This is a genomic window from Deltaproteobacteria bacterium, assembly GCA_016235345.1.
In the GTDB taxonomy this organism is placed as follows: Bacteria; Desulfobacterota; Desulfobacteria; order Desulfobacterales; family Desulfatibacillaceae; genus JACRLG01.
Map to the genome: position 1 here is coordinate 1 of JACRLG010000024.1, position 115343 is coordinate 115343.

General features: G+C 57.4%; 89 protein-coding genes, 1 tRNA gene and 2 pseudogenes (1 of these 92 running past the window's edge). 41 read left to right on the forward strand and 51 right to left on the reverse strand.

Features of this window, described 5'->3' with window-relative positions; translation table 11 throughout:
* The first annotated feature begins 279 nt into the window (after window positions 1–279).
* Both HZB23_12045 and HZB23_12050 read left to right on the forward strand, forming a co-directional pair.
* Window positions 280–1320, forward strand: coding sequence for a Fic family protein (locus HZB23_12045; protein MBI5845387.1), 1041 nt, complete (start codon window positions 280–282; stop codon window positions 1318–1320).
* Window positions 1321–1527: 207 nt separating this feature from the next.
* Window positions 1528–2278 (forward strand): annotated as a pseudogene (locus HZB23_12050) (IS5 family transposase).
* 144 nt (window positions 2279–2422) lie between these two features.
* Here HZB23_12050 and HZB23_12055 read toward each other — a convergent pair.
* From HZB23_12055 to phnD, 15 genes are all read right to left on the reverse strand, one after another.
* Window positions 2423–2911: a hypothetical protein gene (locus tag HZB23_12055; protein ID MBI5845388.1), complete on the reverse strand. Its 489-nt coding sequence runs from the start codon at window positions 2909–2911 to the stop codon at window positions 2423–2425.
* A 76-nt stretch (window positions 2912–2987) separates the two neighbouring features.
* On the reverse strand, window positions 2988–3596 hold the full coding sequence (metW, locus tag HZB23_12060) for a methionine biosynthesis protein MetW (GenBank protein MBI5845389.1): 609 nt from the start codon (window positions 3594–3596) through the stop codon (window positions 2988–2990).
* Complete coding sequence (locus tag HZB23_12065; protein MBI5845390.1) at window positions 3586–4773, reverse strand: homoserine O-acetyltransferase; 1188 nt, start codon at window positions 4771–4773, stop codon at window positions 3586–3588. Before HZB23_12065 ends, metW begins: the two co-directional genes overlap by 11 nt.
* Window positions 4774–4782: 9 nt before the next feature.
* Window positions 4783–6039, reverse strand: a complete 1257-nt coding sequence (locus tag HZB23_12070) for an O-acetylhomoserine aminocarboxypropyltransferase/cysteine synthase (protein MBI5845391.1) — start codon at window positions 6037–6039, stop codon at window positions 4783–4785.
* 17 nt (window positions 6040–6056) lie between these two features.
* Window positions 6057–6989 carry a cysteine synthase A gene (gene cysK / locus HZB23_12075; GenBank protein ID MBI5845392.1) on the reverse strand — a complete coding sequence of 311 codons (933 nt, stop codon included), beginning with the start codon at window positions 6987–6989 and terminating at the stop codon, window positions 6057–6059.
* A complete protein-coding gene (locus HZB23_12080) occupies window positions 6976–7974 on the reverse strand; it encodes a serine acetyltransferase (protein ID MBI5845393.1) in 999 nt (332 codons plus the stop codon). Before HZB23_12080 ends, cysK begins: the two co-directional genes overlap by 14 nt.
* A 109-nt stretch (window positions 7975–8083) precedes the next feature.
* A complete protein-coding gene (gene mobB, locus HZB23_12085) occupies window positions 8084–8692 on the reverse strand; it encodes a molybdopterin-guanine dinucleotide biosynthesis protein B (protein ID MBI5845394.1) in 609 nt (202 codons plus the stop codon).
* A gap of 21 nt (window positions 8693–8713) precedes the next feature.
* The gene (locus tag HZB23_12090) at window positions 8714–9745 is read right to left on the reverse strand and encodes a molybdopterin-binding protein (GenBank protein ID MBI5845395.1); all 1032 of its coding nucleotides are present in this window, start codon (window positions 9743–9745) and stop codon (window positions 8714–8716) included.
* Window positions 9739–10395 (reverse strand): formylmethanofuran dehydrogenase subunit E family protein, encoded by a 657-nt coding sequence (locus HZB23_12095; protein ID MBI5845396.1) that lies wholly within the window; start codon window positions 10393–10395, stop codon window positions 9739–9741. Before HZB23_12095 ends, HZB23_12090 begins: the two co-directional genes overlap by 7 nt.
* Before the next feature lie 15 nt (window positions 10396–10410).
* On the reverse strand, window positions 10411–13608 hold the full coding sequence (locus tag HZB23_12100; GenBank protein MBI5845397.1) for a molybdopterin-dependent oxidoreductase: 3198 nt from the start codon (window positions 13606–13608) through the stop codon (window positions 10411–10413).
* Between the two features lie 83 nt (window positions 13609–13691).
* Entirely contained in the window at window positions 13692–14780 is a 1089-nt protein-coding gene (gene nrfD / locus HZB23_12105; GenBank protein ID MBI5845398.1) for a polysulfide reductase NrfD, read from the reverse strand.
* Window positions 14781–14871: 91 nt separating this feature from the next.
* Window positions 14872–15624 carry a 4Fe-4S dicluster domain-containing protein gene (locus HZB23_12110; GenBank protein MBI5845399.1) on the reverse strand — a complete coding sequence of 251 codons (753 nt, stop codon included), beginning with the start codon at window positions 15622–15624 and terminating at the stop codon, window positions 14872–14874.
* Entirely contained in the window at window positions 15621–15998 is a 378-nt protein-coding gene (locus HZB23_12115; GenBank protein ID MBI5845400.1) for a hypothetical protein, read from the reverse strand. Before HZB23_12115 ends, HZB23_12110 begins: the two co-directional genes overlap by 4 nt.
* 246 nt (window positions 15999–16244) lie before the next feature.
* The gene (locus tag HZB23_12120; protein ID MBI5845401.1) at window positions 16245–18476 is read right to left on the reverse strand and encodes a sigma-54-dependent Fis family transcriptional regulator; all 2232 of its coding nucleotides are present in this window, start codon (window positions 18474–18476) and stop codon (window positions 16245–16247) included.
* Window positions 18457–19428, reverse strand: a complete 972-nt coding sequence (gene phnD / locus HZB23_12125) for a phosphate/phosphite/phosphonate ABC transporter substrate-binding protein (GenBank protein ID MBI5845402.1) — start codon at window positions 19426–19428, stop codon at window positions 18457–18459. The genes HZB23_12120 and phnD overlap by 20 nt, the downstream gene beginning before the upstream one ends.
* A 136-nt stretch (window positions 19429–19564) precedes the next feature.
* Between phnD and HZB23_12130 the strand changes: the two genes are divergently transcribed.
* Window positions 19565–20305 (forward strand): peptidase C39 family protein, encoded by a 741-nt coding sequence (locus tag HZB23_12130; protein MBI5845403.1) that lies wholly within the window; start codon window positions 19565–19567, stop codon window positions 20303–20305.
* A gap of 1816 nt (window positions 20306–22121) precedes the next feature.
* Here the strand turns inward: HZB23_12130 and HZB23_12135 are convergent.
* The 6 genes from HZB23_12135 to HZB23_12160 form a co-directional block, all read right to left on the reverse strand.
* A tRNA-Leu gene (locus HZB23_12135) sits at window positions 22122–22209 on the reverse strand.
* 299 nt (window positions 22210–22508) lie between these two features.
* Window positions 22509–23405 carry a site-specific tyrosine recombinase XerD gene (gene xerD, locus HZB23_12140; GenBank protein MBI5845404.1) on the reverse strand — a complete coding sequence of 299 codons (897 nt, stop codon included), beginning with the start codon at window positions 23403–23405 and terminating at the stop codon, window positions 22509–22511.
* Between the two features lie 222 nt (window positions 23406–23627).
* Window positions 23628–24731 (reverse strand): aminopeptidase P family protein, encoded by a 1104-nt coding sequence (locus tag HZB23_12145; protein ID MBI5845405.1) that lies wholly within the window; start codon window positions 24729–24731, stop codon window positions 23628–23630.
* The gene (locus HZB23_12150) at window positions 24728–25525 is read right to left on the reverse strand and encodes a ParA family protein (GenBank protein ID MBI5845406.1); all 798 of its coding nucleotides are present in this window, start codon (window positions 25523–25525) and stop codon (window positions 24728–24730) included. The genes HZB23_12145 and HZB23_12150 overlap by 4 nt, the downstream gene beginning before the upstream one ends.
* A gap of 286 nt (window positions 25526–25811) precedes the next feature.
* Window positions 25812–28061 carry a dynamin family protein gene (locus HZB23_12155; protein ID MBI5845407.1) on the reverse strand — a complete coding sequence of 750 codons (2250 nt, stop codon included), beginning with the start codon at window positions 28059–28061 and terminating at the stop codon, window positions 25812–25814.
* A gap of 126 nt (window positions 28062–28187) precedes the next feature.
* Window positions 28188–30287 carry an ABC transporter ATP-binding protein gene (locus tag HZB23_12160; GenBank protein MBI5845408.1) on the reverse strand — a complete coding sequence of 700 codons (2100 nt, stop codon included), beginning with the start codon at window positions 30285–30287 and terminating at the stop codon, window positions 28188–28190.
* A gap of 101 nt (window positions 30288–30388) precedes the next feature.
* On the opposite strand from HZB23_12160, the gene moaA reads away from it, so the two are divergent.
* Both moaA and HZB23_12170 read left to right on the forward strand, forming a co-directional pair.
* Window positions 30389–31384: a GTP 3',8-cyclase MoaA gene (moaA, locus tag HZB23_12165; GenBank protein MBI5845409.1), complete on the forward strand. Its 996-nt coding sequence runs from the start codon at window positions 30389–30391 to the stop codon at window positions 31382–31384.
* A 125-nt stretch (window positions 31385–31509) separates the two neighbouring features.
* A complete protein-coding gene (locus HZB23_12170) occupies window positions 31510–32628 on the forward strand; it encodes a hypothetical protein (GenBank protein ID MBI5845410.1) in 1119 nt (372 codons plus the stop codon).
* A gap of 112 nt (window positions 32629–32740) precedes the next feature.
* Here HZB23_12170 and HZB23_12175 read toward each other — a convergent pair whose 3' ends face one another.
* Together HZB23_12175 and HZB23_12180 are read right to left on the reverse strand one after the other, a co-directional pair.
* A complete protein-coding gene (locus tag HZB23_12175) occupies window positions 32741–34354 on the reverse strand; it encodes a DUF3369 domain-containing protein (GenBank protein MBI5845411.1) in 1614 nt (537 codons plus the stop codon).
* The gene (locus HZB23_12180; GenBank protein MBI5845412.1) at window positions 34351–36357 is read right to left on the reverse strand and encodes a PAS domain S-box protein; all 2007 of its coding nucleotides are present in this window, start codon (window positions 36355–36357) and stop codon (window positions 34351–34353) included. The genes HZB23_12175 and HZB23_12180 overlap by 4 nt, the downstream gene beginning before the upstream one ends.
* A 565-nt stretch (window positions 36358–36922) precedes the next feature.
* On the opposite strand from HZB23_12180, the gene HZB23_12185 reads away from it, so the two are divergent.
* Complete coding sequence (locus HZB23_12185) at window positions 36923–37720, forward strand: transporter substrate-binding domain-containing protein (GenBank protein MBI5845413.1); 798 nt, start codon at window positions 36923–36925, stop codon at window positions 37718–37720.
* A 559-nt stretch (window positions 37721–38279) separates the two neighbouring features.
* Here the strand turns inward: HZB23_12185 and HZB23_12190 are convergent.
* Window positions 38280–39173: an alpha/beta hydrolase gene (locus tag HZB23_12190; protein ID MBI5845414.1), complete on the reverse strand. Its 894-nt coding sequence runs from the start codon at window positions 39171–39173 to the stop codon at window positions 38280–38282.
* Window positions 39174–39714: 541 nt separating this feature from the next.
* Between HZB23_12190 and HZB23_12195 the strand changes: the two genes are divergently transcribed.
* The 4 genes from HZB23_12195 to HZB23_12210 are packed head-to-tail and all read left to right on the forward strand — an operon-like array spanning window position 39715 to window position 43171.
* Window positions 39715–40182, forward strand: coding sequence for a YfcE family phosphodiesterase (locus HZB23_12195; protein ID MBI5845415.1), 468 nt, complete (start codon window positions 39715–39717; stop codon window positions 40180–40182).
* A gap of 32 nt (window positions 40183–40214) precedes the next feature.
* On the forward strand, window positions 40215–41114 hold the full coding sequence (locus HZB23_12200; protein ID MBI5845416.1) for a phosphoribosylaminoimidazolesuccinocarboxamide synthase: 900 nt from the start codon (window positions 40215–40217) through the stop codon (window positions 41112–41114).
* Window positions 41111–42067 (forward strand): ParB N-terminal domain-containing protein, encoded by a 957-nt coding sequence (locus HZB23_12205; protein MBI5845417.1) that lies wholly within the window; start codon window positions 41111–41113, stop codon window positions 42065–42067. The genes HZB23_12200 and HZB23_12205 overlap by 4 nt, the downstream gene beginning before the upstream one ends.
* Entirely contained in the window at window positions 42068–43171 is a 1104-nt protein-coding gene (locus HZB23_12210) for a DNA photolyase (protein ID MBI5845418.1), read from the forward strand.
* 122 nt (window positions 43172–43293) lie between these two features.
* On the opposite strand, the gene HZB23_12215 is transcribed toward HZB23_12210, so the two are convergent.
* Both HZB23_12215 and HZB23_12220 read right to left on the reverse strand, forming a co-directional pair.
* On the reverse strand, window positions 43294–45849 hold the full coding sequence (locus tag HZB23_12215; GenBank protein ID MBI5845419.1) for a penicillin acylase family protein: 2556 nt from the start codon (window positions 45847–45849) through the stop codon (window positions 43294–43296).
* Between the two features lie 147 nt (window positions 45850–45996).
* Window positions 45997–47400 carry a TetR/AcrR family transcriptional regulator gene (locus HZB23_12220; protein ID MBI5845420.1) on the reverse strand — a complete coding sequence of 468 codons (1404 nt, stop codon included), beginning with the start codon at window positions 47398–47400 and terminating at the stop codon, window positions 45997–45999.
* A 204-nt stretch (window positions 47401–47604) separates the two neighbouring features.
* Between HZB23_12220 and HZB23_12225 the strand changes: the two genes are divergently transcribed.
* From HZB23_12225 to HZB23_12235, 3 genes are read left to right on the forward strand one after another with little or no spacing between them, the layout of a single operon-like run.
* A complete protein-coding gene (locus HZB23_12225; GenBank protein MBI5845421.1) occupies window positions 47605–49200 on the forward strand; it encodes an acyl-CoA dehydrogenase family protein in 1596 nt (531 codons plus the stop codon).
* A 36-nt stretch (window positions 49201–49236) separates the two neighbouring features.
* Window positions 49237–50385: a 2-hydroxyacyl-CoA dehydratase gene (locus HZB23_12230; protein ID MBI5845422.1), complete on the forward strand. Its 1149-nt coding sequence runs from the start codon at window positions 49237–49239 to the stop codon at window positions 50383–50385.
* A complete protein-coding gene (locus HZB23_12235; GenBank protein MBI5845423.1) occupies window positions 50382–51632 on the forward strand; it encodes a 2-hydroxyacyl-CoA dehydratase in 1251 nt (416 codons plus the stop codon). The genes HZB23_12230 and HZB23_12235 overlap by 4 nt, the downstream gene beginning before the upstream one ends.
* A 192-nt stretch (window positions 51633–51824) precedes the next feature.
* Here HZB23_12235 and HZB23_12240 read toward each other — a convergent pair whose 3' ends face one another.
* From HZB23_12240 to HZB23_12250, 3 genes are all read right to left on the reverse strand, one after another.
* Window positions 51825–53252 (reverse strand): NCS2 family permease, encoded by a 1428-nt coding sequence (locus tag HZB23_12240; GenBank protein ID MBI5845424.1) that lies wholly within the window; start codon window positions 53250–53252, stop codon window positions 51825–51827.
* Between the two features lie 245 nt (window positions 53253–53497).
* Window positions 53498–53911, reverse strand: coding sequence for a hypothetical protein (locus HZB23_12245; GenBank protein ID MBI5845425.1), 414 nt, complete (start codon window positions 53909–53911; stop codon window positions 53498–53500).
* Complete coding sequence (locus tag HZB23_12250) at window positions 53908–55452, reverse strand: glycosyltransferase family 39 protein (protein ID MBI5845426.1); 1545 nt, start codon at window positions 55450–55452, stop codon at window positions 53908–53910. Before HZB23_12250 ends, HZB23_12245 begins: the two co-directional genes overlap by 4 nt.
* A gap of 383 nt (window positions 55453–55835) precedes the next feature.
* On the opposite strand from HZB23_12250, the gene HZB23_12255 reads away from it, so the two are divergent.
* The 4 genes from HZB23_12255 to HZB23_12270 all read left to right on the forward strand — a co-directional run bounded on the left by HZB23_12255 (window position 55836) and on the right by HZB23_12270 (window position 62261).
* Window positions 55836–58541 carry a pyruvate, phosphate dikinase gene (locus tag HZB23_12255; GenBank protein MBI5845427.1) on the forward strand — a complete coding sequence of 902 codons (2706 nt, stop codon included), beginning with the start codon at window positions 55836–55838 and terminating at the stop codon, window positions 58539–58541.
* A 104-nt stretch (window positions 58542–58645) separates the two neighbouring features.
* Entirely contained in the window at window positions 58646–58993 is a 348-nt protein-coding gene (locus HZB23_12260; GenBank protein MBI5845428.1) for a hypothetical protein, read from the forward strand.
* 95 nt (window positions 58994–59088) lie between these two features.
* A complete protein-coding gene (locus HZB23_12265; GenBank protein ID MBI5845429.1) occupies window positions 59089–60324 on the forward strand; it encodes a molybdopterin molybdotransferase MoeA in 1236 nt (411 codons plus the stop codon).
* A 5-nt stretch (window positions 60325–60329) separates the two neighbouring features.
* The gene (locus tag HZB23_12270) at window positions 60330–62261 is read left to right on the forward strand and encodes a molybdopterin biosynthesis protein (protein ID MBI5845430.1); all 1932 of its coding nucleotides are present in this window, start codon (window positions 60330–60332) and stop codon (window positions 62259–62261) included.
* 49 nt (window positions 62262–62310) lie between these two features.
* Here the strand turns inward: HZB23_12270 and HZB23_12275 are convergent, their stop codons facing one another.
* Window positions 62311–63972 (reverse strand): hypothetical protein, encoded by a 1662-nt coding sequence (locus HZB23_12275; GenBank protein ID MBI5845431.1) that lies wholly within the window; start codon window positions 63970–63972, stop codon window positions 62311–62313.
* A 324-nt stretch (window positions 63973–64296) separates the two neighbouring features.
* On the opposite strand from HZB23_12275, the gene HZB23_12280 reads away from it, so the two are divergent.
* Complete coding sequence (locus HZB23_12280) at window positions 64297–65235, forward strand: universal stress protein (GenBank protein MBI5845432.1); 939 nt, start codon at window positions 64297–64299, stop codon at window positions 65233–65235.
* Window positions 65236–65612: 377 nt separating this feature from the next.
* Here the strand turns inward: HZB23_12280 and HZB23_12285 are convergent, their stop codons facing one another.
* Both HZB23_12285 and guaA read right to left on the reverse strand, forming a co-directional pair.
* On the reverse strand, window positions 65613–66659 hold the full coding sequence (locus HZB23_12285) for a DUF3187 family protein (protein MBI5845433.1): 1047 nt from the start codon (window positions 66657–66659) through the stop codon (window positions 65613–65615).
* Window positions 66650–68178 (reverse strand): annotated as a pseudogene (guaA, locus tag HZB23_12290) (glutamine-hydrolyzing GMP synthase). The gene HZB23_12285 and the pseudogene guaA overlap by 10 nt, the downstream one beginning before the upstream one ends.
* Window positions 68179–68279: 101 nt before the next feature.
* Here guaA and HZB23_12295 point away from each other — a divergent pair.
* The gene (locus tag HZB23_12295; protein ID MBI5845434.1) at window positions 68280–69029 is read left to right on the forward strand and encodes a hypothetical protein; all 750 of its coding nucleotides are present in this window, start codon (window positions 68280–68282) and stop codon (window positions 69027–69029) included.
* A gap of 219 nt (window positions 69030–69248) precedes the next feature.
* Here HZB23_12295 and HZB23_12300 read toward each other — a convergent pair whose 3' ends face one another.
* From HZB23_12300 to HZB23_12310, 3 genes are all read right to left on the reverse strand, one after another.
* A complete protein-coding gene (locus tag HZB23_12300) occupies window positions 69249–69710 on the reverse strand; it encodes a hypothetical protein (protein ID MBI5845435.1) in 462 nt (153 codons plus the stop codon).
* A 194-nt stretch (window positions 69711–69904) separates the two neighbouring features.
* Window positions 69905–70363, reverse strand: a complete 459-nt coding sequence (locus HZB23_12305) for a hypothetical protein (GenBank protein ID MBI5845436.1) — start codon at window positions 70361–70363, stop codon at window positions 69905–69907.
* 26 nt (window positions 70364–70389) lie between these two features.
* Window positions 70390–70719 carry a sel1 repeat family protein gene (locus HZB23_12310; protein ID MBI5845437.1) on the reverse strand — a complete coding sequence of 110 codons (330 nt, stop codon included), beginning with the start codon at window positions 70717–70719 and terminating at the stop codon, window positions 70390–70392.
* Between the two features lie 249 nt (window positions 70720–70968).
* Between HZB23_12310 and HZB23_12315 the strand changes: the two genes are divergently transcribed.
* The 5 genes from HZB23_12315 (at window position 70969) to HZB23_12335 (ending at window position 76822) form a co-directional block, all read left to right on the forward strand.
* Window positions 70969–71622, forward strand: a complete 654-nt coding sequence (locus HZB23_12315) for a TetR/AcrR family transcriptional regulator (protein ID MBI5845438.1) — start codon at window positions 70969–70971, stop codon at window positions 71620–71622.
* 64 nt (window positions 71623–71686) lie between these two features.
* Window positions 71687–74788 (forward strand): formate acetyltransferase, encoded by a 3102-nt coding sequence (locus HZB23_12320; protein MBI5845439.1) that lies wholly within the window; start codon window positions 71687–71689, stop codon window positions 74786–74788.
* A gap of 209 nt (window positions 74789–74997) precedes the next feature.
* The gene (locus HZB23_12325; protein MBI5845440.1) at window positions 74998–75918 is read left to right on the forward strand and encodes a glycyl-radical enzyme activating protein; all 921 of its coding nucleotides are present in this window, start codon (window positions 74998–75000) and stop codon (window positions 75916–75918) included.
* 308 nt (window positions 75919–76226) lie between these two features.
* The gene (locus HZB23_12330) at window positions 76227–76343 is read left to right on the forward strand and encodes a penicillin acylase family protein (GenBank protein MBI5845441.1); all 117 of its coding nucleotides are present in this window, start codon (window positions 76227–76229) and stop codon (window positions 76341–76343) included.
* A 17-nt stretch (window positions 76344–76360) separates the two neighbouring features.
* A complete protein-coding gene (locus HZB23_12335; GenBank protein ID MBI5845442.1) occupies window positions 76361–76822 on the forward strand; it encodes a C_GCAxxG_C_C family protein in 462 nt (153 codons plus the stop codon).
* A gap of 94 nt (window positions 76823–76916) precedes the next feature.
* Here HZB23_12335 and HZB23_12340 read toward each other — a convergent pair whose 3' ends face one another.
* From HZB23_12340 to HZB23_12355, 4 genes are all read right to left on the reverse strand, one after another.
* A complete protein-coding gene (locus HZB23_12340; GenBank protein ID MBI5845443.1) occupies window positions 76917–77654 on the reverse strand; it encodes an SEL1-like repeat protein in 738 nt (245 codons plus the stop codon).
* Window positions 77655–77811: 157 nt separating this feature from the next.
* Entirely contained in the window at window positions 77812–78603 is a 792-nt protein-coding gene (locus tag HZB23_12345) for a thymidylate synthase (protein ID MBI5845444.1), read from the reverse strand.
* 90 nt (window positions 78604–78693) lie between these two features.
* Window positions 78694–79629, reverse strand: coding sequence for a carbon-nitrogen hydrolase family protein (locus tag HZB23_12350; GenBank protein ID MBI5845445.1), 936 nt, complete (start codon window positions 79627–79629; stop codon window positions 78694–78696).
* 46 nt (window positions 79630–79675) lie between these two features.
* Window positions 79676–80335 carry a FecR domain-containing protein gene (locus HZB23_12355; protein MBI5845446.1) on the reverse strand — a complete coding sequence of 220 codons (660 nt, stop codon included), beginning with the start codon at window positions 80333–80335 and terminating at the stop codon, window positions 79676–79678.
* A 392-nt stretch (window positions 80336–80727) separates the two neighbouring features.
* Here HZB23_12355 and HZB23_12360 point away from each other — a divergent pair, with 392 nt between their 5' ends.
* The 3 genes from HZB23_12360 (at window position 80728) to HZB23_12370 (ending at window position 84735) form a co-directional block, all read left to right on the forward strand.
* Complete coding sequence (locus tag HZB23_12360; protein ID MBI5845447.1) at window positions 80728–81852, forward strand: hypothetical protein; 1125 nt, start codon at window positions 80728–80730, stop codon at window positions 81850–81852.
* A gap of 201 nt (window positions 81853–82053) precedes the next feature.
* On the forward strand, window positions 82054–84471 hold the full coding sequence (locus HZB23_12365) for a formate acetyltransferase (GenBank protein ID MBI5845448.1): 2418 nt from the start codon (window positions 82054–82056) through the stop codon (window positions 84469–84471).
* 24 nt (window positions 84472–84495) lie between these two features.
* Complete coding sequence (locus HZB23_12370; GenBank protein MBI5845449.1) at window positions 84496–84735, forward strand: hypothetical protein; 240 nt, start codon at window positions 84496–84498, stop codon at window positions 84733–84735.
* A 24-nt stretch (window positions 84736–84759) separates the two neighbouring features.
* Here HZB23_12370 and HZB23_12375 read toward each other — a convergent pair whose 3' ends face one another.
* From HZB23_12375 to HZB23_12405, 7 genes are all read right to left on the reverse strand, one after another.
* Window positions 84760–86115 carry a deoxyribodipyrimidine photo-lyase gene (locus HZB23_12375; GenBank protein ID MBI5845450.1) on the reverse strand — a complete coding sequence of 452 codons (1356 nt, stop codon included), beginning with the start codon at window positions 86113–86115 and terminating at the stop codon, window positions 84760–84762.
* A 44-nt stretch (window positions 86116–86159) separates the two neighbouring features.
* Window positions 86160–87107: a DUF1722 domain-containing protein gene (locus HZB23_12380; protein ID MBI5845451.1), complete on the reverse strand. Its 948-nt coding sequence runs from the start codon at window positions 87105–87107 to the stop codon at window positions 86160–86162.
* 45 nt (window positions 87108–87152) lie between these two features.
* Window positions 87153–88346: a response regulator gene (locus tag HZB23_12385; GenBank protein ID MBI5845452.1), complete on the reverse strand. Its 1194-nt coding sequence runs from the start codon at window positions 88344–88346 to the stop codon at window positions 87153–87155.
* Between the two features lie 706 nt (window positions 88347–89052).
* Window positions 89053–89859, reverse strand: coding sequence for a DUF3786 domain-containing protein (locus HZB23_12390; protein MBI5845453.1), 807 nt, complete (start codon window positions 89857–89859; stop codon window positions 89053–89055).
* 55 nt (window positions 89860–89914) lie between these two features.
* Window positions 89915–90691, reverse strand: coding sequence for a hypothetical protein (locus HZB23_12395; protein ID MBI5845454.1), 777 nt, complete (start codon window positions 90689–90691; stop codon window positions 89915–89917).
* A 249-nt stretch (window positions 90692–90940) separates the two neighbouring features.
* Window positions 90941–91717: a hypothetical protein gene (locus HZB23_12400; GenBank protein ID MBI5845455.1), complete on the reverse strand. Its 777-nt coding sequence runs from the start codon at window positions 91715–91717 to the stop codon at window positions 90941–90943.
* A gap of 86 nt (window positions 91718–91803) precedes the next feature.
* Entirely contained in the window at window positions 91804–93582 is a 1779-nt protein-coding gene (locus HZB23_12405; GenBank protein MBI5845456.1) for an ABC transporter ATP-binding protein, read from the reverse strand.
* 888 nt (window positions 93583–94470) lie between these two features.
* Between HZB23_12405 and HZB23_12410 the strand changes: the two genes are divergently transcribed.
* From HZB23_12410 to asnB, 11 genes are all read left to right on the forward strand, one after another.
* Window positions 94471–95262 (forward strand): class I fructose-bisphosphate aldolase family protein, encoded by a 792-nt coding sequence (locus HZB23_12410; GenBank protein MBI5845457.1) that lies wholly within the window; start codon window positions 94471–94473, stop codon window positions 95260–95262.
* Between the two features lie 176 nt (window positions 95263–95438).
* Window positions 95439–96431, forward strand: coding sequence for a 3-dehydroquinate synthase II (locus HZB23_12415; GenBank protein MBI5845458.1), 993 nt, complete (start codon window positions 95439–95441; stop codon window positions 96429–96431).
* Window positions 96432–96458: 27 nt separating this feature from the next.
* A complete protein-coding gene (gene pheA / locus HZB23_12420) occupies window positions 96459–97556 on the forward strand; it encodes a prephenate dehydratase (GenBank protein ID MBI5845459.1) in 1098 nt (365 codons plus the stop codon).
* Between the two features lie 171 nt (window positions 97557–97727).
* Window positions 97728–98561 carry a shikimate dehydrogenase gene (locus HZB23_12425; protein MBI5845460.1) on the forward strand — a complete coding sequence of 278 codons (834 nt, stop codon included), beginning with the start codon at window positions 97728–97730 and terminating at the stop codon, window positions 98559–98561.
* 2 nt (window positions 98562–98563) lie between these two features.
* Window positions 98564–99826: a 3-phosphoshikimate 1-carboxyvinyltransferase gene (aroA, locus tag HZB23_12430; protein ID MBI5845461.1), complete on the forward strand. Its 1263-nt coding sequence runs from the start codon at window positions 98564–98566 to the stop codon at window positions 99824–99826.
* Window positions 99823–100362, forward strand: coding sequence for a shikimate kinase AroL (aroL, locus tag HZB23_12435; protein MBI5845462.1), 540 nt, complete (start codon window positions 99823–99825; stop codon window positions 100360–100362). Before aroA ends, aroL begins: the two co-directional genes overlap by 4 nt.
* On the forward strand, window positions 100352–101413 hold the full coding sequence (aroC, locus tag HZB23_12440) for a chorismate synthase (GenBank protein ID MBI5845463.1): 1062 nt from the start codon (window positions 100352–100354) through the stop codon (window positions 101411–101413). The genes aroL and aroC overlap by 11 nt, the downstream gene beginning before the upstream one ends.
* 166 nt (window positions 101414–101579) lie before the next feature.
* Complete coding sequence (locus HZB23_12445) at window positions 101580–102449, forward strand: prephenate dehydrogenase/arogenate dehydrogenase family protein (protein MBI5845464.1); 870 nt, start codon at window positions 101580–101582, stop codon at window positions 102447–102449.
* A gap of 77 nt (window positions 102450–102526) precedes the next feature.
* Window positions 102527–103708, forward strand: a complete 1182-nt coding sequence (locus HZB23_12450; GenBank protein MBI5845465.1) for a radical SAM protein — start codon at window positions 102527–102529, stop codon at window positions 103706–103708.
* A 287-nt stretch (window positions 103709–103995) separates the two neighbouring features.
* Window positions 103996–105177, forward strand: coding sequence for a hypothetical protein (locus HZB23_12455; GenBank protein ID MBI5845466.1), 1182 nt, complete (start codon window positions 103996–103998; stop codon window positions 105175–105177).
* 1 nt (window position 105178) lies between these two features.
* On the forward strand, window positions 105179–107119 hold the full coding sequence (gene asnB / locus HZB23_12460; GenBank protein MBI5845467.1) for an asparagine synthase (glutamine-hydrolyzing): 1941 nt from the start codon (window positions 105179–105181) through the stop codon (window positions 107117–107119).
* Here the strand turns inward: asnB and HZB23_12465 are convergent.
* Both HZB23_12465 and HZB23_12470 read right to left on the reverse strand, forming a co-directional pair.
* Window positions 107082–107849 carry a glycosyltransferase family 2 protein gene (locus HZB23_12465; GenBank protein MBI5845468.1) on the reverse strand — a complete coding sequence of 256 codons (768 nt, stop codon included), beginning with the start codon at window positions 107847–107849 and terminating at the stop codon, window positions 107082–107084. The genes asnB and HZB23_12465 overlap by 38 nt on opposite strands.
* The gene (locus HZB23_12470; protein ID MBI5845469.1) at window positions 107846–108844 is read right to left on the reverse strand and encodes an SUMF1/EgtB/PvdO family nonheme iron enzyme; all 999 of its coding nucleotides are present in this window, start codon (window positions 108842–108844) and stop codon (window positions 107846–107848) included. The genes HZB23_12465 and HZB23_12470 overlap by 4 nt, the downstream gene beginning before the upstream one ends.
* Window positions 108845–109406: 562 nt before the next feature.
* On the opposite strand from HZB23_12470, the gene HZB23_12475 reads away from it, so the two are divergent.
* The 3 genes from HZB23_12475 to hemW all read left to right on the forward strand — a co-directional run bounded on the left by HZB23_12475 (window position 109407) and on the right by hemW (window position 112979).
* Entirely contained in the window at window positions 109407–110135 is a 729-nt protein-coding gene (locus HZB23_12475; GenBank protein MBI5845470.1) for a SapC family protein, read from the forward strand.
* 308 nt (window positions 110136–110443) lie between these two features.
* Window positions 110444–111607, forward strand: coding sequence for a radical SAM protein (locus HZB23_12480; GenBank protein ID MBI5845471.1), 1164 nt, complete (start codon window positions 110444–110446; stop codon window positions 111605–111607).
* Between the two features lie 202 nt (window positions 111608–111809).
* On the forward strand, window positions 111810–112979 hold the full coding sequence (hemW, locus tag HZB23_12485) for a radical SAM family heme chaperone HemW (GenBank protein MBI5845472.1): 1170 nt from the start codon (window positions 111810–111812) through the stop codon (window positions 112977–112979).
* Between the two features lie 7 nt (window positions 112980–112986).
* On the opposite strand, the gene HZB23_12490 is transcribed toward hemW, so the two are convergent.
* The 3 genes in view from HZB23_12490 to HZB23_12500 are tightly spaced (at most 1 nt apart) and all read right to left on the reverse strand, a layout consistent with a single transcriptional unit that may run on beyond the window.
* Window positions 112987–113721, reverse strand: coding sequence for a hypothetical protein (locus HZB23_12490; protein ID MBI5845473.1), 735 nt, complete (start codon window positions 113719–113721; stop codon window positions 112987–112989).
* Window positions 113718–114938, reverse strand: a complete 1221-nt coding sequence (gene coaBC / locus HZB23_12495) for a bifunctional phosphopantothenoylcysteine decarboxylase/phosphopantothenate--cysteine ligase CoaBC (GenBank protein ID MBI5845474.1) — start codon at window positions 114936–114938, stop codon at window positions 113718–113720. The genes HZB23_12490 and coaBC overlap by 4 nt, the downstream gene beginning before the upstream one ends.
* A 1-nt stretch (window position 114939) precedes the next feature.
* Window positions 114940–115343 carry the 3' end of a glycosyltransferase family 4 protein gene (locus tag HZB23_12500; GenBank protein ID MBI5845475.1) on the reverse strand. It continues 742 nt past the right edge of the window, so 404 of the gene's 1146 nt are visible here — the last part of the coding sequence; its start codon lies off the right edge, out of view; it ends in the stop codon at window positions 114940–114942.

Genomic DNA, 115343 nt, shown 5'->3' on the forward strand with positions numbered 1-115343 from the left:
CTCCTTCTCGGGTTGATGTTTTTCGCAAACTCATTTTACCCGAGAGGAAGACCGCGCGCCATCCCCCGGCTTCATCCTACGGGCCGGGGATGGCGCTTACTGCGGGGTGCTGACTGTCCGGGAAGATCTTAACTTTTTCACTCAAACGCGCCCATCCGCCTGCCCGATCCTTCTCGCAGCTACAAAAATAACACCTATGGTCACATGCGTTGAAATTAATTGGCTACCGATTTAAAAATAGGCTATTATTAGGCTACTAATGAAAGGTGAAGTCTGCCCATGCTGTCTCTTAACCCCAAAAAATTGGCTGCAATGTCCCTTCCGGTGAGCACGGGCTGGCTTCTCGGCTCCTGCATGGAGGCGCGGGGAAAGCAGGACCTCTGGATCAGGCAAAAGCCGGAAGTCCTTGAAATCCTGCGCGAGCAGGCGATTGTGCAGAGCGTCGAATCATCCAACAGAATCGAAGGGGTGACCATAGCGCCCAATCGCATCCGGCCCGTGGTTCTGGAAAAAGCCAAGCCAATGGACCGCCCGGAAGAAGAGCTATCCGGTTACCGTCAGGCACTGGACTGGATATTTTCGCGCAAGCGTCCGGTTTCGGTAACACCTGCGCTCATTGCCCGGCTGCACGCCATGGCCCAGGGCGGATTTACGGGAGACGCCGGGCAATGGAAAACGCGGGACAACGAAATCATCGAAATTCTGCCAAACGGTGAAAGGCGCATACGCTTTATTCCTACCGCAGCCAGGAACGTTCCTTACGCAATGGAAGAGCTTTGTGGGAATTACCGTGAAGCCTGCCAAAACGAGCACCTGCCGTCGCTCTTGGTGATATCAACCTTTGTTTTCGATTTGTTGTGCATCCATCCGTTCCGGGATGGAAACGGGCGGGTTTCAAGGCTCACCACCACCCTTTTGCTCCAATCCCACGGCTTCCAGGTGGCGCGCTATATAAGCCTGGAACGCCTTATCGAGGAGAGCAAGGAGAGCTACTACACCGTGCTGGCGGATTGTTCCAACGGGTGGCACGAGGGCAGAAACGAAATTCTGCCCTGGCTGAACTATTTTTTAAGCATATTGCGCCAGGCCTACAAGGAATTCGAGCGCAGGATGGAGTCCGCCGAGGCCCGCCCGGCCAAGAGCGATCTGGTGCGACAAACCATACTCTCCCAAGTGGAGCAATTCACCCTGGGCGATCTGGCGGCCCAACTCCCAGCGGCCAGCCCGCAACTCATCAAGAAGGTATTGGCCGAACTGAAAAATGAGGGCAAGGTTTCCCTTGTTGGCCGTGGCCGGGGGGCAATATGGTCAATTGCATAATACATAATAATCAAACTTAGAATGGACAAAGATCCGACTCTGCTGGGGGGAGCTTCCAATTCTGAACCGTTCATCATTAATAATGAGAGGCTATGCGCCTTTATGTCTACTATGTAAAAATAAATAAATTTATTATAACATAAATAGATTCTGTCGACATTCATATTCAGGTGTGCTATCGTTGCAGAAATAGATGGGAGTGCAACGATGGAGCGACATACTCTGCGTGACGATCAGTGGGAAAAATCAAGGATGCTTTGCCCGGAAAGGAAGGCGATCCAGGCCGTTCCGCCAGGGATAACCGCAAATTTATTGATGCGGTCATGTGGATTGGCCGAACAGGTTCGCCATGGCGCGACTTGCCGTCGGAACGCGGAAAATGGTCAAGTGTCCATAAAAGATTTATCCGGTGGGCCAAAAAAGGGATTTGGCAGATGATTTTCAACACCATTGCTGTGGACGCCGACACCGAATGGCTAATGATTGACAGCACCATAGTAAGGGCTCACCAACATGCCGCAGGGGCAAAAGGGGGCAAGAAAATCAAGCATTAAAGCGTTCAAGGGGCGGATTCAGCACGAAAATCCATTCGGCCACCGACTCATTGGGCAATCCGGTCCGCTTTATTTTGACGGGTGGAGAGCGTGCCGACTGCAAGGAAGCCCTTGATCTTCTGAAAGATCAAACGGCTGAGGCGGTTCTGGCTGACAAAGGGTACGATGTGGGGTACATCATAGAAGCTGTCATGGCTATCGGTGCGGAGGTGGTTATCCCACCAAAATCGAACCGGAAAGAGCAGCGCGAGTATGATAAGGTCCTGTATGAAGAACGTAATAATATCGAGAGGATGTTCGGGAAACTGAAGCACTTTAGGCGGGTCGCTACACGTTATGATAAGCTGGCTGTGTCGTACATGGCTTTCGTACTTTTAGCAGGTACTTGCCTTTGGCTAAAATGAATGTCGACAGAACCTAATCCGCGCCACCTGGAGTGCATGATTTCGCTGGTGTAGACCGCAGCCAGGAGCGCCAGGGGCCCGCCGAAAAGCATGGCGTAAAGGGTGGCCTTGATGGTGCCGAAGATGAGCGGCAAAAGCCCGTACTTAGGCTCGAAATCGTCGGTGCCGCTGGAGGATTGCCAGACGTTGGCGGGCTTGTCGTCGCCCTCGTACCAGACCGGCCCGAAGATGGCGGAAACGGTGGCTTCCGGGTGAGGCGCGTCGACGCGCCACAAAGACAGCGAGCCCGATGCCGCTGTAGCCGATTGCATACCTGTCCCTGGCCACTCCCTGGACCACCGAGGAGGAACCAGGCTGTTCCTTGACCTGGTCCTTGTAGTCTCCCTTGAAAAGCGCGTGTTCCTTGAAATATCCGTAGGTCCCGGAGGCCGAGTTGCGGCCGTAGAGGCTTATGGGACGGCTGGACCATTCACCGGCCAGTCCGAGCTGTCCCCAAAGGGCGATTTCCTGCCCGAATCCCCCCTTGCGGTTCTTGGAAAAAAACGCGTCCTCCTGCGCAAGGCTCGTGCCCTTTACGGGGTTGTCCTTGTGGCCGTAGACCGCCAGCATGTCTATGGAAGTGGGCAGCGCCACGGGCTTGTAGCCGAAGATCAATGGAAAAGGAAAGGGGAGGGGGCTTATGGATCAATCACGATTTTCGAGGGGAAGGTCAGCCGGATTTCTTAGGGCCGAAAAGGAACATTCCATGCGTTGCCCGGAGATTGGTCAAACATTTGACGCGGCGTCCGACTCCACCCGCTGCCGGAACGCTGGCCGCCGTCTCGCCAAGGATTGCAAGGCTCTCCTTTTTCAGGAACCGCTTGAAGTCCCTTATGGTTATGACCCGGATGTTGGGCGTGTCGTACCACTCATAGGGAAGGGCGCTGGTGATCGGCGCATTGCCCGTCGCGAAAAGCGAAAGCCTTACCTTCCAATGGCTGAAGTTCGGAAAGCTCACGATACACTTTTCACCCACCCTGAGCGCCTCATGAATCAGTTCCTGCGGGTTCGCCGTCTGCTGGAGGGTCTGACTGATGACCACGTAATCGTAGGAATCGTCCGCGTAATCCCTTATCTCTTCGTTGATGTCCCCCTGAAGGACCGCAAGTCCCTTTTCGATGCAGGAGGCGACCTTGGCCCCATCCTTTTCGATCCCGACGCCTTCGATGTTTTTTTCCCGAATGAGGTATTGCAGCAGGTCCCCGCTGCCGCATCCAAGGTCCAGAACCCTTGCCTTCGGCAGTATCCACCCGCTTATGACCTCAAGATCAAGACGCATGAGGCTTTCCTCCCGCCGCCGTCCCGGCCTTTGTCAAAAATCCTCCTATAACTGCGCTCAGGCGCGCGTCGGGGAGCAAAAAGGCGTCGTGGCCCCATTTTGCATCCAGTTCCACAAAACTCGGGGCCGCGTTGTTTTTCTTCAGGGCCCTTACAATTTCGCGGGACTGGTAGGACGGATAAAGCCAGTCAGAGGCAAAGGAGATAACGAGAAAACGGGCGCGGGCTCTGGAAAAGGCCTTGACCAAAGATCCGTTTCCCCATTCCCTGGCCAGGTCGAAGTAATCGGCGGCGCGGGTCAGGAACAGAAACGAGTTCGGATCAAACCGCTCGACGAATTTTTTCCCCTGATAGTGGAGATAGCTTTCGATCTCGAATTCGGCATCGAAGGAGAAGGAAAAATCCGATTTGTCCTTCAGGCGGCGTCCGAATTTTTCCCGCATCGCTTCGTCGGAAAGATAGGTTATATGGCCGATCATGCGGGCCACGGCAAGTCCGGTCACGGGTTTGCCCGTTCCGTAATAATCGCCTAGAAGCCAGGCGGGGTCGGCCATGATGGCTTGGCGGGCCGTCTCGTTGAAGGCGATGGCAAGGGCCGAATGCCTTGAGGTCGCGGCGATGGGAATTGCCAGCGCCGTCATGTCGGGGTAGCGCAGAGCCCAGTCCAGGGCTTGCATCCCTCCCATCGAGCCTCCGATGACGCACAGGAGCCGTTCTATTCCAAGAGAATGCACCAGCCGACGCTGCGCCCGGACCATGTCCCCAATGGTTACCATGGGAAAATCGAGGCCGTACGGCCTGCCGGTTTCCGGGTTGACGGAAGACGGGCCGGTGGAGCCCATGCAGCCGCCCAGAACGTTTGAACAGATCACGAAATACTTATCGGTGTCTATCCCCTTGCCCGGCCCTATCATTATATCCCACCATCCGGGCCTGGCGTCGGTTTCCGAATATGCGCCCGCAGCGTGACTGTCCCCTGACAATGCGTGCAGCACAAGGATCGCGTTGGTTTTACCGGAATTGAGATTCCCGAAGGTTTCGTAGGCAAGGGTTATGGGGCCGAGACCAGCCCCGCTTTCGAGCCTGAAATCTTCCGGGGCCGAAGCGAAGGAAAACCTGCGCTTGACAGCCGGGCCGACGGATGCCCCATCAGGATTGATTTCAGCGTATTCGCTCATGGGGCATTCTCAAACATGGTCAAGCGCCTGGCCAAGATCGAACAAAATATCGTCGATATGTTCGATACCCACCGAAAGGCGGATCATGTCCGGGGTTATGGATAGCATCTGCCTTATCGTTTCGTCAAAGGATACGTACTGTGTGGAATAAGGATGTATGGCCAGGGTCTTGCAGTCTCCGAGGTTGGCCAGGTTAGAGATCATGCGCAGGTTGTTGATGAAGGCAAAGCAGGCATTCCGGTCCGTAAGGCCGAAGGAGATCATAGCGCCGAAGCCTTTTCCCCCGAACTGGCGACTCGCGGTTTCATGCTGGGGATGGTCTTCTAGGCCGGGATACCTCACCCACGCCACGTCCGGCCTTTCGCGAAGAAAGCGGGCCACGGCCAGGGCGTTTGCCGTCTGCCTTTCCATGCGAATGGCCAGGGTGTAGAGTCCTATCATGGTCAGGTAAGAATGAAGCGGGGCCTGGGTGGTGCCGAAATTGATGTGGTGCTCCCGCCATACCCTGTCGAGGTATGCCATCTCCCCCTTCTTCTTGATGAAGGGCTCCATGTCCGGAAACCTTTCCGGCGGCCACGAAAAGGTCCCGGCGTCTATCACCGCCCCGCCGGTGGCGCTTCCGTGCCCGGAAAGATACTTGGTGGTGGAGTGGATCACCACGTCGGCCCCAAGCTCGATCGGGCGGCACAGATACGGCGTGGCCAGCGTGTTGTCCACCACCAGCGGCAACCCGTTCCCGTGGGCGATTTCCGCGACCCTCGCCAGGTCTGGAACATCCATCTTGGGGTTGCCGATGGTCTCCAGGTAAACGAAGCGGGTTTTTTCGTTTATGGCCTGCCGGATGGCCTCGGAGTCGGTGGGATCCGCCATCCGGGCGCTTATCCCGTATTTCCTGAAAACCGTCTGGAAAAGAACGTAGGTGGACATGAAAAGCGAGTTGCCGGTCACGAACTCGTCGCCCGAACGCAAAAGAGCCATGCAGGAATTGGATATGGCCGCCATGCCCGATGACATGACAATCGCGCCTTTTCCGCCCTCCAGGTCCTTCAGCTTTTCCTCCAGGGCCCTATTGGTGGGGTTGGAAAGCCGCATGTAGACGTGGTCGGCCCGTTTTCCGGCGAAGGTGTCGGAGAGGCTCTCGGCGGTCTCGTGGAGGTGCGCCACGTTCTGGAATATGGGCGGCAGGGTGGCCCCTTCCCAGGATTCCGGCGTAAGGCCCGCGTGGACGACCCTGGTTTCCATCTTTCGGGGCTTTTCGGACGACATGAAGAATTCCTCCTTATTCAAGACTTCTCCTTTTGAAACAGGGCGGTGCTCAGGTAGCGCTCGCCGGTGGAAGGCAGCACCGTCACGATGAGTCTGTTTTCGAACTCGGGTCTTTCCGCAAGCGAAAGCGCAGCCCACACGGCGGCTCCGGACGAGATGCCGCAGAGGATGCCTTCTTTTCGGGCCAGAGCCCTGGCAGTTTCAATGGCCTGCCCGTCCTCCACGGTAATGATTTCGTCGATGACCGAGCGGTCCAATATTTCCGGGATGAAGCCGGCCCCGATGCCCTGAATCTGGTGGGGGCCTTTTTTGCCTCCGGAAAGGACCGGCGAGGCTGCGGGCTCCACCGCCACCACCTGGAGGGAGGGCTTCCTCTCCTTCAGGAACCTGCCTGCGCCCGTGATGGTTCCGCCCGTGCCCACGCCGCACACAAGGGCGTCCACCCGTCCTTGTGTGTCGTCCCAGATTTCGGGGCCAGTCCCTTCATAATGGGCGAGGGGATTGGCGGGATTCCCGAACTGCTCGGGCATGAGTGCGTCGCCCGACTTTTCCGCGATTTCCCGCGCCTTGTCCACGGCCCCGGCCATGCCAAGGGCGGCGGGCGTGAGCACGAGCGCAGCTCCCAGGTGCCTCAAAAGCATCTGCCTCTCCACGCTCATGGAGTCGGGCATGGTGAGGAGCAGTCGATACCCCCGGCGGCCGCAGAGGGCGGCCAGGGCGATGCCTGTGTTGCCGCTGGTGGGTTCCACTATCAGCGTTTCCGGGCCGATGAGCCCCTTGGTTTCCGCGTCGGCGAGCATGGATGCGGCGATCCGGTCCTTGACGCTTCCCAGGGGATTGAAAAACTCCAGCTTGGCGGCAACGACGGCTTTCCGGCCAACGCCTGCCTTGTCAAGCCTCACCAGGGGCGTGCGCCCGATCGTCAAAGCGACGGACTCAAGAATTCCCATGGCCGTCTTCCTCCTGCCCGGCCTTTTTCCGGGCGTCGCGCGGCAGAATTTTCAATTGAAAGGGCTCCATCATGACCACGCTGTCAGGGCGCACCGACCGGGTGATCCAGACGTTGCCGCCTATTACGGAGCGCGCCCCGATAAATGTCTTGCCGCCCAGGATGGTCGCTCCCGAATAGATGATGACGTCGTCTCCTATGGTGGGATGGCGTTTTTTCCCCCTTAGCGAGTCGCATTGGTCCTTGGGAACGGAAAGCGCGCCGATGGTCACGCCCTGGTAAATGCGCACGTTTTTCCCTATCCTGGTGGTTTCTCCGATGACCACGCCCGTGCCGTGGTCTATGACGAAACCCTCCCCGATGCGCGCGCCGGGGTGAATGTCTATTCCGGTTATGCCGTGGGCGTATTCGGTCATTATGCGGGGAAGAAGCGGTACGCCCATTCCGTGGAGCCTGTGGGCGAACCTGTATACGAAAATGGCGTGAAAGCCCGGATAACAGAATATGATCTCGTCATGGCTCTTGGCCGCAGGGTCTCCCTCGTAAAAGGCCTGCACGTCGCTTTGAAGAACCCGCCGGACCCTTGGAATGGAATTCAACAATTTACCCGCCCCGGTATAGGCCGTTTGTCGGCAGGCATCGCAGGGTGAGCCTGCCGACAGGCAGTCGTGCCGCATGGTGCGGACGATCTGATCTGCAAGCATATCCAAAAGGGACCTTAAAAGAGAGCCGATGCGGCGCTCGAGGCTCATGCAGGCTTCATGGGGCGAAGCGAAATGGCCCGGGAAAACGATTTCCTTCAAAGTGTCAACCAGGCGCGCCACGGACGCAGCATCAGGAATGGAGGCGTTCGCAAAGAAGGCGCTTGCATTAAGTTCATTGAAATAATTGAGTATGTTGTCATGGAGGCCCAACATTCTTTTCCCGTTTTGGAAAGTATTGTCAAAAACCCCTTTGGGAATGCCTGTTTTGGACCTGTCATCCATTTTCGATTTCCGATTTTACCGTGAGCTGTTGGCGCATTACAGTCAAGAAGCCCGTAACGTGACTGGTTTGGGGGCAAGATCAGGAAAGGGAATGGCCGAAGCGGAAAATTTAAGAGGGCATGTCGCTTTTACCCGAATTTCGCCGGGCATTTTCCGGCCTTCCCATTCCGAAAAGCTCCAGAATGAAATCCGCCAGGCCGTCAACCGGGGAATGCGGAAAGCACGGTACGCCCCAGTCAAGATGGGTGTCGCACGCCACCGCCACAAGGCATTCGTCGAAACGGCAGGCGGGCGGCTTGCCGTTTTCAGGGCGGAAGATTTCGATCTTGGGAAGCTTGGCCCTTTTGAAACCTTCGGCAATGACTATGTCATGGCCTTTAAAGAGATGCAGGAGTTCATGGGGCTGGTGGTCGTGATCCGCCTCCGCCGCCATGCCGATGCCCCATGGCGAGGTCACCACCGAGGTTCTCGCCCCCGCCTCCTTGTGGCGGAAGCTGTCCTTGCCGGGGGTGTCCATCGAGAAACCATGAACGTCGTGCTTTATGGTTCCTACGGAAAATCCCCTTTGGTTCAGGGCGGAGACCACGGCTGTTACGACGGTGGTTTTTCCGGAACCGGAGAACCCCACGAAGCAGATTATGGGGGGGGATATCCCTTCATGGGGTTTCTCCAGCCCGGCATCCTTCCGGCAGCCATGACATTCGTCAATTTTTTTCATCACTGAAATTTTCCCTACCGGTCAGCTTCCCTTGCCGAAGGGGCAGTGCGGATACGCGCATTCTGGGCAATCCATGCACAATCCTCCGTGGCCGATGAAGGCCAGGTCTTTCTTTCCGATCCTCTCCCCTGCGAGAATGCGGGGCAGGATGAGGTCCAGAACCGTGGTGCGGTGATGCAGCCCGCAGGCTGGCACGCCCAGGAGCGGCACGTCACCGATATAGGCCACAAGGAACATGGCCCCCGGAAGGGCCGCAGCGCCGTAGTGGATTTCACCCGCCCCCGCGCCTTTTATGGCGGCCCTGGTAACGTCGTCCGGGTCCACGCTCATTCCGCCGCTCAAAAGAATAAGGTCGCAGCCTTTTCCGAGAAAGTCTTCGATGGCCCGGCAGATTTGGGCTTCATCGTCGGGCGCAAACGTCGTTCCCACGATATCCGAGCCGAGTGTTCGGATTTTTTCCGAAAGAACCGGCTCGAACTTGTCCTGGATCAGGCCGTGATAAACTTCGTTGCCGGTAATTACGAGGCCGACTTTGGCCTTCCGCAGAGGGATGACGCTGACCACTCCGCAGGAGCCATGGGCTATGGCCGCGGCCCTTTCCACGGGCGCTTTTTTCATGACAAGGGGAATGGCGCGGGTGGCCGCGACAAGAGCGCCCTTTTTCACCAGGGTATGTTCGTGCAGGGTGGCGCACATGACTTCGTCAACCATGTTGAAGGCGGCAAGGGCCGCACGGTTGACCCGCAACATGCCGTCCAGGTCGGCGTGCAGCGAAATTTTCCCCTCCCTGGGATTGTCCTCCCAGGTGACGCCAGGACCGGCCAGGCTTCTGGCGAGAATGGCGGCGGCCTGGTTTTCGTGAATTTCCCCTTCAGCCAGGTCAATGAGGAACAGGTGATTTTTCCCCAGTTTCTGCAAATGGCAGAGATCCTCCTGGCAGACAACGTGACCCTTGCGAAAGGCCGGTCCCTTGAACTCCCCGGGCCGGATTTCCGTGATGTCGTGGGCCAGTTCGGTTCCCACGGCTTCTTCCGCCTTGATTTTTCTCAGCAAGGGAGGCCTCCTTGGTTTTCCGTAACCATTTCCGACGCCTGCTCCATCCCATCCCAGGATATTTCGACGGGATGTGAAAAGTAACATCCGTCTGCGCAAACCTTGCAATAAGGAGCCTCCCCGGAAAAGACTTCGCGCCCGTCCCGGATGACCTGGCCGCAATTGCAGCAGACTGCTTTCCGCCTGGTCGGACCCGGCAGGTCTGAGGGCGAAATGTCGACCATGACCTTCTGAACCCGGAAGAGGACGCATTCCGGCATCCGCCGGTACGCCGCAAGTTGCCGGGCGTGGCCGCTTTCGACGCCGGGTGCGTATACTTCGGCGAGGTCCCGGGACTCCTCTGTGGAAAGAACCCGGAACGCGCAGCCTTTTTCAAGATTTACGAAGGTGGCTGCCATGATCCCGTAATCCATGAATTTCAGGCTGCGCCTGCCGAGCCTGACGCCGGTCACGTGGGCGACGGCGTCTGCGGTGCAGCGGTCCATCTCCACGTAGACGAGAATTTTTTTGACCTGTTCCCGGCTTGAGGGATCGTTCAAGCCGATGAGCCGACATCCCAGCATGGCCATGCGCACCCCTACAACCTGGCCGGGGCACAGGTGGCCGTGCGCTGCGGCTGAACTTTCCAGGAGTTGTTCAAAGGGTTTCATGGCCCGCCTTTATGGTCACATGACTTTTATGAGCCTCACCTTGCTCTGGTAAAAAACCGCGCTTCCGCCTGCGGTGTCCACAAGTCCCGTGTTCTTTAAAAACGGGTCAACCCGCATGGCTGCATTGGCGTGAATTCCGGTGCCGCGCCGACTGTCTCCCGGTATTCTTTCGCCGTCTATCGTCACATCAGAGACCCCGTAGGCCCAATGCCCGTGACCCAGTGAGAAGGCAGCCACCCCGGGGCGTATCCCTTCACGTATCAGAACCTTGCCGATCATGTCTTTTTGCCTGTTCGGACCCAGGTTCCAGACCCCGCTTTCATTGGTGGCGGATGAGACCCTCACGCGATCCCCCTTGCCCAAGCCCAGGCGGAGGGCGTCGCCGGGAGAGATTTCCACGAAATTTTCAGGATACAGGGCCTGGAGCCAATAGTTACCTGATGTGCGGCTCTTGGTCTGGGTGATGGTGCGGTAGGTGATGAGGGTCATGTCATAACCCTTGGGCCCGTCGTCCACAAGGTTGCCCAGGCAGTCGGTGGGGCCTTCCAAATAGCGGGCGTAAGCCAGGTAGGGCTTGCCAGTCATGGAATGTTTGGTGGCGGCGAATTTTTCCAGGTAGATGCCCACCAGCTTGCCGTACTTGTTTGCCATCTGCCCGTCCTTGTACGCCTTCTGGTATGCCTGGAAGCGTCCGCCCCGGTTCAGGACGTAAACCACGCTTGGCCACAGCGCCGGGCCGACAACCTTCTTCCAGCGTCCCGCATCGTAAACCGTGGGAGGCAGATGCTTGCGGGCCTGTTCAAAGAGCGCCAGCTCCTGGGCGTTGGCCGCAGGAACCATTTCCGATCCGTCAGGCTTGTCGCCCATGGCTATATTGGCCACCATGCGCAGGTAGAAGTCTTCCTCCCGCTTGAGCGGCATGCCCTGGCCCAGGCCGTTTTCACCGAAACCGGAGAGCTTCATTTTTTCGGCGATGCCTAGCACCAGCGACTCCAGGGACAAGGGCATTTTCTCTCCGAACACCGTCACCGTTTCCGTGAGCGGGGCGCATACGGGCTGCCGGAAAGGAGCCACCTTGGGGGTGACCGACGGATGGGAGCCCGAAAATTCCCAGCGTTCCAGGTAGGTGAGGTCCGGAAAGATGTAATCCGCATACATGGTGGTTTCGCCGATAACGATGTCAGAGGCGATGACGAGCGGTATTTTCTTGGGATCGGAAAGAATCTCGATAAGTTTGTGCCCCGCCGGAAGCGCATAGACGGGCGAGGCCATGTAGAGCATGAGGGCCTTTATAGGGTAAGGATAAGCGTCGCCCATGCTGGGTATCACTTCCTGGTAGACGTCGCTTGAAAAGGGATACCAGACCCTTTGGGACGGGTAGCCGTCGAAGATCGTGGTCTTGTCGTAGGCTATTTCGTGGCGGATGATGGATACGCCCCAGGGCTTTATTTTTCCAGAATGCTTGCCAAGGTCGAAGGGCTTGCCTTCCTTTTCCCCCGCGATGTCGAAGGTTGTGGCCTTGGAGAGCCCGCCCATCCAGTCGTGATTTCCTATGAGCGTGTTCAAAACCATGTAGGCCAAAACATTGTAGAAACCGGAAGTGTGCTGGGAAACGCCCCGGTGGATGTCGGCCACAGCCTTTTTTCCGTGGCTGGTGAACTCGTCGGCCAATTCAGTCAGGTCCGCTTCCTTGCAGCCCGCGATTTTAGCCCATTGCGAAAGGCTATTTTCCGCCGCTGCCTCCCGATATATCTGGAGCACGCTTTTCACCCGGATGCCTTTCGCATCCGTATCGACCAAAAGGTCTCCTTCTACCGGCCTGGTTTCGTCGTCCGGGTCGAAGAAGACAAGGCCGCCTCCGTACTGAACCACGAAGGGATCGAAATCCCAAAATTCTCCCGGCTTGTCCTTATCCTTGACAGGCCTTTTTTCGGGCGCGACACCCATGTCGGACCCGCGAAGGTATGCCCCTGTGGACCCGTCCGGGTTGATTTTCACAAGCCACGCAGCCTGGGTCCAGGTGGGCTCGTTGTCGGCTGCGGCTGCGGCCTTGTTGGCGTTGGCGAGATACCTGGCGTCGTAACGCTGGTTTTCTATAATCCAATGAATCATACCCATGGCCACTGCGGCCACGCCGTTCGGGCTTACCGGAATCCATTTCCAGGCCCGGGACGCCACCTTGGAGCAGCGGGGGTCCACCACGGCGATCTTCAACCGCTTATCCGTCATCCCATTGGTCAGCTTCTGAATTCGGAGCGGGGGGCCATAGTTGGCGTCATAGATGTTGGCCCCCACGAACAGGATGAATTCCGCATTGCCCGTATCAGCCTGCCAGTAAAACTTCTTGCCGTCGGCCCACTTGCCCTCGGTGAACTGGTCGCTCATGGCCTTGCAGGTGAAGTAGAGGGAGCCCTGGCAGACGGTGGTGTGGCCGTGCATGTTCGCCGAGCCCAAGGCGCTTCCCGTGAACCGTTTCAAAAGCTCACTGCGCCCTCCCTTGAGCCTTCCGGTGTTCAGGCAGAACTGGTTGTTTTTCGGACCCAGGTCAGGATGGTTCGGATCGATGAGATAATGAAGATTTGCGGCATGTTTCAGCTTATATTCATCCAGGGTCATCTTCTTCTTCGCCACCAGGGAGGCGTCCTCAGCCAGGGCCTTGGCGATTTCAGGGTCTTTAAGGACCGCTATGTCCCGAAGTCCCTCCACGCGCCCCTCCCCGAAAAGATTGCCGCCCTCGACGACTTCCCTCACGGCCTGATCGAAGGAAATGGTCGTCCACTTGTTTTCACCGCGTTTTCCCGCCCTTTTCAGAACCTTCACGAGCCGGTAGGGATCATAAAGCGCCTGGATGCCCGCGTGCCCCTTGGGACAGATGGCGCCGTCCACCGAGGCGGCCTCCGAAAGGGGCGTCTCGTAAGGCAACTGGGGGGTCATGGTCCACGGGCTGTAGGGGTTACCGTCTATTTTAACCACCCGCCCGTCGATTATTTTTACCTTGATGCCGCAGTTGGTGTTGCACTGCTGGCACACGCTGTGAATCTGGTTTTCCGGCATGTGGAGCCGGTAAGCGCTTCCTGTTCCGTCTTCGCTGTCCCAGGATAATTCCCCCTCCGCGTTCAGGCCGAAGGGATCGATCCAGGAGGAGACGGCAAGACAGCCGCCCAGAAGGGCGGAGGTTCTGATGAAATCACGCCTCGTCACTTTTTTTTCCATGAGGCTCGTTTTGGCATTGGCGTCATTTTCGCCCATGATGTCTTTTCTCCTTGTCTGTTCCGCCCGGTCTGAATGAAGCCCTTTCAGGAGGTCCGGCTTTCTTCGAGTTTCAGCGTGTCCCTGCCGACCAGAAAAGCCATGACCGCGAAACCGGTTATACCTATGGAGACGGCCCATTCCATGAGGCTCGGAAAATAATCGTATGAAAGCCGGTTGCTTACAAAGGCGCTCTTAAGGGCGTCCAGTTCAGGAACCGCCATTGCGGGGAAAATGATGTTGGCCCTGGCGACCCCGTAGCCAAGCAGCACCAGGATGCCCACGACGCCCGCCCAATATCCCTTTTCTGCGGAGCGTGGTTGAGCCAGGAACGCTATGGGAACGAGCGTGCCCAATAGAATTTGGAGTATCCAGAAAGCCCACCAGTAAGGGCCGAAAAGGACCAGATTGACCGCGTCTATGTTCTGCGGAATATTCCCATAGTAGCTTTGGGAAAAATCAGCCCACAGGAAGAAAAGCTTCACCAGCGCTATCACGATGGTCATAATGCCAAGAATATGAATCAACTGCTGAAGGGAAGGGTTTTTCCTGTCGCCCAACAGCCCCTGCACAGCGAGCATGGCCGCCGCCCCCGACCCCAGGGAGAACACCGGGAACTGGGCGGGCAAAAGGCCCACGTGCCAGAACATGCGGCTGACGTTGACCCCGAGAAGCGCCCCCACCGCGCCGCTCACGAAAAGGGAAAGAAACAGGCCAAGAACGCACAGAATTTTCAACAGCCTGGTTTCGGGCCTGAAAATTGCGCACCAGAGGGTGCATAGAATGAGCAACCCGAACAGGTTGTAGCCCCACACCATTTGAGCCATGACGGAGCCCGGGTTTGCCTGGAAGACCGCCCGCCAGGCCCGGCCCATGTGCCCGAGATCGAACAGGATGGAGATCATGGCCGCAGCCAGGCTCACCAACGCTATCCACAGCGACAGCTTGCCGGTGTTCCTGAAGGCCCTGACCTTGAAAAGAAGGTCGAGACTGGAGATCATGTAAGCGCCGGCTGCGGTGCCCGCGAAAAACAGGTACGCAGCCACCCAGAGCCCCCACACCACGTATGAGCCGTAATTGGCGTTTAGATGGCCGTGGGCCAGGCGGTCGTAGACGCCCCAGAGGCCGAAAAGCATGGCCGCCGCGCTGACCGCATAGGCAATCCGTTTTACTTTCATGCGCGAAATCCCCCTGCCATTCGTGTTATTCATTTTTCCAGGAACAAGGTCACGACAGGTAATAGACGGACGGCTTGGTCCCCAGTTCGGGTTTCAGGGTGTAGATGCGAGGCGATGCCAGAAGTTCTGCGATGAGCGAATTCGGGTCGTTGCGGTTGCCGAAATAGGTGGCGCGCCCGATGCAGGTGGTGACGCAGACGGGCAGTTGGCCTACCGCGATCCGGTGAAGGCAGAAGTGGCACTTGCGAGCGTTGCCCACCGGCGATTTTTTTCCCCGGGCGGGCCAGTCCTTGCCGTATTCCTTGGCCGGCGTAAGCTCATATCCCGCACGCGCCTCCTTTCGGCCAAGAATCCGGTCTGCGGCTTCGGGGGTTTTATCCGTATAGAACTCTCCGAAATCGGCAGTGCGGGCCGCGTAGGGGCAGGCCACCAGGCAGGCCCGGCAGCCGATGCAGCGTTTGTAATCGATGACAGTCACTCCCTGTTTGTTCTTGAAGGTGGCCTTCACCGGGCACACCTTGACGCAGGGAGGATTCATGCAGTGCATGCAGGGTCTCGGAAGAAACCGGCGCCTGACGTTGGGGTATCTGCCGATTTCCTCCTCCATGACCGGCCGGTAGACCACCCCCGGGGGCAGCTTGTTTTCCGCCACGCAACCGATGGTGCATGCATGGCATCCGGCGCATTTGGCCACGTCAATGACCATGGCCCATTGAACGGCGTCCGGCTTTTTGCCTTTCGCAGCTCTCAATTCCCGCTGCATTCGGACCACGTAATCTTCGGAGAGCAAGGTGTTGCTCATTTTTGATCCTCCCCCTTCTTTTCACGCAAGGACTTAAGCCAGAATCTCAGTTCCTCAGGGTTGACGGGCTTGGCGATGCATGCGTGGATATCAGTGCTGATTGCGTCCGCCAGCTCCGGGTGGTAGCGTGACCGGGAGACGCAAAGTATCATAAGGCCCGGACTCGGCGATACAAGCTGCTTGATGTGACGGCTCCGCAAAGGCACGGAGTCCAGGTCAATGAGGGCGGCCAGGCAGGGCGTACGCCCGATGGCCTCCGCCATCTTCTCTTTTTTGGAAAAGGCCAGGGAAGGCGCTCCCAGGCCTTTTAAAAGGGACTGGAGATTCCTTGTTTCTCGGGCGTCAGCGCAAAGGATCAGGATTGTATTCTCCATGCCACGCCTGGTATACCTCCGCCATTGTTTGAGAACTTATAAAGCATTACCTGTGCCAAACATTGTAACACATTGAAATACAAATTAAAAAATCCGGCGATAAAATTCGGTATGGTTCGGCGATTGTACGGAAATCGTACAAAAAAAGTTAGCTACTCTATTTTTGCAATGATATCGGAATGTAATGAGTGTATTAAAGCCGGACGGCAATTATTGAAACGTACGGATTTAAGACGGCGGGGCAAGTCACTGCAGAAGAGGTTTGGATATCCGGTGTTTTTTCATTTTTTCGTAGAGGGTGCTTCTGCTTATCCCCAAACGATCTGCGGCCCGGGTTTTATTCCAGTCCGATTCCACAAGAGTTTCCCGGATGATCCGGGCCTCATTTTCCACCAGGGAATTCTGAATCCCCGGCTGGGCTTCTTCAACGGATTTCTCCATCACCATCTGGGGCAGGTCGGCCGCGCCTATCATCTCGCCTCTCGCCAGCACCACCGAGTGCTCCACGCAGTTCTCCAACTCACGGACGTTGCCTGGCCAGTGGTACTTCAAAAGCCTCCTCATGGCTTCGGAACTGAAACCCGTAATGGACTTTCCCTGCTCCTGCGAAAACTGCTGCAGAAAATATCTCGCCAGAAAGGGAATGTCATTGCGGCGTTCCCTCAAGGGGGGCATGAGAACGGGAATGACGTTGAGCCGGAAAAAGAGGTCCTCGCGAAAGGCCCCGTTTTTGACCGACTCGATGAGATTCCGGTTGGTGGCGGCCAGAATGCGTATGTTGACCTCGACGGAGTCCGATCCGCCGAGCCGCTCGAACTTCCGGGTCTGAATCACTCTCAACAGCTTGGCCTGCGCCTCCGGGGCGATTTCCGCTATTTCATCCAGAAAGACGGTTCCCCCGTCCGCGAGTTCGAATCTTCCCGGTTTCCTCTTGACGGCTCCCGTGAATGCCCCCTTCTCATAACCGAAGAGTTCGCTCTCCAGAAGGGTGCTGGGGTAGGCCGGGCAGTTGATAACGACAAATGGCCGGTCACGGCGGAGGCTCAGGTCATGGATGGCGCGCGCCACCAACTCCTTGCCCGTCCCGCTTTCGCCCTGAATCAAAACGCTTGCGTCCGTGGGAGCCACGTCTTCGATCAGCCTGTAAATCACCTGCATTTTCGGGTCCTTGCCTAAAATTCCGCAATACCCGGAAAGGCTGTCCACCCTGGCATGAAGTTCCCGTATCTCCTCTTCGTGGCGCAAGGCCCTGTAAATGACACTCGATGCCTGGCTCATCACCAGTTCGATTATGTCTATCTCCTTTTGAACACAGGTGCATTTGTCCGGGCATGCTATGAGAAGCGCGCCGAAGACCTCGCGTTCCATGTTTTTCAGCGGGAAGGCCAGGGCCTTTTCAACTGCCTGGCCAGGCGCGGATATGAGCGGGCCGACGAAAACCCCGGGGTCGAGAAGGCCTGGCGAGTCCATCCCGGCGAGAGCCTCGAAAAGAGGCTCGCAATCATCTTCGGTTAAAGGTTCCGCTCCTTCCCGTTGATAGATGCAGAGCGTTTTACTGTCGCATGAAAAAATCAGAATGGACAGGTTCGTACAGGACACGATCTCAGAAAGCCTGTCTATCAAGACCGCGCAGACATCTTTCAGGTTGGGAAGGGCTGCAATCTGCCGGTTTATGTTGAGTGACATGGCCAGTTGGCCGGAAGTCCTGTCCAATTGACGGTTTTTCGCCTCAAGGTCCTCCTTGGCCAGGACCAGTTTTCGGGTATGGTCTTTCAGTCGTTCCAGGAGGCCGCCGAAGGCTGACGCCAAAATACTTACCTCCGTGAACCCCCCGGGGTTTTGGACGGATACGCTTTCGAGGGCTTTTTCGTCAATGGCCTCCACCTGCCTCACGAAATTCTTAAGAGGCCGCAGGAGCCTCAGCAAAAGAAAGTGCCCAAGAGTAAGAGCCGCCGCCAGGATGACAAGGGTGAGCAGGCTGACCCGCCACCATAGCCCCGCCACCTTTGCCCGGTAAGGCTCTTCCGAAAATCCGAGTCGCAGTATTCCAGCCTTGCCCACGTAGATGGGCCATGCCACGTCCATAAAATGAACGCCTTTTTCCGAGACGATTTTTTTCACCCTGCCGGTGGAAATGTCCACGGGAGCGTTCAGGAGGGCCAAGCCATCGGGAACGCCTTTGGAAAAAGTATGGGCCAGTATCTGGCCGTCTTTTTCCACAAACAAATATGAAACGGCCTCGTGGCTTCTATTCTGGCCGTCGAGAATTTTCTGAAGTGCCACCATGTCGTTAGTGAGTACCTTGTCGGCGGCATCCAGAGCAAGGTTGCGGGCCAGGCCAAGAGCCTCCGTAATCGCCGATTGGCGCAGGATATCCGCATACCTGATGGAAACGATTTGGGATATGGTCATGCCGCTTGCGAGGACCAGCAGGGCCACAAGGATCAGCACAGTGTTTTTAAGGCTTTTCGGAGCCACGGGAATCGCCCTTGCCGGTGTTTTCGACGGATTTGTACATGCTGCTGACTGGTTCATACCATTTTTCATCTGGCTCAACAAACCGGTCAATCATGAGTTTTGCAAGGATTTCACGGCCCTCTGGATTTTCATGCATGGTAAGGAGCCCCAGCCTGATTTTTTCCTTGATCTCCGGGGAAAGAGAAGAGGAAACCACCGCCGGGGGGCTGCCGAAAGGTTCCGATTTCATCAATATTCTGGTCAGTCGGGTGAACCGGGGCTTGGTTCGTTCAAAATATTCCCACTTGTGCCCGTCCACGGCGGCGGCGTCCACAAGGCCCCTGGCGACTGCGAAAATGGAGTTGTCGTGGCTGTAGGTATAGATCAGCTTTCCAAAAAAGTTTTCCGGTTTCAGGCCGACTTTGGCCAGCCAGAACCGGGGGGCGAGCGCCCCTGTCAGGGAATCCGGGTCCGTCATGGCGAAGGATTTGCCCTTGAGATCGGAAAGGCTAAGGAAGAGGCTGTTTTTTCCTACTATTAGGTAGGACTGATAAAGAGGCTGCCCCCGGATGACCGGAGTCGCAAGGGCCTCGAAACCGTATTTCTTCCGGCCCAGCACATAAGGACCGGTGCAGATGAAAGCCATGTCCGCCTGGCCTGCGGAAAAAAGCTCGTTGATTTCCTGATAGGTCTTGCGCTGGATGACGGATATTCCGGTTCCGGCGCGCTTCCCCAGGTAAGCCATCATGTCGTCGTAGTAATTTATGGTTTCCTGGGGCGAAATCATTGCGCCTATGGCCACGCGCAGAACCTTGCCTTGCGCCGAAGGAGTCTGGCTATTCGCCTTGGTTTGGGTCTGGGAAAAATCAAGGCGGCTGTAATCCTCGTCCCGGTCGCACCCCAAGGCCGCCAAAACGACCAGGGCCACAATAAACAAAGGGCGCGGGACAATGGCAGGGCCGGAAAATTTCATGGTGATCCCACCTTGAAAGTAAGCCTTCAAATCATCGTGTTTTCAACACTTACCACAATAAAGTATTGGTAGCAATAAAGCTCGATTTCCCGCCTTTAAAGGTTTCCGCCGGACGTTTCCTTTCTCCGCTTTCACGATGAAATATTCTTTGAATCGTGGTACATATAACAAATCAAAAGCAGAAGGGTCTTCTGGATCAGGCGCCACGATCCGGAAAAATTATTCGATAAAACTTTGCCCCCATGGCTCAACGGGAAAACTGAAATTGCACACGGATGGAAACCTGCATAGGCTTTACGCATGGAAACAGACGAGGATTTATTCCTGCGGCCCGGCTGCTCTCATGACGGCGCTGGCCGAGTACGGCAAAGCGGAATTGTCGGAAAAAAGTGAAATTGCGATATGGAAAAAGGTCCGCAACATGCTTTTTATGGGCTCCACCCCCGCCTACCTTGCCCGGTTCGCCAAAAGTCGCGGCGTTTCAGCCCGGCTGTGGATAAGATCGGGGAACGGACCGGAAAAACGTTACGGTAAAACCCTTTTTCATCGACTGCTGCACAGCCACCTTCTCCGCGTTTATCGAAAAACCGCCGTCGCCTACCGCAAACAGGGCAACGAAGTTTCCGATTACCGCGAAGAATCCGAGATTACAGGGGTTTTGCGATCCAGCCCGGAAGCGAAGGCGATTTACCTTATCGCTGATGATGATGAAATTTTCCATTTCATCCTGGCAAGGCAACAAGGCGGCAGGCTCGTTGTCATGGACCCTGCCAACGGAGCCAACACACACTTCACGGAAGCGGGATTCCTTGCCAGGTATGAACCGAAAATGCTGGGCTATTGCGTTCTCCTGGGTAAAGTTCAACCTGTTCAATAAAGGCAATTTGAAGCCGAATTAAAATTTAGCGTGTACTTGTGGATCATCGTAAAATACTTGAGGGCAAAGGCCAAAAACCTTCAAAAATCCCAAGCGGGCTAATGATGTAGGGGAGGGAGTCCCATCGTTCCCCGGTTTTCGGTTTTGACATTCGATCGCGCCTTTTTTATGCGCTCAATAATTACGCTCAAAATAAAAAGATCGTAAAAAGCAGCATAAAATAGTGATATGATGATCTGCTTGTCTGCGCTGACAGCATACATGACACCGCAAAGCAATCCCAAGTCCGGGTAATCATAATCTGACTGACAGCCGAGGCTATCCAGATCGAACCGGGCTGTGCCGGAATCAATCCAGCGAACTTGCCAACTAATGCACAAAAGTTGGCAAGTTCGCTAACACCTTTTTTCATATAAGTTCAGACTTTTAAGCATATTTTGAAAGCTATCGGCATTTCTGGCTCCAGCTAACCCGCCAAGTTTTGCGGAAATATGGGCAAAACCCCTCCAGTTTTGTTCGCTGGAGCAAGGAGGCTTTCGGCTGGTCAGGCTAAATATTTAACCCCCTTCCCGTTGCCGCTCAAAGCTCAAAACAAACAGGAGATACCCTCAAGACCCATAAAAATTACCAAGCATATTCAGCGTGTTCCTTCCCCGATTCCCCCTCTCCCAAATAGCGCACCCGGTGGATGGGCAGGCAATAGAAGCTGTGGACGTTTTCCGGGGCCAAAACCAGCATCGAAACCTTTTCAAACTCTCACCCCCGCATGTTTTTAGGACATGTATGGGCATTGAAGGCCTTCAGGGATTTTCAGGATGAAAAAATCGAGGCTCAGATGTTGGATCCATTGAAACCGGGCCGATACAGGCTTATAAAGGCCGGGCCGGGAGGCTGCCCAACTCCGTCCAGGATCAAACCAACCAGCGTCAAAGATAATACTCTGTAATATTTGAGTTATCCTCTCAATCCCATCGGGATACCCCCTATTCTTTTTCTTATTCTTTCTTTTTCGAATATCCGAAAACCAGATCGTTATACTCAACTGCCAGTTCACAAATCCTTGTCTTTGTAGCACTGCCTTTTTTCACCATACGCGATAGATACAGAAATTCCTGGGATGGCTGGGCAAGCCTTAGCCTTTGTTGAATCAGCATGGGACTGCAACCGGACTATTCTTGGGCAACGTTGGACAAAATTTTCCGGCCAATCCCTATACTCCGGGGCTTGCTTGCAAGCATGATGTGGGAGATGGAGGGATGCGGGAGAGAGAAACAAAGGCAGACAGAGGATGGAAGCACAAAGCGGACGACAGCGGGCGTCAACAGGTTAGAAGACAGCAACGAGGCCGTGGGAGATGAGGTCCGGGGCAGGCTGTTTGGGCGGTCTGTGGGGCATTATGGAGAGGGATGGGAGAGGTTATAGAGGAGTGCGTCCACTTGAAAAACGGCGATAGCCGCCAGGCATAATAGCTGGTTACATGAACGGCCTAAAAATGAATGAATGGGATCCGAGTCCGGGAGAGCTTGCGACTTGGTCTCCAGGTGGGTGCATGGGCTGGGTGCAGGCAGTGGGTGCAGATAGACGAAAAAGGTTTTTACAGCAGTGCTGACAACCAGAATGCTAAAGATCCGGCAAAAGCCTGAAAATGGGTGCCTGGAGTCTTTTTCAAAGGCCCTGATTCCTTCAATGGATGGGCGTAAAATCGGCACCCAGGTGGGTGCATTTTGGGTGCAAAACGGGTCCAATTCGGGCACTTTTGACGGGATTTATAGAACGAACGCTCTGTTCTATTTCGATGGTAACTTGCTGATTTTATTGGTGCCCGGAGCCGGAATCGAACCGGCACGATTGCAAGAATCGAGGGATTTTAAGTCCCTTGCGTCTACCTGTTTCGCCATCCGGGCAAAGAGGCGTGGGGTCGGGGGGAATTTGATACTGCAAAACGGCGGAAAAGGCAAGAAACGTCTTGCCGGTTTTTGTGCGGACCTGAATTCCTGTATAAACAAGGCATCCCTGAACCGGTATTTTTCCGCAAGGCAGAGGCATGGGGAGAAACAGCCCCTATGATATTAAGCGGAGCATGGTTCTTTTCCATTTTTAAGGAATCCGGCAAAGGGAAGAAAGGCGCAGGTCTTCTTCCCCCGTCTTTTTCGGGAAAACGAAAAGCTGTTGTTGCTTTGTTCGATTCGCCAGCCGCCCCTTGTCAGGGCCTTGGATGGAACTTTTTGTGGGCGTTTTTGAGGTGCTCGCGGGCTACGTGGGTGTAAATCTGGGTGGTTGAGATGTCCACGTGGCCGAGCATCTCCTGCACCACCCGGATGTCGGCCCCGCCCTCCAGCATGTGGCTTGCGAAGGAGTGGCGAAGGGTGTGGGGCGTGAGCTTCTTTTCGATTTCCGCCTTTTTTGCCCATATCTTGAGGCGCTTCCAGAAGGCCTGCCGTGTGAGTTTCCGCCCGCCCTGGCCGATGAAAAGATTGGGGCTCATTCGGCCCAACGCAAGGCGGGGGCGGCTGAATTCCAGGTAATCCCCGATCTTGTCGATGGCCATTTGGCCAATGGGCACAAGGCGCTCCTTGTCGCCTTTTCCCAGAACCCTCACGAATCCGGCCTCAAGGCTGATGTCCGCCAGAAGCACCCCCACCAGCTCCGAGACTCGCAGGCCAGCGCCGTAGCCCACTTCCAGCATGGTGCGGTCACGGACTCCCAAAGGGGTCCTGTCGTCCGGCGCGTCCAGGAGGCGCTCCATCTCGGAAAGCGTGATGGTGTCAGGCAGCCGCAGGCCCGACTTGGGAAGGTCCACCAGCCTGGCCGGGTCTTTTTCGAGGAGCTTGTCGGCTATAAGGAACCGGAAAAAGCCCCTTACCGCCACAAGGTGACGGGCGCGGCTTCTTGCGGAAAGGCCCTGGTCCCGAAGGGACAGGAGGTGTTTCAGGACGTGGCCTGTGTCGATTTCCTTTACGCCGGTAAGCCCAAGCCCTGCCATGAAGGTCGAAAAGACCGCAAGATCGCGGGTGTAGGCCGAAAGGGAGTTTTCCGAAAGGCCCTTTTCCACTACGAGGTAGTCGCGGTAGCGGTCGAGGGCTTCATCGAGGGATAGCATGCTATTCCTTTTGATTTATAAGCCCGTCTAAAAACGCGAACTGCTGTGTTGCGCTTCAAAGCCAATTTCGATCACGTACGAACATCCTGATTTAGCCCAAGAACTCTGCGATTTCTTGGGCGGGTACGCTCCCTCATTGGCTTCTCGCGCTCCTTGCATTTCATCGCCCAAGTTCAAATTGGTATCCAGGCTTTTCGTACCTATTTGTTTTAACCAAATTTTTTACATGATTGCTGATAGTCTGTTCAGCACCTCAACTCCGCTGTCGGTTACCAGCACCATGTTTTCCAGGCGCACCCCGCCCAAGCCCGGAACGTAGATGCCGGGCTCCACGGTAAAAACCATGCCAGGGGCGAGGATGGCGTCGGAAAGCGGGCTTATGCGCGGAGCCTCGTGAACGGCGAGGCCCACCCCGTGCCCAAGGCCGTGGCCGAAAAGCGCCCCATAGCCGTGGGCGCTTATGTGATCCCTTGCTGCAGCGTCTACGCTTTTGGCCGAAACTCCGGGTCTAATGGCCGAAATGGCCAGTTCCTGGGCTTCCTTCACGATTTTGAAGATGTTTCCGAGTTCCTTTTCGTGGCTTCCGGCAAAGAGGGTGCGGGTGATGTCCGAACAGTAGCCGTTCACCCTTGCCCCGAAGTCGAAAAGAAGGATTTCGCCTTCTTGGCAGACATGATCGGACGGGATGGCGTGGGGCAGGGCGCTGGACGGGCCGGAAGCCGCGATTATGGGAAAGCTCATCTCGTCCGCCCCAAGCTCGCGCAGAAGCCGCTCCAGCTTCCAGGCAAGCTCCTTTTCGGTGGCAGGGAGTTGAAGGGTTTTCAGAAAGCGCGAAAAGGCGTCCTCTGCGATTTTCAGGGCAAAGCGGATGGACTCGATTTCCGAGCTGTCCTTTATCACACGCTGGTCTTCCACGAGGTTCCCGCACGGGAGCAAATCCACCGAAACCCTTGCGGATTCCAGGTGCTCAAGAATTTTAGCGTGGTCTTTCACCGACATCCGGCGCTCTTCAAAACCAAGGCGGCGGATTTGAAGCTCCTCCGCCAGCCCAGGAAGCAGCTTGGCAAAGCCCTCCTTATAGGTCTCCACCCGCCAGCCCTCACACTCGTTTTCGGCCTGGGTGGTGAAGCGGGAGTCCGTGGCCAAAACCAGATGACCGCCCGTTACGATGGCGCATCCCGAAGATTCGTCCATCTGGCTGTCAAAGGCCGTGAAGCCAGAAACATAGCGGCGGTTTTCGGATGCCTGGATCAGGATGCCGTCCAGGTTTTCAACGGCGAGCCTTGCGCGCAGGGCATATATTCTTCGGGCGAGCCTTTCGGTCATTTCGCCTCCGCCCCGCCGTTCCTTCCAAGCTCCTCCGCGAGCGCCCTGTAGTCTGCGGCCCCGCTGGAACCCGGCCTGAAAAACACCACGGGCGTTCCGTGAAGGGAGCTTTCCGCTATGGTGGCGTTGGTGCGCACTGCCGTGTTGAAGACCTTGCCGGTAAAGCGTTCGTCGGTCTTTATCTGCTCCATGACCGCGCGGGAAACCCGTGTGCGCGGCTCGTAAAAGGTGGCCGCGACGCCGGTTAAAGAAAGAGCCGGGTTGATCTCCTCCCTTATGAGATCGACGGTGTCTAAAAGATCGTCAATGGCGGCGTAGGCGTGGGGCTGGGTCTGGCAGGGGATGAGGAACTCCTGCGCAAAGGCGAACACGTTTACGGTTAAAAGAGACAGGCTTGGAGGCGTGTCCAGGAGGATGAAGTCGTAAAGGCCCAGAAGGGGCTCCAGGCGCTTCAGGCGCTTTTCCCGGGCCATCTTGTTCACAAGCTCCACCTCTGCGGCGGCGAGGTCCACGTGGGACGGAATGAGGAAAAGCCCCTCCCACCGGGTGGCGGTGACGGCCTTTGCGGGGTCGGGCGGCTTGTTGGCCGTGAGAATGTGATAGGTGGTGAGGCCGCTGTCCGGCGCATCCACCCCAAGGGCGCGGGTGGCGCTGTGCTGGGGGTCCATGTCCACCACGAGCACGGAATTTCCCGAAGCCGTCAGGGCCGCTGCCAGGTTCACCACGGTGGAGGTTTTTCCGACCCCGCCCTTTTCGTTGGCGATGGCGATCACGCGCGTGGATTTTTCGCTCACGATTCCCCCCTCAATAAAAAGATGAATGAGACGATTCAGAATCCGCCGTAAACACTCTGTCTCAAAAGCCCGGATAAAAACGCCCGGATGCGAAGCCTGGATAACTGCGATGGAGCAATGCACAGCAATCCACAAAATTTCCCTGCCTGCCGCCCAGGCTGGAGGGCCTGAAAGCGATGATATGCAAGGAAGGCAAGCGGGCGGCGGCGGAGCGTGCTTCATGCACGTGAGCACGACGCCCGCGCAGCGTGACACCGCAGATCGCGCTTTCAGGCCCTCCAGCGGCTTATAGGCTTCTTAAGACCATCGCTACTTGCTGATCCACCGCAGCAAGCTTCTGGGCCATGGCTTCCAGGTCGCGGGCCGCCTGATCCTTTATTGCCTGGGTTTCGCCCAAAAGCCCCTGGGTCGTGGACATGCCTTCCGCAAAGAACCTGAAGCCATCCGACAGATCGTTGAAAAGCGCGTCAGAGGCGGCTTCCATGATGGCGAAAAAATACTGGAACTTGAGATTCTCCCGGAAATCCAGGAACCTGTCCGATAGGCCCTTTTTGGTGTCCTTTTTCATGCGGGCCACGGCTTTCGCCAGAATCTTTACGGTCATGCGCCCGTCTTCCGGCTCCTCGATGCCGAAGGCCCGCTTGATGGCCAGAAGCATCCGCCCGAATCCGTGGACGGCCACGGCGGTGGCCCTTATTGATGCCGCGTACTGCATGGCAGCGGAAAGAGGCGGAAGGGCGAGGGAGCGGCCCTGCTTGATCCGGGCCACGTCAACGAGCGATTCCGGCATGGGATTCTCCACCGTGGCGGAAATTCCAAGGTTGTCGAAAACGGCGTTAGTGCGGCCCACGGTCCGGCTCACCAGGGATTGGTAGGACTGGCCGATGCGCCCCAGAACTGCGGCTATCTTTTCCTCCTCCTCCCTCACAAAGCCCACCAAAGACGGGTTGACGTTTTCCGCCATGTGCCGGTCGACCGCGTTTTTAAGGTCCGCGAAGGCCGCGTAGAGAATCGGCGAGATGGAGCCCGGTCGGCTGTCCGCCGGGTCTTCCTCCCTGGGAAGCCCCTGTTTCAGCACCTCCGGGACGTGATTGTCCACAAAGGCCCAGGTATCGGTCATAACCCTGCTGTAACGGGGATCGAAAAAGCGGTCCACGTCGTTCGCCACCTCGTTTCTTGCTCCGGCCACCGCGCCGCTTATGGTCTGGCGGATCATGGACCCGGCCTTTTCCATCAGGACCCCTTCCTGCTGAATCTGGGCCAGGTAGTCGGCGGCTGAGGCCTTGTCCCTTGATAGAAGGTCGCGGTGGATTTTCACCCACTGGCTGGCGTTGGCAACGTTGAAGGAAAGCCTCTGGGCGTGGCTTTTAAGCAGAAGGGCCGCCCGGTCGCGGGTGAGGCGGTCCCTGAAGGCGGTCTCAAAGCGGCTGGCCTCTTCCTCCGAAAAAGCCGAAAGCTCGGCGTCCGCCCGCCACTGGAGAAGCCTCGCCCGATCCTTTTCCGAAAGGTTTTCCTCCACCAGCCCGAAGAGTCTGTAAAGGGCGGAAAAGGCGAACACTGCGGGAGCGGGCTTGATAAGGGCTATTTCTCCAGCGGCCTTGTTTAAAAGCGCATAGAGCGAATCCAGGCTTTCGTGCTCGGAAAAATCCACGTTGATCACGAAAAAGATGTTGTCGCAAAGGCCCATGCGGGACAAGAGCGTAAGAAACCTTATGTCGGCGCGCCGAAGGCCAGTACGGCTTGAAACCACGTAAACAATGACCTGGGTCTTTAAAAGGTAGTCCTCGATCATGGTTAGATGGAGCGGGTTGGGCGAGTCGCTGCCCTGGCAGTCGGCCATTTCGACCTGGTCCTCCAGAAAGGGGGAGGGCAGGGTGACGCACACGTCCTTAAGGAACACGGCCAGGTTTTCATCACCCACGAAGAGCTTGTGGGCCGCGAAATTATCCCCCTCGAAAACATGGGTGGAGGCGTTTTCGCCCATGAAGTTTTGAACCCGGTCCCAGCCGGCCACGAAGGAGGATATCAGAACCGCCTCGGTGCTCCTGGTTCCGCCGGTTATGAGCGAGTCCTGGTCCAGGCGGGCCAGGGCCTTTTTCAGCTCCGCCCGGTCGCGTTCGCGCCTTATGTCGGGCTGCCCGCCTTCGGGCTGCCAGCCGCCCACCGGAAAGAGGTTCATGGCCAGCGAAAGCTCTTCGTTCACCTCGCCCGTCGACTTGAAATAAAGAACCGCCGAGAGCGCGTCGCCCTTTCGTATACGGGTGACTATTGAAGTCACCACCCCGGCTCCCCGGCGGAGAAAGTCCGCGCCGAAAAAGGCGTTGACGAAGGTGCTCTTGCCGCTTTTGATGGAGCCCACCACGGCCACCCGAAGGACCTCTTCGGACATCTGCCTGCGCATGACTTTAAGATCGGCCATGCTCTTTTCAAAGGGCTTCCCGGAAACCGACGGAATGGCCGAAACACCGCTGAATACCTCGGAAAGTCCGTCAAGGGCGTCAATCAGGCGCTGCCTGGTTATGCTGAAACCTTGCATCGTTTGTATTTGCTCGCTTCCATTAAAAAATAGAGTCGTGAAAACGTCATGTCGCAGACCTTGCGGCCCGGCACTTAATCGCACTTTTCATGCATGAAGTTCAAGCGCAATATGATCTGATCGGCCCTACTTTCCCTCCATGATCATCCTGAGGTTGGAATAAACTCCGCCCCTGTCCATAAGTTCCTGGTGGGTGCCGGTTTCTGCCACCCTTCCCCGCCTCATGACCACTATGAGGTCGGCGTTTTCTATGGTGGAAAGCCGGTGGGCCACAACAAGCATGGATCGCTTATGGGCCATGCGTGCAACGGCCTGCTGGATTTTCGCCTCTGTGGCCGGGTCCACGCTCGATGTGGCCTCGTCCAGGATCAGGATTTTCGGGTCTTGGAACAGGGCCCTTGCGAAGGACAGCAACTGGCGCTCGCCGCCCGATAGGTTCACCCCCCGCTCGGCTATGGGGGTGTCGGCCCCAAGGGGGAAGCGTCCCACGAAGTCCGCCCCTGAAAGGGCAAGGGCCTGGTCGAGGCCCGGCCCCCCTTCCTCGTCGCGCCCAAGGGTCACGTTCTCCCTTATGGTTCCCGAAAAAAGGAAAACGTCCTGGGACACCAGGGCCATGCTACGCCTCAAATGTTCCTGGTCCCAGTCTCTTAAGTCGATCCCGTCCACCATCACCCGGCCTTGCGCCGGATCGTAGAAGCGCTCCAGAAGATGGGCGCAGGTGGTCTTGCCGCTGCCCGTGCGTCCCACCAGGGCCGTCATGGTCCCCCTGGGGAGGGTGAACGACACGTCTTCGAGAACCTGCTTTCCCGGCGAGTAGGAAAACGAGACCTTGCGGAACTCCACCCCGCCCTCGACCTTTTCGGGCCTGGCCGGAACCAGGGCGTCGGGCAGGCGCTCGTTTGCGTCCATGAACTCGAAGATGCGCTCGGTGGAGGCCATTGCAAGCTGCATGATGTTGTATTTTTCGGACAGGTCCCGCAAGGGCGCGAAAAACATGCGAAGATAGGTGATGAAGGCCACCAGGGTTCCCAGGGAAAGCCGGGACTCCATCACCAGAAGGCCGCCGCGCCACACCAGAAGAGCCACGCCTGCCGAGGCCAGAAGCTCCATCACCGGCATGAAAAGGGCGAACACCTTTATCTGGCGCATGCCGGCCCGGTAGTTATCATCGTTGGCCTTGCCGAAGCGCTCCATCTGGGTTTTCTGGGCCGAGAAAAGCTGCACCGTGCGCATGGAGGAAAAGCGCTCCTGGCAAAAGGAGTTGATGCGGGAAACCGAGGAGCGAAGGTCCCGGAAAGCGTCGCGGGACATGGCCCCGAAGCCCAGGGCCAGGAAAAACACCAGGGGAATGAGGATGAAGCACAGAAGGGCGAGCCGCAGATCGAGCGCCAAAAGAACAGCCATGATGCCAAAAAGGATGAAGACGTCCTTGAATACCGTGACGATGACGCTCTTGAACATCTCGTTTAAGTTTTCCACGTCGTTGGTGACCCTGGTGGTGAGGCGGCCCACCGGGTGGCGGTCGAAGAACGAGGGGCTTTGGGCCTCCATTTTGTCGAAAAGCGCCATGCGCACGTCGGCCATTATGTTCTGGCCCGCGCGTTCCAGGAAATTGTATTCCAGATACCCAAGGCCGAACGACAGGGCCACGGCCAGAAGGACGAGGAGGGCCGTCAGGGCCGCGCCACGGGCGTCCGCGCTCCGCAAAATCCTGCGGTCCGCCTCCGTGAGGGCCGCCACAGCATCCTTTTGAACGCACACCGACCCGTCGGAAAGAACCAGGCCGCGCTTTAATAGCCTTTCCAGGATGTGCCGGTTTTCGGTTGTGCGCCTCACCCTGTGGAAGGACCGGCCCCCCTTGCCGAAGGCCCCGCCGGGCTTGGCCGCCAGCTCCGGCGCGGCCTTTGAGGCGTCGGATTTGAGCACTGCGGCGAATCGCCCGTCCGCCGAGCCGGTGCAGATTTTGGGGTGGTCCGCGAAAAATCTTTTGCCCGCCGGGGTGGCGAGGTCAAGGGCCAGCCAGTCTGCGGTTATGTAGCGGTCGATGGCGTAACGGGTGACATAGGGTACGGCAAGGGAAAGAAGGGTGCCCAAAACGCTCACCGTAAGGGCCAACGCGATGAAATTTTTATAGGGCCGGGCATAGGGCGCAAGCCGGGCCAGGAGTTTCAAGTTATAAGGCTTGCCAAGCCTGCCTTCTTCGCTGTATCCATAATCGTCGTGCATGGCGGCCCCAGGATATTCATGGAAAAAAAATCAACCGGACTTCCGTATCACATTTTTATCGCATCAAGACAGCTTAAAAGGACAGGTGAAAAGGACAACCGGTGGACGAGAATCCCCAATCCCCCAAAAAAGCCACAAGGGCCGTGACCTACCTTCGGGTTTCGGTCACCGACCGGTGCAACCTGCGCTGTTTTTACTGTCTGCCCGTGACCGGGCTTTCACACATGGATCACGGCGAAATACTCACCTACGAGGAAATTCTGCGGGTGATCCGGGTGGGCGTGGAAGCGGGCGTGGCCAAGGTGCGCATTACGGGCGGCGAGCCTTTGGTGCGCCGGGACGTGGTGGGGCTCGTTGACCGGGCCGCGAAAATTTCCGGCATAAGGGAGCTCTGCCTCACCACCAACGGCACCCGGCTCGATGAATTGGCCGCCCCCCTTTTCCGGGCGGGCTTAAACCGCCTCAACGTGAGCCTGGACAGCCTGGACCCGGAGACTTTCAAAACCATTACCCGTGGGGATTTTTTTGAAAGCGTGGTCTCCGGCATGAGGCAGGCGGAAGCGGCGGGCTTTTCACCCATCAAGATCAACACCGTGGTGATGGCTGGAATAAACGATCACGAGATAGGTGATCTTGCGGAGCTTTCCATGAAAGGCCCCTTCTGGGTGAGGTTCATCGAGTTCATGCCCATAATGGGCCAGGTTCCCTGGACCCCCCAGCGGGTGGTCACGGCGGCTGAAATGAAAAAGCGCCTGGAAGAGCGCTTCGGGCCGCTTTCCCCGTCTCCGGCAACCGGCATGGACAGCGGTCCCGCCGTCATGTACTCGCTTCCGGGAGCCATCGGGAAGGTGGGATTCATAGGGGCGGTTTCCGGGCATTTCTGCGATACCTGCAACAGGATGCGGCTCACCGCAGACGGCAAACTGAAGCCCTGCCTCTTCTCTAACCTTGAAGTGGACGTAAAGACCGCCCTCCGAAAAGGCTGCGACGATGCCGAACTCGCCGCGCTATTTGTCCACGCTGTTTCCATCAAGCCCGGCGGTCGCACCGAAAATCCGGACAGCAACCTACGACCCATGAGTGCAATAGGGGGATAGGACGCCCCCTATCCGCAGGGCGCGTGATTGGGGACGGCAGGTGGCTGATGTATGGCAGGACTTAAGATAACCAAGGGCAATTTTTAGGAGACGGCTCACTGGCCTGAGCCGGGAGGTTATCTACCATGAAGGCAGTATACTGTAAGAAGGACAACTTTTTGTCGGAAGAGGAAAAAAGTGTATTCGCAGCCCATCTTGATCAACAAAAACTATCCGATAATATATGGGATATCTTTGGCGAATGGGTTCTGTGGTCCACTCCCGGCACAAATTTTTTTTATTTGAAAGTATACGGGGATAGCGAGTTGATCGGGCTTGGCCTTTTTCTTAGGATAAAGCCGTTTGACCTCAGGGCTTCCTATTCCAAACTAAGAAAAAATGCCCTTTTGAATAATTTTGCATGGTGCCTTTCCAAGCTTACCAGAAACTGCGTTTATATATCTTTCCGCAACTTGATAACATCCAATCTCACCCGCCCGTTTTTTTTCAGGGAACCCGGCTTGGAAGACACGGTCATGAAGGCCATTTTAAATGAGCTTAAAAGCGAAAAAGACGCCGACATGGTCACGATAATCGACACGGCGGCAAACGACGCAATTTATGAAACGATGGGTTTTGAAAAATACGATTGTTCTTCCGAAGCCTACTTCGACGTGAGCAGATATAACGACATATCCGACTATCTTAGAGAGCATCGGAGCCTAAAAAAGAACCTGGCGCGCGGAACAAATCCGGCAACCACCGAAATCAAGCCCGGCCCGCTTACTCCGCTTGAGAAAGAGCAAATGTTGGCCTGCGTTGAATGCTCCGTCGACCATAGCAAGGTCAGCAGTCCATGCCAGAAATTCTTCGAGGAAAACATTTTTAAAACCCTTGTCTTCGATTCCAGCGAATACGTTCATATTTTGATACGCATGGACTGCATAATTATCGGGTTCCATACTTTCCAGGTCTGCGGATCTCATTTGGGCGGAGTCCTGGGAGGGTTCAACCGGAAATATTCCCAAAAAAGCTTTGCCTATGAAAAAGTGATTGTAGGTTCTCTCGATTACGCCATTAAAAATGGAATCAGCCAAGTTCACTACAGCATCATCGACAATTATACAAAGCTGCGCCTTGTCGAGTCCCGCGAGCCGTGTGGCCTTTATTTTTTTTCGGGTAATCCTTTGAATCGAATGGTTTTTAAGCACACCTACAAATTCAATGATATCAATGAACTTTCCATGTTGGAAAAGGGAACCTGATTTCCCGCGATTATGGGTCAACGCTTTTCACGGTCGGCCCAGGCAAAGACTTCCATTGCGCAAATCATATAGGGGAGTTTTTTCATGAGACCCATGCCAACAGCCCGCGCTATCAGACCTCCTGGCTCCACTCCGGGGGAAGATCGGGCTGCTCGATTACCTGATCGGGATATTTATGATTTATGGCCAGGAAATCATCCAGGTTTTCCAGGAATACGTCCACCAGGGCCGGGTCGAAATACTTACCCCGTTCTTCCTTTATTCTTTCAACCACCCGGTCTGTTTCCCAGGCGCTTTTGTATATGCGGTTGTGGGTTAAGGCGTCGAACACGTCCGCAAGGGCGGTGATGCGACCGAAGATGTGGATTTCCTCGCCCGCAAGGCCGCGCGGGTAGCCGCGCCCGTCCCAGTGTTCGTGGTGTTCCAGGGCCACCAGGGCGGCGGTTTTGCCTATTTCCCTTGTTGATTTTGAAAGTATGCCGTGGCCGATGCTGGTGTGGGCCTTTATGATCTCGAATTCCTCTTTCGAGAGGTTGCCGGGCTTTAAAAGGATGGAGTCGGCCACACCAACCTTGCCCAGGTCGTGCATGGGGGAGGCCATGCGCAAAAGCGAGGCCTGTTGTTCGGAAAGCCCGGCCTTGCAGGCCAGGAGGTAGGACGCCTCTGCCACGCGCCTTACGTGGTTGCCGGCCTCCTGGCTCCGGTTTTCCAGAACCTCGCCCAGGGTCATTATCATTTCTTTTTGGGTGTCCACCAACTCCCTTTGAAGGTAGATGTTTTCAAAGGCTATGCCCACGTTGGTGGAGAAAATCCGTACAAGGTCGCGGTCCAGGTCGGTCAAATGGCGGCAGCCCCTTACGTACAGCAGGTTCCTGGCACCTGAGGATGTGGGGAAATAGCCGACGTAGGCGTCGTCGATGTAGAGGCTTTTCTCTTCGTTCAAGGCGTGGGACAGGTGGGTCATGACGTCAGGGGGCAGGACCCCTTCTATCTGCTTGTCTATTGCGTGCTCGAAACGCCCGGTGGCGGCCAGTATCCGAAACTCGCCCTTGTGCTGGCTGGCGGTGAAGCCCGACGCCTCTATGTAAACCGAGCTTTCGTCCATGCGAAGTATCGACAGAAGCTGGGTGAGCGCGCCCTTGGCGAATTTTCTGAGGGACTGGGCCTCGAAAAGGCAGGCCGAGGAGGCGATGATCTGTTCCAGGCCCCGGCGGTTCTTTTCGATTATGCGAAGGTCTCGGTAGGCGCGAAGGGCGGCGGTGACGGTGGTGAAGAGCTTCTGGGCCGTGAGCTCGGTTTTTTCCTTGTAGTCGTTTATGTCGTAGCGGGCTATGACCTCCCGTTCCGGGGCCTTTCCGGGCTGGCCTGTTCGAAGGACTATGCGCACGAAGTCGTTTTTGAGCTCGGTGCGGATTTGCCTCGCCAGCGCAAGGCCCGAATCGTCGGTTTCCATCACCACGTCCAGAAGTATTATGGCGGTGTCCGGGTTGTCGATGAGAAGCTTTTTCGCCTCCGCTCCGCTGTAAGCCGAGAGGAATTCCAGGGACGCGCCCTCGAAGGAGTAGTCGGCCAGCACCATGCGGGTGATGTTGTGCACGTCCGGCTCGTCATCGGCGATGATGATTTTCCACTGCCACCCTGCGGTGTCGTGAACCGGTTCCGCGCATGTTTCCTCCGCAAAGAGGAGCCTGTCTTCTGTGTGTGCGGGCTTGATGGTCTCGGTCATGATCCTCCCCCCTGCTGCATCGGGATCAAAATGGAAAAAACCACGCCGTTTCCGGGGGTGGATGCGGCGGCGATTTTTCCCCCAAGTTTCTGTGTGACGAGGTTGTAGACTATGTGCATTCCAAGGCCGGTGCCGCCCTGGGCCCGGCGGGTGGTGTAGAAGGGCACGAACAGGTTTTTCAGGGTTTCCTTGTCCATGCCCTTTCCGTTATCCATGTAACGGAGCATGAGGTTGTTCCGGTAAACCGTGACATCCATGCGGATATTCCCCTTTGCCACGCCCTCGAAGCCGTGGATGAGGCTGTTTACCACGAGATTCGTGATTATCTGGGACACCGCTCCGGGATAGGAGTCGATTTCCAGGTTCTCCGGGCAGTTCACCGTTATGGTGTGGCCGGTGCGTTTGTACTTGGGCCGCAGCGACAAAAGCACCTCCTCCATGTATTTTTTGAGGAAGAACCGGCGGCGCTCCTCGGTGGACTGGTCAACGGCCACCTGCTTGAAGCTCTTTATAAGGTCTGCGGCCCGCTTCAGGTTGGTGAGTATTGTGGCCGTGGCCTCCCCGGCGGTGGCCAGGTATTTTTCCAGGTCCGACTGGCGAACCGACTTTTCTTCCATTTTTTTTGTAATATGGGCGGTGCGCTCCTCCAGAAAGGAGGCCGCCGTCACGCCTATTCCCACGGGGGTGTTGATTTCGTGGGCGACGCCGGCCACCAGGTCTCCGAGGGCGGCCATTTTTTCGGATTGAACCAGCTGGACCTGTGCCCGCCTCAAGGTTCCAAGGGATTCCTGGAGCGCGGAGTTGGCCTGCTGAAGCTGGCGGGTCCGTTCAAGGACCCGGTGCTCCAACTGGGCGTTCAAACGCCTGATTTTCTCTTCCGAGAGCTTCCGTTCGGTGATGTCGGAAACCATGGAGAAGGAGCCGGACACGCCCTGGATGTCGAACAGGGGCGCGCTTTTCACCAGGCAGTCCACCTCGGAGCTGTCGGGCCGCAAAAAGGCGAGTTCAAAGGAGTTTTTCTCGCCCTTGTTGATCCACTCCATCTCCTTCATGAGCACGTTGGCGTTTTCGCCGTCCAGGAAATCGAACAGGCTTTTTCCCAGGACCGTTTCCTTGGGCCTTCCCAGGATGTTGCACATTTCGGGGTTCACATCGTTTATTTGGGCAGAAACGTCAAGCTCGAAAAAACCCTCGTTGGCGGTTTCCAGGAGCATGTGGACCCGCTGCTCGTTTTCCAGGGACTTTTTTTCCACCGCCCGGTGGCGCTCGATCTCCTCCTCCATGCGGCGGTTGATTTCGGAGAGGTACTCCTCACGGTCCCTAACCTGCCTCACCATGTGGCGGAACCGGTCGATTATGGTGACGAACTCCTTCTGGCCGGTCTCTCCGAAATTATAATCGTAGTCGCCCCGCGCTATGCGCTCTATACCCCAGACAAAGGCGGCTATGGGGCGCTTGACGTAGGATTTCAGCATCAGCCTGCTCATTCCCAAAAGGGCCAGGACGATGACGGTCATGGAAAAGAGGCTGGTGTACAGAAGACGCCGGTTGTGCTCCTTGGCCGGCCTGCGGGTGAGCCCTATTTCCAGGAATCCGATGGGGCGGCCCTGGCGCAGGATGGTCTTTTTTTTTAGTATGAGGTCCTTTTCATCCGGGTTGTCCCTGGAAAAGAGGACCCGCCCGCTTTCCTCCACCACCCTCAAAAGCGCCACCACCTCGTTTCCCGAATAGGCCTGGGCGATCATGGTTATGGTGGTTTCGTCCAGGTTCCACAGAGGCAGTTCAAGGCTTTTCGAAAGGTAGGAGAGATATTCCCCGGCCTGTTTTTCCATCTCCTCGTCGGAGCGCTGGAGAAGGAAGAAATAATTGAACAGCATGGCCACCATGGACACGCCCACCACCAGCATCACAAGGCCTGCGGTGAGGTCCCGGACTATGGAGCGGCCCTGCCTCTTGGGCGAGGGCTTGGGGGACTCTGAGACTGACGGTCCTTTTTGCTCCATTGGCGGCCAATTCGTTGTTAAGCGGCGCATGGTTCTTTTCCTTTTTCAAGGAAAGCCCGATGCGGGAAGAAGCGCCCCGATTATCCTCCGCCATTTTTTTCCTAAAGCGGAGAATGGAAATGAATAGCGCTCCTCGTAATAAATTATGAGGATCCAAATCGTCCTGGCCCGGCAGGCGCGGGCGGCTGCCGAAAGGGCGGGTTGGCGTGCGGCTGAAAGGCCGTTTGCCCGGCCGCCCGGAACAGATGGAAAGAAGTCTCAATGCACCCTATTATATTGGATTGAGAAGAAAAAGTAAATCTACATTACGTCTCCGCCGGAGCCGCTTTCAATATTACCGGGAGTGCAATTAATTTTCATTTTTCGTTTTCCCGAAAATGGCGGGGGAAAAAGACAGGAGTATTTCTTCCCTTTGCCGGATTCCTTAAAAAATGGAAACAGCCCCTAATATCCCTGGCCTCCGGTTGAAACGGGCCGGGTTCATTTTCCCTATGCGAATTCCGTTGCACAGATCGGAAGCTGCGGATAAAATGAGCCCACAGGCAAAATCGGAGGATATCATCCCATGAAGAAACGACTCGCCGTCCTTTTTCTTGTCGCAATGTTTACGCTTCCGTTCGATTCGGTTTTCGCCGGGCAGGCATCAATCACCCTCGCCTGCGAGGACCGGGAGAATTTCCCCTTTGTTCTTGGCGAGGGCTCCGACCTTAAAGCCGAAAATCCGGGCCTTTCGGTGGAGGTGCTGCGGCTGGCGGCGGCCCGGCTTAAGATTTCGGTGAATTTTACCCGCCTTCCCTGGAACCGGGGCAAAAACGCTCTGCGTTACGGAAAGGTGGACGGCCTTTTCAATACCGGCTACACCCCGGAGGACAGGAGCATCGGCGTTTTCCCCATGCGGGCCGGGTTGCCTGACGACAGCCGCCGCATGGCGACGGTCCCCTTTTCCATCTACACCCTGAAGGATTCGGGCCTTACCTGGGACGGGGGCTATTTCAACCGCAAAAACCTCCGGGTGAGCGTTCCCATGGGCTTTTGCGTGGTTTCCGAGCTTCGGCGCATGGGCCTTTCTGTGGAGGAAAGCCCCGGCGTTTCCAACTGTTTCAGGAAACTTGCGTACAAGCGGGTTGACGCCGTGGTGGCTCCCGGAACCACCGGGGATCACCTGACCGAATCCGGCAGGGCCGAGTTCTCCCAAGTTATCCGCCTGGAAAAACCCCTGAACGTCCAGCCCTTTTACCTTATCTTCTCCCACCAGTTCTACAGCCGGAACCGCGACCTCGCCGAACTGATCTGGGACACGGTGGCCGAGCTGCGCGAGTCGGTGGCCATGAAGGACCTGGAAAAAAAGTACGCCGGGCTGTAAATGACGGGATGCCCGCACTCGCCGGAAAACCTGTCCTTCCTCAACCGGGCGGGAGATACGATCCCTGCTTCCTATCGTTCCTGTTATGGCGCTAACTATTCGCAGCTTTTTGATGCAGGCAAAACGTAGCCAGAAAAGCCTCGCACTCCGTCATTCAGGCGTTTCGCCGGAATCCAGTTTTTGCCTTGAGCCCCGTTTTTCTGGACCCCGGCGTAACGCCTGCGTGACGACTCGAAGCTGCGAATTATTAAGAGCCATGTTTCCCGTAGATATGGCAACGTACAGCATGATATCCATTGTAGGTTGGGAATCCGCGCCACGATTTGCCTTGTTCCGTCTTTTCCCGCCCGTAAACCGAAGGCTTGTCCAGGGGGTCTGAGATCGATGGGATGCAAGGAAGGCTGGGGCGGGCGGGGAGGAATAGTACAAAAGGTACATGACGAGCCGCCCGCCCCGGTCTGACACAGCAGCCCGCGCTCTCAGGCCTCCTGGGAAAAGCAAGACGGGGCGCTCCCGTTCGGAAGCGCCCCGCATTCTTACTTCTTGGCCATCCGGTCGATTAGAGGCTGCGGGCCTTCAGATCCTTGACTATGCTCACGTAGAAGGCCGGAGCGTTGAAGCCGGGGGTGAGGCCGAAGAGATGACCCACCATGCCCATGTGATCCACGCCGGGGCTGTACCATGCCGCCGCCTGCTCGCCGCGATAGTTGCCCCACTTGGCGCTTTCCACACCCACGATTCCGTCGTTGGCGCCTTCGTAGGCCAGCATGATGAGCCAGAGGGGCTCAAGCACGATGCTGGGGGTGGACCACTTAACCTTGGCGGCCCAGCTCTGATAGTAGACGCCGGCCACGTTGGGGGTGTTGGGGTTGAAGGTCTTTGTCATGTAGTCGCGGGTTACGTCAAAGCAGTTCTGGGTGAAGTTGGGGTCGGTGTCGCCCATCACGAAGACGTAGAGCCAGTCGATGACGCTGCCTGCCAGGGCCTGGATGGGGCCGGGGATTCCGTATGCCAGGATGTCGCCCAGGGCGCTTCCCTTGTGGGGGCCGGAAAGGCTGGTGAGGCTGGCCACCTTGGTGCCAAGGCCTAAGTTGGTTATCGCGTAGCGGGTGTAAACCGTGCCGTGGGAGTGGCCGATTATGTTGGCCTTGGCCTTGCCGGTCACGGCCAGGATCTGCAGGAACTGGGTTTTGAAGGACTTGGCCTTGTTGACCGTTCCGTCCATTGCGTTCACCGAGGTGATGTAGACGCTTGCGCCTTCATCTTCCAGGGCGTCGGGGATTCCCCACCAGTAATCCACAAGGCCGATTATCTTGGCGCTGGCGAACATGCCGTGAGCGAGCACTATCGGGTACTTGGTCTTGCAAGCCGTGGAAGCGCTGCCTCCGGCCAGGGCGAGTGCGGGAAGGACCAGGATGAGGACTGCGAGGCTTACGAGAACTTTCGCTTTCATGACTTTCTCCTTGGGGGTGGTTGGGTGGTGAAAAGTTCGTTCGCTATGTTGGGTAAACTTGTAACAAAATTTCCCGGTCCGTGCCAATCGGTGAACAGTTGGGTTTTGGCATGGTTTTATAGGCGTCCCCGCCCACCCCTTGGTACTACTGCCCGGAACGCCCCACGTCGGCCATATTAATACCCAGGTATTAAATTACCTCGATGATCGGCCCGGAAACCCGCGTTTTACGGGCATGAGGCATTTTTACCCACGGCCATTCATTAATACCATTAATACCCAAAAACGTGATTCCGGGTCTTGGGCAATCAGTCTCATGCCGAAAATTTCCCGCCATACTTTTCGTCCTTTTGGAGACTTTGTTCGAGGATTGTTGACTTGGGGCCGGGGGCAGGCTAAAATTTGAATGGAATATGACGCAGCTCTTGTGGCCTATATTCCATTATAAATATTTTATCCAACAGTTTCGGCCAGTTCCGTCCTCAGCCCTTAAAATGGATTATGAGGATTTCTTCAGCCTCTGCTTCCGGGGGATTAGAAAATGATAAAGATCGGAGTGGTTTCCGATACCCATATAATGGCCCCGACCCGCGATTTGGCCCGTCTCGTGGAGCAGGGAGGGGCTTTTCACGCCTGCGAAATGGTTCTGCACTGCGGCGACATCACAAGCCTTACAGTCCTGGAGGCCTTTTATCCCAAGCGCGTGATCGCGGTGAAAGGCAACATGGACGGGATAAACGCGCCCCTGAAGGCCAAGGAAATCGTAAGAGTGCTCGAATTTTCCATCGGCCTCATCCACGGCTGGGGTTCCAGGGTCGATCTTGAATCGCGCCTCATACCTGAGTTTGAGGGGATTGACGTCCTGTGCTACGGCCACACCCATACCCCGGCCAATTACATTCGTGACGGAATCCTCATGTTCAATCCAGGCTCCTTCATGGACAGGAGCGTGGGCGTGCTTACCATAGGCGGGGAACACGGCGTGACGGGCCGGATAATCGCCGTTTGATCTATAATTCCAACCAGAGGGACCGTGACCACATGCGCCAGGCTGTTTTTGAAACCGATTTTCCGGCTCTCCCGGCCCCCAAACGGGGCAAGGTGAGGGACATGTATGATTTGGGCGATGCGTTCCTCATGGTGGCCACGGACAGGCTTTCGGCCTTCGACGTGGTGATGCCGGACCCCATAGCCGACAAGGGAAAGGTGCTGACCCAGATTTCCCTTTTCTGGTTTACGGTCATGGAGCCCATTATCGGCAACCACGTGATAACGGCGGATGTGGAAAAATACCCGGCGTCCTGCGCCCAGTACGCCGAAGTGCTCAAAGGCCGCAGCATCCTGGTGAAAAAGGTGAGGCCGCTTCCCATCGAGTGCGTGGTGAGGGGCTACCTTTCGGGATCGGGCTGGAGCTCATACCAAAAGACCAGAAGCGTGTGCGGAATAAATCTGCCGGAAGGGCTCAAAGAGTCCGAAAAACTCCCACAAACGCTCTTTACGCCCACAACAAAGGCCGAGCAGGGCCTGCACGACGAAAATATCACCTTTGAGGCCGCCTGCGAGCTTCTGGGCCGGGAAAAGGCGCGGGCCGTGCGGGACCTGTCTTTGGCGGTCTACGAGCGCGGCGCTAAACTGGCCCTGGAAAAGGGAATCATAATCGCCGACACCAAGTTCGAGTTCGGCGAGACCGGTTCGGGCGAGATCATTCTTATTGACGAGGTCCTCACCCCGGACTCCTCGCGGTTCTGGCCTCTTGAGAGCTACGAGCCGGGCAAATCACAGGATTCCTTCGACAAGCAGTACGCAAGGGACTACTTAACCGGCATAGGCTGGAACAAGAAGCCGCCGGCCCCCAAGCTTCCGGAAGAAGTCCTCGAAAAAACGCGGGAAAAGTACATCCAGGCCTTAACGCTTCTTTCGGGCAGGGGCTTGGCCGAGTGACCGGCCTTGTTTCCAAGACCATCAGCCTTTCTGTAATTGACCCGGAGGACCTCTGCTTCCGGTTCAGCACCGAAAGGGACGACGCGGGCCTTCTCGAATCCATCAGAAGATCGGGCATTCTCTCGCCGGTGGTTTTGCAGGAAAGGGAGGACGGGCGCTTTCGGATCGTTTCGGGCTTTCGGCGGGTGTCCGCCTGTGCAAGGCTTGGAATGGACAGGGTTTCCGCCCTGGTGGCCGGGCCTGACGCGGATTTTGATGACCTCGCCTTTCTGGCCGCGAGTGAAAACGCCTCACAGCGCCCCCTTAATATAATGGAGCAGGCCCGTTGTGTGGCTCTTCTGGGGCGCGGCCTACCCTTTACCGAGAGGGCGGGGCTCATAAAGGCCGCCATCGGCCTGACGGCAGGCCCGCGCCACCTTGAACAGCTCGAAAGCCTGTGCAATCTTCCGGGCTTCATTCGTGACGCCCTGGAAAAAGGAGCCCTTCCGCTGGCCACCGCCATTCAACTGGGCGATTTTGACCCAAAGTGCGCGTTTTCGCTCACCCGGCTTTTTTCGGAACTCAAGCTGTCCCTCTCCAAGCAGAGGGAAATCCTGGAAGCCCTTGGCGACATCGCGGGCAGGGACGGAATCACCGTGGCGGAAGTTCTGGCCCTGCCGGAAGTTGCCGGAACATGGGAGAACGAGCAGGATCGGGGCCTTGCGGCGGGGCGGCTTCGTGAAAAACTGAAGTCCATGCGCTTTCCGAATCTTACGGAAGCGGAAAACCGATTAAGGGAAGACATCCGCGCCCTGAAACTTCCCGAAGGAGTTTTCTGGGAGCCCCCGGCCTTTTTCGAGGCGGATACCCACACCCTGAGGATCGCCGTCAAGAGCGCCGCCGACCTCGAAAAATTGAGGGGCCTCGCGGACGCCATCCTTCAAAATCCAGCCATTACCGGGATTTTCCCCTGAATGTTCGATAGAATCTACCTGTACCGGGAGGCCGCCGATTATCCCGCAGCCCGCGCCATCCTGGCCCGCCTTCCAAACGTGCCGGTGAGCGTGGTTGACGGCCCTGACGAGGCATTCCGCCGGGTTGAAGGCGCACCCGACCCTGTTTCCGAGGGGAAGAGAATTCTTTGCCTTGCCGTGAACCGGGGCCGTTTCGTGCGCCCCTGCCCCGGAACCCGAAACTACCACTGCTGCGGCTATCGCATAATCCACATCGGCGCGTTCTGCACCATGGACTGCGCCTACTGCATCCTGCAAGCCTATTTCCATCCTGCCGTACTCACCTTTTTCGTGAACCACGACGAGCTTTTCTCCCAACTGGACAGAGTTTTGACGGAAAAGGACCCGGAAGCAAGGCGCATGGGCACCGGCGAATTCACCGACAGCCTCATCTGGGAGGGCCTCACGGACCTCAACCAGCGGCTGGTCACGCGCTTCGGAGAGCAGGACCACGCCATCCTTGAGCTCAAATCCAAATCTGTAAACATCGATGGGCTATTGGACCTGCCCCACAACCGGAAAACCGTAATCGCCTTTTCGGTGAACACCAGGGCGGTGATGAGGGAAAACGAGCGGGGGACATCGTCATTGGAAGCGCGCCTCACGGCCGCCAGCCGTTGCGAAAAGGCCGGGTACCCTCTGGCCTTTCATTTCGACCCAATGGTGATCTATCCGGGCTGCGAGGCGGAATATAAAGAGGTGGTGCGGGAGATTTTTCGCCACGTGTCGCCCGAAAACGTGGTTTACATAAGCCTTGGGGCCTTCCGTTTCATGCCGGAGCTTAAAAACATCATAAAGAGGCGCTTTCCGGGCTCAAAAATACCCTTCGGCGAGTTCATAACCGGGCTCGACAACAAGATGCGCTATTTCAAGCCCCTCAGAATGGCTCTTTTTTCGGAAGTGGCGGAGGAACTGTGCCGGACAGCCCCGTGCGTCACGGCCTACTTCTGCATGGAGGATGACGCGGTGTGGCGGGCCGCCTTCGGCTTCACCCCGGATGAAAGAGGGGGCCTCCCTGCCATGCTGGACGATGCGGCCAAAAGGGTGTGCGGGATAGTGGGTTGAATGTATGCGGGCTTTCCTGGGCGCGCGGGCGTCGCCCGCTTTTGCCGTAAATAGCGGGCAAGATGCCCGCGCTCCCAGGAAAAGATTCTTTATAGCGTGATTTTTGCCAAGATGCACACCAGCTAATATTTGGGAACGAGGCGCAATATGCTTGTGTAGGCCGCGTCCTGGAGCTTCTTGTCAAAGGGCATGTTGGTGTACCGGCGGAAACGCCACGCCTTGACGCCGTCCTCGTAGTGGGGGCTCGCGGGGTTGCCGGACTGGCCCGTGCTGTTCATTATAAAGAGAGGCTCCGGCCTTGAAAAATCCACCACCATGCGCATTTCGGGTATGTAGAGGGTGTCGAAATCAAGGCCGACCCTGTAGCCCGAAACGTTCAAGGTGTTGCAGTCGCCGCCCGCAGGAAACGGACCCACGTTGAAGTAGCCCGAAAGCGCGCGCATCCCCATGCGCTTTCCCATATCCATGTTCCGGGCCATCTTGCTGCCCTCGGTCTCGAAATAATAGGTGTGGAGCCTTCCCCATTTCCACTCGTTCCTGTCCGCCCCCAGCCTTTGCTCCAGAAACTCCACGGCTTCCGCAAGGCTTTTTGCCAGAACCTGCGCCTTGGTTTCCTTTTCCGGGGTGCCGATGTCGTCGAAAAAGGGGCTTTCGTCCCCGCGCACCAGAAGATGATCCTCCTGGGCGCTGTAACTGGCATCCCCAAGGGCCAGAAACGAGTGCCACATGGCCGAGTCCGCAGGCCCAAGCTCGTCCGAAAAGGTGTTTAGGGTGAAACAGTGGTAAAAGGCCCCGAAAAGCGCCGCATTCGCCTCGTCAGCCCCCATGTCGCCGGTGTGTACCCTGAATTTCGCAAGGGCCTCCCTGGCCCGGCTTTTCTGCTGGTTGTTGGACCATCCGCCTATTTCGCGCATTATCTCGTCTGTTTGGTCCGAGTTGAAAAGAACGCGCTGTAGCTTGGGAATGAGGTTCGATACCTGATCGTACTGAAGGTCGAAGGATTTTTCGGCGGTGTGGGCCCTGTCCTTCGCAAGGACCTTGCCTATCCTCTGGACCCGTTCGGGCGAAAACCAGGAGGAGGAGAGCAGGGGCCCCGGTCCGGGCTCAGCCGCGCGGGCGTTTGCTGTGGCCAGAAAGCCCGCATCGGGATTGATGGAATAGGGCAGGGCCTCGTTGGGCACGAACCCGGTCCAGTCGTATTCGCCGGTCCAGCCCGGAGAGGGCGCGAGCCCCTGGCCCTTTTTGCGCACCGGATAGATGCCCGTGACCTGCCAGGCTATGTTGTCGCGGTCCCCGTAAACCATGTTCAGGGCCATTGAGCTTACGTTGCTTATGGCGGTTTTCGCCTCCGCCATGGTCTTGGCCCGGCCAAGGCTGAAAAAACCGTCGAAGGTGGCGTCCGTGGGCGACTGGGCCCATGAAAGGGCCACGGCGTAAGACGTGGTGAGCTGTTCGGGAACCAGGACCATCTTGGAAGGGCCTCTAAGGGCCTGGTTGAGTATCGGGCCGTGAAGGGTCTCGTGAATCACGCGGGTTACCGTTTTTCCGCCCTTTACGTGGAAAACCTCGGTGCGCTCCTTTGCGGGGACCCACTGCCCCTTGTAAAGGTAGCAGGTCTTGCCGTCCACCACGGACAGCTTTTCAAGGAAAAGGTCCTGGTTGTCGGCCATGACCATTGTCATGCCCCAGGCAAGATGCCCGTTGTAGCCCGCAACCACCCCCGGAAGCCCGGCGGCGGAAATTCCTGCAGCGTCGTAGAGACCTTTGCAGCGGATGTGGACCAGTTTCCACAGGCTTGGCAGAGACACGTTGAGATGGGTGTCGTTGGCCACGATGGAGGCCCCTGAGGCCGTGCGGTCCTTGTAAACCGCCCAGTTGTTGGATGCGGCGATTCCCAGGGATTTTATGGACGTGATGGCCCGGCGCATGGATTCGGCCTGTTCCGCAGCTTCGGCCAGGCCCGGCCCCATGAGCCCGGCCAGTTTTTCGGCCTCGGAAAAACGAAGGGGCTCGTCGGGATAGACCGGAACCAGCCACGCTGCCTTTTGGGGGCCGATTTTCTGCGCCACGTTCAGAAAGGCGATTTCCTCGCCAAGGTTTGTGGCAAGGCCCAGATTCATGATGTAGAACACGTAAAGGCAGTCGATGGGCCGCCAGGGATCGGGCTTGTAGCCGGAAAGGGAAAGATCGGGCGGAAGTTTTTTCGCGGTCCAGAGATAGGCGTTCACCCCACGGCTGTAGGCCGAAAGTATCTGCCGTAAATACGGGCTGGCGTTGTCCAGCGCCGTCTGCGCCCGCTCCTTGAGGTTTAAGGTCCTCATGAAAAGGTCGATTTCAAGGGTTTCCCTGCCTGCCATCTCGCTTAAGCGGCCCTGGGCGGTGAGGGAGTTTCCCACCATCTGGGCGAGCCTGTCCGAAGCATCTGCGTAACCGTTGGCGAAAACGCAGTCGGTGATGGTGTCCGCCTCGATCAGGGGAATTCCCATTGAGTCGCGCTTTATGGTGGCGCCTTTTTCCATTCCGGGCAGGGTGACCTCACCCGTCTGGGGGCCAAGGCTCGGCTCGTAGGTGGCTGTAAGAAAGCCATGACAACCGGTGAGGGTGAAAAGGAAAAGCGATGCCGCAACGGCTATGAGCCCGGAACGGACGCGGGAAGGCCTGAGATTGTCTCGATTCATGTGTGATAGCGCCCCTTTGATTTTGGCGGCATTATAAGGGCATGGAAGCCCTTACGTCAAGCAAGGGGGACTTTCGGCTCCCTTTGTCAGGCCCCTGCCATGAGAGAGGCTGGTATGGCGATTCGTTCCCAAGGTCCTGACAAGGCCCTAAGTTTTCGCCGGATGCCCGTCTTTCGAGCCACCGGACAGGTTTTTGGCGGACGGGGCAAAGACAAAGTAAAGGAGCCGGAAGACCTTCGCCCTGTACTCGTCGGAATTCGGGGCCACGCCAAGAAGGCCCGCAGTGTAATCCGGCGCGCCCGCCAGGCTGTAGCCCGCCGTGACCACCGAATAAAGCCAGCGGTTGAGGTCCGGGGTCGGCGCGTCCATGCCCTTTGGAACGTTCTTCACGGCCATGTCCAGCATCCCTGAATGGACCTTGGACATGTGAACGAAGCCGGAAAGATGCTCGTATATTTCGTAATTGGCGGTGTTGCGGGTAAGAAGGCCAATGGTGTCGCGGTTCTCGAAGCAGTATTCCAGCCCATTTTGAAGCAGGGTCCGAAATATCCCGTCCGGCGGCAGTCCTTTAAGGCCCGCCTGCCAGTTACCCAGGGCCTTAATGAAATCGCCGTAAGCCTGCCGCGCCACCGCCTCGAACAGGGCGTCCTTGCTGGGGTAGAGGTGGTGGATAAGGGAGTGGTCAAAGGAGCCCGCGCTTCCCACCATGCGGATGGTGGCCTCGTCGTAGGCGTGTGAAGAAAAGACCTTCTTGGCCGCCTTCAATATCCGCTGCCGGGCCTTTTCGCCGCGCGTCCTTTTTTGGGGCGGGCCTGGAAGAGGGCTTGCCGAAAGCGCGGAAAATTGGGGCAAGGCGGCCTGCCGTGCCCCGGCTTCGCGGGCTTTCCCGGAAGAGACCTCCCTTAAAAGCGGCTCGAACAGGAAGACCACCGTCTCCCTCGCCCACCTTTTGTAATCCTCGGCGGAAAGCCCCAGCACGTTCCGGTGAAAGGCCATCGCCCCCACGTACTGGGAAACGATGAGGGTGAAGGCCAGCATGAGCATTGACGCCTCATCCTCCAAAGCATCGCCCAGAAGGCTTTCGCGCGCCAGGGCTATGATCTTTTCCTGCACCTTTTTCATGCGGAAAAGGCCGGGGCCTGGCGTTTTTGGCGATTCGGCGTCAGCCGCGTTCAACAGAAGAAGCCTGTAGGGGGCGGGATGCAAAAAGCCCTGGAGCACGACTCCGTTCAGGTAGAAATTCGCGCGCAACTCCGGCGGCAGGGCCCTCAAGGCCTCGAAAAATTCGGGGTGGCTTTCGAGGATTTCCTTTTCAAGCGCCTCGGAGACCTCGTCGAAAAGGGCGGTCTTGGAGCCGAAGTAATGCAGAAGCAGCGGGTGCCGGACTCCAGCCTCTTCCGCGATGATGCGCAGGCTCGCCGAGCGGAAGGGCATTCGGGTGAACACCGACCTGGCCGCGTCCAGTATCCGCTGCCGGGTTTCCCCGCCCTTGACTGCGTTTCTCTTTCTGGGATCAGGCAGAAGGTTTTCTTCGGTTCGGTCGATTTTCAAAAGCCGCTCCACTGGAAAGATTTTCAAAAACCTGAAATCTTTGAGGGTTTCATATCACAGCCGGGGTTTTCGCGTAAAGAAATTTTACCGTTTGTGGATTTTTCTTGACAGGGCGGGGGAGAATGGCGCATATAAAATTTACCGCTTGTGGATTATGGCAAGGGGGATTCCCTGTCTTGAACAGCATAAGAAAGGAGAAAGCCCATGTCCCTTCCTGATAGAAACAATCCTTACAGCTTCAACCCCTTTCTTGAATGGCGGAAAAAAGCCGATTACTACGAAGAGGACGCCTTCCTCAAAAAGATGATCCGCCTCTACGCCGGAGACGGGGCCGACAAGGTGGAGCGGGAGGCTCGGGAATTCTCCAAAAAGGCATCTTTCCGGTGGCGGGATTTTTCCGAAAGGATAGCAACCCCGGACAGGCGGCCAGCCATGATGCATTACGACGGCCACGGAAACCGCATCGACCGTATAGTGCGCCCGTATGAAACCGAGGTCATGGAAAGGGAGGTCTTTTCCGAGGCATGGTTTTCGCATAAAACCTCGGCCTGGACCCGTTTCGTAAAGTTCTACCTTTTAAGCCAGAACGGCGAGGCCGGGGTATCCTGCCCTTTGACCTGCACCTGGGGCCTTGCCTCGGTTCTGGAAAAATTCGCCGACACCCCCGAAACCCGGCATATTCTTCGCCACATAAAAGACGGCATGGAAGGCGATTTCGCCATCGGCGCGCAGTTCGTCTCCGAAATCCAGGGCGGAAGCGACGTTCCGGCCAATCTCCTGGAAGCCGTGGAGGAAAACGGCCAGTGGCGTCTTTACGGCGCCAAGTTTTTCTGCTCCGCCGCACACGCCGACTACGCCGCCATAACCGCCAAGCCGAGGGGCTCCGAAACCGTGGCTCTTTTCGTTTTGCCCATGTGGCTTCCGGGCGACAAGGAAAGGGAAATCCGCAACTCCTGCACAATTGACCGCATCAAGTGGAAGATGGGCACGGCAGAGCTTCCCACAGCCGAGATGACCTTCAACGGCTCGCTGGCCTATCCCGTGGGGCCCTTGAACCGGGGAGTGGCCAGCGTGGTGGGCATCGTGCTCACCTATTCGCGCCTGGCCATCGCCATCGGTATGGCGGGCGGCATGGCCCGTGGCCTGCGGGAAATCAAAAAGTACGCGGAATTCCGCACCGTCTTCGGCATGGCCATCAAGGACTGGCCCATGGCCGCTGTCCAGCTCCGGAAAAACGAGCGCTACGCCCTTCGCACCATAGCGGGAAACTTCGCGGTCTATGAAAAGTTCATTGATCTGCCCGGCGGCCTTGCCCTGGGCCTTGCCACCGACGAGCCCTTGGCCCTCAAAAGGCGGCGCTTCGACGTCCGCCAGCTCGTGATGCTCCAGAAGATAACCGTGGCCCAAGACGCCTGCGACATGTCCCGCCTGGGGATCAGCGTTTTCGGCGGGCACGGGGTGATGGAGGACTTCTCCTCCTTTCCGCGCATGTTCCGGGACGGGCTCGTGAACGAGTTGTGGGAGGGCCCGCGAAACGTGCTTCTCACCCAGCTTTTTTTGGATTTCCAGCGCGCGCGCTCCTGGTATCCGCCGGAGGAATTCATCGGTTGCATCATGAAAGGCGCGGACGAAGCCCTTGTGGACGAATACGGAAAAGAGCTTTTGGATCTGATGCAGACCCCGCACTTTTTCGACATGGACGAGAAAACCATGGACGTCTGCGAGAGGTGGGACGATTTCTGCGCAAGGCTCTTCCACGCCTACCAGGACCTTGCCCTGGCCAGGGCGGAGAGCGCCTGAATTTTCGCACGCACCATAAACAGGAGACGAACCCTCATGGAATCCGCCCGGAACACACTTTTGCGCCTCAAAAGCGAGGGGCGAAAGATAATCGGCTGCTTTCCCCTATATCCGCCCCTGGAGCTTTTGCACAGCATGGGCCTGGTCCCGGTGGTGCTGTGGGGGCTTTCGGACGGAGTCCGCGCAACCCCGGACGCGGACGGGCGCATCCAGAACTACGCCTGCTCGGTGGCAAGAAGGCTCGCCCAGTTCGTGATGGCGGAGGGGAAAGACCTCCTGGACGGCCTTTTTTTCTACAACGCCTGCGACACCCTGCGGAACCTGCCCGAAATCCTTCTTGAGGGCGTGGCCGAATCGGGAGCCGCGCCCCTTCCCATGTTTCGGATGCACGTCCCCATGACGCCTCCTGCCCAGGCCGATTCTTCGGAGTATCTGCGAAACGAGGTGCGAAACCTCATCGCAAGCCTTGAAAAACACAGTGGATTGGAGTTTTCCGAAGAGCGCTTCGCCCGAAGCGCCGAGCTTTATTCGAGTATGCGAAATCTTTGCAGGCTGCTGGAGGCTGCGGTCGCGGAACGGCGCCTGGGCTTTGCGGATTTCTGCGAAACCCTTTCATCCGCCAATTTCCTGCCGGTGGAGGATCAGATCGCGCTCCTCAAATCAAGGCTCGCCTCGCTTCCGCCCGATCCCGCGCCCAAAAACTTTGCGGGCCGGGTAATCGTAAGCGGAATCCTGCCGCCGCCTTTGGCTGTCTGCCGACTGATGGATCAGGCCGGACTGCTGGTTGCGGGAAATGACGTCGCATCCCTTTTCCGTTCCTACGCCGTGGCTCCCTCAGATTGGAAGGATGCGGCTGATTATTACGTGCGCTTTTACCAGGGCCATTTTCCCTGCACCACCCTCTTGAACCTTGCCGAAAGGCGCATGGAGGCGGTGATGGCCCTGGCCTTGGAAAAAGGAGCGGACGGATTCGTGTTCGTTGGCGAAAAATTCTGCGAATACGAGTACTTCGAGATTCCAGACATGGAAAATCTTTTAAGAAAAAATGGCCTTGCCACCCTGGCGATAGAAATTTCGCTGGATGACGAGGATAACGTCGAAGCATACAGAACTCGCATGGAGGCCTTTTCCGAAGTGCTTTTAGAGCGGAACAGGCCCAAAAAACCGGAAGGGGTGCGGTCATGACCAGGAAGAAAACGAACGCCGGAAGGCATCTTTCGGAACTCCTCATGAACGCCTACATGGGGGCACACACAAGGGCGGCTGAAGGGGCCTTCGTGATCTGGGGGGCCATAGTGGTGCCTTCCGAAATATTCAGGGGTTTTGAAAACGTGGTGTACTGCGTGCCCGAAAGCCACGCGGCCCTGTGCGCGGCCAAGGGGGACGGCGCGAGACAGGGCGAAAAGGCCGAGGCCCTTGGTTATTCCATGGACCTTTGCTCCTACGCCCGCATAGACATCGGCTCGGTTTCGGACGGCGGAAAGGATTCCCCCACTTTCGGGCTGCCGAAACCGCATCTGCTGGTCTCCGACAACAACAACTGCTCGCTTCTGGTCAAGTGGTTCGACGTTCACAAAAGGTCCATGCAGATCCCCCACTTCATAATAGACGTGCCCTTCTGCTACGGCCCCCAAGCGGAAAAGGACACCGCCTACATCCTAAGCCAGTTCAAGGACCTGATCCGCACGGTGGAGAAGCTCTCCGGCCAGCCTTTCCGCGAGGAAAAATTTCACGAGGCCATGCTCTACACGGCGAGCGGGATTTTGGACTGGAAGCGCTTCATGGCCTGTGCGAAAAACAAGCCCTCCGGCATCACGGTCTTTGATTCATTCGTGCAGATGGCCCCGTTTTTCACCTCGCGGGGAACTTTGGAATTCGCCGAGCACTACAGGCTTTTGGCGGACGAGGCGGAAGATAACGTCAGAAACGGAATCTTCCCGGTTCCCGATGAAAAGTACCGGCTCATGTGGGACAACATCGCCCCCTGGCACCAGCTTGGGAAGATGAGCCGCCGCCTCACCGAGCTTGGCGCAAACATCGTGGCCGCCCCCTACACATCCTGCATCGGCGCAAAGGAGGGCTCCCACGCTCTCGTATCCTTTGACCAAAACCAGGACCCCCTGTGGTGCCTGGCCAGAACCCAGAACAACTCGGTCTGCCCCTATGGCTTAAATCTCCGCGCCTCGGCCATGAACTCCACCATAAGGGAAATCGGCATAGACGGGGTGGTCTTCGCCAGCAACCGAAGCTGCAAGGTTTTCTCGGTGATGCAGATGGACCTTCAAAAGCGGGTGAGGAAGGAGCACGGCATCCCGACGGTGATGATAGACGTGGACCACGCCGACGTACGGCAGTTTTCCGAGGAGGGGGTTTACGTGCGCCTTTCAGCCCTTCTGGAATCCATCGACGCCCGGCGGGCCGAGGGGCTTTGAAACCTTGTAGGAATTGCCGGCAAAAAAAATGCGGCGCGGTCGATATTAAGCGGAGCATGATTCTTTTTCGTTTTTAAAGGAATCTATCCGAGGAGAGAAATACTACAATCCACCACCTCCAACGTTTCTGGGAGTTCGAAAAATGGAACTAAACCCTGCTCCCCGTAATACCATGCCTTTGTCGGCTTTCCGTCAGATACCGGAGCGGACGAAAAGGAAGTAAAGGATAAGGAGCGCCGCAGTTACGTACATGAGCAAACCCACCTCCCGGCGTTTTCCGGCGAAGAGCTTCACCACGGGATAGGTTATGAGCCCCAAGGCCAGCCCGTCTGCGATGGAGTAGGAAAGCGGAATGCCCAGAATGATCAGGAATCCCGGAATGGACTCGCTGTAATCCTTCCAGTCCATTCGGGCGGCGTTTCCCATCATCATCGCCCCCACCACCACCAGGGCCGCCGAGGTAATGCACGGATAGCTCGCCACCATGTTGACCAGGGGCGCGAAAAAGAGCGCCAGAAGGAACATGGCCGACACCGTAAGGGCCGTAAGCCCGGTGCGCCCGCCCTGTTCGACCCCGGCGGCGCTTTCGATAAAGCTCGTCACCGTGCTCGTGCCCGTTATGCCGCCCAGCAAGGTGCCTATGGCGTCGGACATGAGGGCTCTGTCCGCGCGCGGCAGCTTGTTGTCCTTGATGAAGCCGGCCTGCTCGGAAACTCCGATAAGGGTTCCGATGGTGTCGAAAACATCCATGAACAGCAGAATGATGATGAAGGGGACCATATGCCAGAAAATGGCCCAGGCCATCTTCATCTTGAAAAAGGTGGGGCCTATTGCAGGGGGCGTGGACACCACGCCCGCGCCCAAGGTGAACAGCCTTGCCAGCTTGGAGTCCGCGAAAACCGGGTGGGCGGCCAGATCGGGCACCGCAAGGATTACCAGCTTGACCGCCACCGACAGGGCCGTTGCGCCTGCTATGCCCCAGAGTATGGAGCCCCGCACCCGCCGCGCGTGGAGCACCGCAGTCAATATCAGCGCTGCGAAAAACACTATGAGATCGATGGAATAAAATTTGGCGTTCAGTTGAACCAGGGTTCCCGCGCTTTTAACGATGAGGCCGGAGTTCTGCAGGCCGATGAAGGCGATGAAAAGCCCGATCCCCACTGCCATGGCGCTTTTGAGGCTTGGCGAAACAGCGTTTACGATCATCTCCCGCCAGCCCAGAAGGGTTATGAGGACGAAAAGGACGCCGGAGGCCACCACCACCCAGAGTCCAACCTCCCAGGGCGCGATTCCGGTAACCTCGGCGGTTTTCATGGCGGCTGCAGCGGCTGGCAGGATGGAGAACACAAAAAAAAAGTTCTCGCCCATTCCGGGCGCCAGGGCTATGGGATAGCGGGCGTAGAAGCCCATCACCGCCGTGGCCAGGGCTGCGGAAAGGCAGGTGGCGGTCATCACCGAGCCGAAGTCCATGCCCGTGTCGAATCCGAACATCTGTCCTGAAAGAACAAGGGGCTGGACCACTATTATGTAGGCCATGGTCAGAAAGGTGGTGACGCCAGCCAGAATTTCGGTCCGCACCGTGGTGCCGTTTTCTGAAAGACGGAAAATCCGCTCGAACATGCTGGCCTCCTTGCCGGTTATTTTTGAGCCTGGTTGACTGGCCGCACCCGAAGGGATTCCTGCCGGGAGCACGGGGCGCTCGTCCGCGAAAGCTCGGCTTTCCGGTGGACTTTGGAATTGATCACCTGTTTTTATACAATTGGCGTAATAGGGAGTTTATTTTTTCTATATGCCATTAAGCCCGGAAAAAACCCAGAAATTTTTTATCCGTTATGCGCATCGCCGGAATATTAGGCTGTGCAAGGCTACAACAGTGGCGGGCTGGCGACGCGCCGGTGGATGTAAAGGAAATAGAGCCCGAAAAAGACGTTTCCGAGCCCTGCGGCTGATAAGAGGACAAGGCCCGCGCCGCTGAGGTTTTCGCAGAAGATCATGCAGGATAAATCCGTGAAAACGTCCGAAAGCCGCACTCCGGCCACAACCGCCAGCCAGTGGGGGGCCTTTTCCCAGCGCAGAAAGGCCAGGGCCTGGAGAATGGCGAAGGCGGTCCAGTTCCCGGCGGCGCGGGGGAGATACCCTTGCGGGTCCACGTAGGCCGCGCCGTGAAAAACGGAGAACCAGAGTTCGGGGAACGCGAAGCCCCAAACCGCGAGCACCACGTCCAGAACCACGAGGGACGCAAGAATCGAGGCCACCAGCCGGTGGTTTTCGGGTTTCATGGGGTACTCCCCGCCCGAATGTCGCGGGCGTCTTTCGGAATCCATTCAAGCCCCCCCAAAAATCCGTAGCACCGGTAGATATAAAGGGTGCGTATCTGTTCGGGGTTCCGCCCCGCCAGTTTTCTGAAGACGGGAAACTGGACCGGCCTGTCAACCCTTTCAAAAACCTGCCTCAAGGCTCCCGCGTCTTCGGGAAACCTCGTGACCCCCACAGCGTCAAAGCCCATCAGGTCGGAGTCCTTCCACCAGTAGTCGTAAACGTTGGGACGGGTCCAGCGGTTGATGGAAACCGTGCGGGGCCTTCCGGGGGCGTAAAAGGCAAGCTGGCTGGCCTCCTGGTAGCGGAGGCCGAAAATAAAGGTCCTGCCGGGCCGGGGCATGTTGGCCGCCATGCCCCCTGCGGCCTCTCCAAGCTCCTTCCAGCCCGAAAGCTCCGTGGCGGCCCGGTCCATTTTGGCAGGGATCGGCAGGACGGGCCACGCCGTCTGCAGAAGGGCGAGGCAGGTTAAGCCGTAGGCCGTGGCAATGGCCGCCTTCCAGAGCCTTGGATGGGAGCCTGTCCCGAAATATCCCGCTGTAAGGGCGCAGGCGGTGAGATAGGCAGCTCCCGGCCAGTTGCCGTAAATCCTCGATTTGAACGAGAGGATCAGGAAAAGGCCGAACAGGGGAGCCGAGGTAAAGAAGCAGTAGGATTCGATCCATCTTTTTTCGTCGCGCAAGCCTCGAAAAGCCTTTAAAAGCGCCCAGATAACGAGGATGAAGACCAGGGGCGTCAGAAGCGCCGCCTGGGAGCCCAGAAAATCGCCGAAATATTTGAGATGAAGGCCGAAACCCTCGTCCGCGCCGCCGATGTGGGCAACGTGGCGGGCGGAATTCCAGCCGTGCCGATGGTTCCACCATAGGACAGGAGAGAAAAGAAGGCAGCCCATCAAAAAGGACAGCCAGGGCTTTACGGATTGAAGGCGGCTTCGGAAAGCGGGGGAAAAAAGCCCGAAAAAGAGAATTCCAGGCGCGATCACCACCATGGTGAACTTGGCCAGCATCCCGACCCCGAACCATGCGCCTGTGGCGATCCACTGGGGCCATGTGTGGTCCTCGTAGGCCCTTGCGCCGTGATAAGCGCAGGCTGCCCATGCCATGGCTTGGAGGCCGTCCGGCGTGGCCAGAAGCCCGCCCGCCTGGTACTCCAGTATCGCCTGGGTGAGAATCGCCGCCGAAAGCGCAGCCCGTGGCGAGAACCAGCGCCATGCCAGGGCCGACACGTAGGCCGATGCCACGGAAACCGAAATTATGGAAGGCAGGCGAACCGCGAGTTCGTTGTCCCCGAAAATCCGGGTGAAAAGCCCTATTGCCCAGCCGATGAGCGGGGCCTGATCGTGGTAGCCCCAGTCCAGGTAACGGCCCCACTGCCAGTAGTTGGACTCGTCAGGGGCCAGGGGGACCCTTGCCGCGATAATGGCCCGCACCAGGGTCCATGCCAGTATGACGGCCCCTGCCGAAATGGCCATTCGCCGGTTTTCCCTGCTTGTCGCTTCCATCATTTTCCCGCCTGGCCGGGTTGTTTCCATCAGTCATGAATGCATGATTGCCCATCGATTTTTACATTACTCTTCAATTCCAAAGCAAAAGAAAACCGTCACACAAGGTCGCTTTCGGGCCACGCCGACGGTTTTCTGGTATTTTGGACTGATTTTTATAGTACTAAAGAATTAGTTTTACATATCACACGTCAGAAAATAGTTGCAGGGATCGATTTTGTTTGTTAAACGCTTGGCCCTGCCCGTAAAAAGGCATCAAAAAAACGTTTTCGAGAACCAGTTTTGTTTGTATTTCAACCCACTGAAAACATGTTGTATTATCTAAGCCAACCCGCCCTCCGAATCGTGTAAGAGGGCTTAATTTTTTTTCAGGAGACCCTTAAAAGATGAAAAAATTCGTCTATTTTTTCGGTGACGGACGCGCTGAAGGCCGTGCGGACATGAAAAACCTGCTGGGCGGCAAGGGCGCGGGGGTCGCCGAGATGACAAACCTGAATCTTCCGGTGCCTCCCGGATTCACCATCACCACCGAAGTATGCACCGAATTCAACAAGCGAAAGCGCAAGTATCCGCCCGGGCTCGAAAAAGAGGTGATGAAATATCTTGCAAGGCTTGAAAAACTCGCCAGGAAAAAATTCGGCGACCCCAAAAATCCCCTCCTCGTTTCAGTCCGCTCAGGCGCCCGCGCCTCCATGCCCGGCATGATGGAAACCATCTTAAACGTCGGCCTCACCACCCAGACCATCCCCGGAATGATCGCCAAGACCAAAAATCCGCGTTTCGTGTGGGACGCCTATCGCAGGCTCATCGCCATGTACAGCGACGTGGTCATGGAAAAGGCCGAAGGGCTTGAGCCGGAAGAGGGCAGGGGCATTCGGGACCAGTTGGAAGACCTCCTTGAGGCCATGAAGAAGAAAAGGGGCGTTGAAAACGACACTGACCTTTCGGCGGCTGACCTTGAAGAACTGTGCGCCAGCTACCGGGAAAAGGTCGTCGAGGTATTGGGCGTGGCCTTTCCGGACGACCACCTTCAGCAGCTCTGGGGAAGCATTTCGGCTGTCTTTCTTTCCTGGAACGGCAAACGGGCGATTTCCTACAGAAGAATAGAGAGCCTGCCCGATGACTGGGGCACGGCGGTCAACGTCATGGCCATGGTTTTCGGCAACACCGGCGACCGTTCCGCAACGGGCGTGGCCTTTACCCGCAACCCGGCCACAGGCGAGAACAGGATGTTCGGCGAGTGGCTCAAAAACGCCCAGGGCGAGGACGTGGTGGCCGGAATCCGCACCCCGGCGGCCATCAACGAGAATTCCAAGAACGACGCCAACAGGCACCTGCCCACCCTTCAGGAGGAAATGCCCAAGGCGTACCGCGAGCTTATGGCCATTCGCAACACCCTGGAAAAACACTATCGGGACATGCAGGACATCGAGTTCACCATTGAAGACGGCGTCCTTTACATGCTCCAGACCCGCTCCGGGAAAAGAAACGGCCCGGCTGCGATAAAGGTCGCGGTGGACATGGTGGCCCAGCGCTACATCGACCGCGACACCGCCATTCTGCGGGTGCGCCCTGAACAGGTTGAAGAGCTTCTCCACCCCATGGTCGACCCGATAGCGGAGCGAACCGCCGTCAAGCTGGGCAAGGGCCTTCCCGCAGGGCCGGGCGGCGCGGTGGGCAAAATCGTTCTTACAGCCGATCTGGCCATGGAGCTTGGGGAAAAGGGCGAAGAGGTCATCCTGGTGCGCGAGGAAACCTCACCCGAAGACGTTCACGGCATGAAGCCCGCCAGAGCCATCCTCACCGCCAAGGGCGGCATGACAAGCCACGCCGCCCTGGTGGCAAGGGGCTGGGGCAAGTGCTGCATAGTGGGTTGCTCGGCCATGCATATAGACATGGCTGCCCGCACCATCCAGTTCGGCAGCAAGGTGCTGAAAGAGGGCGACATCATAACCATGAACGGCACCAAGGGCGTGGTCTACCTTGGCGAGCTGCCCCTGGTACAGGAAGACCCCACCCAGCACGTCGAATTCAACAAGCTCATGGCCTGGGCCGACAAGGCCAAGCGCCTCAAGATCCGCGCCAACGCAGACACCCCCGAAGACGCCGGAATCGCAGTGCATTTCAACGCGCGCGGCATAGGCCTCACCCGCACCGAGCACATGTTTTTCGGCGACCGCATCTGGGCCGTGCGCGAAATGATCATGGCCGACTCCCAGAAAGGCCGCAAGTCCGCCCTGGACAAGCTCCTTCCCATGCAGCGCGAGGATTTCTACGGAATCTTCCAGGCAATGGGAAGCCGCCCGGTCACCATCAGGCTTCTGGATCCGCCTCTTCACGAATTTCTGCCCAAGGACGACAACGCCAACAAGGAAATGGCTGTGCGCCTCAAGTTGAGCGTCGATCAAATCATCAAAAAAGCCGAGACACTTTCCGAGTTCAACCCCATGCTGGGCCACCGGGGATGCCGCCTGGGAATCGCTTATCCTGAAATCACCGAGATGCAGGCCAGGGCCATTTTCGAGGCTGCGGCCCAGTGCTGGAAAGAGGAAATCAACATCCGCCCGGAAGTCATGGTCCCCCTTGTGGGCACCATCGGCGAATTCGAGCATCAGGCCAAAATCATCCGCCGGGTGGCCGCCGAGGTGATGGAGCAGAAAAACGTCAAGTTCAGCTACCTTGTGGGCACCATGATCGAGGTTCCCCGGGCCGCCCTCATAGCCGATCTCATCGCCCGCCAAGCCGAGTTCTTCAGCTTCGGCACCAACGACATGACCCAGATGACCTACGGCTACTCCCGCGACGACGCCGGAACCTTCCTGCCCACCTACCTGGAGCAGAAGATTCTGGAGTTCGATCCCTTCCAGTCCATAGACGAGATGGGCGTGGGCGAGCTCATGAAAATAGGCGTGGAGCGCGGACGCCGCACCCGGCCAGACCTCAAGATCGGCATATGCGGCGAGCACGGAGGAGACCCGCGCTCCATACGCTTCTGCCACAAGATCGGCCTTGACTACGTATCCTGCTCGCCCTACCGGGTGCCGGTGGCCCGTCTGGCGGCCGCCCACGCGGCTTTGGAGGAGATAAGGTAAGATTTACGGTTATGAGAAAGTTTGGTCTGTGATTCCAAATTGTTGTGGGCTCCAGTACTGGCTTTTCAGACTCGCAGCAATCGCGAGAGAGAGGAAAGGATACTATGGAAGAGCCGAAACTCTGGAATGCGGCCACTGGGTTGCTGGCTTTGATACTAGGTGTGATCAAAAAAGCTCAAAGCCTGCCATCGCCACCCTTAAACCAGATACCACACAACGAACAAGTTGCACAACAAAGCCAGCTTGCCGTTTTAGAAAAGCGCGTTTCAAGCTTGGAATCCAAAGAAAAGGGCTTTGAAACCCATCGATTCAACAGACTCATCTCGAAGGTTACTACCTTAGAGAATAAAGTTGAATCTATTGAGGATGAATTGGCAAGTCTCAAGGATACGGTTGCTCGGCTGGACCAACATACCGAGAACACTGGTAACCAAACTTACAAGGTCGTATGAAGGTCTGAAGCAATGATGTAACTATCATTGTTTCAGAAGCGCCGGAGGCTGATGCTTCCGGCGCTTCTGTTTGAAGGCTTCGGGGAGGGCGAGGAGTGAAGGATTTCTTCCGGGTTGTTGACATAGAAGATGTGCTCAAACTTGGAGACGGCTTCGGCGTGGCGGGAATCGAGACCGTTCCGCTTGAAGACGCCCTGGGCCGGGTTCTGGCAGTTGACGCCACAAGCGCCGAGAACATCCCTCCTTTTTCCCGCACCACCGTTGACGGCTGGGCCGTTGCCGCCGCCTCCACCTTCGGGGCCACCGAGACCAACCCGTCCCTTCTGAAAATCGCGGGCGAAGTTATGATGGCCGAGGTTCCGGGCTTTTCGCTGGCGCGTGGGGAAGTTGCGCGGATTCCCACGGGCGGCTGCCTGCCGGAAGGGGCGGACGCCGCAGTTATGCTGGAACACGCAGAAGCCGTTGACGCCGAGTTCATCGAGGTTTTTCGAAGCATCGCGCCCGGAACCAGCGTCATATTTGCTGGCGACGACGTGAAGGCCGGGGAAGTGGCGGTAAGTATTGGAACGAGGCTCCGGCCCCAGGAACTTGCGGTTCTGGCCGCCATTGGGCAGGTTTCCGTTCCGGTTTTCAAGATGCCGGTGATCGGGATAATCTCGACGGGCGATGAGATCGTCGCGGCCAACGAAACTCCCGGCCCCGGACAGATAAGGGATATGAACACACACGCCCTGTCCGGCCAGATAAGGGCAGCGCACGCGAAACCGAAAACCTACGGAATATTGCCGGACGACGGTGACGCGCTTTTCGGGGTGATGGAAAAGGCGCTCGGCGAATGCGACATGGTTCTCATTTCAGGGGGTAGCTCGGTGGGGGCGCGGGATTTTACGGTTGACACCATTCTGCGTTTTCCCGGCGCGGAAATTCTTGTGCACGGGGTCTCCATCAGCCCCGGAAAGCCCACCATACTTGCCCGCGTGGGGCAAAAGGCCGCCTGGGGCCTTCCGGGCCACGTGGTTTCGGCCATGGTGGTTTTCGACGTCCTGGTGCGCCCGTTCATCGAAAGCCTGTCCGGGCTTGCGGAAAAGGCGGGCGGGAAATTTCCGGTCCAGGCCCGCCTTGCGCTAAACGCGCCGTCTGTTTCGGGCCGCACGGATTTCGTGCGGGTGAGGCTTTCCGAAGGGGAGGGCGGGGAGCTTACGGCCTTACCCATTTTCGGAAAATCCGGTGAAATCCGCACCATGACAAAGGCCGACGGCCTTATGCGCATAGAAAAGGACGACGAGGGAATCCAGGCGGGAACAACAGTCAACGTCTCTTTGATGGAGTAAGCCTGATGAAGACGCGCCACGTGTACCTTAAAATGAAGGACCCCACCGAGGCCAGGAGGGTCTGGCTCGAACGCTTCAGGGACGGGCTTTTTCGCGGGGCCGAGGAAATCGCCTCCGTCAATGCCGTGGGCCGCGTGCTTGCGGAGCCCGCCTTTGCCCGGCTTTCGTCGCCCTCAACGCCCCTTGCCGCAATGGACGGCGTGGCAGTGCACGCGGAGGCCACCTTCGGGGCAAGCGAAACAAGCCCCATGGGACTGGTGGAGGGCGCGGGCTTCCATTTCGTGAACACAGGAAACCGCCTGCCTCCAGGCACTGACGCCGTGATCATGATCGAAAACGTGGACGTCAAAAACGACACCACCATCGAGATCAGGGCCGCCGCCTTTCCCTGGCAGAACGTACGCAAGGTGGGCGAAGACATGGTCTCCACCGAGATGCTCTTTCCCCGAAACCATTTGATCAGCCCGGTCTGCCTGGGCGCGCTTTTAACAGGCGGGGTTTTTTCAGTAAAGGTGCGAAAACGCCCATGCGTGTGCATACTTCCCACCGGCAACGAGCTTGTCGATCTTAAGGACGCCGAGGAAAACGGCCTCGCCCCCGGCAGGGTGATCGAAACCAATTCCTGGGTTCTGGGAAAGCTGGTGGAGGACGCAGGCGGAACCTTCACGCGAAGGCCCATACTGGAGGACGATTTTTCCGTCATAAGGGACGCCGTGGAAAAGGCCGTGGCCGACGGCTTCGATCTTGTTCTCGTACTTGCGGGCTCCTCAGCCGGAAGCGAGGACCACACCGCCAACGTGATAGCGGCTCTGGGCGAGGTGATGGTCCACGGAGTAACCATCATGCCGGGAAAACCCGCAGTGCTGGGGATTGCCGGGCATACGCCCGTGGCCGGAGTTCCGGGCTACCCGGTGAGCGCGGTTGTGGTCTTCGAGGAATTCATACGGCCCCTTCTGTGCGCCTTCCAGGGAACGCCCCTGCCCAAAAGGCCCGTGGTCATGGCGGAGCCCTCCCGGAAAATCCCATCCAAACTGGGCCTTACCGAGCTTTTGCGGGTGAAGCTGGGCAGGGTGGGGGATCGGGTTGTGGCAACGGCTCTTGCCAGGGGAGCGGGGAGCATAACCACCTTAACCCGCGCTGACGGGATACTTAGGATAGACGGCGATTCCGAGGGCGTGCCTGCCGGAAAGCCCGTGCCGGTGGAGCTTCTGGTTTCCGAGGAGGCACTTTCAAACACCATAGTTACGGTGGGAAGCCACGACAACACCTTGGACGTCCTGGCCGACGCCATAAGGGAAAAGTATCCGTACGTCAATTTTTCCTCGGCCCACGTGGGCTCCACGGGCGGACTTCTGGCCGTGAAAAACGGCGGCTGCCACGTGGCCGGAACCCATCTCCTGGACCCTGTGGACGGCTCGTACAACTATGCCTACATCAAAAAAATTCTTGCCGGAATTCCCGTCCATCTGGTGCACCTTGTTGGCCGTGACCAGGGCCTCATAGTGGCCAAGGGCAACCCCCTGGGCATCCAGTCGGTGAAAGACCTTGCCCGTGAAGGCGTGCGTTTCATCAACCGGCAGGCCGGAAGCGGCACCCGTGTTCTTCTGGATTACAGGCTGGAAAAGGAAGGCGTGGACCCGTCCGAAATCTACGGCTACCCGGTGGAGGAAAGCACCCACATGGCGGTGGCCGCAGCGGTTTCAAGCGGCGAGGTTGATTGCGGCATGGGGATATTCTCAGCCGCCAAGGCCCTTAACTGCGATTTCGTGCCGGTTATAACCGAACAGTACGACCTTGTGATTCCGGCGGCTTTTTGGGAGACGGAAAAGATTGCCGCAATGATGGACGTTATACGGGACCCCGGCTTCAAAAAACGGGTGACGGAGCTTGGCGGCTATCACACCGAACGCACCGGAGATGTGGTTTTCATGGGCTGAAGGCGTGGTGGGCGGCGGGCCGGAATTGTCCGCCGCCCTTTCCTCCGAACTAAACGCCGGATGAAAGGGGCAGCCTTACGGTGAAGCGCGCGCCTTCGCCCGGAAGACTTGCGGCGGAAAGCCTGCCCCCAAGGCCCTCCACGATTGAGAAGGCCACGGAAAGCCCAAGGCCCGTTCCCTTGCCCGGCGACTTGGTGGTGAAAAAAGGCTCGAAGATGTGGGCCAGGGTGTACTTGTCCATTCCGGGGCCGTCGTCGCCCACCATAACCTCCACGAAATTTCCCCCCGAATAACGGCTCTCGATCCAGATGTGGCCGTTCTGCTCAACCGCGTCCATGGCGTTGTTCACCAGGGTCAGGAACACCTGCTGCACAAGCGCCCTGTCGGTCTGAATTTTCGGTTGGTCCGAATCGAGCCTGAAATCGATTTCTATGTTGCGGTAAAGGGCGTCCTTTTCAAGATAGGACACCGTTTCGCGCAAAAGGTCGTTTAGGTTTATGGTGTCGATTTTCGGCTCCATGCGCCGGGCGAAGCCAAGCATCCTGCGGGTAATTTCGCCCGCCCGGTTGACCAGGGAGATGATCTTTCGGGTGTGTTCCCGGAACTGGTCCGCGTTGGGGGTATCCTCCGTGAAGGTCTCGTCCGCGAGGTCGTCCAGAATGCCCGCCGAGTTTCCTATGGCCGCAAGGGGATTGTTGATCTCATGCGCTATTCCCGCCGCCATCCGTCCCAGGGCTCCCAGCCTTGCGCTGTGGGCCGCCCGCTCATCGGCCTCCGCCTTGCGTTTTTCGATCGTTAGAAGGCTTGACGCCGCCCTGTAAATGAAAAACGCCATGAGCCCGGCGGACAGCATACCCGCCATTATAAGTACCAGCACCGCAATGCTCATCCGGGCCGGGGACGCGGAAGTCCCTTCTCCGGGGTCCTTTTCCACCACCAGAAGCCAGCCCTGGCCTGGAATCCGGGCGAAGGCCGAAATTACCGTGCGCCCGTCCCTGGTCAAGCGCTGGGATGATGTGACGCCGGGGGGGACGTTCCGGGGCCTTATGCCGGAATCGGCCATAAGTTCTCCGCCAAGGCGGGGCGATGTCTGAAAGAGCCCCTCCGAGTTCACGATGAAGGCGTCTCCGGTCTCGCCTGTGCGAAGGGGGGCCAGAAGGCGGTCCAGGGCCTCAGGGTTCATGGTGGCCCTTATCAGGTGGGAAGTTTTCCCCTCGTCCCGGCGCACGGCCAGTATGAAATGAGGGACCTTGCGGACCCCCATCAGAAGGTCGGAAAAAAGGCTGCCTCGAAACATGGCCTGGGCGAACCAGGATGCCTGGGAGTAGTTATGCCCGGATAGCGCATACGGGCCGGAATAGGCGTATTGGTTCGCGTTTTCGTCCAAAAGGCCCAAGTCCGTGAAGTATTTTTCCCCGTGATTGAGAAGGGCCAGGCGGTCTTTCAGCATTTCCGGGGATGACAAGTCAGAACTTGTTGAAATGGATGCCAAAACAGCAAGGAGATTGATTCGCTCCATGAGGAAAAGAGTTACGGCGTCCGCGCGTTCGGCGGCCATTTCCTGAAGGTGTGCTTCCGCCAGGTTTTTTTCCGAACGCTCCTGGTGGGCGGTAAAAAGGATGGCCATGACGCACAAGGGCAAAATGGCGGAAGCCGCGCAAAGCATCATGAGGCGGATGAAGATTTTTTTATGCGGGATGTTGAGCTGCATGGCTTAGGGCAATCCTCGCATGAAAGGTCTACGACGTGGTCCTGAATTCTTTGTCAATCCTCTGATGAAATGGCAAGCAAAAACTGTACAGAGCCTTTGATCCCATCCGCAAGCCAACTTGATTACTGCTTTCGTGCATCAATTTTACGGAATGTAAAAGAGGCTGACAGTATTGCCGGAAAATTTTCTTCCGGTTTTTCAGGCGGCCTTATTCTGGGCGGATGCCGACGGCGAACGTGGGCCATCGGGCTCTGGCATGTTTTATGCTCATTTATAATGCGTAATGAAACTTTTTGTATTGTCCTGAAATAGAAGGAGTACAACATGAAAAAAAATACGGTAAAAATTCTTCTGGCGGTGGACGGGTCCAAGCAGGCCGAAGACGCGGCCCGTTACGTGGGCGGGCTTCTGCCGCCCGGTCGCATGGAGCTTACGCTCTTCCACGTTGCGGGCAAAATCCCGGAATTTTACTGGGACATGGAAAGGTTTCCCGGTCACAACGACAGGATTTCCGCCTATCACGCCTGGGCGGTCCAGCACCGGGAGGAGGCGTCCTCCTTCATGGAAAGGGCGAGGGCGGCTGCGGTTTCCAGGGGCATCCCCGAAAATATGGTCTCTGTGAAGATCGAGGAAAGAAAGGTCGGGATAGCCCGGGACATCGCCTTTGAAAGCCAGGGAGGCTACGACGCAGTGGTTGTGGGGCGCACCGGAACCAGCAGGATAAAGGACCTTCTTCTGGGAAGCGTGGCCAACAAGCTCCTGGGCCGCCTGGCCAGCGTCCCCCTGTGGCTGGTGGGCGGAGCGCCCGCGAACAGGAAGGTGATCATGGCGGTGGACAATTCGGAAAACGCCATGAACGCGGTTGAATACGCAGGCGCCGTGCTGGCAGGGGCCAACGCCCAGGTGATGCTCCTGCACGTAAGGCGCAACCCCATGATCTTCCACACGAAAGAGGAAGAGGACTACGCGGCGGTATATGACCGGGAGATCGAACGCATAAAGGGCGAAATGGACTCGGTGATTGAGGAGGCCACCAGAAGGCTCCTCAAGGCGGGCATGACCCGCGAGAGCATCACGGGTCGTGTCCGGGCGGACGTGGAAAGCCGTGGAGGGGCCATTTTCGAGGAGGCCGTTCGCGGCGGATTCGACACCATAGTGGTGGGAAGGCGCGGCCTTTCCCGGGTGGAGGAATTCTTCATGGGCCGGGTGAGCCACAAGGTCATCCAACTGGCCCGCGAGAAGGCCGTGTGGGTGGTTGGCTGATCCCAACGCCCGCAAGCGTTGGCCGCTCCAGCGTGTCTCCTGGCGGTCCGTCAACGCTGAAAAGCCCGTGATTCCTCCAGATGCGGCGTGCGATGCTGCGATTGTTCCGGGGTGGCTGCATCCACCCCCATTCGCCGTGGCGCAGAAGGCCTCATGGCGTAGCCGGGTTTTGCGGGGCTTCAGACGCTGTGGCGAATCGGAATGGTGCCAACCACAGAGTCGGAAAGGTGGTGGTTCTGCTAGTGGCAAAAAAAATTGGCGTAAGGTTTTTAAAGCAAAGGGCGATCCAAACGGATCGCCCTTTGCATGTTCAAACGGTGATTTTCGAGGCCTTGGAATCGACGGCCCTTCCGACCGCAGAAATGTTTTTCCCCGTTTCAGAACCTTCTTGTAAGCCCCGCGTGAACGCCGAAATCCGGGCTGTTGGCGTAGACGATGATGTTTTCCAGAAGCCCCGCCTCCAACAGGTAGTGCTTGCCAAGCCGGGTCTTGAATCCAAGGCTCACCTCGTGGGAGGCTTCGGAAAAAGGCCCAAGGTTTTCGCAGGCCCCCTCTATGGCCAGATACTGAAGAAGCAGCGACCACGAGGGCGAAAAATGCCACTCAAGCCCCAGAAGAAGGGACGCCTGGGTGCTGGTGAGGACGATGTCGCCTATCCGGTCTGCTCCGTACCACACGAAACCGGGGGCAACGTAAGCGTAGAAATCGCCGAACTTTTTGGCCGCCGCCAGGGAGACGCCGATGTCGAAGGGCCTGTCGTAATCTATCTCGTCGGCGTCCCAGAAGGTGTGCCGGGCGGTCACGGCCCAGGATAGGGCCGGGAGCCACTGTCCGCCGCAGGTCACGTTGTGCTGCAAGGTTACGGCCAGGCTCTGGGAGTAGGCGGCGCTCCTGCCCTTCCAGGATATCAGCTTGTTTTTTTCCCTGTCCAGGATCACCACCTGGGTGGCCCCGTTCTCGTAAACGTCGCGGCTGTTCTGATCCACCGAGAACACGTCGTGAAAATCGGATATGAACCCGTCCAGAATACCGCCGAAATACCTCTTGTCCTCAAAGGCCAGCTCGACGAGAAAACCGTCGGTGAGGCCGTAGGCCACGTCCAGCCGGGAGGTCAGCATCTCGTAATCCAGCATGTACTTGTCTTCTTTGAACGACCACACGTTGGACAGGGTTTCGATGACCTGGGCCTCGAAATCGCCACTGGGGAGGATTTCCGGGGGCCTTGGGGTGAGTACCAGCCTGAGGGACTGGAAGGGCGACTGGGATGCCAGGTTCAGGGGCCCCAGTCCCACGTTTCCCTTGCAAAAAAGGGCTCCCGGCCCATCAGCCTCAGAATCTGCGGCGCTCGCCCCAAAAGGAAAGGCGGCCCCCACTGCAAGGGAGCAGGCCAGCAAAAATAAGATTATCAGCCTTTTTATTCCCATTCGATGGTGCTCGGCGGCTTGGAGCTTATGTCGTAAACCACCCTGTTGACGCCCCGGATTTCGTTTATTATGCGGTTCGAGACTTTCGCAAGAAAATCGTGGGGAAGCCTCGCCCAGTCGGCGGTCATGGCGTCGGTGGAAGTGACAGCCCTGATTGCGGCGATGTTTTCGTAGGTGCGAAGGTCGCCCATTATCCCCACGCTCTTTATGGGCAGTAGCACGGCGAAGCTCTGCCAGAGCTTGCGGTAGAACCCGTGGGCCTTGATCTCCTCGTTCAAAAGCGCGTCCACCTTGCGAAGAAGTTCGGCCCGCTTCGCGGTGACCGGGCCAATTATGCGGATGGCGAGCCCCGGCCCGGGAAAGGGCTGACGCCACACCATGTCGTCGGGAAGCCCAAGCTCCGCGCCCACGGCCCTCACCTCATCCTTGAAAAGAAAACGCAGAGGCTCCACCAGGGAGAGCTTCATCTTCTTGGGAAGCCCGCCCACATTGTGGTGGCTCTTGATTACGGCGGTGGGGCCGCCGAAGGCCGAGACCGACTCAATCACGTCCGGGTAGAGGGTGCCCTGGGCAAGGAATTTCGCGCCTTTTATTTTTTTCGCCTCGGCCTCGAAAACCTCCATGAAAACGCGGCCTATGATCTTGCGCTTTTTTTCCGGATCGGAAACGTCCTTCAATTCCGATAAAAAGCGCCTGCCGGCCTTGACCATTCTGACCGGAACGTGAAGGTTCTCCTTGAAGACCACGATAAGCCTTTCCGCCTCGTTATGGCGCAGAAGGCCGTTGTCCACGAATATGGGATAAAGGTTTTTTCCGATGGCCCTGTGGATGAGGACTGCGGCCACTGAGGAATCCACGCCGCCCGAAAGGCCAAGGATCACCTTGCCGTCCCCCACGGTTTCGCGGATTTCATCCACCGCGTCCTTTATGAAGCTCTTGGTGGTCCAGCTTTTTTTGCACCCGCACACCGAATAGAGGAAGTTTTTCAGCATCAGGCTTCCCTCCGGGGTGTGGGTGACTTCCGGGTGGAACTGGAAGCCGTAGAGCCTTCGCTCGTCGTTGGCGGCTGCGGCAAAGGGCGTGTTGGCGGTTTTTGCCGTAACCCGAAAACCGGGGGCGAGCCTTGTTATGGAATCCCCGTGGCTCATCCAGCAGGGTGTCTTGGGGCTGGCCCCGGCGAAAATTCCGCTGTTTTCAAGTACTTCAAGCTCAGCCGGGCCGTATTCGCGCTTGTCCGCGCGCTCCACGGATCCGCCTAAGGCCTGGGTGAGAAACTGCATTCCGTAGCAGATTCCAAGGACCGGCACGCCAAGGTCAAGAATGCCCGGATCGCACTTGGGGCTCCCCTTTCGTAGATGGAGGCCGGGCCGCCCGAAAGGATTATGCCTTCGGGTTTGAGCTCCGCTATGCGGTCAAGGGGAATGGTTGGCGGCTCGATGCGGCAGAACACCTTATGTTCGCGCACCCTTCGCGCTATGAGCTGGTTGTACTGGGAACCGAAATCGATGATGATTATCATGTGTCGCCTGCCGGTGTTTTAAGGTGAAAGCCTTGTTGGCGAAAACTAATGATTATGGTACACGGCGGAAAAAATCAATGCGAAAGGCGGGATTGAGCGAAATGAGCGGGATGACAGTTCAGATTTACGAGATAGAGTCCCCCGAAGAAGCGAGGCTTGCGGCGGGCCTTGGGGTGGATCACCTGGGCACCGTGCTTCTGACCCCGGAATCCGCAAACGACCCGGAAATCCGAAGGGCCGTGGAAGTTGCGCGGGAGTCGGGCAGGGTGTCTTGCGTGATCCCCCTTTTCACCGATTTGAATGCCGTTTGCCGGGCTGTTGAAATCTTGCGGCCCCACATAATCCACTTTTGCGACGACCTGGTTGATCGCCTTGGCCGGCCCCTCGATCCCGCGCCCTTTCTGGCGCTTCAAAAATCGGTGAGGGACCGTTTTCCGGAAGTCAAGATCATGCGCTCCATCCCCATTGCCCTCACGGGGCAGGGGGGCAGGATTCCGAGCCTTGAAATCGCGGAAAAATTCGCCGCAGATTCCGATTATTTTCTCACCGACACCTGGCTTGGGGGGGACGAGGGCGAGCCCGTTGGCGGATTTATAGGCATCACCGGAAAAACCTGCGACTGGGACGTGGCGGCAAGGCTCGTGAAGGCATCCCCCATTCCGGTGATTCTGGCGGGCGGAATAGGACCCGAAAACGTGCGGGAGGGGATTTTGGCGGTGCGCCCGGCGGGTGTGGATTCCTGCACCCTGACCAACGCCGTGGACGGGGCGGGGCGGCCCATCAGGTTCAAAAAGGACCCGGAAAAAGTGAAAAAAATGGTGGCCGAGGCAAAGGGTGCATGGGAGATGTGATGAATAGGAGGATTTGGCGGGTTTCGGCCATTTTGGTCGTAGCCTTAATGGGTGACGAAACCCGCAGCGTCGCTCCCCAACGTTGCCCTGTCTTCCGGGCGGGTGGATGGCTTGTACATAAACGACACAGAAAACTCAACCTTTACCCATTTTAATGGACGATCCTAACATTTCGAATGGTACAGTCGTTGGGGGATAGTCATATCCTGCGCCACCGTGTCATTTGACTGCCTCTATCTTAACGCTGTGCGGCTCAGACACAACATGTCCTCCAGGCACCACCGCACCATAGAATACCATTGTTAGCATTGCAGCTTGTTTGCTAATATCGTAAGAATCGGTCCGTCCCATTGATATATTAATCTCATCTTTGAGGGGGATCATCCATTTAGATACATTCCGCCTTCTTTCTTTATCGGCATAGTCGATTCTGGTAGCCGTAAACGGGAACTGATCGATAGATGAAAAGTCAACCCAATCAGGGGCGCTGCCAATTCGATAACACAGATGCACCTTGTAGGCGTGAAAACCGTCTTCAAAAGTGGAGAGGTCTTCTTGTGTCTCCACCAGGAATACACCGTAGGCACCCTCTCTGTGGATGGGCGACACATTCACAATGTGCACTGTTGCCGTACATGCGTGCAAATTGAAGAACATCATTAATAATGTGAGCCACTTCATGGAATCCTCTGTTCTTAAGCTGGTAGTCACGAACGAATACTGGTCCTATTTCTGATTTTGGTCGGCACTCAATCTATCGCTTTCAGGAAGAACTTGCCAGCGGCAAAGTGGTTATAGTCTATCCCAATATTTATCGCTCCAGCTTCTGACCCAAGTTGCCCGCCGAGCGTGGCGATTACATCGCTTAGGTCATGTCATTTGACTGCCTCTATCTTAACGCTGTGCGGCTCAGACACAACATGTCCTCCGCCCATTGTCGCACCATAGAGCACTATTATTAGTTCTGCAGCTTGTTTGCTAATATCGTAAGAATAAGTCCGTCCCGATATCCCGATCTCATGTTTTAGGGGGATCCGCCATTTAGATACATTCCGCCTTCTTTCTTTATCGGCATAGTCGATTCTGGTAGCCACAAACGGGAACTGATCTGCAGAAAAAATGTCGTAAACCCCATTGGCGGAGCTGCCAATTCGATAAAATACAGATACCTTGTAGGCGTGAAAACCGTCTTCAAAAGTGGAGAGGTCTTCTTGTGTCTCCACCAGGAATACACCGTAGGCGCCCTCTCTGTGGATGGGCGAAACATTCACAATGTGCACTGTCGCCGTACATGCCTGCAAGAAGAACATCATTAATAATATGAACCACTTCATGGAAGCCTCTGTTCTTGAGCTGGTAGTCACGGACGAATACTGGTCCTGTTTCTGATTTTGGCCGGCACTCGATCTATCGCTTTCAGGAAGAACTTGTCAGCGGCCAGGCGGTACCATTTCATTGCCTGGACATAATCCTGAGCCACACCCTTGCCGGTGGCGAACATTACGCCGATTCTCGTCCGGGCCTCATCATCGCCCTTTTCTGCAAGAGGAAGAAGAATCTCGAACGCTTTTGCATAATCATTATTTTCATAAGCGGCCCGGGCCTCTTCCAACTGATCTGCAAGGGCAGCCGCCGGGAGGATCGAGAGAAGCAGGGCAAGAATAGCAAGGCCGGGTTTAATCCGTTTCATGGTGTCGCTCCGTTTGCCGGAAAAATCGGATAAGGTTTATCAGGATGGTTCCCTTATAGGGCATGGAGAGCGCAAAGGCAACCGGCTTGTTCGCAGGCCTGCCTTTTGTTCTGAGCGTGGCGGCGATTTTTGACGGGTCGCAAAAAAATCCTTGACATTAAATTTAATTAGTTTAAATTTAATGTCATTAAATTTAAACTAATTAATTTAATGAGGTCAGATCATTCATTTCAAATCCGGCAGGCTCACATGGCGAGAACAACGCGAAGCAAGGTCGAAATCGGGGAGGTCAAAAACCGGATCATCGACTGCGCCATCGAAATCATAGAAAAAAACGGCGTGGAAAACCTCACCATGGCGGCCCTCGGAAGCCGCCTGCGCATGACCGGCCCCAATCTCTATAACTATTTTCCGGGCAGGGACGAGCTTCTGATCTCCCTTAACCGGAAGCTCTTCCAGGGCCTTCTGGCCGAACTCACGAGCGCCGCCGAAAATTCCGGTCCTCCGGGCGACCGGCTGAGGGCCCTGGTGATGGCCTTTATCGGGTTCGGAACCCGAAACGCCCACATCTACGACCTCATGTTCAGCCGGCCAAGGAGAATAACCCGCGACTACGCCGGAACCCCCCAGGAAGATCTGGCCGGGGAGGAGACCCGCATCGCGCTTGGCGCAATGAACCTTGCGGCGGAGGTATTGAAGGAGCACATAACGGCGGACGCCACCCTGAACGTGGCCGACCCGCATTATCTGATCGTCAAGGTGATCAGCGAGCTTCACGGGATAATCTCCCTCCACAACAGCGGCCTTCTCTTCGACATGGTGGAGAAGCCGCGCGAGGTTTTGATGAAAATGGCCGGGGAAATCATAGATTCCGCCCTTTTGAGCCACCAGCCAAAAAAATGAAGGAAGGCCCATCATGTTAAAGAACCTCCTGGAAGGAATGACCGGAAACTTTTCGGCGGGTCCGATGATTTTGCAGCGACTGGAAAGGCTGTCCGGCCCGGGCAGGGGTGCTGCCCTCGACAGTCGTGGGTTTTTCTCCTTCAGCCGCAGCATCCCGGAAAAAAGCGTGAAGGCCCGTGGCATAAACGCCCTGGTTTACGGGCTTTTGCAACTTTTCGCCCACGCGTTCAATCTCAGGCCCGACCTTCGCCAATGGCTTACGGCCAACGGAAAGGGGAAGCCCGGAAAGCTCAAATTCGACAGGTATCTCGATTTTTCCGTGGGAATACGCTCCCGCGACAACCAGGTGAAACAAACCCTGGTCTTTGAGAACGGCAGGGTGAGGGCCATTTGGGGAATGCCGGAAAAAACCGACACCAGCCTGGTTTTCCGGACGCCGGAGCACGTTTTGGAAATGCTTCGGGCCACCCCGGACGAGGCCATGATCATGCTGGTGGAAAACCGCATGAACACCGAGGGCAACCTTGCCCTCACGAACCTGTTCAATTTCTACTTAAACCTCCTCTTGGGGAAAAAGCAGCAGGAAGAGGTGGACAAGCGGATCGCCGAAAATCGGAAGCGCCTTCTTGGTGAGGCCAAACCCCTATCTTTGGGGCGGCGGGAGGAGAAAAGCCAGCGGCGGAATTCCCGGATATCGGCCCGCTCCGTGGATAAGGGCTTGAAATACCTGGAAGATCCCTTTCTCCCCGAATGGGGGCTGGAGGACTTTCCCAGGCTTGGCGACATCCATTCCAAAATTTTCACCGTAAGGCCGAAAATCTGCGCCGAGCGGCCAAGGCTTCTCACCGAGTGGCACCGGGAAAACGGCTTCGAGACCGACCGCGAGGGACGGCCCTGGAACCCGGAGCTCAGGCAGGCTTTGGCGCTTCAGCACCTTCTGAGCAACAAGAAGCCCATAGTGTGGGAGAACGACCTTCTGGGAGGCACAAGCGGCACCTCCTTCATAAGCCCCCTGATCTATCCCGACGCCTCAGGCACCACCATCTGGGGCGAGCTTTTTTCCTGCCGGGACCGGGAACTGGTTCCCTACGAGGTGGACGACGAAACCATCAACGAGCTTCATTACGACATCTTTCCCTTCTGGAGCCGCCGGAACATAAGGGAATGGGTGCGCGACGAGTACGCTAGCCCCCTGTGCCAGAGAATCGACGAGCACATGGCGGCCTTCCTTATCTGGAAAACCATAGGAGCCAGCGAAACCATACCGGATTTCGAATCCATCCTCACCCTTGGAACATCGGGCCTCATCTCTAAGATGGAGGACGAGCTTTTGCGGGACAAGGAGGCGGACCGGAAGAAGATTGACACGCTTCGGGCCATGATGATCAGCCTTCAGGGCGTTAACGCCTGCGCCCGGAACGTGGCTTCGGAGGCCCGGAACCAGGCGGCCCTTTGCAAAGACCACGCGCGCCGGGAGGAACTGGACAGGATTGCCAAGGCCCTGTCCCACGCGCCGGAGCGCCCGGCCCGGACCCTCTTCGAGGCGGTGCAGGCGGTGTGGATAGTAAAAATCGCCCTGAACATGGAAAACTCCAACGACGGCATGGGCTACGGACGCCTGGACCAGCTCCTTCAACCATATTTTGCCGCCGACATGGAGCTTATCCCAAGCCCCGCCGCACGGAGGGACTATGTCAAAAAGGCGGTGGAACTCCTGGGCTGCCTCTTTCTCAAGACCAAGGACCACACGACCTTGAACCCGGACCTTGCCAACCACATCTTCGGCGGAAGCCCCCCCAGCCAGACCGTCACCGTGGGCGGCGTCACCCCCGACGGCGAGGACGCGGTCAATGACATGAGTTACGTGATTTTGAAGGTCACCGAGCTTCTGGGCCTGGACGACCCCAACGTTAACGTGCGCTACTCGCAGGAAAAGAACAGCGCCGAATTTTTGCGCAGGGCCAATGACGTCAACTACATCACAGGGGCCACACCCGCCATTCACAACGACAGCGCCATGATCGGGGCGCTTTCCCAACACGGCTACGACATCCGGGACATCAGGGACTGGGCCGCCACCGGCTGCGTGGAGCCCACCATGAGCGGACGCCACTACGGCCACACCTCGGCCATCAACATCTCCATCGTAGCGGCCCTGGAAATGGCCTTAAACAACGGCCACCATCCCTTAATGGGATGGGACCTGGGGCCTCAAACGGGTGATATCAGCGCTAACGCCTTCCCCGACTTCGAGTCCTTTTTCAGGGCCTTCGAGGCCCAGTTCGGCTTTTTGATCGATCAGTCGGTGGAATACAACAATCTTTGCGGCAAGGTTTACCAGAAGTACCGGCCCTCGAACCTCCTGTCGGCCCTCACACGCGGCTGCGTGGAAAAAGGACGCACGGTGGTCAACGGCGGGGCGAAAATCAATTCCACCGGAGCCACCTGCATAGGGCTGGCCGACGTGGCGGACTCGCTCATGGTGATCAAAAAGCTCGTGTTCGATCAAAAAAAGGTGAGCTTTCGGGAATTGAAGGAGGCCATAGACCGGAACTTCGAGGGCCACGAGGCCCTTCGCAAAATGGCCGTCAACCGTGTGGGCTTTTTCGGGTCAGGCGACCCGGAGGCCGTGGCAATGGCAAACCGGGTGGCGGGCTTCGCCCACGATTCCTACGCAAGCCGCGAAAACTACCGGGGAGGCGGGCATCACACCGGCTTCTGGTCCATGTCCAGCCACGCGGCCTACGGCAGGCTCACGGGAGCCCTTCCATCCGGGCGGCTCTCCGGCAAGCCCTTCACCCCCGGCCTCACCCCGGAGCCCAACGCGTCCCCGAACCTTCTGGACAACCTAAACGACGTGGCGCGCCTTGAATCCAAAAACCTGGACAACAACATAGCCTTCAACGTAAAGGTTGTGCCGGGGCTAAAGGACTCCCACGAAAAGGTGGTGGATTACATCCATGCATACTCGTTGACCTTTTTCCAGCAGGGCGGGATGCAAATCCAGATGAACGTGGTTTCCACCGAAATGCTGAAGGACGCCATGGCCCACCCGGAAAACTACCGGAACCTTCTGGTCAGGATTTCCGGCTACTGCGCCTTTTTCACCCAACTGGACGAAGACGCCCAGAGGGAGCTGATCGAACGCGCTGAATACGGCCTGTAACAGGCTGTCGAAAAACGCGAATCGGCAGTGCCAGAGCATCAAAGTCAATTTCGGTCACGTACAAACATCCTGATTTAACCCAAGAATTATGCGATTTCTTGGGCGGGTACGCTCCCACCTTGCCTTTTCGCTCTCCTTGCGCTTCATCGTTTTTCATCAGCCTGTTTGATTCGAGTTTTTTACGGGCTGCTAATTCAGAAAGGACGCTCATGGCGAAAAAGCCTCTCATACTGGACATCAAGGGGCACACCCTGGATGACGGGCCTGGGATACGGTCCGTCATCTTTTTCAAGGGCTGCCCCTTAAACTGCGTGTGGTGCCACAACCCCGAAAGCAAGAAGCCGGAGCCCGAAATCTCCTTCGACCCCAAGGAATGCGTCGGCTGCAAGGCCTGTGTCGACGCCTGCCCGGAAGGCACCATCTCCTTCGACCTGCCCCATCGCGTGGACCGCGCCCGCTGCACCCTTTGCATGGCCTGCGCCGAGGCCTGTCCTTCCAAGGCCCTGGCCCCGGTGGGAAAGCTCATGGAGATCGAGGACATCGTGGACGCCGTCATCCGCTACAAGCCCTTTTTCGATACGTCGGGCGGCGGCGTCACCCTCTCCGGCGGGGAGCCCACCCTGTTCCCGGAATTTTTGTCCGGGGTGTTGAAGGCTCTGAAGGCCGCAGGTATTCACACGCTTCTGGAAACCAGCGGCCACTTTCTACGGGAGCGTTTTGAAACCCTCATCCTTCCCTGGGTGGACGACATCTACATGGACATCAAGTTCATCTCCCCCGATTCCCACAAGAAGCATTGCGGGATTCCCAACGAAAGGATCCTCGATAACTTTCGCTGGCTCCACTCCATAAAAGAGGGCAGGGGGATCGGGCTTCTTCCGCGCACCCCCCTGGTGCCCGGCATCACCGACACGGAGGAAAATCTTTCGGCCATCGCAGGCTTTCTTAAAGACCTGAACGTGGAAAAGGCGGCCCTTCTGGCCTACAACCCGCTCTGGCACGACAAGAACTTCAAGATCGGCGAGGAAAACATCCTTGGCAGGGAAGAGATCATGACAAAGTGGATGAGCCGGGAGCGTATCGGGGAATGCGAGGCTATTTTCAAGGAAGCGGGAATAAGGCTTGTGTGACGGAAATTCTTGAGATCAAGGCAAAACGACTTGCCGGACGAAGCATGGACCAAGCCCGGACCCCCCATTTAAAATGTGACCCGAAATTTTAAATGGAGGCGTAAACATGAATCAGACAAGGCCCCTGTCCATGCCCTATTTGCGGAAACTCATCCACATTCGCTGCGGCGACCTCTGCAAGGCCCCAGGCATAGGCGCAGCGGGCCTTCCCGAAGTGGTGGCCGGGTAAACGGGCATCTTGCCTGGGGCATGACAATGGTCTAGGGCGACCGCGACAACATCGACCGGCAGGCGCTGACATTTACCCCATGCGCAAAAAGGGCCTCGTTCCATCTCCGGGCCGGACCGGCGGGCACGACTGGGAAGGCTTCGTGCCCAACGGGTCGCTTCCCTTTTCCATCAATCCCGAACCAAAACAGGCATAGAAACGGGAGGACGCCAAATGCTCACCGAAACGGACATCCTTGAGAGAATGATGTACATGGCCGATAACGGTTACAATTGCAGCCAGATTCTGATGGACTTGACCTTAAAACAACTGGGCAGAAACAATCCCGATCTCGTGCGCGCCATGTCCGGCCTCGGCGACGGCTGCGGATTTTTCCAGGAAACCTGCGGAGTAATGACCAGCGCGGCATGCGTTATTTCGCTTTTTGCGGGGAAGGGCGCAGACGACGAAAACGAGGAAAGATACCTGCTTCCCATGCTTCAGGACTTAAACGACTGGTTTCAGGAGGAAATCGGCGCGAAATATAAGGGTACGAGGTGCAGGGATATCGTGGGCGATCTGGTTGGCACTCCTTCCGGCAAACAAATTTGCGGCGGCGTGGTTCTGATGGCCTGGGCCAAGGTGAATGAATTGCTTCAATCCTATGGATATCCGCGCGACACGGCGCAACCCTGACCGCCACCGCGCTAGGGCTTATCGTCTCTTTTAGGGCGCTTCGGGCGTCTTTGGTTTCCACTCCCGCAGCGTCTTTGCCGGTTAGGCTATTTGGTTAGGGGTCATTTTTGATACTGTTAGTGGGTAGTCGACTCCACTCCCACTCCAAGCGTTCGGCCTCGTCTATTTGGGCAGAGGTCATTTTTGACAATGCAAGACTGGCGTTCGTCATTGCATTGACTTGGTCTTCATCATGCCCTTGTAAACTTTCTACCGCCCGAAGGGACCAAATATACGATTGAACAATATTTAGGGGTAAGCCTATACCTTCTCCGTACATGACGCCCAAATTATATTGAGCCAAACCGTGCCCCTGTTCGGCGGCCTTGTGGCACCACTTGGCAGCCTCGACAGAATTTTTTGATACGCCCCGACCGGTTTCATACATCCCGGAAAGGCAAAATTGAGCATTCGGATTTCCTTGTTCCGCCGCCATGTTGTACCATTTCACGGCCTCGGAAAAGTCTTGAGGCACGCCGTCGCCATTATTGTACATCCGGCCAAGATTTAATTGCGCGGTTGAATTTTTTTGTTCCGCCGCCTTTCGATACCATTTTGAAGCCTCTGAATAATCCAGGGGAACGCCTTGGCCCTTGGCATACATTGTGCCGAGTATCGATTGAGCCTCTGCATTACCCTTTTTTGCCAATGAATGGAAAATCTCCAACGCCTTTGCATAGTCCTTTTTCTCGTAGGCGGCCTTTGCGTCTTCAAGCTGATCGCAAAAGGCAATCGCCGGAAGGATTAGGAGAAGCAGGGCAAGAAGCGCAAGGGCAGATTTTGTGTGCTGCATGGCGATGGTTCCGTAATCTCAAGGGGAACGGAGGAAGCGCGTTGATCCCGGCGAGTCCCATATATGGCATTGGAAGCGCAAAGGCAACGCAATTTCGGTATTGCAGGGGCAAGTGATGCCGCCACGGCCTGTCGGCATGGCGGCCCTTGATCGAAAATCAGTCCCTCAGGCAGCGGAGTTTGGCCAGTTGTTCCGCGTAGCCGTAGATGTGCAGGCCCTTGGATTCCACCAGCATCTCGCCGTCCTTTACCCCTATGGAGGCCGCCATGTATTCCTTCAGGTGCTGGATTCCGGCCAGATTGGCGGGAAGCCCGGCCCAGAGGTCCCAGCTTCTGAAATAGACGAAAAAGTTCAAGGCCCCATCCTGGATGCGGGTGTCTATGTGCCGCAGGCATGGCGGGTCGCAAAGGGCCAGGTCCGAAGGCTGGGCCACCTGGAGCACCATCTGGTTATTGCGGTGCCCGTATTTTTTGTAGGCCGCGATTATCCACTCTATCTGGTTGATGAAAAGATCGTCGCCCTCCCTGAAAACCGCCTTGCCGTCCACCTCCTCCAGGTTGATTATCTCGCAGTTGCCCTCCTGCCACCAGGAAAGGGTCTGGCCGGTGACCGGAACGCGGGTGAGGCGCTCGCCGTAGGTGTAGCTCTCGCCCTCGGCCTTTTCCGGGGTCATGAGGTATTCCAGGTAGCTCCTGTCCCGGCCAGGGCCGCCGTAGATGTAGTCGTTCTCCACGGGGTTGGGGATTCCGAGAGCGGGGGGGATGTCCGGCAAAAGGGGCAGGGTGCCGGGAAGGCGCACCCTTGCGGCGAAAAAGTCGTATTCCAGCCGGGTCTGGCCGGCGTATGAGCCCTTGTCTATGGTGAAGCGCCGCCCGTGGTCCAGGATGTCGTGCACGGCCTGGAACCAGAGGTCGGGCAGGTCGCGGGCGGTGATGAGATGCATGTTCATTTTTTCGGTCTCCCGGATGGACGGATTGAGGGCCTTTGAAGAGGATGCGAATATGGCGTCAATCCGGCTGTTTTTCAACCCAAAAAGGAATCACCCCATTTTTTGGCGAAGGGGCCTCGTGCGCAGGCGGTAGTACCATTTGCCGTGGAAATTCTGGTAGGCCCAGGCAAGGCGTATCTGCCAGGGCAGCTTCGGTATCCAGAAGCTTTCGGGAATGGGCTCGCGGCCACCCTGGCTGATTTTTGGTTCGATTTCGGCGCTTACGAATCCCTCTCCGTCCTGCCATGCCATGCGGGCGAGGATTTTTCCTTCGGCGTCGATTATCGAGGTTTCCCCCAGCATGTGGGATTTGAAGGGAAAGCCTGGGATGAGGGGCATTTTTCCGGTGAAATGACCGGCGTGGGCCGCGTGAACCACCGGTACCCCAAGGATGCGGGCCATGCGGGACGGGGTGTCCTTCATGATTTCCAGCATCTCGTCATCCAGGCTTCTTGGAAAACCCGGAAGGAGCTTTTCAGGAAGCCCCCACCAGCAGGAGCCGCCCACAACCATTTTCACCCTGCCCCTAAGCCTTTTTGCGGTCTGGGTGCGCACGAACTCCCAACACATGGCGGCTCCCACCGGCCCGATGGGGGTGTCTATGATTCCGTCGTCGGAGCCGCCCACGTAGTAGCAGTTCTCCCACATGGTGGGAAGGTCCTTGTCGTGGAATCCGAAGGATCCGTCGGGATTGGCCAGCACGAAGCGGTTGACGGTGTCGCCGCCGGTGTCAGCCATGAAGGAGCCGCCCACGAAGCCGCCGTGTTTTTTCGCCAGATCGCGCAAAAGCAGGAAGGGCTCGCCGTCTGCCGGACGGCTGGCGCGGATGAAATCCGGGTGGAAGTTCACTGCAGAGGGGAAAAATTCGGGCAGTACAACCAGTTCCGCGCCCGCCCGGAAGGCGTCTTCCACAAGCCTTTTAGCCATTTCAAGGTTGGCGGAAACGTCCGCCGGTTTGGCCGTCATCTGAATCGCAGCAACCTTCATTCATGCCCCTTCATGGCCAAGGCCTCTAATATTTTCATCGGCGGAATCAGTCTTCCACCTTGGTCCAGTCCATTTTTTCCGAAATCGCCCCGGCCAGGGATTCCAGGTCGGCGTCCGTGTGGTATTCCATGCCTGCGGGCGTAATGCTCACGGAATCAGCGTGGGCGGTGAGGAGAAAGGCCCTGTGATGCGCTGATTCGGCGTCCACAGAGTCCCTGCCGTCTTTTGCGGCCACGTTCATTTTTCCGTTGCACAGGCATACGTAGGAGTTCATGGAATCCTTCACCCTCACGCAAAAGGCCGTGCCCCTCACCCCGCATACGGCAGTGGGGGTGTTCACCGAAAGGGCGAACTGCCTCTTGTTGCCGTAGCGGTTGAGCCCCCTGGCAAGGGCGGAAAGGGTTCCCCTTATAAGCTCCAGGGTCTTCCTTTTTCCGCTTACCGAAATTTTTACGCGGGTTTCATGCCAAAGGCGCAGAATGTTCTTATCGGCGAAAACAATCTCGCACAGGCCCATTTTGCCCGTGGCCACCCAGTCCCCGTCCTTCAAAAGGCCTCCCTGTACGGCCCGCCTGCCGTTTACCGTGACCCTGCCTTCCACTTTCGTTATCCGGGCCTGATCGGATTTTCCTGCGGCCCACGCGCCAAGGGAGGCTGCCGTCAACAGAAAAGCCATCACCGATAAAAGAAGAGCTGTCTTTTTCATGTTCCCTCACGTTTTTTGAGTGAACGGCGTTTGCGGACGGATAGCCACAAGGATTCACCATGGAAACCGATTGCTGAACCTCTTACTTATCACAGGCCGCAGCGGAATATCAAACCCCTGCCCGCGAGGCGTTTTTACCCATTGAATTTTTCTGGACTGGAAGACACTTTTCATGTTAGGGTAGGATACTTTCTAATACTTTGTAAAGTTGCGCACAAGGGCAACTGGTTTATGATGGGACGGAAAACCGCGTCAGCCGGCGGGATGGAACAAAATACCGCATCGGGTGATTGAGCGTGACTGACGAGACGCCATGATTCGCATTCGCCTGGCTTAAGGGTCTTAAGCCCGAAACCGGCGGGAATGGCATGGAAACGGTGTTGGGGGGAACAATGAACAGGATCGTTCGGGTTGCCATGGCAGTCTTTCTGGCTGCGGCGTTTTGCCTCGTGAACACGGGCCTTGCATCGGACAACGCTCCGGCTCCGTCTCCCCAGAGCCTGATCAAGGAAGTAAGGAAAAGCACCCGGAAGCCCGCCCCTCTTGTTCCGGGCGAGTCCGCCCACAGCCGCAAGGCTTTTCGGGCGCACAGAAGGCAGCTTCGCAATTTTAACGCCACAACGGCTTCCTGGGGTGAGAAGGCCCTGGACGATGCAGCCTTGAGCGAGCTTACGGGCAACCTCGGCCTGCCCCTCATCGCCGTTGACCGCGTAAGGCCCGGAGTGGCCGGCGGGCGCTATATCCGGCTTTCTTCCACCTACCTTCTGTCTTCAAGGGGAGTTGACCCCGAAACCGGGCTTTACAGGACGAACATCGTTCCGCTGGTTTTCATCGAAAGCGCCTACACCGATGACGACCCGCCCATGTTCGACCCCATTGCCCTCATGGAGCCTTTCGGCAACGAGATTTCAGCCTCACTGGACGGCGAAAACTACAACATTTTCGCCCTCGACGGAACGCCCCCGTTTTTTTTCGACAAAGACTTCAAGGATTACTACGCCTACGGCTCCCACCTTCGCTACTGGACCCTGGCGAAATGGCCCTATGACAGCGGCGAAGACGTTTATGTCTATGGGGATTTTCCGGGCAACTGGCCCCTGGTGTACTGGCCGTACAGCAAAAATTACGACGGCACGCGCATCAGGGGCTGGAAAAGGCCGCCCCGACCGAACGTCACCGTTGTGACCAAGGATGGAACCATCACCCTTTACACCAACCTTGAGATAGAGCTTGAGCACATAAGCTCCTACGACGACGACGGCTGCGGCGACGATGTCGGCGGCTACTGGACCTGGGCCGGGCTTTACGCCTACATACCGGTGAACGGAGTCACCCTGGGCGGAAGAAGCGACCGGGACAGCTGGCTTTGGGTGGACCTGCCCGTAAGCACCATGCATTTGAGGGTGAGAGACATCTACATAGACGACAAGATCACCTACACCGGACCCCGCAGCCTGGGCTCCCTGGATGCGAGCCTCACCCTGGGCGCAAAAATATATCTCACCACCCACAGGTAGTCTTGTCCGGCAAAAGTATTTCAGGGGGGCTCTTCTTTTCCTTAGGAAATGAGGGGCTCCCTTTTTCGCTCAATCCCCCCCGGTGTTCCGTAACCCGCATCAACCGGCATTATGCATAAGCCCGAAGAGAGCCCAAGGCTTAGGGTTGCTTTTTGCTCATCCGGGCGGGTGCTTGCCCGGAAAAAAGTTCAGGAGCGGCAGATGACAGTCAGCCAGTACGAAACGAAAGAGAACCGAGCCGTTCGGTTGAGGGCCGTGCCCCAGCCCGACTCCATCCGCATAAGGAAGCTGAAAAAGGCGGTGATGGAGGCCTCCCCCGGAGTCTGCCCTGAGCGCGCCCTTATCTGGACCGATTATTTCCGGGACAAGTCCAACCGGTCCAAGCCCGCGCCGGTTCAGATAGCCGAGGCCCTGAGCCGGGTTCTCGCCGAAAAGTCCGCCACGGTTTACGACGATGAAATCATAGTGGGCAATTACAGCAGCCACAGGGTGGGGGGAAACATCTTTCCGGAGCTTCACGGCGCTGCCGTGCTTCTGGACCTCTTCCGCATTCCCTTCAGAAAAACCTCGCCCCTCAGGCTTTCTTCCTCCGACGCCGTGAAACTGAGCGCCATACTGCCCTTCTGGTCCACCCGATTTCTCGCCGCAAGGGCCTTCCCGTCCCGGATCGAGAGCCTTAAGTTCACCGCCGACCAACTGTCCGCACGGTTTTACCTGATAAACGAGACAGGCGGCATAAGCCATTTTCTGCCCGATTACGAAAAGCTCATCAACAAGGGAGCGGAAGGGATCGCAGAAGAGGCGGCGGAGCGCCAGAGGCAGGCCGAATACGGAAGCGGGCAGTGGGCGTTTTACGAGGGCGTGATCATTGCGATGACGGGGCTTTCAAGGTTCGGAGAGCGCTACGCCGAACTTTGCGGGAAAATGGCCGAGCGGGCAAAGGACCCGGAGCGCGCCAGGGAGCTTATGGAGATCGCCGAAACCTGCCGAAGGGTTCCCAAAAAACCCGCCCGCACCTTAAGGGAGGCGGTTCAGTCGCTTTTCTTCGCCCAGGTGGCCATCAACCTGGAAAGCCTCGACAACTCGGTGTGTCCGGGGCGCATGGATCAATACCTTTTTCCGTTCTACAAGGCTGACCTGGACGCGGGCAGGCTCGACCGCGAACGCGCCAAGGAGATACTTTCGGCCTTTTCCATAAAGATGAGTGAGATAGTGCCTGTTTTTTCAGGGGCAATAACCCGGTATCACGGGGGCATGTTCAACGGCCAGGTGGTCTGCGTGGGCGGAACCGACGAAAAGGGCCTCGATTCGTCCAACGAGCTTTCCTTCATCTTCCTGGAGATCATGGACGAGCTTCGGATGCGCCAGCCCAACTATCTTGCCCGGATGCACAAAAACTCCCCTGACGAGTATCGGGAAAAGGTCTATTCCGTGCTTTCGGCTGGGGCCAATTCCCCGGCTGTCTACAACGACGAGGTGATAGTCCCGAACCTCGTTCGCGGTGGACTGTCTCTCGCCGACGCACGCAATTACTCGCCCGTGGGCTGCGTGGAGCCGGTCTGCCAGGCAAAGAGCTTCTCCTCCACCGACGCGGCCCTGGTGAACGCCCCCCTTGCCCTGGAGCTCGCCCTCAACCAGGGTCGGCGCTTCGGCTCGCACCTAAGAACCGGCGTCCCCACCGCTCCCGTAAGCGAGATGCGGACCTTTGACGAGGTTAGGGACGCCTTTCTCGCCCAGTTGGGCCACATCGTGGAAAAGCTGATCCTGGACCTCCAGGCCATAGAGCGGGCCAACGCCAGATTCCACCCCACGCCCCTTTCGTCCGGCCTGATCGACGGTTGTCTCGATAAAGGCATCTGCTCCACGGCGGGCGGCGCGGTCTACAATTTTTCGGGCATCCAGTGCGTGGGGCCAGCCGAGGTCGGCGACAGCCTTGCCGCCATCGAGCAGGCGGTCTTCATCGAAAAGCGTTTCAGCCTTTCCGATCTTGTTGGGCATCTCAAATCGAACCTGGAAGACGAGGCGGTGAGGCGCTACCTTCTTTCGCTTCCCAAGTTCGGAAACGACCTCGAGAAGGCTGATCTGCACACGGCCTGGGTGGTTTCCTCCTTCCACGACCAGCTTCTCGGACGGAAGAACACCCGTGGCGGGCCTTACACGATGGGGCTTTACTCGGTGACCGTCCACGCCCATTTCGGGAGCGTCACCGGGGCGCTTCCCAGCGGACGCCGAAGGGGCGAGCCCTTCGCCAGCGGCATAGCCCCCGGAAACGGCAGGGACCGCAAGGGGCCAACGGCCCTGGTGAACTCGGTGAACAGGCTGGATTTCACCAAGGCCCAAAACGGGGTCAACTTTAACCTGAAATTCGACGGCAACACCGTAAGGGGCAAAAAGGGCGCGAAACTCCTGGACAGCCTCATCGGGGCCTATTTTACAGGCGGGGGGATGCAGGCCCAGGTGAACGTGATAAGCCCGGAAGTCCTCCTGGAGGCCCGGAACAACCCGGAGCGCCATCCCGGCCTTCTGGTTCGGGTCTCCGGCTATTCGGCCTATTTCAACGATCTCACACCCGGACTCAAGGACGACGTCATCCGCCGCACGAGCCTTCAGGGGATTTAGCGACGTTTTTAAAGGAGGGGTTCCATGAAAAAGCTGGCGTCTGTTTTAATGGGCGTGGTTCTGGCTATAGCCGTAACGGCTTGCGGAAAACCGGAGGTCAAGGAGGAGAAGGCCGAAGCCCCCAAGCCAGAGGTGGCCAATCCTTACGCGGTGCAGGTGAAGGTGATGGAAAAGGCCAAGGACTTGAAGGCCGAAAGCGAAAAGAAACTGGCCGAGCAGATGGCGAGAGAGGCGGCCCTGGCCAGGGAGGAGGCAGGGCAGTGAGGCTTACGGGCCGTTTGGCCCGGACTATGGACTTTCAAGGGATTTGACCGAGGCTGCGTAGGCTGCGATGTCTCCCTTGCGCAAAAGACCTTCGGCGGTCATGGAGCGCACCATGCCGTAAACCGGCCTTTCCTTGAAGGGGCGGTCGTGCAGGCCGAAAATCCATCCCACGCCCGCGTATGAGTTGGGGTCCCGCCCGTCCAGAAAATAGCGGTTGTTGAGCCGCATAAGGTTGGCGTGCGCCTGCTGCGGGGTTTCGGACCAGAAAAGGACCATCTTCCCCCAGTACATGCGAAGATGATTGGGCGCGAACCCGGTCACCCGCATCTGGGTCATGACCGCGTTCCAGTAAGGGTCGTGGGTCTTTGAGGCTTCCAGTTCTTCAAGCCGGTAAAGGGCTGGCCGTTTGTCCGCCAAATGGCTGTGAAGGGTTTTTCCGGCCCATGACGGAACCGATGAATAATCTCCGCAATCCGGGGTATGGGCCGTGAAATTGGCGGCAAGCTCACGCCTTACGACCAACTGCTCCAAAAAGGAGTCAATGGCCGCCTGTGGGGCGTGTCCGGCTGATTTCGCGGCCAGGGCCACAGTGACCGGCGAAATCTGGCCGAAATGAAGATAAGGGCCAAGCCGCGAAACCCGGTGCGGAGCAAAGGGGTCGCCGCCCATGCCGTATTCCGGGAGCCCTTTTTCGATGAACCTTTCAAGAATCACGCGGGCCTGACCGCTTCCCCCCCTGTAAAATCCGCTCACCCTTCCGGCAGTTTCATCCAAAGGAAGCCCGTTCAAAAGGCGTTCGCAAAAGGGCAGGGGCTCATTGTGAAGGTCAAGGCCCAGGCCGCTCCTTTTCGGGGTCCTGTTTTCGTGGGGCTTTAGAAAGCCATCCCGGATTTTCATTATTTTCGGGCGGATGGTGCGGGCTGCGTACTCGCTTTTATCGGACACGGCAAAAACCGGAACCACCACGTCGGTCTCCACCCTGTCCACCCTGACTTCGGCCTTTTCAAGGAACATCCGGGCCCAGGCAAGCTGTATCGGGGTATAGCCCGTGTCGCACACCACGCAGGCGGCGTTTTCGGAAAGTTCCAGGGCCGCCCGCCAAGGCTCGGCGAGCTTCATGACCAGGGGGATTTTCCGGTCGGCCAGGGCGGAGGCGGTTTCCTCAAGGCCTTCCAGCATGAAGGCGTAGTGGCGCAGGTTGGCTTCGGGGTATGACGAAGTGAGCCCGAAAACAGCGGCCACCGGAAGGCCAAGGCGGTCCGCCAGCATGACCGCGTGGTCCAGGGCCGGGTTGTCCCAGGCCCTCTGGGCCTGCTGCATCCAGTACAGGACGTAGCCCCCCCTAGGCGAAATGCTGAGCCCATTGGAGCTTATGCGCATGTCTTCCAGGTCTTCGGCCATTTCCCGGTTTCCCGTTCCCGTTATCAGACGTGGTTGCGGAGCCCAAGTTCAGCCGGATGGGGGTTGAGGTAGGCCTGCTCTTTGAGATAGGCCTGGTCGAACTTTCGCACGTAGTGGTTGCAAAGGGTTATGGGAACGATGAGGGGCAGGTGGCCCTTGCGGTAGCTTTCCAGCATCTCCAGAAATTCGGCCTTGTCCGGGGAATCGAGCCGGTTTTTGAAATAGCCGATTATGTGCATCAGCACATTCACGTTTTTTGCAGGGGTTGCCGCATACGAAAGGGCTTGGTTCAGGCTTTTGGCATATTCCGAAAAAAGGGCGGCCAGATCGCTTTTTCCGGCCAGGGCCACGAGTTTTCCCATTTTGCGGTAATGCTCCGGGCTGTGGCTCATTAAAAGGAGCTTGTGCCGGGTATGGAAATCCACCAGCCCGGAAGGTGTGGCGCGCTCTTGCATCATTTCCCTGAAACGCATGAAAACGAAGACCTTTTCGATGAACCTTTCCCGCAGGACCGGATCGTTAAGGCGTCCCTCGTCCTCAACCGGGACAAGGGGAAAGCGCTTCATGAAGGCCCTGGCGAAGATGCCTGCGCCCTTCGGTTCGGGCACTCCCTTTTCGTTGTAGACCTTGACCCGCATCATCCCCGAAGAAGGCGAGCGGCTCTTGAAAATGAAGCCGGATAGCGGCTCGCGGGCGAGTTCGTCCAGGCGCTTTTCCGCCCAGGACTTCATGAGGAAGGTGATGTCTTTCCGGGTGGTTATGGTCATAAGGCGCGGGTCCGCCACGTCGCCTTCCAGCCTCATGGGCTCGCGCGGAACCGGCAGCCCGCACTCCACCTCCGGGCAGACGGGCAGGAAGCTGACCCAGCGTCCAAGGGTGTCGCAAATATACGGGTCGCGGGTGTGGTTGCCGTCGTAGCGCACGTTTTGCCCCAGAAGGCAGGCACTGATGCCCAATGTTAAGGGGAGCATGGGTCTTTTCCCTATCCCTTCATCTTTCCTGTTGACGGAAGGCTTTCAGCAGGAATCATCGTCCAGAACCTCGCGCAGCTTGCTGCGGATGCCTTCGATGCTGTAGGGCTTGCTGATGAAATAAAAGCCCTTTTCCAGTATCCCGTTTCTGGAGATTATGTCAGAGGAAAAACCGGACATGAAAATGGCCTTCAGACCGGGCTGTCTGGCCCTCAGCCTGTCCACCAGCTCCCGTCCGTTCATTTTGGGCATTCTGACGTCAGTCAGCACAACGTTGATGGGTTCGTTCAGTTTTTCGTATATCGCCAGGGCCATTTCGCCGTCACTGGCCGCAAGAACCCGGTAGCCCGCCTGGGTCAGTATCTGCTTTGTCACGTTTAAAACAGCCGCCTCGTCTTCCACAAGCAGAATGGTTTCACCAAGGCCGCATTTTTCCGGGCCGGAAGGAAGAAGGGCGTCCGGTTCAAGGGATTCGTAAACCCTGGGCAAATATGCGCGAAAAGCCGTTCCTTCCCCTGGGGGGCTGAAAACCTTCACCGTTCCGCCCTGTCTGGTGAAAAAGTTATGAACGGTGGCTAACCGCAGCCCGGTTCCCTTGTCAGGAGCCTCGGTGGTCAAAAGAGGATCGAATATCTTTTCCTGGATGAATTCCGGAATCCCGCCTCCGTTGTCTTTTACCTCGATCATAACGTAGTGGCCGGGAGCAAGGCCCAACGCAGATGCCTCGCTTTCACTTTCCAGGTACTGGTTTTCGGTCCTTATGGTGATTGTCCCGGGTCCGTTGATGGCGTCCCTGGCGTTTGAAACCAGGTTGTGGATGCACTGGAACAACTGGCCGGGGTCGGTCTTGACGTATCCCAGGTTCGGGGCCAGGTTGAGGGAAAGCCGGATGTTTTCTCCGACGTTCATGTGAAGCATATCCTTCATTTCCTTCACCACCCGGTTGATGGCGAAGACCTTGCTCGCGATCACCCTGTTGCTGGCGAAGGCGAGAATCTGCCTGGCCAGGTTGGCCGCCTGATCGGCGGCTTTTTGAATTTCGCGTATGGGCGTGCGCCAGGGGTCGTTTTCCAGCACGTCCTTCAGCATCAGGTCTGCGTAGCTTTTTATGATGGTTAAGCTGTTGTTGAAGTCGTGCGCTATCTTGGCGGCAAGCTCGCCCAGGCTTTCCCGGCGCTGGGAAGCCTCCATTCTTTCCATTTTGGCCAAATCCGCCACTGGTGCAAGATATTCCGGCATGAAACGCCTCCAGTGCTTTTCAGGGAAAGGGTGGATCCTAAAGTCCGCCTTGTGTTGGAATCTGCGCGTCGCTGTTTGGCGACCTGTAAAGCTGATTTTGGGCGGCAAGGGTTTCCCGGCGTCCGGTAGGCCCTTGGAAACGGTGTGGACTTCAGGTTGGCGGCCTTCAAACTGGCTGTTTTTGCCCGTTTGAAGGCGCTTTCATTTTCAGGTTGCAGCATAAGGCCAAGCGTACGGGGCGGTCGGACCCACGCCCTCCAGCGATTTGATGAAACCGGGCATGGCCGTCAATATGGCTTTTATGTCCCGTTCAATCCTGAAAACACATTATACCCCTTGAAAACCTTTTTTGCACCATTTTTCATACCGGGAAAGGTTTGCCCAAAGCCTTGCAGGGGCTCCGGGGCTAATGGCCTGATTGCCTAAAATTAATCGTAAATTAAATTAGTTGTGCTTAACGCCACTTCGCCCGAAACCGGCCCTCGGCCTTTTTTGGTATCCTTTCAAGGGCTTCCGTTTTTCTTTTCGGGAACGCAAAAAATACCCACTTGTCCTACGTCAGAAACTGTGAATATGCAAGATTTTTTACTTCTGTGGATTAATCAATACCAATTCAGACGGAATAGGGAAGCGGAACATGCGGAAGGGGCCTGCAAGTTAATTGTTGCGGCCCTGATTGAGGCGTGGGCGATTTATGCCATTTTGTCTATACGACGAACCCGTGCCTTGCGGCGAATTTGGAAAACATATGGGCAAGCCCCGCGCCGATGGTGAAGATGCATTGGTTGTCCAGGTTCTTGTCCGCAGTTTCGTCGAAAAAAACGTGAAGCGAGCTGGGAAGCCCGTCTTCGGGAAGGCGGTAGCAGATCATGACGGGCACCAGGGGCAGGGGGCGAAGCACCACCGAAACGTCCGACTGGAACTGGGGGGCCACCGGCTTTCCCCCGAACATGTGGACCATATCGTCGAAAAGGTCCGTGTAGACGTCGGCGATTTGCTTCAATACATCCTCGCAACGCTTTTTGAAAAGGGGGTAGTGGTCGATTCCGTCTTTCAGTTCACGGAAGGAAACCCAGTTGCCGGTGGGTATAAGCCCCTGGCCGTGGAGAACGTAAACAAGGAAGGGCACCGCAACCCAGGGGTTTACGTGGATATCCGTAAAGATGTTCCCCTTTTCATCGACGCCGTAATCCTTGCCCAGAACCTTTAAGGTGAGCCTGCCCGACGAAAAATCGGCCCCAAGCCTTTTGGCGGCTTCGGCAAGGTCGATTTTGGCGATACGCGCCTTCAGGTCGTCCATGAAGGCATTGCCGTCGCGGGCGGCCAGCCCGGACGGGCCTGATTTTGAATCTTTGGGGATGAATTCCTCCGGGACCTTCGGGCATTCGCCCAGTTGCTTCTGGCCGGTGAAAACTGCGGCGGCGAAGGCCAGGCAGGTTTTGCTGCCGCATTTCAGGCAGTTGGACTTGTCCAGGAGCTTATAAACCTCCATCACGTTTTTGAACTGAGCCATCATTGAATCTCCTGAAGAAACTTCCTTGAACCGGACGCCCGCCCATCGGCGGAAATCACTTCAACCCGGCCAGGGCCTTTCTGGCGTCCGGCCAGTCGTAGAGGACGGAGTCCCATACATAGGTGGGCCTGGCCGTTGCAAGGCAGCGGGAAAGCTCCTTCCGGGCAAGGTCCTTTTTGCCGCGCCTGGCCAGGGTTCGCCCAAGGGTCACAGAGGCCCAGGTAAGGTTGGGGTCTTCGGAAGCCGACTGCCGGGCGAGTTCCTCGGCTTTTGCCAGGTCCCGGAGAGGCCAGGGGGATTCCAGGTAGATGGCGGCCAGCACGGCCTTGGCAAGGGTTGCGAACCGGTTTTTAGGGTCCATCTCGATGACCTTGGCCAACTCGCTTTTGGTGCGGTTGACGAGGTTCAAGGCCTTCAGGGCTCCGGCCATGTCCGCCTTCATGGCGCAGTTGACCGCCACCCAGTAATGGGGTTCGGCCTTTTGGGGCGAAAGGGCCAGGGATTTTTCGGCCCATGAAAGGGACAGGTCGAAAAGCTCCTTTTTCCGCTTTTTATCCTCAAGAGCCTCGCCCTTTTTGAATATGACCTCGGAAAGTTTCCACATGGCATCGGAATTATCCGGGTAGATGGAAAGGACCTCCCGGTATTGGGCAGCGGCAAGATCGAGGTTTTTCAGGTCCTTGTGCATGATGCTCATAAGGGCCCAGCCCCGGTCGAAGGCCGCCTTCACCCTGGGATCGTCGTTTCCCGTATCGGCATGGGCGAAACAGGGCAGTCCCAGGAGCAGGGCCGCCAACACGGGAAAGATGATGAGCGCAGCGTTTGATCTCATTATCCGTCTCCTTTTTTTTCCCAACCCCTGCTGTCCCGCCCCTTGCCTGTACATCAAAATATATTACGGGGAGCAGGGTCTGGTTCCATTTTTCGAACTCCAAAAAACTTTGCAGGATGAGGGTTGTAGTATTTCTCCCCCCGGCCAGATTCCCTTGAAAATTTGGAAAAGAACCATGCTCCGCTTAATATCTTATCCTCTCCGGCACCGAAAAAAAAAGACCCTGGCGACATTTCATTTCAAACCGGCTCATTTGAGGGATGCAAGAACCTTTTTTGCGTCCGGCCAGTCATAGATTATCGAATCCCACACGTAGGTGGGGCGGGCTATGGACAGGCAGCGCGAAAGCTCCTTTTTGGCGAGATCGGTTTTCCCAAGGCTTGCGTAAACTTTTCCCAGCATCGTCGAGGCATAGGTCATGTTGGGGTCTTCGGCCACGGCCTCCCTTGCGTTGCACAGGGCCTTTTCCAGGTCCCGCACCGGCCAGGGGGAATCGTTGTAAATGGAGGCCAGAACCACTTTGGAAAGGGTGGCGAAACGGTTCTTGGGGGCCAGCGAGATCACCAGGGCGAGTTCCCTCTTGCAGCGTTTTATCATGCCCAGGGCCTTGACGGTCCTGTTTATTTCGGCCATCACCGCCATGTTGACCGCTATCCAGTAATGGGGTTCCGGCTTTTGGGGAGCTATTGCTGCAGCCTTCTCGGCCCAGCTTAATGATTGGTCGAAAAACGGCTTTCCCTTTTTCCAGTCTTTCAGTATCTGCCCCTTCTTGAACACGGTCTCGGACATCTTCCACATGGCGTCGGCGTTATCCGGATAAAGGGCGAGGACCTCTCTGTACTGGGCGATGGCCAGATCGAGATTCTTGATATCCTTGTGCATCTGCCCGAAAAGATACCAGCCGCGATCGAAAGCCGCCTTAACCTTCGGGTCGTTGTCTGCCTGGCTTGCGCCCGCTAAGCCCGGCAAAACGAACAAGAGCGTGGCCACGATGAAAAAAATTTCGATTTTGAACCCTGACCTCACAACCCCCTCCTTTTCAGCCTTCCTGTTTTCATGAATTACAGCCCGCCGGTTTGATCCTAACGGAGCTTGCGTTTTTATCCAGGCTGCTAACCTTCGCCTTCAAGAGACTCGGCTATGCGGCCCTTTTCATAGATGCTTGCGTAAACAGGGCCGGTTTCCAGAAGCTCCCGGTGGCAACCCTCCTCGACCAGTTTCCCCGAGGCCATGACGAAAATCACGTCCGCCCTGGCGAGGGTGGATGTGCGATGGGTTGCCATGATGGTGGTCCGGCCCTGGCGGGACCACAAAAGAGCGTCCACCACGGCGCTTTCGGTGCGCACGTCCACCATTGAAAGGGCGTCGTCAAGAACCAGAACCGCCGGGTCGCCGGCAAGGGCCCTGGCAAGGGCCAGCCTCTGGCGCTGGCCGCCCGATAGCGTTATGCCGCGCTCGCCCATGACCGCGTCGAGCCCGCCTTCGACCTGGCTTATTTCATCGCCCAGTTTCACAGCCGAAAGGGCCTTCCACACGGTTTCGTCCGAGATGCCGTCCCGCCCGAAAACGACGTTTTCCCTTATGGTTTCGGAGAAAATCACCGGCTCCTGGGTTACGAAGCCCATGTTTTTCCTGAGGGACGAAAGAGTTGCGTCCAACACGTCCAGTCCGTCCAGTATCACGCTTCCGGGAGGAGGTTCAACCAGCCTTGCGAGAGCAGCTAAAAGGGTGCTCTTGCCGCTTCCCACCGCCCCGGCGAAAACCGCGAAGGAGCCCGCCGGAATGTTTAAACTCACACCGGAAACAGCAGTCTCCGTCCTTCCCGGATGGGAAAGGGTGAGGGATTTGATTTCCACACAGCCACGTACGGGTTCCGAAATCGGCTTCGCGCCGGGCTTGTCCCGTACTGCGGGCCTTGTGTCCATCACTGCGCTTATGCGCTCCATGGCAGCCGCCCCTCGCTGGATGAGGTTGGCCACCCAGCCCATGGCCATCATGGGCCATGCGAGAAGCGAAAGGTAGGTTATGAAGGCCACGAAATCGCCGGGGCTGATCCTTCCCCATACGGCCAGCATCCCTCCGTACAGGAGCACCACCGCAAGACAGAGGTTGGTGACGGACTCCATCATGGGGAAGAATATCCCCAGGTTCTTCGCCATTCGGATGTTGCTGGAAGCGTACAGGGAGCTTGCCGCGAACACGCGCTCGCGTATCCAGCCCTTGCGCCCGTAGGCGGTGATCACGCGGTTTCCCGCAAAGGCCTCGCGGGTGCGCTCGGTCAGATCCCCGAAAATCGCCTGGAGCTTCTGGTATCCAAGCCACATGCGCTGGGTGTAAACCCGGCTTGCGATGATAACGAAGGGTGCGGGCAAAAGGGTCCAGAATGTTAGCCAGCCGTCGATGGCCGCCATGAACCCCACAGCAGCCGCGCCCAGCACGAAGCCGTCCATGGCCGCCACCAGGCCGAAACCCGCAGCCATGCGCACGGCGGTGAGGTCGTTCACCATCCGGGCCATCAGGTCTCCGGTGGGCGTTTTCTGGTACCAGGCGTCATCCAGGTTCTGAAGGTGTTCGTAGAGCCTTAGCCGCACCTCACGCTCCACCCTCCGGCTGTGGCCCAGAAGGTAATAGCGCCAAAGATACCGGAAAACCGCCATTGCAGCAGCCAGCCCCACGATCCAGGCGGCGAACGCAAAAAGAAGGTCCTGGTCCGCCCGGCCCGCAGCCAGGGAGTCCACCGCATCCCTTATAATGAGCGGCGTCACAAGCTGAAGGCCGTCCACGAAAAGAAGGCACAGAAGCCCGGCAATAACGGCGTAGCGCCCCTCGATGAACATGCCCCGGAGAGGGGCGAAGTTTTTAAGGGCTGGCAGGATTTTGGACGATTTCATTTCAGCCTTCGATTTCTGGGACAAGACCCCCGCACAGGCCCGACAGGGATTCACCGGGCCATTCCTACATCCGGCGGCCCCGTTCGTCAAGGTCGGTGAGCGGTCAACCGGGCGGTAATCCGAAATGGTTTTTCACGCCTTTGATGCCGGATTTTCGAAAACCGTAAAAAAATGCTTGACAGCATCCGCCTGTGTATGGAAAACTCCCGGCAACGTCAATCTTTCAGGGAGTCTTTTTCCGTGCATAATTCGGGCATGAACTTTTACGGGGCCTTTTACTTTTATTATTACGGCACCGGTCTGCCCGGAGGTGCGCGGCCCTGATCTGAACATACAGGCGACGCGAACCGAGCCGAGGCGGACCTAACAGTCCGCCTCGGCTCTTTGCGTTTTGGGGCATCGTAGTCGCTGATGGCTGTGTCAGGCATCGGAATCCGTTTCGGTAACGTACAAAAGCGTACGCTCCCTCACGGCTTCCTCGCCTTCCTTGCCCTAAGCGACTACGCAGCCCCAAAACCTGGGCGGAAGGGGAGCGGAGAAAAGGCAAAAAGAAAGACCTCACGCAGCGGTCGGGCTTGGCCGCATCATCAAAACTGGAAAAGAGCATTGAACGAGGGTTTTCGATGAAGATGAAAATTGGAGGAAATGTCAAAGCCGGGCGGAAAATGTGCGTGGCGAGTGTTTGCGCAGCTTCCGTCCGGCCTGCCTTTGCTTACCGGGTGACGGGCTTGGCAGGTTCCGGCACGGGGCCGTTTTCGGCGGCAAAGGCGACGATAAATAGTCTTTAAGGTTCAAAACGGCTCCTGAAAAACGACGTTTCAGTCATTTCAGGGAGCAAGGCAGATGAGCAACAACAACATTCCAGGATCGAGGAGAAGTGTCATGACGATGGTCGGCAAACAGATCAGGCTTGAGAGGATCAAGAACCGCGAAACCGGCAGAATGGTCATAGTCCCCATGGATCACGGCATTTCGGTGGGGCCGATAGCGGGGCTTATCGACATGAAAAAGGCGGTTTCGGCGGTTGCCAGGGGCGGGGCCAATGCGGTTGTGGAGCACAAGGGCCTGGTCGGGGCCGGCCATCGCGGAAAAGGCCCGGACATCGGCCTCATTCTGCACCTTTCGGCCTCCACGGCGCTTTCTCCCTTCCCCAACGCCAAGACCATTGTCACGTCCCTTGAAGAAGCCATGAAGCTGGGCGCTGACGCGGTATCCATCCACGTCAACATAGGTGATGGCAAGGAAAAGGAAATGCTCAAGGATTTCGGGCGTATAAGCTACGAGGCCCGGAACTGGGGAATGCCGCTCCTGGCAATGGTCTACGCACGCGGCAAGAAAATCACCAACGAGTATGGTGTGGAATACGTGAAACACGCGGCCCGCCTTGGCTACGAAATGGGCGCGGACATCGTTAAAGTCCCCTACACCGGAAGCGCCGAAACCTTCCGCGAGGTCGTGGAATGCTGCGGCGTGCCCGTGGTTATAGCAGGCGGGGCCAAGATGGACTCCGACCGTGACATCCTGGAAATGGTGAAGGGCTCCATTGACGCCGGCGGCTCCGGGGCCTCCATAGGCCGCAACATCTTCCAGCACGACGACCCGGAAAAGATGACCCGCGCCATCGCCGCCATCGTCCATAACGAAGTGACGGTGGATGAGGCCCTTAAGATTCTTGCTTAACCTGTCAAAATAGCGGACATGACCGGATTCGCAGCCTGGATAAAAACGATGAAATGCAAGGAACGCGAGAAGCCAATGAGCAAGCGTACTGAAAGTACGTGGCGGAATTGGCTTTGAAGCGTGACACAGCAGTTCGCGTTTTTGGACGGGCCGTAAAGAAGGAAGGAAAGGTTTGCATGAAATCCGTATGGGTGAAGATTATCCCCTGGGACAAAAAACTGGCCACCACGGCCATTGAAAACGGGGCTGACGCCTTAATGGTCGAGCCTTCCGACACCGAAAAGGTGAGGGAGCTTTCCAGGATGGCGGTCATCTCCGACAACGGCGACCTTGTTCCGGGGCGCGACGTTATCGAAATCGAAGTGACAAGCCAGGACGACGAACCGGCTGTTGTGGCGGCGGCGGCAAAGGGCCGGGTGATAGTGCACACGCCCGACTGGACCATAATCCCCCTGGAAAACCTCATCGCCCGAAAAGCCGAGGTTGTCGTTCCGGTGGCTGATTTCGACGGGGCGCAGATGGCCGCCGGAGTCCTGGAGCACGGGGTATGGGGCATTCTCACCGAAACCCGCGACCCCCTGGAACTGAAGCGAATACTCACCACCCTTAAAAGCGGGGACGAGGACGCGGCCCTCGTCCCCGCTGAAATCGTAAACGTGAAACCCGTGGGCATGGGCGACCGGGTCTGCGTGGACACCTGCACTAATATGGGGCTTGGCCAGGGGATGCTGGTGGGCAATTCCAGCAAGGCCCTTTTCCTGGTTCACGCCGAAAGCGTTGAAAACCCATACGTGGCCCCAAGGCCCTTCAGGGTCAACGCCGGTGCTGTTCACGCTTACACCCGCATTCCGGGCGGCAAGACCCGCTATCTGTCGGAACTCAAAAGCGGAGATGCCGTGCTGGTAAGCGATTACACGGGCAAGTCCGAGCCCGCCGCAGTGGGCAGGGTAAAGATCGAAAAAAGGCCGCTCCTTCTGGTCACCGCAAGGGCCGGGGAAAAGGAGTTTTCAGTGGTTCTCCAGAACGCCGAAACCATACGCCTGACAGATACGGCAGGAAAGCCGGTATCTGTGGTTAAGCTCAACCCCGGAGACAAGGTGCTGGCGGCCCTGGAGGAGGGCGGGCGGCATTTCGGAATGAAGATAGAGGAAACCATCCTCGAAAAATAGCAGGCCTTTCCATGAAGGATTACTTCCATGAACGGACCCCCAAACGGCAGGGACGCTGAATTAGCCGCCCTGCGGCAGGAGATTGACTCCGTTGACGAGCAGATGGTCAATCTCCTCAACAAGCGCATCGAAATCGCCCAGAGAATAGGGCGGGTGAAAAAGGACAAGGGCCTTTCGGTGGTGGATTTCTCCCGTGAAAGGGCCGTGCTTTCAAGGGTTGCGTCCTTGAACAACGGGCCGCTTCCCCAGGACACCTTAAGGCTCGTTTACGCCGAGGTGATGGCGGCGGCCCGCAAGATTCAAAAGCCGGTAAAGGTCGCCTATTTCGGCCCGGAGGCCACCTTTACGCATCTTGCCGCCACCCGCCACTTCGGCCAGACCACGAGCTTCGTGCCTCAGGTCTCCATTGCCGACGTGTTCGACGAGGTGGAAAAATCAAAGTGCGAGTACGGCGTGGTGCCGGTGGAAAATTCCATCGAAGGCGCTGTGAATCACACCTTAGACCTTCTCTACAGCGCCGACGCCCTGATTCTCGCCGAAATCTACACCCCCATAGTGCATGAACTTATGAGCAAGGGGGCGAAGATCGAGGACATCAAAAGGGTGTACTCCCACCCGCAGCCCCTGGCCCAGTGCAGGGCATGGCTTCGGAGGCACCTTCCCAACGCGGAGCTAGTGGAGGCGGCCTCCACCTCAGAGGCGGCCAGGCTTGCGGTGAAGGAGCCGGGAACAGCCGCCATCGCATCCAGCCTCGCGGCGGTGGTGTACGATCTTGACGTGCTTGCCTCCCACATCCAGGACGCCACCCACAACGCCACCCGATTCCTTGTAATCGGCAAGGACAAGGTGTCCCCGACCGGTAACGACAAGACCTCCATCCTCTTCGCCACGGCCCACGTTCCGGGCGCGCTCTACCACGCGCTTCAGCCCATTTCGGAATCGGGCATAAACATGGTGAAGCTGGAGAGTCGGCCATCCAAAAGCGCAAGCTGGCATTATCTTTTTTACGTCGATCTGGTGGGCCACATCGAAGACGAGATCGTAAAGGGCGTGCTGGAAAAGATGCAGCCGTACTGCGCGTTCATCAAGTGGCTGGGGTCGTATCCCATCTCCGAGAACGTCTGAAAGCCTGTCTAAAAAAGCGAACTGCGTGCGCCAGCGCATCGCCTCGCGGCTCGGTCACGTACAAAAGAGTACGCTCCCTCGCCACTCGCTCGCGCGCCTTGCATTTCATCGTTTTTATCCAGGCTTTGTGCCCGGCTTTTTTCAAATAAGGCGGGCAAAGGAAATAATAATATGCTGCCTGACGCAAAAACCGTTCTCCACGCCGTTTTCGGGCACCCGGTGGGCCACAGCCTGTCGCCTTCCATGCACAACAGGGCCTTTTCAGAACTTGGCTTAAACTGCGTGTATCTCGCCTTTGACGTCACCGACATAGGGGCGGCCATGAAGGCGGTGCGGACGCTTTCCATGCGCGGGGCCTCGGTCACCATTCCCCATAAGCTTGCGGTGATGGATCATCTTGACGAGGTTGACGAGGCGGCCCGGAAAATGGGAGCGGTGAATACCATCATCAATGACGGCGGGCGGCTTTACGGGAAAAACACCGACGGCCTTGGCGCTGTCATTGCCCTTGAGGAAAAAATTTCGCTTGCGGGAAAATCCCTCCTTCTTCTGGGAAGCGGCGGGGCGGCGCGGGCCGTGGCCCACGCGGTGAAAAACGCCGGGGCGAAGGTGGCCATCGCCCACAGGCCGGAGGACGCCCAAGAGGCTGAAACACTCGCGGGTGAAGTTAATGCCAAGGTGCTGCTTCTATCGCAAGCATCCGGGGAGTCCTGCGATATTGCAGTCAACGCCACGCCCCTCGGCATGGCTCCCAAGGTTGAAGATACCCCTGTATCCGCCGATTTTTTCCGGCCCGGAATGGTTGTGATGGACGTTGTATACAATCCCCTTGAAACCCGGTTTTTGCGGGAGGCGAAACAAAAAGGCTGCGAAACGGTTGACGGGGCCGCAATGTTCGTTTACCAGGGAGCAGCGCAGTTCACGCTTTGGACGGGCAGGGAAGCGCCGTATGCCGTGATGAGAAAAACCGTGCTTGACGCTCTTTTTCCCCAACCAGGAAAATGAAAATGTACAAGACCATAAAGTCGGCCCAAAGCGGCCCGTTTACGGCAAGCGTGCCCGGTTCCAAGAGCCTGACCCACAGGATGCTCATTGCGGCAAGCCTTGCCGCAGGCGAATCGGTGATCGAAAACGCCCTTTTGAGCCGCGACACGGAGCTCACCCGCGAGGGCCTTGTCCGAATGGGGGCCGGGATCACCCAAAACGGGTCCCGCCTGGAAATCACAGGCACCGGGGCCGATCTTGCGCCTTATTCCGATCCCATTTACCTGGAAAATTCAGGCACTTCCATGCGCCTCCTGTCAGCGGTGGCGGTGCTTGGAAAGGGAGCCTACACCCTGACCGGAAGCCGCCGCATGTGCGAGCGTCCCGTGGGTGAGCTTCTTTCGGCCATAAACGCGCTTGGCGCGGTTGCCGAGGCATTAAGCCCAGGCGGCTGCCCTCCGGTGCGCATAAAATGCCGCCCCATAACCGGAAGCCACGTTTATGTTGACTGCCGAAAAAGCTCCCAGTTCCTTTCCGCGCTTCTCCTCATATCCCCGTACTGCCCGGAGGGGCTCGCCATCTCGGTTTCAGGGGGCTTGGTTTCAAGGCCCTACGTGGACCTCACTCTTTCGGTGATGAATTCCTTCGGCGTGGAAGTCAAACGCGAAGGCTATGAAAATTTCTCGGTAACGGGTAAGGATTTCTATCTTCCAGGCAAGTACGCGGTGGAGCCGGACGCGAGCGCCGCCAGCTATTTTTTCGCGGCAGGGGCCATCACCGGAAACCCGGTAACGGTTCCCGGCCTTTCCGCAACCTCAGCCCAGGGGGACGCCGGGTTCGTCAGGGTGCTGGAAAAAATGGGCGCAGTGGTGCGAGAGGGCAGGCAGGGCATAACGGTTTCCGGCGGCCAGCTCAAGGGGATCACCGTCGACATGGGCGACATGCCCGACGTGGTGCCCACACTTGCCGCCGTGGCGGCCTTTGCCAAAGGGACAACGCGGATTCTCAACGTGGCGCACCTTAAGGTGAAGGAGTCCGACAGGCTGGAGGCAGTTGTCCGGGAGCTCTCCCGAATGGGAATCAAGGCCGCAACCGACGGCGAAACCCTCACCATAGAAGGCGGCGTCCCGAAACCGGCCTCCATCGAAACATACGAGGACCACAGAATAGCCATGAGTTTTGCCGTGGTCGGCCTGAGGGCTCCGGGAACGGTCATCCGCGATCCTTCTTGCGTTGGCAAATCCTTCCCGGATTTTTGGGACCAGTGGGAGAAAATGTACGCATGATCCGTGCGCAAAATATTTATCTTACAGGATACCGATGTACCGGAAAAACAACCGTGGGACGGGCCCTGGCGGATGTGCTTGGGCTTGATTTCGCCGACGCGGATGAAGTTCTGGTGGGTGAAGCCGGAAAGGACGTGGCCTCCATAGTTGCCGAAGAGGGCTGGGAAGGATTTCGCGACCGGGAAAGCGCAGTGCTGAAAAGGCTTGCCGAGCATGGCGGGCTCGTTGTGGCCACGGGGGGCGGGGTCATCCTTCGTCCGCAAAATACGGCGCTCATGCGGGAAACCGGATGCGTGGTCTGGCTTACGGCGGAGCCTGCAGTCATCAGAAACCGCATGGGGGCGGATTCGGTCACGTCATCCCAGAGGCCGTCTCTTACGGGGCAGGATGTGCTGTCGGAGATCGAGGACGTGCTATCGCAGCGCGGCCCGCTTTACGCGGCGGCGGCGCACGTCACGATAGCCACGGACGATCTTCAGGTATCCGAAATAGTACGCGAAATTTTTGAATCAGCGGGGCAATTCCATGCCGGGTAACACCTTTGGAACAATGTTTCGGGTCACCACCTGGGGCGAAAGCCACGGCCCCGCCTTAGGCGCGGTGATAGACGGCTGCCCGCCCATGCTGGCCCTGTCCGAGAAGGACATCCAGACAATGCTGGACCGCAGAAAGCCCGGAAACGGCTCGGCGGCGGGGACGGCGCGGCGCGAGGGGGACAGCGTCCGCATACTTTCGGGCGTGTTCCAAGGCCTCACCACCGGAACCCCCATCTGCGTTATGGTGGAAAACACCGACCATAAAAGCCGTGATTACGGGGCGCTGGAGCGGGTTTTCAGGCCGGGTCACGGCGATTATACCTATTATAAGAAGTACGGCATACGCGACCACAGGGGCGGAGGCCGGGCCTCGGCCCGTGAAACGGTGGGCCGGGTAGCCGCCGGGGCCGTTGCCGGGCGGGTGCTGGAAAGGGCCGGTATAAAGGTTTTTTCCGCGACACTTGAAATGGGGGGCGTAAAGGCGGTAGATATGGATTACGCCCAATGCGGGGAAAACCCCTACTGCTGCCCGGACGCCGACGCGGCGCTGAAAATGGACGAGCGGGTGAAGGAGGTGCGGGGTATAGGGGACTCCATAGGCGGAATCGTGGAGGTAACCGCCACCGGCCTTTCCGCAGGGCTTGGCGAACCTGTTTTCGACAAGCTGGACGCGAAAATTGCGGCAGCCCTCATGAGCATAGGCGCGGTGAAGGGGGTTGAGATAGGCTCCGGTTTCGCCGCAGCCAGGTCCACGGGTTCCGTCAACAACGATCCCGTTACCATCCAGGGGTTTTCCTCCAACAACGCTGGCGGCGTTCTGGCCGGGGTTTCAAGCGGCCAGGACATAGTGGCCCGGGTGGCGGTGAAGCCCATACCCTCCATCGTCATGGAGCAGGACACCGTGGACCTCGAAAACAGCGCTGTGAAGCTTTCCGTGGGGGGCCGCCACGACGTGTGTGCAATTCCCCGCGTCAACGTTGTTTGCGAGGCCATGATCATGCTGGTTCTGGCGGATTTCATTCTTCAGCAGAGGGCTGTTTCCGGCTGGTAACAGCCCGCCGAAAAACGCGATTTGCTGTGTCAGGCTTCGCGGGCGTCGTGCTCACGTGCATAAAGCACGCTCCGCCGCCGTCCGCTTGCCTTCCTTGCACTTCATCGTTTTTATCCAGGCTTTTTCAACAGGCTGGCAGGCATTCGGAAGAAAATCACGGAGAAAAATGGAACCCCACTTTAATAGAAAAAGCGTAACCATAGGCATAATAGGCGGAACCGGGCTCATGGGCCAGTGGTTCCGCCGTTTTTTTGAAAGCGCCGGGCACAGGGTTCTCATCTGCGGCAGAAAAACGGAACTCACCGAAGACGAGCTTGTCCGGGGCTCCCAGGTGGTGATTATAAGCCAGCCGCTTTCCGCAGCCCTTGAAACCGCCCGCCGGGTGGGGCCGTTGATGGGCGAAACCCAGGCTTTGATGGACATCTGCTCGTTAAAAAGCGAGATTGCCTCCGCAATGCTGGAAAGCACCGGGGCCGAGGTGGTGGCGGCCCATCCGCTCTTCGGGCCTTCCACGGAATCATTAAAGGGCCAGAACGTGGTTCTCTGCCCCATGCGGGGTTCAGTCTGGGCGGCCTGGCTTGGGGCTGAGCTTTCAAAGGGAGGGGCGAAGGTCACCCAAAGCGATCCGGTAACCCACGACCGCATGACCGCCGTGGTGCAGGGCCTGACGCACTTCATCACCATAGCCCTTGGCCGCACCCTTGCCGATCTGGGCCTTGCCCCGGAAACCCTTCTTCCCTTCGCCACCCCCATCTTCCGGGCCAAGCTCGCCCTGGTTGGCCGGCTTTTCGCCCAGGACCTTTCCCTTTACGCGGCGCTTGTGGGAAAGAACCCGGAAGCCGCTTGGGTGATAGAAGCCTTCATGAAAGCCTGTCAGGAGGCGAAAGGCTCCATTTCGCCGGGCGCGAGCCCTGAAACCGGCATGGGGTATCTTGAGAACATCCGCGATTTTCTGGGGGATTACAGCGCAAGGGGCCTTAAAGAAAGCGACTTTTTTCTTGCGGCCCTGGCGGGATATGGGCGTAAGACCGAATAACAGGTTTCGGGAAAGATTTCCGGTCCGGCGGAGCATAAGGGATTCCGGTTTCCGTCCATTCATGAAGGGTCGCCTTAGTGTTTTTTAACCGCGCCGCAAACCGATTCCGCCTAACCCTTCTTTCGGCCCGCCACAGGCGTATGGCTGGAGCCGTGGCCGTTCGCCGGGCCGCCGAAATGCTGTGCCGGGCGCGTCCCGGTTTCGTGCTGCCCCACCCGGTGGAGCTTGTGGTGGCGGTGGAAAGCGCCTGTCAGTTAAAATGCTCCATGTGCGGAATAAGAAAGGTGATGAAGCGCCCGGAATTTTTTGGCCGACGCATCACCCGTGCCGACCTTCTCCCGGCGCTCACGGAAGCCTCGAAATGGCGGCCCCGCCCCTACCTCAAGCTGACCGGCGGGGAGCCGCTTCTTCTTGGCGACGGGCTTTTGGGGATGCTTGACGATGCCGGTCGCCTGGGCCTTGCTTCCAGGCTCTCCACCAACGGGGTGCTTCTTTCCGACGCCGCCCTCGCACGCGCCCTGGTAAAAACCGGCGTGGACGCCGTGACCATCTCCCTGGACGGGCCGCGCGACGTCCACAATGCCATAAGGGGCAGGGATTTCGCCTTTGACAGGGCCGCCCTGGGAATCAAAAATCTTTTCCTTGCGCGAAAATCCCTTGGAAGCGCGGGGCCGCTCATAATGGTTTCCACGGTGGTGAGCGCCGCCAACCACCACCGGCTGATCGAGCTTTTCGGAATTTTAAAAGAGCTTCCCATAGACTGGTGGAACGTCCAACTGATAAACTACGTTTCCGAAAAGGCCAGGGACGAGGCTGACGCCGTATCGAAGAGCTTCGGTTTCGAGCCGGGGGCCTGGGACGCCTTCGTGAACGAGCCGGTGACGCAGGTCAACCCGGAATCTCTTGCGGAGCAGTTGATGGCCGTGGCCGGGGCGCGGAAGAATTTCGTATTGAGTTTTCTCGACGCCGGGGGCTTTTCGCCGAGAAGCCTCAAAGCCTATTACGGGGGAAGCGAAATCGAGGTTTCGCCAAGATTTTGCACGGTTCCGTATCTGGCAATGCACGTGGTTCCAAGCGGCGACATGGTGTTTTGCATAGATTATCCGCACGTGTCTTACGGCAACATAAAAACCCACGGCTTGAAAGATGCCTGGAAGTCGGAAACCGCCCGGAAATACAGGCGCTACCTTGAGGAATGCCGCAGGCTGACCGGGAGCAACCCGCCCCAGTGCCAAAGGTGCAACTGGCTTTACAACTGAGAAGTCTGCCGGAGCCCAGCCCACGTATGGAAACCGCCCAAGAAGAGTCAACAGGCGCGAAGAGTCCTCCCGCGCCTTTCACGCCGCCCGAAAACGCTTGGCTGCGCGATCTGTTCATTATCGCGGCAGCCTGGTTCGCCGTGCGCGTTCCGCTTATTGTTTTTCGGGTCAAGCCCTTCGTTCAATGCGACAGCTTCAACTACCCGACTTTTTTCAACGCTATACGTATTCCTCACTATCCTTTCATGTATGGCCAATTCCTGGAGTGTTTCGGGCATTTTCCCGCCATGCTGATTCAGCACTTTCTGGTGCTTTTCTGCGCCGTTATTTTATATTTCATAGGCAGGGATATCTCCGGCAGGAATGGAGGGCTTTTTTCGGGCCTTTTCGTGTCCGTTTACGGCGGCTTCGTTCTCTACGCCCACTCGATAATGAGCGAAACCCTGTTCAATTTTTTTGTGGTTTGCCATCTCGCAGTTCTCTGGATGGCCCTCAAAGAGGAAAAGGCCCGGTCAAAATGGTGCTGCGCGTGGTTTTTTCTGGCCGGATTTCTGGCTTCGGTGGCATCAAACGTGCGTCCGGTAATTCAATATCAGGTCTTCGTCATTTTTCTGGCCCTTTTTCCCTTTTACCTGGCCAGAAGGCAGGTAAAAAGCCTGTTGAAGTTTTCCGGCTGGCTGGCTCTCGGATTTCTTTCGCTCCACCTTTATGTGGCAGGGGCCACTTATACCCACTACGGGCTTTTCGGAATTTCGTCCGGGCTTCCGAAGGCGGCGATGTATCGCCTGGTTTACGATTCCAAGGCCCCCCTGTCAGGAGTCAGGGTTTCAGATCCGAAACTTGCGGCGGTAAGGGATTATCTGGTCCAAGTCGGCCCTGATGACAAAAATATCTGGGTTAACGCCTTTAACCACATAACCGGTGAGATACTTCCCAAATTCAATGGAAACAGGTGCGTGTACAACATTGAAACCGACCGGGTGATAATGGAGCTGTGGAGAAAATATGTATTGACCTACCCCTTTGAGTATTTCAGGTATTCGGTGGCCGAGCTTGTCCTGCAGTTGTTGTACGTCGAAAAGTTCAGCGGCCTTTTGGAGTTCTCCCAGCGCATGTCGAAAGACGGCCCCCCCCCGCCTTCATCCCGCGCGGTCTCTTTTCTTCGCGCCTTTTATCTCCTGTTTTCATCGATGCTGGGGAATATTTTTTTTATCATCTTCGGAATAACGGCAGGTTTTTTATTCATGCGAAGAGAAAATGATCCGAAAAATTATTTTATGGCCTGCCTGTTTCTCACCATGTTCTTTCTTTACGTACCCCAATTTTTTGCGAGCCTGGGCATGATCCGGTACAGGTATCCATTCGACATGGTTTTTTTTCTTGCGGCGGGAGCCGGTTTTTCCAGACTCAGCCTTAATTCCGCCCGGAAGCGTGCCATGTCGAAGATCGCCCCCGGCGGGGGGAAATAATATGTGCGGAATAGCCGGGGCTGCAGGAAAAATCCGGGTGACGGAAAAGGAGCTTTGCTCCGCCCTTTCGGTCATGCGCAACAGGGGGCCGGACGGAAGCGGCGTCTTTATGGATGACGGCGCGGCCCTTGCCCACACCCGGCTGGCCATCCTGGATTCGGCGGGCGACGCCGGACGCCAGCCCATGAGGGACCCTTCGGGGCGGTACGCGATTGTCCATAACGGCGAGGTGGGCAATTTCAGGGAAATCCGGCGGGAGCTGGAAAAAAGCGGACTCCGTTTTTTTTCCGGCACGGACACCGAGGTGATCCTTGCGGCCTACATCCTTAGGGGTGAGAGGTGCCTTGACGATTTTTCCGGCATGTTCGCCTTCGCGATTTGGGACAGGCTGGAAAAGAGCCTCTTTTTCGCACGCGACCGGCTGGGCATAAAGCCATTTTATTACGCCGAAAAAAACGGCTGTTTCTATTTCGGGTCCCAGCCGCGCGCCATAACGGCCCTGGGATTCGGCCCCGTGTCGCCCAACCCCAAGGCTTTGGCCTATTTTCTCCAGTTTAGGCACAACGACCTTGACGAGACCATCTTCAGGGGCGTGATGAAGCTCCAGCCCGGCCACAGGGGAACCTTCAAAAACGGGCGGGCCGAGATTTCGCCCTGGTGGACCCTGCCACGGTTCGGAACCGGTGACGGATCATCGAGGCCCGAAGAGCTTGGCGCGCTTCTGGAAAGCGCCGTGAAGACGAATCTATTGGGCGACGGGGCCACCGGGCTCTTTCTTTCGGGCGGGCTCGATTCATCGGGGCTTCTTGCCATCATGAGCGAAAGCGAAAGGCCGGTCCACACCTTCACCGTGGAAATGGACGGGCTTGGGGCGTCCGGCAACCTTCCCGCGCTTTCGGAGCGCTTCGGAAACGTCCATCACCCGGTTGCGGTGGACGCCGAAGCCTGTCGGCTTTTGCCCGAAATCGTCTGGCATTACGACGAACTGAACGCCGACCCGGCCTCCATTCCCCTTTATCTTCTTGCAAGGGAGGCCGCCCGGCACGTGAAGGCGGTGTGCGCTGGCGAGGGCGCTGACGAGCTTTTCGGGGGCTACGAGAGGATATACATCCTAAACGCCCTAAGGCTTGCAGGAAGGCTGGCTCCCAAGGGCCTCCTGCAGGTTTTGCCGGAAGCCATGCGGCTTGCGCCCAAAAAGCTGATGGACGGGATTTTCCCCTATTTTTCCATGCTCATGCCCGAAGGGCTCGACCGGCTGAAAATCCTTCTGGCCGATTCCGCCAATCCGCGCAAAAGCTACCTCGCCCTTCAATCGGTAATAATGCCCCACGAGATGAAGGGCCTGATCCTTTCCGAGCATCTTGACCAAGGCAGCATAGAGGCCCTTGCGGAAGGCGTCATGGCCCCCTGGATCGGGGCTGCGGGCAACAGGGAAGGCCTGCCTGAGCTTCTGCGTTTCGAGCTGGCCAAGAGGCTTGCCACGGATTTACTGATGAAGTCGGACGCCATGACCATGGCTCACGGCCTGGAATGCCGGGTGCCTTATCTCGATCACAGGGTGGTGGAATTTGCGGCCAGGATTCCCATGGATAGCCAGGTGGGGCTGGGCGGCGGAAAAAAGTTTCTCCGTGCGGCCTTAAAATCCCGTTTGCCGGAAAGGGTTGTCAGGCAGAAAAAGGAGAATTTTTTCGTGCCCATCCACCACTGGCTGGCGAGCCTCAAACCCCTCACGGAGGCGATGCTGTCGGAAAAAAACATAAGGCGGCAGGGGATGTTCGATCCGAAAAGGGTGGGGATGCTGGTGGAAAGATACCGATCCGGGAAACTCTATTACGCCCGCATCGTATGGAACCTTCTGACCTATGCCCTGTGGCACGAAATATTTATGGAAAGGGGCGGCGCGTTCACGAAAGGGGAGCGTTACGGCGGGGATTTTTCCTGAACCTGAATACGTAAGTCAGCCGGATGAGCTTTACAGCCATGAGAAAGGAATCCCGCAAAAGCCTTACCGAGGACTGGCCCACCCTGCGGTAATAGTTGATGGGAACATTGGTCACCCGAAAGCCTCCGAAAACGGCCCCCATCGTTATGGTTGACGTGAAGCTGAAGCCTTCGGGATAGTGGTCCCAGAACCTAAGGCAAAGCTCGCGGGAAAACACCCTCATGCCGCTGTTTAAGTCGGTTATCGGGGAGCCGGTCAGGATGGATGCGGCAAGATTGAGGCCCCGCTTCAAAAAGACCCTGAGGGGAAATTCCTCAACAACCGGGCCGTTTCTGGTGCCCACCACCATGTCGCTTACGTTCATCAGCTCCGCAAGCCGGGCCATGTCGCCTGCGGGATAGCTTCCGTCCGCGTCGATTATGGCGATGAGAGGCGCGGAGCCATTTTCTATGCCGGTTTTTAGCGCCCTTCCGTAGCCCCTGTTTTTTTCGTGGCGCACCACCGTAACCAGGGGGTCCGGGCATTGGAGAAGGCAGGGCGCGGACGAGCCGTCATCAACGACGATGATGCGGAAGCTCCCCCTTTTCGCAAGCGAGAACTTCACCCCGTCCACGGTTTGGCGCACCACCTCCCCGGATTCGTTATAAACCGGGATGATCACGTCAAGCCCCGGAGTTGCTTCGTCCTGCGAAAAATGCCGCCCCGGTTTTTCGGTCGCGCTGCGATTCATCGGGAAAAAAGCGTCCGAATGAAACAGCCGCCGCCACCGCCGCCCTCGGAGGAGCTAGGTTTTACAACCACCGTGCCGCCGCCGCCCGAACCGCCCTGGCCGGGGAGGTAGGCGTAAGGGGAAAGCTGGCGAAGAACCCGAAAGCCTATGCCCTTGTTGGTTACTGAGGCTGACGCGGGCGAGCGGTTGGCCGACGAGCAGTCCGAGCCGGGCGGTATGTAGGCCGATTCCTGGAAAGAGCCTCCGCGAGTTATTCTTGCGGTGCCGGTTGAAGGGCCTGACGGGTCGTTCTGGGCCGCCGCCGAATAGCCGTCGTAGTAGTCCAGCACCCATTCGGCCACGTTGCCGTGCATGTCGTAGAGCCAGTCGGTGGCGGCAAGGCCCCACCTGGTGGGCAGCTTTAGGCCGACGGGGTGGGTAAAGGCTTCTCCTAAAAGCACGGTGTTGTCCCGAAACCAGGCGTAATCGGCCAGGTTGTCAACGGTGATTTCAGGCGAATAGGTCATGAAGTTTCCCAGGTTTCCAACCCGGGCCGCGTATTCCCATTCCGCCTCGGTTGGGAGCCTGTACCAGTTGGCGCCTGCCAGGGCGTTTTTTGCCGCGCACCAGGCCATGGCCTGGGTCCAGCTTATGCAGGAGGCCGGGAAGGCGTCGTCCTCGTCTTCGGTGGCTCCGAGAACGACTCCCTCGCGCGGGGTTACGCCGTCGTCTTCAAGCCAGGGCCGGGTGGCCATCACGTCGAACCATTCCCCTCGCGTGATCTCGTGTTTGCCCAGGTAAAAGCCCGAAACAGTCACCGAGTGGGCGGGCTTTTCATCAGCGTTGGCATCGGGCGCGGTGCTGCCCATGTTGAAGGTGCCGCCCTTGATCCACACGAATCCGTCGATTACGGGCTCCGCCAGGGCGGAAGCAAGGGGGAACGCGGCCAGGAAAAGAACAAGGGCGGCCAGTAGGATTGTGCCGACACCGGCATTTCGTGCGCCGGGTTTTTTCATGCGAAACCTCCGCTTTAAGGACCGTTTTTTCGATTTCCCGAGGAAATTTTGGTGAAGATTTTGACAAGCTCCAAAACATGCCTATATTGCGACATCAAAAAAGACAGGGAAAGCCTTTTCAATCAAGCCTTAAAAGCCTGTTGAAAAACTCGAATAGGACAGGCTGATGAAAAACGATGAGCCGTGAAGGCGGTACGAAAAGCCAATGAGTCAAGCGTACCCGCCCAGGAAATCGCAGAGTTCTTGGGCTAAATCAGTATGTTCGTACGTGACGGAATTGGCTTTGAAGTGCGAACACTGGCGGATCGCGTTTTTCGACAGCCTGTTAAAGATAGACCAACCGGATTGATAAGGCAACACTCAATCGGATGGAATTTTCAAGGCCCGTGGTGAAGCCCGCCACAAACATTCTGTGAAAAACATTGAATTATCCGATTGTTGCGGTTGACGGGCGGTTTTTTTTCTGGTATCGAGAATCGCCTTCCTGGAACAGAAGCCCATTTTTCGCCGGGCTTCCATTTGACTTTTTTCACTGCACCACAAAACCTCAAGGAGAAACATCATGGCAGAAGCCGGTATCTACAAAAACCCCATTTTCATCAATTCCGTAACCCACAAATCCGTCAAAATCGCCCCCGTAACCAACTTCTCCTTTGCCGCAAAACTGAACTCAGTGGTGCTGGTGGGCCAGGAATTCCTGGAAGCCGCAAAATACTATCCCGTGGTCTTCACAAAGACCAACAATGAAGATATCGTGCCCGTGGCCATCCTTGGCCTTAGGAACAATGAGAACATGTTTGTGGACAAGAAGGGCAACTGGAAGGAAGGCTGCTACATCCCCGCCTTTTTCCGCCGCTATCCCTTCATCCTTGCAAGCAACGTGGGCCAGGACGGCTCCTTTGCGGTGTGCGCGGATTCCAGCTACGACGGTTTCGGCAAGGACACCGGTTTCGCGCTTTTCGACGACAAGGGCGAGCAGACCAAGGAGTTTCAGAACGTGGTGGCCTTCCTTCGCAACTACCACATGCAGCACGCCGCCACCCAGGAGATGATCAAGACCCTGGCCGATTCCAAGCTCTTCAAGGATTTCACCGCCAACATCACCCTGCCCGCAGGCGAGAAGATCGGCTTCGGTAAGCTCCTCATGGCCGACGAGACCGCGATCTCCGGCATGGACGAGGCAAAGATAGTGAACCTGGTGCGCACAGGCTATCTCGCGGTGATCTACGCGCATCTTTATTCCCTGTCCAACTTCCGCTCCCTCATGGCCATGGCCGGGGCCAAGAAATAGCCTTGACAGCCCGTCGAAAAACGCGATTTGCTGTGTTGCACTTCAAAGCCAATTCCGTCACGTACGAAAAGTACGCTTACTCATTGGCTTTTCGTGCGCCTTGCAACTCATCGTTTTTCGGCGGGCTTTACTGCCAGTCTTTTTCAACAGGTTGTTAAAGCCTTGATTGTTTAAATGGGCGTCCGGGGGTGGGTAATCTCATCTTCGGACGCCTTTTTTTATCCTTCTCCCGCTTCCGACCGTCCCTCCCCCGCTCCTTGACTTTTCAGGCTTAAAGCCTGACTATTGGCCGAAAGGAGGGACGGAAAATGCCCAAGCCGGAAAAGGATGCGCCATACACGGGTTTCGAGCAGGGGCCCATAAGGCCACCAAGCGAGGCGAGAAGCCTTCTCGTGCGGGTGACGCGAAACTGCCCCTGGAATCGCTGCACATTCTGCCCGGTTTACAAGGGGGCGGATTTTTCGTTAAGGCCCGTAGGCCACGTTATGGCCGACATCGACTCCGTGTGCGGGCATCTTGCGGAGATTTTCAGGCTGGCCCAGGAGCCTTCGGGCCTGACTCAGGACGGCGTAAACGGCCTGATGGAAAGGCTCGCCCCAGGCGAGCGCCCGGCCTTCGCAGCCGCAATCAACTGGTACACATCAGGCATGGAATCCATTTTTCTGCAGGACGCCAACAGCCTGATAATAAAACCAGCCGACCTCGTCGCCATTCTAAGGCACCTTAAAGAGCGCTTCCCCTGGGTGAAAAGGATAACCTCCTACGCCCGCAGCCACAGCGTGGCGCGCATAAGCGATGAGGACCTCGCGGCAATTGGCGGGGCGGGCCTGAACCGCATACACATCGGCATGGAATCGGGCTCGGACGCGGTTTTATCCAAGGTTAAAAAGGGCGTCACCAAGGCGGAGCAAGTGAAGGCGGGGCAGAAGGTGAAAAAGGCCGGTATCGAGCTTTCCGAATACGTGATGCCGGGCCTTGGCGGGCGGGAGCAATCGCTGGAAAACGCCCTGGAGACGGCGGACGCCTTGAACCTCATCAACCCGGATTTCATCCGCCTGCGCACCCTTGCGGTGCCGTCATCCACGCCTCTTTTCGCCGAGCTTTCAAGCGGGGCATTCACTCAGGCCACCGAGGTTGAGGTTGCGGAGGAAATCCTCCTTTTCCTGGAAAACCTCAAGGTGACCGGCACCGTGCTTGCGTCCGATCATATTCTGAACCTTTTCGAGGACATGGAAGGCGTCCTGCCAAGGGATCAGCCCGCCATGATCGCCACGGTAAGGCGCTTTCTGGCTCTTGATCCCGAAATACGCACCCTTTACCAGGTGGGGCGGCGCATAGGGGTTTTCCGTGGGCTTTCGGACATGAAAAACCCGGACGCGGCGGCCCGCGCAAAAGCCATGATGGAGCGGCTTTCCATAACCCCGGAAAACGTGGATGAGACTATCAACCGCATAATGCGTTCCTTCGTGTAGCAGGCCATCCACAAGCGCGAACTGCTGTGTCAGAGCAAAGCGGGCGGGGCGTCATGTACGACAAGTACTATTTCTTCCCGCCCGATTCACTCAACCTTCGCATTTCATCGCTTGTGATCGGCCTGAGGGGTTGCGGAAAAACCTAATGCACCGATAAGGCGTTTTTTGCTTGGGTGTTCAAGACAGTTTAGAGGCATATTAAATGGCGGCCTGCAAAAAATCTTCGCCGCTGCCCGGCCTTTACATCCACGTGCCCTTCTGCGTGAAAAAATGCCCCTACTGCGCGTTTTATTCGGTTACGGACCTAAGCCTCACAGGCTCTTATGTGGACTCGCTTTTGAAGGAGATGGAGTTTCAGGCGGCAGGTTCGGGCTTTTCGGGTTTCGATACCGTCTATTTCGGCGGCGGCACCCCAAGCCTTCTGACTCCATCACAAATCAAGGCAGTTCTTGACCGCGCGGCGGGGCTTTTCTCCCTTGCGGGCGATCTTTCCGTCACCCTGGAGGCCAACCCGAAAACCGTGAGCCGGAAAACTCTTGAGGGCTACAGGGCGGCGGGGGTCAATCGAATCAATTTCGGGGTCCAGTCCTTCAACGGCGAAAACCTGAAATTCCTGGGCAGAATCCATGATTCGGGCGATGCGAAAAAGGCTCTTGCCGACGCCCGGAAAGCAGGATTTACCGACGTGGGCCTCGATCTCATTTTCGGCCTTCCCGGCCACTCCCCCGAATCCTGGCGCGCCGATCTTGCGGAAGCCCTGAGCTTTTCGCCGGAGCACCTTTCCTGCTACATGCTCACCATCGAAAAGGACAGCCCATTCGGAGCCATGAGGGAGAAGGGCAGGGCGATGTCCGCCGATGATGGCCTTCTGGCGGACCTTTTTTTGCTGACCCACGAGGTCCTGACGGGAGCGGGTTACATCCACTACGAGGTTTCCAACTACTCGAAAAGCCACGGTTTTCTGAGCCGTCACAACGTGAAGTACTGGAACGGCGCGCCCTACCTGGGGCTTGGTCCCTCGGCCCACAGTTTTGACGGCACCTCGCGCCGGTGGAACGCCGGAAATCTTTACGATTATCTTGCGATGGCGGGAAAGGGCGGGTCAGCCTGCGAGGGCAGGGAGGAGCTTTCAGGCCGGGATCGGATTCTTGAGACCCTTTTCATTGGCTTAAGGCAGGCGGAGGGGATCGATGTCGGGGCTTTTTCAGGCATGGCCGGGCTGGATTTCTTCGAGGTTTTCGGCGGGGCCTTCAAGAGGTGCGAAAACGAGGGCTGGCTCATTTTGTCGGAGGGCCGGGTAAGGCCCACTCCTCACGGGATGCTTTTCAGCGACGGCATGGCGCGACTTTTCATTGAAAGCCTTGAAGAATGAGGGCTGATCAGCCTTCGGACTTCTTCTTTTGGGTCTTGGAAGCGGAGAGCCCAAGCCTTTTCATTATCACCTGCATGTGCTTCCATACCTCGCCCTTGATCTGTTTTTCCTCCTCCGGGAAACGGCAGGCGAGAATGGTTGACGGATGCCACGTGGGCAGCACCTTGCCGATTTCAGCCTGATGGAATCGCCCGGCAAGCGCGGCGAAGGGGGCTTTTGCACCGAGCACGTCCCGTGTGGCCTTCTCGCCCAGAACGCAAACAGCCTGTGGCCTTATGGCGTTCATGACCTCATCGAGGCTCCCGCTTTCCTTTTCCCCTTCGATTCCCCCGTTCAGGTCGGCCACCTTGTATTCGTCGCCGGAAAATCCCATAGCTTGCGCGATCTTATTCAAAAGGGCTCCGGCCTCGCTGTTTGCCGGAATCGGCAGGTCACTCACGAAAAGAACCTTCACCCCGCTCGATGCGGCGTCCTGTGCAGGAGCGGCTATCGGCCTTGCAGCCTGCCTGGGCCGCGCTACGTTGGTCACTGGCTGAACTCGTTGATAAGGGGCATCCTTGTCGGCGGGGCGGGGAGCGGCCTTTGCCGGAGCTTTCGAGGAATCCCAGCGATCGAGCACGGCAAGGGCTTCCGGGGAAAGGTCGTATCCGGGGGAGCCTAAGTCCCTCTGAACGCGAAGGTCCTCGATGACCGCTTCGGTGAGGACAAGAAGTTCCTTCACAAGGGGCGCTGTGCGTTTCATTTTTCCAATTGGCCGTGAAGGATGAGCACGGCCTTATCCAAAATGTGATGGGCAAGGCTTGCCTTGGACATGAGCCCAAGCGAGTGGCTGGTTCCATCCCGAAAAAAGAGGGTGGCGCGGTTGGTTTCCGTGGAAAAGCCCGATCCTGCCGCCCCTATGAGGTTGGCCGCTATGATGTCCAGATTTTTCTTTTTCAGCTTTTCCGTGGCGTGACGCGCCAGCTTTTCGGTTTCCGCCGCAAAGCCCACCAGGACCGTTCCGGGGCGTTTATTCTCGCCGAGGGCGGCCAGAATGTCCGGGTTGGGGCAGAGGGACAGGGTCATGCAGTTGCGGGAGCCCTTGATTTTCTGATTTGCCGCCTCTTCGGGCCTGTAGTCGGAAACCGCAGCGGTTTTCACAACGATATCGGCCTTGGGGGCGTGGGCGAAGACAGCGTCGGCCATTTCCAGGGCCGAGGTAACCCTTATCACGGTCACGTTCTGGGGGGGCGTTATGTGGACCGGGCCTGTTACGAGGATCACCTCGGCCCCCCGGTGCTCGGCGGCGCGGGCAACGGCAAAGCCCATTCTGCCAGAAGACGGGTTGGACACGAAGCGCACCGGGTCGATGAATTCCCTGGTGGGGCCCGCCGAGACCAGAACCGTCCTGCCGGAAAGGTCCTTTTTGGTGAGGAGCATCTCGATCCTGTCAACGATGTCGGCGGGTTCGGGAAGCCTGCCTGCGCCCGTGTCCCCGCAGGCCAGAAACCCGCTTCCGGGCGCGATCACACCGTAACCCCGTTTCGCAAGGGCCGCCAGGTTGTCTTGGGTGGCCCGGTTTTCGTACATGTGGACGTTCATGGAAGGGCATAGAAGCACCGGCGCCGTGACCGCGAGAACCAGGGTGGAAAGCGGGTCGTCGGCTATTCCGTGGGCAATTTTGGCGCAGGCGTTTGCGGTGGCCGGAGCCACCACAACCAAATCCGCCTCGTTCGCCCAGGAGATGTGCCTTATGGCGTCGTCGCCTTTTTCCCACATGTCCTTATAAACCCGCTCGCCGCTTAAGGCCTCGAAGGTTAGGGGCCCCACGAATTTCGTGGCGGATTCTGTCATGACCACCCGCACCCTGGCGTCCTGTTTCTGCAGAAGCCTGAGAAGCTCAACGCTCTTGTAGGCGGCGATTCCGCCGCACACTCCCAGGACCACAGTCTTTCCGGCGAGCGCGCCGTTTTTTTCCATCTCACCGGCTCCTTTTGGAAGGCTTTTCAAAGGCTCCTGCGATCATCGATATAACGGACTTTTCATCGTACCGGGCAAGCATTTTCTCGCGCCCGGCGGCGCCCATTTCCCCGCACAGACCGGGATTTTCCAGAAGGCTGGAAACCGCCTCCGCCAGGGATTTCGCATCCCTCACCGGAACCAGGAGGCCGGTTTTTCCGTGATCCACAACGTCCCGGCAGCCGGGAACGTCTGCGGCCACTATGGGTTTCGCCATTGCCGATGCCTCCAGAAGGCTCCGGGGGGTGCCTTCCCGGTAGGAGGGAAGCGCCACAATCCTGGCCTTGGCCAGCCAGGGCCGCACGTCGTCGGTCTCCCCCGGCCATTCCAGGACGCCTTCATCGATCCAGGAGGCAATTTCCTTTT

What these genes read in the sequence shown, in the direction of transcription:
- HZB23_12045 (MBI5845387.1), top strand. Translation starts at nt 280, where the DNA reads ATGCTGTCTCTTAACCCCAAAAAATTGGCTGCAATGTCCCTTCCGGTG.
- metW (MBI5845389.1), bottom strand. Translation starts at nt 3,596, where the DNA reads ATGCGTCTTGATCTTGAGGTCATAAGCGGGTGGATACTGCCGAAGGCA.
- HZB23_12065 (MBI5845390.1), bottom strand. Translation starts at nt 4,773, where the DNA reads ATGAGCGAATACGCTGAAATCAATCCTGATGGGGCATCCGTCGGCCCG.
- HZB23_12070 (MBI5845391.1), bottom strand. Translation starts at nt 6,039, where the DNA reads ATGTCGTCCGAAAAGCCCCGAAAGATGGAAACCAGGGTCGTCCACGCG.
- cysK (MBI5845392.1), bottom strand. Translation starts at nt 6,989, where the DNA reads ATGGGAATTCTTGAGTCCGTCGCTTTGACGATCGGGCGCACGCCCCTG.
- HZB23_12080 (MBI5845393.1), bottom strand. Translation starts at nt 7,974, where the DNA reads ATGGATGACAGGTCCAAAACAGGCATTCCCAAAGGGGTTTTTGACAAT.
- mobB (MBI5845394.1), bottom strand. Translation starts at nt 8,692, where the DNA reads ATGAAAAAAATTGACGAATGTCATGGCTGCCGGAAGGATGCCGGGCTG.
- HZB23_12095 (MBI5845396.1), bottom strand. Translation starts at nt 10,395, where the DNA reads ATGAAACCCTTTGAACAACTCCTGGAAAGTTCAGCCGCAGCGCACGGC.
- HZB23_12100 (MBI5845397.1), bottom strand. Translation starts at nt 13,608, where the DNA reads ATGGAAAAAAAAGTGACGAGGCGTGATTTCATCAGAACCTCCGCCCTT.
- nrfD (MBI5845398.1), bottom strand. Translation starts at nt 14,780, where the DNA reads ATGCTTTTCGGCCTCTGGGGCGTCTACGACCGCCTGGCCCACGGCCAT.
- HZB23_12110 (MBI5845399.1), bottom strand. Translation starts at nt 15,624, where the DNA reads ATGAGCAACACCTTGCTCTCCGAAGATTACGTGGTCCGAATGCAGCGG.
- HZB23_12115 (MBI5845400.1), bottom strand. Translation starts at nt 15,998, where the DNA reads ATGGAGAATACAATCCTGATCCTTTGCGCTGACGCCCGAGAAACAAGG.
- phnD (MBI5845402.1), bottom strand. Translation starts at nt 19,428, where the DNA reads ATGAAATTTTCCGGCCCTGCCATTGTCCCGCGCCCTTTGTTTATTGTG.
- HZB23_12130 (MBI5845403.1), top strand. Translation starts at nt 19,565, where the DNA reads ATGAAATATTCTTTGAATCGTGGTACATATAACAAATCAAAAGCAGAA.
- xerD (MBI5845404.1), bottom strand. Translation starts at nt 23,405, where the DNA reads ATGCTATCCCTCGATGAAGCCCTCGACCGCTACCGCGACTACCTCGTA.
- HZB23_12145 (MBI5845405.1), bottom strand. Translation starts at nt 24,731, where the DNA reads ATGACCGAAAGGCTCGCCCGAAGAATATATGCCCTGCGCGCAAGGCTC.
- HZB23_12155 (MBI5845407.1), bottom strand. Translation starts at nt 28,061, where the DNA reads ATGCAAGGTTTCAGCATAACCAGGCAGCGCCTGATTGACGCCCTTGAC.
- HZB23_12160 (MBI5845408.1), bottom strand. Translation starts at nt 30,287, where the DNA reads ATGCACGACGATTATGGATACAGCGAAGAAGGCAGGCTTGGCAAGCCT.
- HZB23_12170 (MBI5845410.1), top strand. Translation starts at nt 31,510, where the DNA reads ATGAAGGCAGTATACTGTAAGAAGGACAACTTTTTGTCGGAAGAGGAA.
- HZB23_12175 (MBI5845411.1), bottom strand. Translation starts at nt 34,354, where the DNA reads ATGACCGAGACCATCAAGCCCGCACACACAGAAGACAGGCTCCTCTTT.
- HZB23_12180 (MBI5845412.1), bottom strand. Translation starts at nt 36,357, where the DNA reads ATGGAGCAAAAAGGACCGTCAGTCTCAGAGTCCCCCAAGCCCTCGCCC.
- HZB23_12185 (MBI5845413.1), top strand. Translation starts at nt 36,923, where the DNA reads ATGAAGAAACGACTCGCCGTCCTTTTTCTTGTCGCAATGTTTACGCTT.
- HZB23_12190 (MBI5845414.1), bottom strand. Translation starts at nt 39,173, where the DNA reads ATGAAAGCGAAAGTTCTCGTAAGCCTCGCAGTCCTCATCCTGGTCCTT.
- HZB23_12195 (MBI5845415.1), top strand. Translation starts at nt 39,715, where the DNA reads ATGATAAAGATCGGAGTGGTTTCCGATACCCATATAATGGCCCCGACC.
- HZB23_12200 (MBI5845416.1), top strand. Translation starts at nt 40,215, where the DNA reads ATGCGCCAGGCTGTTTTTGAAACCGATTTTCCGGCTCTCCCGGCCCCC.
- HZB23_12210 (MBI5845418.1), top strand. Translation starts at nt 42,068, where the DNA reads ATGTTCGATAGAATCTACCTGTACCGGGAGGCCGCCGATTATCCCGCA.
- HZB23_12215 (MBI5845419.1), bottom strand. Translation starts at nt 45,849, where the DNA reads ATGAATCGAGACAATCTCAGGCCTTCCCGCGTCCGTTCCGGGCTCATA.
- HZB23_12225 (MBI5845421.1), top strand. Translation starts at nt 47,605, where the DNA reads ATGTCCCTTCCTGATAGAAACAATCCTTACAGCTTCAACCCCTTTCTT.
- HZB23_12230 (MBI5845422.1), top strand. Translation starts at nt 49,237, where the DNA reads ATGGAATCCGCCCGGAACACACTTTTGCGCCTCAAAAGCGAGGGGCGA.
- HZB23_12235 (MBI5845423.1), top strand. Translation starts at nt 50,382, where the DNA reads ATGACCAGGAAGAAAACGAACGCCGGAAGGCATCTTTCGGAACTCCTC.
- HZB23_12240 (MBI5845424.1), bottom strand. Translation starts at nt 53,252, where the DNA reads ATGTTCGAGCGGATTTTCCGTCTTTCAGAAAACGGCACCACGGTGCGG.
- HZB23_12245 (MBI5845425.1), bottom strand. Translation starts at nt 53,911, where the DNA reads ATGAAACCCGAAAACCACCGGCTGGTGGCCTCGATTCTTGCGTCCCTC.
- HZB23_12250 (MBI5845426.1), bottom strand. Translation starts at nt 55,452, where the DNA reads ATGATGGAAGCGACAAGCAGGGAAAACCGGCGAATGGCCATTTCGGCA.
- HZB23_12255 (MBI5845427.1), top strand. Translation starts at nt 55,836, where the DNA reads ATGAAAAAATTCGTCTATTTTTTCGGTGACGGACGCGCTGAAGGCCGT.
- HZB23_12260 (MBI5845428.1), top strand. Translation starts at nt 58,646, where the DNA reads ATGGAAGAGCCGAAACTCTGGAATGCGGCCACTGGGTTGCTGGCTTTG.
- HZB23_12270 (MBI5845430.1), top strand. Translation starts at nt 60,330, where the DNA reads ATGAAGACGCGCCACGTGTACCTTAAAATGAAGGACCCCACCGAGGCC.
- HZB23_12275 (MBI5845431.1), bottom strand. Translation starts at nt 63,972, where the DNA reads ATGCAGCTCAACATCCCGCATAAAAAAATCTTCATCCGCCTCATGATG.
- HZB23_12280 (MBI5845432.1), top strand. Translation starts at nt 64,297, where the DNA reads ATGAAAAAAAATACGGTAAAAATTCTTCTGGCGGTGGACGGGTCCAAG.
- HZB23_12285 (MBI5845433.1), bottom strand. Translation starts at nt 66,659, where the DNA reads ATGGGAATAAAAAGGCTGATAATCTTATTTTTGCTGGCCTGCTCCCTT.
- HZB23_12295 (MBI5845434.1), top strand. Translation starts at nt 68,280, where the DNA reads ATGAGCGGGATGACAGTTCAGATTTACGAGATAGAGTCCCCCGAAGAA.
- HZB23_12300 (MBI5845435.1), bottom strand. Translation starts at nt 69,710, where the DNA reads ATGAAGTGGCTCACATTATTAATGATGTTCTTCAATTTGCACGCATGT.
- HZB23_12305 (MBI5845436.1), bottom strand. Translation starts at nt 70,363, where the DNA reads ATGAAGTGGTTCATATTATTAATGATGTTCTTCTTGCAGGCATGTACG.
- HZB23_12310 (MBI5845437.1), bottom strand. Translation starts at nt 70,719, where the DNA reads ATGAAACGGATTAAACCCGGCCTTGCTATTCTTGCCCTGCTTCTCTCG.
- HZB23_12315 (MBI5845438.1), top strand. Translation starts at nt 70,969, where the DNA reads ATGGCGAGAACAACGCGAAGCAAGGTCGAAATCGGGGAGGTCAAAAAC.
- HZB23_12320 (MBI5845439.1), top strand. Translation starts at nt 71,687, where the DNA reads ATGATTTTGCAGCGACTGGAAAGGCTGTCCGGCCCGGGCAGGGGTGCT.
- HZB23_12325 (MBI5845440.1), top strand. Translation starts at nt 74,998, where the DNA reads ATGGCGAAAAAGCCTCTCATACTGGACATCAAGGGGCACACCCTGGAT.
- HZB23_12330 (MBI5845441.1), top strand. Translation starts at nt 76,227, where the DNA reads ATGCGCAAAAAGGGCCTCGTTCCATCTCCGGGCCGGACCGGCGGGCAC.
- HZB23_12335 (MBI5845442.1), top strand. Translation starts at nt 76,361, where the DNA reads ATGCTCACCGAAACGGACATCCTTGAGAGAATGATGTACATGGCCGAT.
- HZB23_12340 (MBI5845443.1), bottom strand. Translation starts at nt 77,654, where the DNA reads ATGCAGCACACAAAATCTGCCCTTGCGCTTCTTGCCCTGCTTCTCCTA.
- HZB23_12345 (MBI5845444.1), bottom strand. Translation starts at nt 78,603, where the DNA reads ATGAACATGCATCTCATCACCGCCCGCGACCTGCCCGACCTCTGGTTC.
- HZB23_12350 (MBI5845445.1), bottom strand. Translation starts at nt 79,629, where the DNA reads ATGAAGGTTGCTGCGATTCAGATGACGGCCAAACCGGCGGACGTTTCC.
- HZB23_12355 (MBI5845446.1), bottom strand. Translation starts at nt 80,335, where the DNA reads ATGAAAAAGACAGCTCTTCTTTTATCGGTGATGGCTTTTCTGTTGACG.
- HZB23_12360 (MBI5845447.1), top strand. Translation starts at nt 80,728, where the DNA reads ATGAACAGGATCGTTCGGGTTGCCATGGCAGTCTTTCTGGCTGCGGCG.
- HZB23_12365 (MBI5845448.1), top strand. Translation starts at nt 82,054, where the DNA reads ATGACAGTCAGCCAGTACGAAACGAAAGAGAACCGAGCCGTTCGGTTG.
- HZB23_12370 (MBI5845449.1), top strand. Translation starts at nt 84,496, where the DNA reads ATGAAAAAGCTGGCGTCTGTTTTAATGGGCGTGGTTCTGGCTATAGCC.
- HZB23_12375 (MBI5845450.1), bottom strand. Translation starts at nt 86,115, where the DNA reads ATGCGCATAAGCTCCAATGGGCTCAGCATTTCGCCTAGGGGGGGCTAC.
- HZB23_12380 (MBI5845451.1), bottom strand. Translation starts at nt 87,107, where the DNA reads ATGCTCCCCTTAACATTGGGCATCAGTGCCTGCCTTCTGGGGCAAAAC.
- HZB23_12385 (MBI5845452.1), bottom strand. Translation starts at nt 88,346, where the DNA reads ATGCCGGAATATCTTGCACCAGTGGCGGATTTGGCCAAAATGGAAAGA.
- HZB23_12390 (MBI5845453.1), bottom strand. Translation starts at nt 89,859, where the DNA reads ATGGCTCAGTTCAAAAACGTGATGGAGGTTTATAAGCTCCTGGACAAG.
- HZB23_12395 (MBI5845454.1), bottom strand. Translation starts at nt 90,691, where the DNA reads ATGAGATCAAACGCTGCGCTCATCATCTTTCCCGTGTTGGCGGCCCTG.
- HZB23_12405 (MBI5845456.1), bottom strand. Translation starts at nt 93,582, where the DNA reads ATGAAATCGTCCAAAATCCTGCCAGCCCTTAAAAACTTCGCCCCTCTC.
- HZB23_12410 (MBI5845457.1), top strand. Translation starts at nt 94,471, where the DNA reads ATGGTCGGCAAACAGATCAGGCTTGAGAGGATCAAGAACCGCGAAACC.
- HZB23_12415 (MBI5845458.1), top strand. Translation starts at nt 95,439, where the DNA reads ATGAAATCCGTATGGGTGAAGATTATCCCCTGGGACAAAAAACTGGCC.
- pheA (MBI5845459.1), top strand. Translation starts at nt 96,459, where the DNA reads ATGAACGGACCCCCAAACGGCAGGGACGCTGAATTAGCCGCCCTGCGG.
- HZB23_12425 (MBI5845460.1), top strand. Translation starts at nt 97,728, where the DNA reads ATGCTGCCTGACGCAAAAACCGTTCTCCACGCCGTTTTCGGGCACCCG.
- aroA (MBI5845461.1), top strand. Translation starts at nt 98,564, where the DNA reads ATGTACAAGACCATAAAGTCGGCCCAAAGCGGCCCGTTTACGGCAAGC.
- aroL (MBI5845462.1), top strand. Translation starts at nt 99,823, where the DNA reads ATGATCCGTGCGCAAAATATTTATCTTACAGGATACCGATGTACCGGA.
- aroC (MBI5845463.1), top strand. Translation starts at nt 100,352, where the DNA reads ATGCCGGGTAACACCTTTGGAACAATGTTTCGGGTCACCACCTGGGGC.
- HZB23_12445 (MBI5845464.1), top strand. Translation starts at nt 101,580, where the DNA reads ATGGAACCCCACTTTAATAGAAAAAGCGTAACCATAGGCATAATAGGC.
- HZB23_12455 (MBI5845466.1), top strand. Translation starts at nt 103,996, where the DNA reads ATGCTGATTCAGCACTTTCTGGTGCTTTTCTGCGCCGTTATTTTATAT.
- asnB (MBI5845467.1), top strand. Translation starts at nt 105,179, where the DNA reads ATGTGCGGAATAGCCGGGGCTGCAGGAAAAATCCGGGTGACGGAAAAG.
- HZB23_12465 (MBI5845468.1), bottom strand. Translation starts at nt 107,849, where the DNA reads ATGAATCGCAGCGCGACCGAAAAACCGGGGCGGCATTTTTCGCAGGAC.
- HZB23_12470 (MBI5845469.1), bottom strand. Translation starts at nt 108,844, where the DNA reads ATGAAAAAACCCGGCGCACGAAATGCCGGTGTCGGCACAATCCTACTG.
- HZB23_12475 (MBI5845470.1), top strand. Translation starts at nt 109,407, where the DNA reads ATGGCAGAAGCCGGTATCTACAAAAACCCCATTTTCATCAATTCCGTA.
- HZB23_12480 (MBI5845471.1), top strand. Translation starts at nt 110,444, where the DNA reads ATGCCCAAGCCGGAAAAGGATGCGCCATACACGGGTTTCGAGCAGGGG.
- hemW (MBI5845472.1), top strand. Translation starts at nt 111,810, where the DNA reads ATGGCGGCCTGCAAAAAATCTTCGCCGCTGCCCGGCCTTTACATCCAC.
- HZB23_12490 (MBI5845473.1), bottom strand. Translation starts at nt 113,721, where the DNA reads ATGAAACGCACAGCGCCCCTTGTGAAGGAACTTCTTGTCCTCACCGAA.
- coaBC (MBI5845474.1), bottom strand. Translation starts at nt 114,938, where the DNA reads ATGGAAAAAAACGGCGCGCTCGCCGGAAAGACTGTGGTCCTGGGAGTG.